This is a genomic window from Corallococcus terminator (assembly GCF_049194865.1).
Taxonomy (GTDB): Bacteria; Myxococcota; Myxococcia; order Myxococcales; family Myxococcaceae; genus Myxococcus; species Myxococcus terminator_A.
Window position 1 is genome coordinate 1 of record NZ_JBLZWL010000075.1, and the last position, 114,710, is coordinate 114,710.

Consider the following 114,710-nt stretch of genomic DNA (forward strand, 5'->3'; position numbering starts at 1 on the left):
GCGAGGCGCCAGAACGCGCTCGTGCGGACCTCGGAGACGAGGTGCTCCTGGTTCTCGAAGTAGCGGTACGCCGTCATCGGGCTACAGCCGAGCATGTTCGCGAGCCCGCGCATCGTCATGCCGTCCACGCCGTGCTCCGCGAAGAGCTGCTCGGCGGCGGCGACGGCACGCGCCCGGAACTCCGCGACCTCTGATTCCGTGAGGGAGTGTCTCGCCATGAATAGAATGTACGTCGTAAAATTTACGCCGTCAATTCAATCATGCGACCCCACGTGACACAGGAGCGTCACCAGGTCGCGCGACAGGCCACGCTCCTCCGCCGCGAGAGGCTCGTCTCCGCGCTGATGCGCCCACTGCGAGGCGTGGACGACCTGGGACACTGAGCTGCTACTGCAGCACGGAAAGGATGCGCCACCCGGTGACATCGATGGCGTAGGTGGCACCGACGTCCAGCAGCGGGGGACCGCCGACGTCGCAGACCTCCGGGTTGGGAACGATGCTGACGAACACGACGCCCTGAGGACCCGGTGCGGCCACGACGTCGTAGGCCTCGCGGCGAGCGAGGCACTGCTGGAGCGGAGTCGCCGTTCCGGGGAGTTTGTAGTCCCAGGGCAGATAGTCCTCCATCGCGAGCTGGATGGCCCTCAGCGTCGCACCGGGGATGAGCTGCCGTCCCTCTTCGGGAAGAGCGAGCGGAATCTCGAACTTCGCTGCCTCTGCCTGGGGCGCGTGGACCGGACGCTGAGGGCGTTGGAAGAGAGCGCAGGCAGGCAGGAGGAACAGCAGGAGCATCAACGCGCGCGTCATGGAGACCTCGTGGCTGCGGCGCGTCTTGTGTCACGAACCGCACTTATGGCAATGAATTCTGTCGGAGGAGCACCCATGATTGAGCTCACCGAAGGCAATCTCCTCCAAGCGGACGTCGAGGCGCTCATCAACGCCGTCAACACCGAAGGTGTGATGGGCAAGGGCATCGCGCTCCAGTTCAAGCGGGCCTTCCCCGCGATGTTCAAGGAGTACGAACGCGAGGCGAAGGCGGGCCGCCTCGAGACCGGCCGCGTCCATGTCTTCGACCTGGGCGCGTCGAAGCACCCTCGATGGATCATCAACTTCCCGACGAAGTGGAGCTGGCGTCAGCCTTCGCGCCTGGAGTGGATTCGCACGGGCCTGGAGTCCCTCGTCGAGGAGGTTCAACGCCGGGGGATTCAGTCGCTGGCCGTGCCCGCCCTGGGCTGCGGAAACGGTGGCCTGACCTGGGCGGAGGTCTTCCCCCTCATCCAGGAAGCCTTCGCACGAGTCCCGTCTGTTCGGGTGCTCGTCTATCCTCCGCCCGATGCGACTCTTCCCTGAGTCCTTGTGGGACCAGCGCCCGCCCCTGCCCGGGTATCATCCATGACCATCAAGTACACGCGACATCAGGTTCCTCGGGGAACGCGACCTGACGCGGAGACCATTGACAAGATCTACCTGATTAAAAAGGTGTCAGCGCTTCACGCGACCTATCAGATCAGGCTCCTGGCTTTCAGGGCGGTGGAGATTCACAAGAAGCTCGTGCTGACGGTCCCAAAGTCCTGCAAATTTCATCCCTCGCTCAAGGAGTTGATTCGGGTGACCGGAAAAACCATCAAGCGAGAGGCTCTGTAATGGGGCTCTATCTTTGTGTCTTCGAAGATGAAGAAGAACTGGAGGGCGTCGAGGTTGGGCTCTATGCGGACTTCAATGCATTGCGTGATTATGTCACTCACGAGCTGGAGGCCGGGAAGCAGGGTTCTCGATTCCCTACGCTCATCGTGCACTCGGATTGTGACGGTGAGTGGTCCGCTTCCGAATGTGAGAGGTTGCGTGATGAGTTGGCGGTAATCGCCATGGAATTGAAGGCGCGCCCGGCGGTCGGTTTTACGTCGGAGTGGCAACGAATCGTGGCGAAATCCGTGGGCCTTGTACCTCGAAACGCGTTTGAGTCGTTCATCGACGTGGATGGCGAATTCTTGGTGGAGCGACTGCGGGGCCTGGCTGAATTCGCGTACAGGTATCAGTCCCCCATTTTGTTTCAGTGATTGATATGGCACGCGAAACAGGTGACGACGCAAGAACGCTGGAGCAGCGGGCGCTTCAGGTCTTGGACAATCCGGAAACGGCGATTTCGGCCCAGCCAGTCGGCCGTTCATTGCTTCGTGTCTGGCAATACAATTTCCGGGCAGACTATCACTCATGGCTGCTTTGGACCGGGCGGAGGCCGGAAGATACCCTCCTCAGGGTCCGGCGCGTTGTCTGGACGCGGCAGGCATCTGTAGCTGGCTCCCCTGCGGGCGCACGTGAACACGAGGGTGATACCGCCGCCGTGCTTCGACTTTCAGTCATCGATGCGGACGTCCCTCATGAACCATGGCAGCGGCTCCTCGCGGAGGCGGAAGGCTTGCTCCTGCCGGCGTTCTCCTTCGGGGATTTCATGGTGGGGACCGACGGAGGTGTCCGTGGAGTCGAGCAGAAGAACTTCCGACGGACCTTGCGCTTCGAATGGTGGTGGAAGCCGCCCAAGGGGTGGGAGGAACTCGCGGATTGGGTCGCGAGAGCAACCGACCTTTTCGAGGCAAGCCTTGAAGGTACGGAGTGAACCACGCAGGGCCGTCACCGAGCGGCCCTGCTCAGTTCTTCGCCCCGCCCCCACGCGCCTCATTCAACGCGCTCAAGTCCACCAGCCCGCTGATGTCCGAAGTAGGGATGAAGCCCAGCTCCTGTGCATGCTTCGCCGCTGTGCTCAGTGCGCCAGGCACCGGATCCAGGCCGGGCTCCAGTCGTGAGAACGCGCCCTGCAGAATCGCCGGCTGCAACGGCTTCTGCGTCAGCTTCCCGAACGCCGAGTTCACCGCCGCCGTGAAGCCCGCGGGGTCCTTCTCCCACCGCTCCGTCAGCTTCACGTGCGCGCGCAGCAGCGCCACGATTCGCGGGCGCTGCGTCTCCAGCACCTTGCGCGTCGTCACCACCACCGTGGTGGGAAAGTGCCCCTCGGGCCACAGCGTCTTCTCGTCCACGAGGATGTGTCCGCCACCCTCCGGCTCCAGCAGCATCCGCGTGCCCCACGGCTCCGGCACCCACGCTCCCTCAATCCCTCCGCGCAGGTACTGCACCAGGATGTCCGAGTTCGTCAGCGGCACAATCTGCACGTCTCCCTGTCCATCCAGGTTCGTGCTCAGTCCCTGCTGTTTCAGCCAGTAGCGCAGCGCGATGTCCTGCGTGTTGCCGAGCTGGGGCGTGGCAATCTTCTTCCCCTTCAGCTCCGCCGCCGACTTCGCCGTGCGCGTCACCAGCATCGCCCCGCCGTCGACCGCGCCCGCGATGATGCGCAAGTCACGCCCCGCCTTGAGGTACGTGTTGATGGCGGGCCCCGTGCCCACGTACGACACGTCCAGCGAGCCGCCCACCAGCGCCTCCATGGCCGCGGGCCCCGCGTTGAACTGCTTCACCTCCAGCTTCCCCACGCCGGGCTCAGAGGCGAAGGTCCCCTCCGCGTTGCCCACCAGCGCCTGCGCATGCGTGATGTTGGGGAAGAACCCCAGCCTCAACGGAGCGTCGGCACCACCGGAAGACTCACGCTTGCAACCGGCCCCCAGCCCCGCGAGGCCGGCGAGCACGAGGACAGCCAGGGAACGAAAGGCGCGCATAAGCACCCAGAAGAGGGACGGCGGGACGGGTTGGCAACGGGTGTCGACTCACAACGTCGGGCGCTTCACGTCCTCGCCCCTCACATCGAGCCTTCCAGCCCCCACCGACGCCGCAGCCGGCCCTCCACCGTCTGGAAGAGGACACGGTCCACGGTGATGCCGATGATGATGATGGCCACCATCACCGCCATGACTTGAGGAACGTCCATCAACTCACGCCCCACCGTGAGCAACTGTCCCAGGCCTCCCGAGACGAACAGCAGCTCTCCAGCCAGGAGCGCGCGCCACGCGAAGCTCCACCCCAGCTTGAGCCCCGTGACGATGCCCGGCAGCGCCGCCGGCAGCAGCACGCCGAACTGGAAGCGCAGGCCACGAACGCCCAGCGTGCTGGCCACTCGCAACAGCTGCGGGTCCACGCCCTGCACGCTGTCCTCGGTGGCGATGGCGATGCCCAGCACGCTGCCCATCACCACGACGAAGAGGATGGAGGTGTCCGTCAGCCCGAACCACAGCAGCGCCAGCGGCAGCCAACAGATGGACGGCAGCGCTTGCAGCCCCATCACCACCGGCTTCACCGCGTTGCGGAAGAAGGCCAGCCGCGCCATCAGCAACCCGAGGGGAACACCGATGGCCACCGACATCAGATAGGCCCGGCCCAGTCGCCCCAGGGAGCGCAGCGTGGCGTCCAACAGTCGCCCGTCGGCCGCCATGCTCCAGAGGCTCTTGGCCACCGTCACCGGACCAGGGAAGAGGTATGGAGACCAGACGCCCAGCCTCGACAGTCCCTCCCAGAGGCTCAGCAGCAGCACCAGCAGGCCCAGCTTCTGCGCGTAGTTCTTCCAGGGGGCTTCGCGCTTCATGGCTCACCTCGCGGGCCGGGGTAGTCCCGACGCGGGCAGCGGGGGGCTCGACGCGACGGGTGCGGTGGCTCGCGGCGGTATGGCTTCTGGGAGGGTGTTGCGCTCCACCTCGCGCAGGAGGCCCTGGACGTGGCGCACCATCTCCGTGAGCGCCGCGTCCTCCGGGTGGCGCGGCATGGGCAGGTGGACCTCCAGGTCCCTCACGATGCGCCCCGGACGCGGCGCCATCAGGACGACTCGGGTGCCCAGCATCAGCGCCTCGTGCACGTCGTGCGTGACGAACACAATCGTCTTGTGGGTGCGCATCCAGATGGACTGAAGCAGCTCCTGCATGTGGATGCGCGTCTGCGCGTCCAGCGAGCCGAAGGGCTCGTCCATGAGCAGCACCGTCGGGTCCACCGCGAGCGCCCTCGCCAGGCTGGCGCGCATCTTCATGCCGCCGGAGAGCTGGTGCGGCAGCGTCTCCTCGAAGCCCTGGAGCTGCACGCGGCGGATGTACTGGTCCGCGCGCTCCTTGCGCTGGGAGCGCGGCACGCCTCGGGCAGCCAAGGCGAAGGTGATGTTTCCGCGCACCGTGAGCCACGGGAAGAGGGCGGCCTCCTGGAACATCAGGAGCCGGTCCGGCCCGGGTCCGGAGATGCGCTGTCCATCAATGGACACCGTGCCGCCCGTGGGCTGCACGTGCCCCGCCAGCGCGTAGAGCAGCGTGGACTTGCCGCAGCCCGACGGACCCAACAGGCAGACGAGCTCTCCCGAGCGGACGTTCAGGTCCACGTCCTGGAGCGCCACGACCTTGTTGCCGTAGCGGTGGCCCAGCTGGGTGACGGAGATTTTCGCGTGGTCGGCCTCCACGTGGGCTGGCCGGAGCAGGCGCAGCGAGCTTCGCCATCGGCCAAGGAGGGCACGCAGCATCGGCCACAAGCTAGGCATATGTGGGCAGAGCGGAAGTGGTGGCGGTCCAGCGCGCGAGCGCACGCCGACCTGCTTCCTCGCCCGGCGAGCAGGGAGGTCCCGTCCTTGGACGGGGGTACAGGCACTTCGTGACCTTGGCCTCTGAAACGTAGGGACTCCGGAGGCGCTTGCTTCCGGTGCTCGCCCGTCCGGCCCGGACTGGAGGGCTGGCTTGGGGGTTCCCTTGAACGGAGAGGTGAGGGAGTCTCCCCGGCAATGCACGTGGGGAAATATCAACTCGTCCGCAAGCTGGCGACGGGGGGCATGGCGGAGGTGTTCCTGGCGAAGGCGGCCGGACCCGGGGGCTTCGAGAAGACGCTGGTGCTCAAGCGCATCCTCCCGCACCTCGCGGAGGACCCGTCCTTCGTGGAGATGTTCCTCGAGGAAGCGCGGCTCGTCGCGGGGCTCAACCACCCCCACATCGTCCAGATTTTCGACTTCGGTGAGGCGGAGGGCAGCTACTTCCTCGCGATGGAGCTCATCGACGGTCCCAACCTGCGGCGCTGGCAGCGACAGGCCGCGTCGAAGGGACAGCCGCTGGCGCCCAACATCTGCGCGAAGGTGGTGGCGCAGGCGGCGGAGGGCCTGGCCTTCGCGCATGACTTCGCGGACCCCACGACGGGCCAGCCGCTCGGGTTGATTCACCGCGACGTGAGCCCGGACAACATCCTCGTGTCCCGGCAGGGCGCGGTGAAGGTGGTGGACTTCGGCATCGCCAAGGTGGCGGGACAGAAGCACCGCACGCAGACCGGCATCGTGAAAGGCAAGGTCGCGTACATGCCGCCCGAGCAGGTGCGGGCGGACCCGTTGGACCGGCGCGTGGATGTGTATGCGCTCGGCGTGGTGCTGTACGAGCTGCTCACGGGAAAGCTGCCCATCGATGGGGCGTCGGAGCTGGCGATGATGCAGGCTATCGTCTCGCGCGAGCCGACGCCGGTGAGCCGCTACCGCCAGGATGTCCCCGCCGCGCTCCAGGACATCATCACGAGGGCGCTGCAAAAGGACCGCGAGGACCGCTACCCGGACTGTCGCGCGCTGCAGGTGGACCTGGAGCGCTTCGTGCTGTCCGTGGGCGAGCCGGTGGGCGCGTACCAGGTGGCCCAGGCTGTCGAGCAGGTGGTGGAGGAGAGAATCGTCCCGACGCCCGCGCCGATATCGGTGAAGCCCGAGGTCCGGGAGCCTCGGGTCGAGGCACTCGAGCGCACCGTGCCCTCGGGGCCTGCGCGCAAGCCGCCCGCGAAGACGGAAGAAGACCTCGCCGCACCGCCGGCCGTGTTCGAGCAGGAGACCGAGACGCGTCCACGTGTCGAGCAGAAGAAAGCGAAGCGGAAGCCGCTGGTGCCGGTGGCCATCGCGGGCGCGGCACTGCTCGTGGTGGGTGGAGGGTACGCCCTGCTCGGCGGCAGAACGTCGGCATCGGTGCCGGAGGCTCCGGTGGGCGCATCCACGACGGTGGCGGGTTCGCCCGATGCTCCGACGGGCGCGTCCACGAAGGTGGCCGGTTCACCCGAGACACCGACGGGCGCATCCACGAAGGTGGCCGGTTCGCCCGAAGCACCGACGGGCGACGCCACCGCGGCGCAAGGAACCACGGACACCCCCGCACCGGCACAGGACCCGGAGTCCGAAGCCGCGCTTGAGTCGCAGCTCGCGGCGAAGCAGGGGCGGGACGCGTTGGCCATCGAGACGGAGGAGGTCGACGAGGACAGCGGCCTGCCCAACTTCGTGGCGTCGCCCGCCAGCGACAAGCGGGCCCCGGACGCGGAGCGGAAGAAGCCCGCGTCACGAGCGGTGAAGGGCGCGCTGGGCTCGGTGGAGTTCCGAATCCGCCCCTATGCCGTCGTGTATCTCGATGGCAAGAAGCTGGGGGAGACGCCGCTCGCCATCATCGATGTTCCCGAGGGCATCTATGCCGTGACGGCCGTCAACACGCGTCTGGGGAAGAAGGTGACGCGCAGCTTCGAGGTGAAGGCCGGCACGGCCAATGTCTTCAAGCTCAACCTGCTGCAGGACTGAGCGCGGCGCCTACGGTTCCTCTTTCGCGGCGTCGGGCGCGGGCTTCGTCTCGGGCTTGTTTTTCGGGCGGATGACCGTGTCCAGCGCGGAGCCCAGCGCCGAGCCGACATTCTTCCCCAGCGAGGAGCCCGCCTCGGTCAGGCGCGAGCGCAGGCCCGGCTTCGTCTCGGGAGCGGCCTCCGCCTGCTTCTCCACGGGCTCGGGCGCGATGGCCTTCGGCTCCTCGACGACGGGAGGCGGGGCCTCCACCACGGGCTGGGGCTCCACCACGGGCGCGGCCTTCGCGGTCGCGGTGCCTTGCTTGAGCTGCACCTGCTTGCGCACCGACTCGAAGTCCCGCTCCACCTTGGGGGCCGCGGCGACGGGCAGCTTCGCCTCGGGTCGCAGCGTCAGGCCGGCGCGGAACTCCTCCAGCGCCTGCTTCCTGCGGCCCAGGTCGGCGAGCACGAGCCCACGATAGAGCGCCACCTCCGACTGCTCGTCGATGGTGGACGCCACCTGCTTCGCCTGCGTCAGCCAGTTGAGGGCCTTCTCGTACTCCAGCGACTCGTACAGCGTCCCCGCCCGCTCGATGCGGTGGCGGAAGAGTCCCGCGGGGTCCTCGGAGTCGGGGGTGTTCGCGATGGCCAGTCCCGGAGCCAGCCAGGCCCACAGCACCACCAGCCAGGCCCCCCAGCTTCTCGGGTTGATAGATGCGTCCATGTCTCGCGAAGCTAGCATGGAGCCTCCGGACAGGAATCCACCCCCAGGTGCGGGGCCCGAGGCGCGCGCTCCCGGGTGCGGATTGACTGTGTCAGGTCGCTGAAGCTGAAGCGGCGCGCTCGGAGCGGCGGTGGGTCCGCGTGCGCCACGCCAGCCACGCGCTGAAGATGAGCAGCGCCACGCCCACGCCGGTGAAGGCGCCGCCCACGCGCAGGGACGAGCGCCGGTCATCCCGAGTCACCTCCAGCGTCACCTTGCCCGGCGAAGCAAGGTAGCGCTCCACCTGGTCCTTCACGGCGGTGGCCTCGCTCTCCTCGGTGGCCCACTGCGCGAAGAGGGGCAGCTTGCCCTGCGTCGTCTCGAGCCGAGGCCGGAAGATGGGCACGGCCTTGCGGCGGGCGCTGCGGCTGCGCTCCACGGTGACGGCCTGAATCGACTCCAGCGGCAGCGTGGCCACCGGCTCGCGCGTCAGCCACCCGGAGCGGGTGAGGGTGCAGGGCCCTCCCGGCTCACACCGGAGGTCCATCCGCGACTTTCCGTCCAGCAGCCACAGGCCGAGCACCAGGAAGGGCAGGGCGAGGAGGAGGAAGGCCACGGTGGCAATGGCCGTGGAGCGGCTGGCGCGGGGCGCATCGTCGGAGGGGGCAGCGGGAAGGGGCTCGCTCACGGGCTCCACTCATAGACCGGTCGCCTCCGGCTGGCAGCGGTTTCGTGCACTCGTCGACATCCGCCCCCGGTCAGCGGGCGACCGGGCGCTGTGCACCCCCCAACCCTTGACCCTGGTGTCCCGCCCCCACGGTGAACACCTCAACCAGGATTCGGCACTCGCAAGGGCAGGAGCCGCGCATGAAGGCCGTCGCCGTCTTTCCGAAGCAGAAAGAGGTGCGCGTCATCGACGACGCACCCGAGCCACGGCTCCAGTCGCCCACGCAGGTGAAGGTGCGCACCCTCGAGGTGGGCGTGTGCGGCACGGACAAGGACATCGTCTCGTTCTCCTACGGCTCGCCGCCGCCCGGCTCGGACTTCCTCATCCTCGGCCACGAGTGTCTGGGCGAAGTGGTGGAGGTGGGCTCGGCGGTGAAGGGACTCCAGGTTGGAGACCTCGTGGTGCCGCGCGTGCGCAGGCCCTGTCCGCACGCCACGTGCCCCGCGTGTCGGAGCGGCCATCCGGACTTCTGCATCACCGGGGACTACACCGAGCGAGGCATCAAGGAGGCCCATGGCTTCTGCGCGGAGCGCTTCGTGGAGGACGTGGCGTACGTGCACCGCGTCCCCACGGAGCTTCGCGAGGTCGCCGTGCTCACCGAGCCGCTGACCATCGCCGAGAAGGGCCTGCGCGAGCTGGAGCGCATCCAGGAGCGCCTGCCGTGGCGGCCCGCGCCGGGGCGCGCGGTGGTGCTGGGCGCGGGGCCGGTGGGACAGCTCGCGGTGCTGACGCTGCTGCGGCGGGGCTTCGCCACGACGGTGTACTCGCACAGCAGCAAGCCCAACCCCAAGGCGGAGGCCGCGGAGGCCGTGGGCGCGCCCTACCTCTCCACGAAGGACGTGTCTCCGGACGAGCTGGTCCGGAGCGTGGGAGCGCCGGACGTCATCTACGAGGCCACCGGCGTGGCGAAGGCGGCGTTCGACGCGCTCAAGGCGCTGGCGAACAACGGCGTCTTCATCTTCACGGGGGTGCCGTCGGACAAGCAGCCGCTGTCGCTGGAGGGCCATGAGTTCCTCAAGCAGGTGGTGCTGCGCAACCAGGTGCTGCTGGGCACGGTGAACGCGGCGGCCACGGACTTCGACGCGGCGCTGGAGGACCTGGCGCGCTTCCGGGCCCGCTGGCCGGGTGGGCTGGAGCGGCTCATCACCTCGCGCCATCCGCCGGAGGCCTTCCTGGACGTGGTGACGGGCAAGGCGGGCAAGGGAATCAAGCAGGTCATCACCTTCAGCTAGGGCGAGGTGCGTATGCAGGTAGGCAGACAGGCGGTGGCGGGGGGCTCGGTGCCCATCGAGGACCACGGCGTCATTGGCGACCTGCGCACGGTGGCGTTGATTGGCAATGAGGGCACCATCGACTGGATGTGCTACCCGCACTTCGACAGTCCCAGTGTGTTCGCCGCGCTGCTGGACCCCAAGAAGGGCGGCCACTGGCGCATCCATCCCAAGCCGGACGGCGTGCTGTGCAAGCAGTTCTACTGGCCGGACACCAACGTGCTGGTGACGCGCTTCTACACGCCGGACGGCGTGGGGGAGCTCATCGACTTCATGCCCATGGACCAGGAGGGCACCAAGGACGTGCGCGAGGTGCTCCGGCGCGTGCGCGTGGTGCGCGGGGAGATGGAGTTCGAGATGGAGTGCTTCCCGGCCTTCAACTACGCGCGGGACAAGCACCAGACGCACCTCATCTCGGGCGGGGCCGCCTTCGAGTCGAAGACGCTCCAGCTCACCCTGGCGGGCTCCGTGCCCGTGAAGCTCGCGGACCGGGGTGTCACGGCCCGCTTCAAGTTGCAGGAGAACCAGTCCGCGGTCTTCACGTTGCGCGAGGGGATGCGGCAGTCGTGCGAGGAGCTGGTGCACAGCCATGACTCGGCGGAGGCGCTCTTTCGCGCCACGGTGGAGTACTGGCGCCACTGGCTGTCGGGCTGTCAGTACACGGGGCGCTGGCGGGAGACGGTGCAGCGCTCGGCGCTGGCGCTGAAGCTGATGACGTTCGCCCCGACGGGCGCGATTGTCGCGGCGCCCACGTGCAGCCTGCCTGAGTCACCGGGTGGCACCCGTAACTGGGATTACCGTTACTGCTGGCTGCGGGACGCGGCCTTCACCGTCTACGCGTTCCTGCGCATCGGCTTCAAGAAGGAGGCGGCGGCCTTCATGCGGTGGGTGGAGGCGCGGTGCGCGGAGCAGGGGGACGGGCCGCTGCCGCTGATGTTCTCGCTGGATGGCAGCCGGGTGCCCGACGAGGTGGAGCTGACGCACCTGGAGGGCTACGGCGGCGCGAAGCCGGTGCGCATCGGCAACGGGGCGGCGGACCAGCTCCAGCTCGACATCTACGGCGAGCTGATGGACTCGGTGTACCTGTTCAACAAGTACGCGGCGCCCATCTCCTACGACTTCTGGCGGCACCTGCGGCGACTGGTGGACTGGGTGTGCGAGCACTGGAACCAGCCGGACGAGGGCATCTGGGAGGTGCGCGGGGGCCGGCGGCACTTCGTGTACTCGAAGCTGATGTGCTGGGTGGCGGTGGACCGTGCCATCCGACTGGCGGACAAGCGCAGCTTCCCGGCGGACCGGCCCCGCTGGCTCGCGGCGCGCGATGCCATCTTCGAGGACATCATGGCCCGGGGCTGGAGCGAGGAGCGCGGCTCCTTCATCCAGGCGTATGAGCATGACACGCTGGATGCGGCGAACCTCCTGATGCCGCTGGTGTTCTTCCTGTCACCGGTGGACCCGAGGATGATCTCCACGCTGGACCACATGCGAAAGGCGCCGTCGCAGGGCGGGCTGACGTCGGACGGCTTGGTGTTCCGCTACGACGTGGAGGCGAAGCTGGACGGCATCTCCGGCAGCGAGGGCACCTTCAACCTGTGCAGCTTCTGGCTGGTGGAGGCGATGACGCGGGCGAACTCGGCGCGGCCGGATTTGTTGGAGGAGGCGCGGCTCACCTTCGAGCGCATGCTGGGCTACGCCAACCACGTGGGGCTGTACGCGGAGCAGACGGGCATGTCGGGCGAGTCGCTCGGCAACTTCCCGCAGGCGCTCACCCACCTGTCGCTCATCAGCGCCGCGTACAACCTGGACAGGACGCTGGGGCGGAAGGACTGACGGGGCGCAGAACCACTCGTCGTCGGCCTCCGTATTGAGGGAAAGTGAGGCCCCACCGCGTCAGGTGGGCTCACCTCCCCGGTTCCCTTCATGGCCGCTCCGCTTTCGTCCCTCCCCGAGTCCTCTCCCACGCCGGGTGCTCGCCCCCTGCGGGTCCTCAAGGGTGCCATCGCCGTCGTGGGGTTGCTGGCGCTCGCGGCCGTCGGGGTGCGCCTGCGCTACGGCGGAGGCGAGCCGTACCCGGACGTCACGGGCATGCCCCTGTTGCCGGACAGCGCGCTGGAAGAGGTGGTGCGCAGCGCGGAGCCCATCGGCAACGTGGCGGTGTCGTCGACGGGGCGCCTGTTCTACACGCTCCACCCGGAGAGCCGCCCCGAGGGCGCGAAGCTGTGGGAGTGGGTGGACGGCAAGGCCGTGCCGTTCCCCGCGGAGTCCCTCCAGAAGAAGCTCTTCGACACCGTGCTCGGCATCACCGTCGACCGGCGCGACTGGCTGTGGACCATCGACCACGGCAACCACGGCCTCGGCGTGCCGCGACTGCTCGCGTTCGACTTGTCCAACGGACACCTCGCGCACGAGTTCGACTTCCCGCCGCAAATCGCCCCGCCGGGCTCCTTCCTCCAGGACCTGCGCGTCGATGCCCAGGGCGGGACGGTGTTCATCGCGGACGTGGGCTTCTGGCGCCGCTCGCCCGCGCTCATCGTCTACGACGTGGCCGCGAAGCAGGCGCGCCGGGTGCTGGAGAAACACGCGTCCGTGTTCCCTCGTGACTTCGTCATCCGCAATCCCATCAAGGACATGGTGTTCTTCGGTGGGATTGCCGCGCTGAAGTGCGGCGTCGACGGCATCGCCCTGGACCCGAGCGACGAGTGGCTGTGGTTCGCCGCGATGAACCACGACACCATGTACCGCGTGCGCACGAAGGACCTGCGCGACGCCAGCCTCGATGACGAAGCGCTCGCCCAGCGCCTCCAGGCCGTGGGCCGCAAGCCGCTCAACGACGGGCTGAGCGCGGACGCGGAAGGCAACGTGCTGATGACCGACGTGGAGCACGGCGCGGTGCTGCGCATGAGCCCGGACGGTCGGCTGGAGACGCTGATGAAGTCCCCGCGCATCCGCTGGGCGGACGCGCTCAACCACGGGCCGGACGGCTGGCTCTACGTGGCGGACAGCGCCATTCCGCACCACATGCTCCAGTCCAAGGCGCACATCGCCGCGAACGGGCCCTACTTCATCTGGCGCTTCAAGCCCGGCATCGGCGGCATCGCTGGCATGTGAGGAGCGCGCGAGGAGGGTGAAGCCCTCGCGCGCCCCCCGTCACGTCACTGCACGTTGAAGTGGTAGTTGTTGCCGAAGTTGGAGTCCCACGCCTGGCAGCCCCAGCGGCTGGTGTTCTCGAACCAGATGGCCAGGTCGCCCCGCGTGTTGAGCGGAATCGACGGCGCGGGCGGGTTGGGCGTGGACGAGAAGCCCGCCACCCAGAAGCTCTGCACCGGGCCGTTGTTGAACTGGTAGTGGCCGGTAATCGTCCACCCCGGCGTGTTGGCGTTGATGTTGCCCCGGCACTGCGTCAGCCGCGAGGCGTCGAACACGATGCTCGCGGTGCCACCGAAGGGCAGCGGGTTGGAGGAGGCGAAGACATTCCAGCCCTGGGACGGGGACTGGAAGGTGATGCTCGGCGCCGTCTGGGACATGGCCACCGAGGCGACGAGCAGCGAGACAGCGGTCAGCAACCACCGGAAGTGACGACGCAGCATGGCGGGACTCCTTGTCGTGAGGTGTGCGGCTCTCGGGATACGAAACCCGGGGACTCCACGGGCCACGGCGACTTCCTCGCGGCTTTGCCCCGCGAGCCGCCCCGGAGTCTTCTACAGTCGGGCTCCCCCACTCCTTACGCTCCGCGCCATGGCCGACCCAAGACTCGCCTTCTACCGACTCGCCGTCCGCGTCGACGCCCACTATGACGCGATGAGCCGGGGCCTGCGCCGCTCGCTGGGCATCGCCCCGCCGCTGCGCATCCTCCCCTACCGGGGTCACGGCACCTCCGAGCGCGCCGTCATCAAGGCCCGCGTCCTGGAGGACCGGAACATCCGCCCGCAGAAGCAGCGCCACACGCTGTGGAGCAGCGCCGTGGCCTCCTACAAGCGCTACATGACGCGCGAAATCGCGGGCGCCCGCGTGGCGGTGCGCTGGGGCGACAAGCGCTGGGAGGGCACCACCGACGAGGAGGGCTTCCTGGAGCTGTGGGTGGCCCCGCCGGAGGGCGTGCGCTCCGGGTGGCACATGGTGGAGCTGGAACTGCTGTCGCCGGAGCCGGAGGGCGTGCCCCGCGTGGCGGCCCCCGTGCGCGTGGCGGGCCCGAGCGCGGGCTACGGCGTCATCAGCGACATCGACGACACCGTCATCGTCACCGGCGTGACGGACCCGCTCAAGCGCGCCTGGGCCCTGTTCCTCACCGAGCACCGCGTGCGCCTGCCCTTCCCGGGCGTGGACGCCTTCTACGCCGCGCTCCAGGCGGGCCCGGAGGGCACGGGGGACAACCCCATCTTCTACGTCTCCAGCAGCCCCTGGAATCTGTACGAGCACCTGGACGAGTTCCTCGCGCTGCACCACATCCCCACCGGCCCGCTGCTCTTGCGCGACTGGGGGCTGTCCAGCCAGGGCTTCGCGCCCGGCGGCGGCCACGGCCACAAGCTCGACAAGATGCGCGGGCTGCTCGCTGACCTGGAGCACCTGCCCTTCATCCTCATCGGCGACAGCGGCCAGGAGGACGCGGAGCACTACCGCACCATCGTCCGCGAGTTCCCCGGCCGCGTCCTCTGCGTCTACATCCGCAACGTGCCCGGCCACCCCCGCCGCGCGCGAGAGCTGGAGCGCATCGCCGCCGACATCCGCGACGCCGGCAGCCAACTGCTCGTCGTGGACGACACCACGTCGGCCGCCCGCCACGCCGCCCGCTCCGGGTGGATTCAGTGGAAGGAGGTCCTCGAGGTGGAGGCCCATCGCCGCGAGGAGGTCTCCAGGGACCTGGGCGGATGACTTACGATATTACAGTGCTGGCACCATTTTATAGGTAATGCTTGAATTCCGACCTTCGGTTGTGGCACAGGCGCGCCTGATTCTCCGGTCTGTCCGCTGTTTCCACACCCCTGAAGGAAGAGAGTCATGCGTGGCCACCTGGTGCATTCGTTTCGCTGGACGCTCTCCGCGCTGGTCCCAGGCGCGAGGCGTGTGGCGCGGTCCGTCGTCGTCCCAGCAGGTCTGTGCGCCGCGCGCGCGTCTACGTCCTCCGCTGCGCACTCCGCGCCGTAAGGCGAAGTGCTCGTGGTGGACGACGCGACGGCCCTCGTCGGTGCGTTGAGGAGGGCCTGAGGGTGGGGCCCCGGGGTTCGGGGCCTTCCTTCAGGGCAGGGGGCGGCCGCCTGGGAACTGGGCCAGGCGGGTGGCGCGCTCCATGACCTCGCCCTGGGCCCAGCGCTTGTCCGCGCCCGCGGGAGGCGTCAGGCGGCGCCAGGAGCCATCGGGTTGCAGCTCCCACGCGTGGGTGTTGTCCGCGAGGCTGCGCTCCAGCGAGTCCTTCACCTGCGCGGCCAGCGCCACGTCCTCCACCGGCGCGAGGATTTCCACGCGGTGGTCCAGGTTGCGAGGCATCAGGTCCGCGGAGCCGATGTAGCAGCGCAGCTCCGTGCCGCGCTCGAAGATGTAGACGCGCGCGTGCTCCAGGAAGCGGCCCAGCGTGGACACCACGCGGATGTTGTCGGACATGCCGGGCACGCCGGGGCGCAGGCAGCAGATGCCGCGCACGTTGAGCTCGATTTTCACTCCGGCGCGCGACGCGTCGTAGAGGGCGCGGATGATGCCCGGGTCCACCAGCGCGTTCATCTTCATCTGGATGCGCGAGGGGCGCTCCAGCGTGTGCGCGACGACGGTGCGCTTGATGTGCTCCAGCAGGCCCTCGCGCATGGTGAGGGGCGCCACCAGGAGCTTGCGGAAGCTCTTGGGCCGGCCGAAGCCGGTGAGGTAGTTGAACAGGTCCGCCACGTCCGCGCCGATGTCCGGGTCCGTGGTGAACAAGCCCATGTCCGTGTAGAGGCGCGCCGTCTTCGGATTGTAATTGCCGGTGCCGATGTGCACGTAGTGCCGCACCCGCTCGCCCTCGCGCCGGACGATGAGGATGGCCTTCGCGTGCGTCTTGAGCGAGGGGATGCCGTAGACGACGTGCACGCCCGCCTCTTCCAGCGCGTTGGCCCACTTGATGTTGGTGCGCTCGTCGAAGCGGGCCTTCAGCTCCACCATGCACACGGCCTGCTTGCCGTTCTCCGTCGCGGTAATCAGCGCGGGCACCAGCGGTGAGCTGTCGGAGGTGCGGTAGACCGTCTGTTTGATGGCGAGGACATCCGGGTCCGCCACCGCCTCGGTGACGAAGCGCTCCACCGACGTGGCGAACGAGTCGTAGGGGTGGTGGACGAGCAAATCGCCCCGCCGCATCGCCGCCATCACCGTGACGCCCTCGGGCGAGTCGGTGTCCGGGCGCAGCCGGGGCTGGGTGACGGACACCCACGGCGGGTCCTTCAGCTCCGGGAAGCCGGGGGCGAAGGCGATGGCCTGCACGTCGCCCAGGCCCAAGAGGCCCTGCTCCTCGTACACCTGGCGAGACTCCAGCCCCAGCGCCTCCACCAGCGGCTCCAGCAGCTTGGGGCTCATGCCCGCCTGCACCTCCAGGCGGATGACGTCTCCGAAGCGGCGCTGCCGCAGCTCCGTCTCCACCGCCTTGAGCAAGTCCTCCGCGTCCTCGGACACGGTGAAGTCCGCGTCGCGGGTGACGCGGAACAGGCTCCAGCTGAGCACCTCCATGCCGGGGAACAGGTCTCCCAGGTGCTGGGCGATGACCTCCTCCAGCGGCACGAAGACGTTGTTCTTCAGGGGCAGGAAGCGGGGCAGCAGCTCCTTGGGCACCTTCACCCGGGCCACGCTCTCCTCGCCCGCCTCCGGGTCTCTCAGCAGCACCGCCAGGCTGAGCGACAGGTTGGAGATGTACGGGAAGTGCCGGCCCAGGCCGATGGCCAGCGGGGTGAGCACGGGGAAGATCTGCTCGCGGAAGCGCTGGTCCACCTGGGCGCGCTGGTCGGCGTCCAGCTCCTTCGCGTTGAGGATGCGCAGGCCCTTCTCCGCGAGCGCGGGCCGCAGCAGCTTCTCGAAGATGGCGCTGTGGCGCTTGCTCTGCTCGAAGATGCCCTCGTGCAGCTTGTCCAGCGTGTTGCCCGGGGACGCGCCGTCCGGCACCAGCCGCGCCACGTTGGCGCGCACCTGCTCGTGCAGGCGCGCGACGCGAATCATGAAGAACTCATCCAGGTTGCGCGCGTAGATGGCCACGAACTTGAGGCGCTCCAGGAGCGCCTCGTCCGCGGACTCGGCGAGCTGGAGGACCCTGTCGTTGAAGGCCAGCCAGGACAGCTCCCGGTTGAAGAACATCCCCTCGTCCAGCTCCGCCCCCGCGGGCAAGGCGTCGCGCTCCAGGGGCTTCTGGGGGGTGACGCTGCGTCCAGCGGCGCCTCGCTTCGCCATCTTGTGAAATCTCCCGGTTCCCACCTTGGCGGGGGATGTAGCAGGCCTGCCTCCCACCGATTGTGAACTCCGCTGTCACGAAAGGAAGCCCTCCAGCGCAAGGCACGTGCTCGGGAAGTTGCCGGGCGGGCGTTACCGGGCGCACGGCGTGGAGTTTCTTGCATCCGCGCTGTTGGAACGGCATGTCAGTCGACGTGAGCCCGACAGAGAACCTCCCGCATGCCTCCCTGGCCGCCGAGCAGACGGACGCTGGCAACCTCTTCACGGCCTATGACAAGGAGGACCGGAAGGCGTCCCGAGGGCGCTGGGCGCTGGCGCTCCTGGCCGCCCTGGTGCCGGTGGGGCTCGCGGTGGTCTTCTGGACCTTCGTGCGCGAGCAGCGTCCGACGTTCCAGGTCATCACCGACCACGGCTTCAAGTCCATGCATGGGGGGATGACGACGGACCAGGTGATGGCGCTGCTCGGCCGTCCCATGACGCGCGAGAAGGATGCGACGGGCGCGGACTGCTACCGTCACGGCGCGCCGTCGGTGGAGAAGGAGTTTTTCCTCGTCTATTCGGTCTGTTACGAGGACGGGAAGCTGCGGGACGTGAAGCAGCAGAAGTTCTCCGCGTGGTCCGTGGAGCCGGAGACGGGCACCTTCCAGGCCCCGGCGGGCGACGTGGTACCCGCGCCCCCCGGCCCCCAGGAAGCGGCGGCCCCGTCGTCCACGGCGGGCTCGCGGTAGTCCCCTCCGCGTCCCGAGTGCCTCACACCTGACGCCAAGCCGTCCCATGGGCGGGGGTGTGGGTGCATGGCCAGCGGGGCCACCTTCCGGGCTGTGCCAGGCCTCGGGCAGGCGGCCGGCGTCCTGGTGCGCAAGGGGGGTGGCGTGGGGCGGCCGTGGACCTACTCCCAGCGCGTCGGCGCTGGCGTCATCGCGTCCCTGCTGGTGGCGCTGGCGCTGGCGGTGACGTCGGCGGTGTCGCTGTTGTCGGTGCGCTCCACCCACAAGGCGAGCCTGCTCGAGCTGTCCATGGACCTGCTGGAGGTGGAGCGCCTGCGCCGGGCCTTCAGCGACAAGGTGTCCAGCGAGCGGGGCTATGCGCTGTCGGGCGACGCGCTCTTCGCCTCGGAGATGGTGGCGTCGCGCGAGCGCTTCATCGCCACCTATGAGCGGTTGGACCCCCGGCTGGGCACGGAGCCCGCGGCGTCGCTCCTGGAGTCCGCGATGCGCGCGGAGCAGGAGCACGAGCAGGCCGTGCGGGAGCTGGTGGTGGCGCATGCCAGCAGCGTCCCCCGCGCGCGGCTGGAGGCGCTCTTCGAGGAGCGGGTGGGGGACACGCGCCTGCGCGCCTATGAAGCGCTCCAGCAGCTCTCCGCGAGCGTGGAGGAGCGGCTCGCGCTGGGCATCCAGTCGGCGGTGGACCTGGACGAGCGCGTCCTGGTGCTCACCCTCATCGCGGCGAGCCTGGGGCTGGCGCTGGCCGGGGTGCTGGCGTGGGTGTTGTCGCGGCGGCTGGGCCCCCTGCGGGAGGAGGCCGAGGCCAGCACGAAGCGCTTCCAGTTGCTCGTCGAGGGCGTGCAGGACTACGCGCTCCTGCTCCTGGACGAGCGGGGCCGGGTGGCCAGCTGGAACCCGGGGGCCACGCGCATCACCGGCTATCAGGCGGCGGAGGTCGTCGGCGAGTCGGTGGACCGCTTCTATCCCCCGGAGGCGGTGGCGCTGGGAGTGCCGGAGAAGGAGCTGGCGCGCGCGCGGCGGGACGGGCGGCTGCGCACGGAGGGGTGGCGCACGCGCAAGGACGGCACGCACTTCTTCGCGGAGGCGCTCATCAACACGCTGCTCGACGACGACGGCGAGCTGCGGGGCTACGCGGCGGTGACGCGCGACATCACCGAGCGGCAGCGCGCCGAGCGCACGCAGCGGTTGTTCGCGGAGGCTGGCCGTGTGTTCCAGCAGTACCTGGACCCGGACCAGATGGTGGCGGAGCTGGCGCGGATGATGGTGCCGGAGGTGGCGGATGGGTGCCTCTTGTACATGCTCACCCCGTCCGGGCAGTTGCGGCCCCGGGCGGTGAAGCACGCGGAGGCGGAGAAGGAGCCCTGGCTGTGGGAGTCGGTGCGGCGCTACACGCCCCCGTTGGATGAGCCCCAGGGGCTCTGGCAGGTGATGCGCACGGGGCGCTCCCAGTGGGTGGAGGATGTGTCGCCGGAGATGCTGGCGCAGTCGGCGGTGGACGCGGAGCACTTGAGGTTGATGGAGCGGGTGGGGGTGCGCTCGTCCTTGTCGGTGCCGCTGCGCGCGGGGGAGCGGACGCAGGGGGTGCTGGTGCTGCTGATGTCCGTGCCGGAGCGGCGGCTGACGCTCGCGGACCAGGTCTTCATGGAGGAGCTGGCGGGGCGCGCGGCGCTGGCGTTGGACAACGCGCGGCTGTTGCGCGAGGCGCGCGAGGCGGTGGAGCTCATCGGCGTGGCGGCGCATGACCTGGGCAATCCGCTCAACACGCTCCAGTTGCTGCTGCGCAGGCTCCTGCGCACGGACCTCTCGGTGGAGCGGGAGAAGGTGCGCGACGGGCTGGGCACGGCGCTGAAGCAGACGCAGCGGCTGGGGCAGCTCCTGCTCAACCTGCTGGACTTGTCACGGTTGTCCGCGGGGCGCCTGGTGCTGGACGTGGCGCCGGTGGACCTGGCGGACCTGGCGCACGAGGTGGTGGAGCGCTTCGCCGCGCACGCGGCGGAGGTGGGCACCCGGCTCGTCTTCGACGCGGAGCTGGGGCTGGTGGGGCAGTGGGACCGGCTGCGCCTGGACCGGGTGGTGACGAACCTGGTGTCCAACGCGCTGAAGTTCGGCGCGGGCCAGCCGGTGGTGGTGCGGGTGGAGCGGGCGGGACTGGCGCGGGCGCGGCTGGTGGTGCGGGACTTCGGCGAGGGCATCGCCCTGGAGTCGCAGCGGCGCATCTTCGACCGCTTCGCGCAGGTGCCCTCGGCGGGCCGGCATGCGGGCTTCGGGCTGGGGCTCTACATCGTCCGCCAGCTGGTGGACGCGCACGGGGGCTCCGTCCACGTGGACAGCACGCCGGGCGAGGGCTCCACCTTCACGGTGGAGCTGCCATTGATGGAGCTGGGCGGGGAGCGGGAGGACGACGCGGGCGAGCCGGCGCCTCCGCGCGACGGAGGCACGGGCCTTCCGTGAAGCGAACAGGGCCAGCGTGCGGCAGTGGAGTACCGGTCAGCGTGGAAGATGCGTCCGCTCGAGCCAGGCCTTGATGGTCGCCAGTGCCTCATCGAGGGGCTGGCGCGGCCCCCAGAACATCCGGCCAATGGCGTCGTACGCCGCATGAATGGCGTTGGTGCGAGCACCTGGGTGCAACATGAGGCAGGAAGCATCTGGCGCGGGAGGAGTCGCAATCTGCTTGTGCTCAATCATGTCGGACGCCAGCGCGTGCATATTGCTGTAGTCGGACAGGCTCGGTAGCACCGTCTCGGCCTGGATGATGCGTGCCGCGTCTTCGAAGTGGCGCACGAAGGAGGCCGGAGCGATGTCCTCCCGCGGCACCCTCTTTTGAAGTGCGTCGAGCTTCTCGAGAAGCGTTACGAGGGGGTGCACGCAGCGCACATCCCGAGGGCGGTTGTCTTCGTATTCGTTCAACTGCCCCAGTGCCTCGAGTTCCTCGTGCACGAAGGACGTCATGTCCCTCGGCACGAAGGGCGTCACGCGCGCATCACCAACCTCGAGAAGGACGAAGGGGCGGAGCACGTCCGCGAGGTCTCCGCGATGGTGCGCGGGGTAGCTCAACTGCACGTTGCATGCGCGCCAACGGCTGGTGTCCGTGTTCACCAGGTCGAGCGTGGTGTTCATGCCTGGCACCTGGACGAGTGAACCAAGCGCCTCGAAGTAGGCGCGGCGTTCGTCCGTGACCTTCTTCCCGTCCTTGGCCCAGCTCGACACAGCAGGGAGGGCGACGGTTCCTGGCTCAATCTTGAGGTCGAGATCTTCGGAGAACCGATGGATGAGGGAGAAGCCCTTGGACAGGGAGGTGCCCCCCTTGAACCAGACCTCGAAGCCAGCCTTGTGGAGCGCCCACAGCGTGTGGGTGACCCAATAGTCCTTCTCGACGAGCGCCAGCGAGAGTCGACGCTTTTCGGCGACGATGCGCAGGAGCGCGTCGAACTCCTCGTCTTCGTGAATGAAACTCAAGCGGCTCGCGCCTTGAGCGCGGCGTAGACCACGTCCCGTGTGGACTTCGTCCCGTAGCGCTGGGCCATCGCACGGAGGTTCTCCCGGTCGAAGGATTCATGGGCCAGCGCACGCGTCAGCGCGCTTCCCAGGGCCGTACGAGAAGTGCCCGCCCGGTCGGCGTTCTCCAAGAGGTCCACCACGAACCACTCTCTTGATGCGGGAGTAGGGAAGGCGACCCTCCGCAGCTCGAAGCGGCGAGGGCCGAACTCGACGAATCCGGAGCGCTTCGTGTTGTAGACCAGGGGCGTCGCGAACACCGCTGTCGCGCCAAGCCCCAGCGCGTTCCATCGCTCGGGGCCGGTGAAGACGAATGGGCTGTCATCGAGGAACGCCTGCATGAGCGCGTCGTCCCCCGGTGGCACCACGCCGAACTTGCTCCGCTGGGGAGAGGTGAACAGCCCGTGCGCGAGCTGAACCAACAGCCCCTTCTTGATCAGTTGCTTGGCGTACCTGGGCGCATTGGCACTCCAGGGCTCGAAGTCCCGCGTGCGGTAGACCCGTCCTGCCTCAAGTGGTGGGAGCACCATGGTGGTCATTCGTATTGATTCTCCGCGAAAAACGTACAGACGCGGGCTCTACTTGGCAAGCCTCCTCCAACTGCTCAATATTATTGAGTTTCTCTGATGAGCCCCAGGCGAGCCTGTCGCTGCTCGCTCGCCTGTCTGGGAGACCTCCATCCAGTCCAGGCCCACGCGGTACGAAGCCCGCGCACGGCGGACTGGATTAAAGACGCTCCATTGTCTCGGCCGTGCGCTCCTCGCGGACGTTGCCGGTGTTGAGGGTGGTGGCCGGCTCGAAGAGGAGGACATGGACCTCCTCCTCCGCGACGGGCCGGTGCTCCACGCCTCGGGGGACGATGATGAGCTCTCCGGGCTCCACTTCCACGGTGCGATCGCGCATCTCCATGCGCAGCCGGCCGTGGAGGACCAGGAACAGCTCGTCCTCATTCTCGTGGTGGTGCCAGGTGAAGGGGCCCAGGAACTTCGCCAGCCGGACGTGCTGGCCGTTCAGCTCACCGACGACCTTCGGAGACCAGTGCTCGGAGAAGAGGGCCAGCTTCTGGGCCAGGTTGACCTTGTCCACGCCGGGCGGCGCCACGTCGGTGCTCACCTCGTTGGTGGAGTCCTCTCCGGAGTCGGACTCGACGCGGCGGCCGGAGTCCCAGCGCGGAGGGCGGGAGGAGTTGGCGGTGGGACTTCGAGTGGGCGCGCTCATACCGTGGAGTTCTCCTGTCGGGACTTGGAGTCCGCAAGCCACCATGCCCGAAGCCCGGGCCGGATGTCTGTCTTTTGATTCCGCCAGCGCCGCTCATGGACAACCGGGCGCGGGGTTGGGTCGACTAACCGACGAAGCATGTGCCTGCCTCAGTCTGGGTAGAACATGGGGTCTCTCGTGGTGACGAACGAGGAGATGACGGAGGCCACCTCGTGCGGCAGCCCGGTGAACTGCACGCCCACGCCCGGCATCAGGTCCGGCATGCGGGGATTGGCCTCGCGCACCCAGCGCACCACGCCCGTCACCTTCATGGGACGGCCGCCCGGCAGCGTGAAGTCCAGCTCCACCTGCGTGCCGCGCGGCACCGCGTCCACCGTGGCGATGAAGACACCGCCCTCGCTGATGTCCATCGAGAAGCCGGTGAAGAAGTTGGAGTCGCTGCGCATGTCGATGGACGTGTGCATCCGCACCCGCCCGTTGCGCCGGGCCTCCGCGCTGTCCGAGGCCCTCATCGGAGCCGATGCGGGAGCGGGAAGCGGTTGTCCCCGCGTCTGGGCCGTGGCGGCGGCCTGGGCCAGCTCCGCCTGACGCGCGCGAGCGGCGGCTTCCTGGCGGGCCCGCGTCCTGGCCGCGGAGGACTCCACCTGCTGCTTCAGCGCGGCCTCCGCGTCCGCCACCGCGCGAGCCACCTGCGCGGTCTGCTCCTGCTGGATGCGCAGCGCGGCCTGCACCTCCGTCCCCATCCGCTTGCGTGCTTCCAGCGCCTTCTCGCGGGCCTCCAACGCCTTCGCGCGCGCGGCCTCCACGTCCAGCGAGGACACGCGGGCGGCCTGGAGCCTGGCCGCCTGCTCGCCCACCTGCGGATCGGCGTCCGGCTCCTGGTGGGCCCGGGCCAGCGCGGCGCGCACTCCGTCGAGTCGGGAGGTGAGCGCGGCGGTGTCGGCGAGGGCCCGCGTCACCTGCTCCGCGAGGCGGGCCTCCTGGGCGGACAGCTCGCTCTCGGCGCGAGCCAGCTCGGCCTCACGGGGGCCCGACGGGGGGACGCGGGCGGCAGGGGGCGGCGAGGTCATTCTTGGGACTCCAGAGGGGCGCCACTGTAGCAGGCTCCCCGGGAAGTCCACGGGACACTCGCGGGTGGGTCAATCCGCGCCCTTGATGCAGGCGACGGGCTTGAGGCGCCGGGCGACGCGGGCGAGCCCCGCCATCTCCACCGTCTCCAGCACGTCGTCCAGGTTCTTGTAGCAGGGGCCGGACTCGTCGAGCGGCGTCTGGCGGGTGTTGAGGATGATGCCGGACTCCGCCATGCGCGCGTCGGTGACGTCCTGCCGCAGCACGCGCCGGGCCTCGCCCCGGGACAGGCGCCGGCCGGAGCCGTGGTTCACCGAGTAGATGGACTTGGACGCGCCCTCTTCGGCGAAGAGGATGGCGCTGCCGGTCTCCATGGAGCCCGGAATCAGGATGGGGTGGCCGGTGTCCTCCCACGTGGTGCGCTTGAGCGCGGGGTGGCCCGCGGGGAACGCGCGCGTGGCGCCCTTGCGGGCGACGAACTTCCCGGCCTCCTTCTGGATGAGGTTGTGGGAAATCTCGTAATAGACGCTGGCGGTGCCGCCGAAGACGTCCTCGAGCGCGGCGCACACGGCCTCACCGATGATGAGCCGGTTGGCCACGGCGAAGTTGGCCGCCATGTTGTGCAGGTTCCAGTACTCGCGGCCCATCGGGCTGTCGGCGTCGAGCCAGACGAAGTCCTCGCTGCGGCTCTTCAGGCCCAGCTGGGCGGCCCCCTTGACGAAGAACGTCTTGGCGATGTTCCACCCGAAGCCCCGGCTGCCGGTGTGGAGCATCACCCAGACGCGGCCCTCTTCATCCACCTGCATCTCGGTGAAGTGGTTGCCGCCGCCCAGGCTGCCCAGCTGGCCGCGCTTCTCGTAGGCCCGCTCGGGGATGTCCACCCGGTCGTCCTCCACGGGGATGAAGTCGCGCTCGGTGACGGCGGAGCCTCGGCCCAGGGCCTTGGCGCCGTGGCGGACGACCTCCGCGAAGGCCCGGTCGGACACCTTGCGCTGCGCCTGCACGCGACTGGCGCCCACGCCCACGGCGATGCGGCGAGTCACTTGCTCAATCCATTGGCGGCGCTTCGCGGGGTCCGCCACGTCCTCGGCGTTGAGGGACGTCTGGAGCTGCACCATGCCGCAGCCGATGTCGTAGCCGGCGGCGGTGGGGAGGAGGATGCCGTCCGTCTCCACCACGGTGCCGATGGGGACGCCGTAGCCCACGTGACAGTCGGGGGTGACGGCGACGCGGGTGACGCCGGGGAAGGACGCGGCGTTGACCACCTGATCGAAAACGGCGTCCTCCAGGCCGGGGAGCTCGGGGCCCTCGCCCCACAGGAGCTTGTCGGACAGGAACAGGTCCGCGTCGACCTTCATGCTCTTGGTCTTCGGAAGGACGTAGTGGCCTTCGGCGGTCTTTTCCAAACGCTGCTTCCAGCTCATGGCCTTGCCTCCCCTGACGCCCCTGGACAGGGGTGAACACGCGCGAGGGACGGGAGCGTCCGAAAGAAGCTGACTCTGGCGCCCGGGTCCGCCCGAGGTTTCGAGGATGCTGGGAGAGCGGGCGGGAAAGCGAGCGAATTTCCGAGGTTTTCCCTCGGAGAACGAGGGTGGGCGCAAGGTCTCGACGCGGTGCGTGGGTGGTGGTCGCCCCGGACCTGGGGACGAGGACGGAGGGGGGTGCTGTTGCCGTCTCGACGTCGGCGCCTCATCCTCGTGGTGGCCCCGAGGCCTGGCGCGCGCACCCGGACGGTCGACCGAAAGTCGGCTCGCGTGCGAAGCGCGGGAATTGGATCGGCGAAGGACTTGCCGCATTCCGGCTCCAGGCCCATCCATCTCCTATCCAGGCAGGGGGTGGGCGATGGGTTTCCTCGGTGGGATGTTCCTGGCGGTTGCGTTGCAGGCGGTGCCGGCGGATTCGTTGGCGGGGCCGGTGTTCAATCCGTCGATCTGCGCGAAGAAGCGCGTCGACGCGTGCGGTTGTCACCACGTGTATGGGATTCGGCACTGCCATCCCAACCGCAAGGGTGGGCACTGCGAGGCGCCGGTGAAGGCGCAGATGCCGGAGGAGAAGGCGGAGGCCCCGGTGTTGGAGAGCCGCGAGCCGGAGCCGGCGAAGACGACGGAGCAGGAGAAGGCCGCACAGCCTCCCGTGACGTACGAGAAGAAGCGCTTCGACCCGAAGAAGTCCGTGCCGATGTAGTCCGCGCGCGGCGCGAGTCCTGGATTGAAGGTGGGAGGCGCCTCCGTTGTGTGGAGGCGCTCCGCCAGGCACGTGTCGGCGAGGATGCGCGGGCCCACGTGCCGCGGCGTGTGCTTTTTCAGACGGCGTTGCTCGACGGTGAGTAAAGGTGCTCGGCCACACGCTCACCGGAGACGGTGTCGTCGTGGGCCTCGGTGGCGCCCCTCGCCAGATAATGGAACAGAGAGCGCGTCAGGTGAGAGCGCTCGAAGCCCTCGTCACGGAGCGCGGCGGGCATCTCGGCTCCGATGCGAGGGCGAGCGCGGGGTCCACGAGACACGCGGACCCGTTGTCCCCGACCTGGATGATGGCGGCCCGCGTTCGTCAGTGCGCGATGAGCAGTGAGCCGTCCTCGATGGAGGCCACGGGTGCTGGCGAGGACACGTCGCGAGCGGGGATGGGCAGGGCCTCCATGCGACTCAAGGACAAGGGTCCGTCCGCGCGGATGATGACCCAGTGAGATTGGGGCGAGGCCCTCAGGGCCACGGTGTTGGGGTTCAGCCACCGAAGCTCGGGCCGATAGGTCGTCACGGGAGTCACCGTCACGGGGGCCCCCGTGGACCAGAGACTCGCGCTCACCTCCACCTTGGGCTTCTCGTGAGGAGCGGGTGCCCCCGCGCTCGCCGTGGCGTGCAGTGCCAGGGCGGGAGACAAGGTCGCGGGCGTGTGCGGCGCCTTGGAAGGAGCCACGGGCACACTCGGCCGTGGAGCCGCGTGGGTCTGCTCCGGGACCAGCGTCCCCTTCACCACGGGCAGGGACACTTCACGCGGTGCTTCCACCTGGCGTGCCGCGACAGCACCGCGAGGCGGAAACGAGCTCGGCATCGATGGCGCGGAGGGCGCCTGGGTCGCGGGCCCCGGTGGCTTCACCTTCACCGGAGCAATGGCCGGAGCCGAAGGAAGCGGCCCGGGTGCACGCGTCTCCTCCGCGGCGCGCAGCACGAACTGCGGAGGTGGCGGAGGCGGCGTCTTCACGCGAGCTTCCGTGCGAGGAGCCACCTGCGCCTCGCTCACCGTGACGTGACTGTAGAGCCGCTCGTCCTCCAGTGCCGTCGAGGGTGGCTGTGACGCCTGGCCCATGCGCGTGAAGTCCGAGAGGAGCACCGGGTCCTTCGGATCCAACTCCAGCGCCGCGCGAAGAGAAGCGCGGGCCCGAGCCTCACAGCCCTGTGCGAGCAACAGCTCCGCCGCCGTGCGATACGACGCGATGGCGGTCTGCCTGTCCCCCGCGCGACGACAGATTTCCGCGTGACGCACGCGCGCGTTCGGGTCCTTGGGCACCATGCGGAGGATGCGCGAATGCACCTCCGCGCATTCCGCGTACCGTCCCTGGACGAACAACAACTGCGCGGCTTCCTTCAACGCTCTCAACTGGGCTTGTGCGCGCTCGCTCATCGTCCTGTCCTCCGGAACGGATGCCCCGCGAGGGAAAGCAGGGGACATGCCGTGGCTTGCTCGCACGCGAGAACGGTCCACTGCCCACCGAAGACACTGGCTCATGGCGCGAAAGCCCGTCTTCGAGCGAGCATCCTCCGGAGACTCCAGGGTGGAATGACACGCGCACCCAGCCTCGCGACGTAAGGGAGAGCCTGTAGAAAAGGAGCCCGCCGCTGTAACAATGAAAGCCCGCCGTGTATCGGCGGTGGTTGATGCCGAGGTGTGCATGTCGAAGCAGCGGAGCCGCTCGCACCTCTTCGTCCAGCATCTGCGGCCCGCTGCGCGGTGCTTCGCGGACATGCCTGGGTTGGAGGCGCTGCTGGAGTCGTGGGTGTTCGCCGGGCGCCGCGCGTGGCCGGAGGTGGTGCTTCCGGAAGAGGACTTCCTGCGCCATGTCGCTCAGCGGCTCGTGCCGAGCGGGGAGCCCGAGGACGCGCTCGCCGCCGTGCCCGTGGCGGACCTCTATCTCGCCTGCGCCTGCGAGCGAGGCCTTCCCTCGGCGCACGCGGCCCTGGAGCGGCACCTGTTCCCCAAGGTGGCCCGCGCCATCTCCCGGGTGCGGGGTGGTGGCGTGGACGCGAAGGAGGTGCTCCAGCAACTGCGCCAGCGACTCCTGGTCCCCTCCAAGGATGGCGGCGAGCCGAGAATCGCGGAGTACCAGGGTGGGGGGCCGCTGGCCGCATGGTTGCGCGCGGCGGCGGTGCGGACGGCGCTCAACCTCCAGCGCGCGGAGGGCCGGCGTGCTCGGGCGGAGGAGGACGCGGACGGGTCGATGTTCGAGCGGGTCGGCGAGGCGGGAGACGACCTCGAACTGGACTACCTCCGTCGACGGCACCAGGAGGACTTCCGTGAAGCCCTGTCGGGAGCGCTGGCGAGCCTGTCTCCCCGGGAGCGCACCGTGCTGCGGTTGCACGTCGTGGACGGGGTGAGCCTGGAGTCCATCGGCGTCATGTACCGGGCGCACAAGTCCACGGTGTCTCGCTGGGTGTCGAATGCGAGGCAGACGGTGCTGGTGGGTGTGCGAGAGCGGCTCGCGGAGCGCCTCCGGTTGTCGTCGGGCGAGCTGCATAGCCTGATGCACGCGGTGCGAAGCCAGCTCGACCTGAGCCTGTCGGGATTGCTGCGCGGCGAACCCGAACCCGGATAGGCCCAGGGGCCGTTCCCACTTTTTTCGCGGTCCGCGTGCAACACGTCGCGGTGGGCGGTGTCACCGGAATGAAGGCGGGGCGAACGCGCCTCGACACACCCAAGGAAGGGACACACCTCATGCGGAACGGACTGGTGGGACTCACGCTGATGGCGCTGGCGCTGGTGGGCACGAGCGCGGCGGCGGAGGAGCGCATCGAACTCAAGCCGGGCGAGCAGCGCGTGCTGGACCTGAAGGACCTGACTCGGGTGGCGCTGGGGAACGTCGAGACGGCGGAGGTGAAGACGCTGGGCAAGGGACAGCTTGAAGTCACCGGCAAGGCGGCGGGCACCACGAAGCTGCTGGTGTGGAAGCGCAATGGCGAGCGACTGGAGTACTCCGTCGTGGTGACGGACGGCGTGGCCAAGGCGAATTAGGCCGCGAGGCGGGTGATACAACCCACGTCCATGAGTCCGCGGCCCACTCCGGCGTGTCCCGACGAGAACGCGCTCGCTGGCTTCGCCAGTGGCGTGTTGCCTCCAGCGGATATGCCGGGGATGGCCGCGCACCTGGACGTCTGCGAGGACTGCAGGGCCCTGGTCGCGGCGGTGGCGGCCGAAGCCTCCGCGCCCAATCCAGGCGGGGTGTCCCAGGAGCCCACGTGGCTGGACTCGGAGGGGCTGCCCACGGAAGGGGAGAAGTCAGGCCTCGCGGGAGAGCTGCTGCTCGCGGGGACGCGACTGGGGCCCTATGTCCTGCGCGAGCTGCTGGGCGTGGGGGGCATGGGCGTGGTGTACGCGGCGGAGGACCCGAGGTTGGAGCGGAGGGTCGCGGTGAAGCTGCTGCGTCCCCTCCGCGAGCGCGACGAGGATGAGAGTCGGGTGCGCCTGTCGCGAGAGGCGCAGGCGATGGCGCGCCTGTCCCATCCCAACGTGCTCCCCATCTTCGAGCTGGGCTCGGCGGACGGACGGGACTACCTGGCGATGGAGTGGGTGGAGGGAGCGACGCTCGCGGGATGGTTGCGCGAGCGGGAACATCCCTGGCGCGACGTGCTGAAGATGTTCCTCGCGGCCGGAGCGGGGCTGGCCGCCGCGCATCAACAGGGGCTGGTCCACCGCGACTTCAAGCCAGCCAACGTGCTGGTGGGCAGGGACGGACGTCCTCGTGTGACGGACTTCGGTCTCGCCCGTCGGTGGCGACGCGAAGACAGTGATTCACGCGCCGCCATCGAGGTGTCCACGACGACGCAGCCGCTCGCGACGGACCTGGAGCAGACCGCGCTCACGCGAGAAGGCACCACGCCGGGCACGCCCGCGTACATGTCGCCCGAGCAGCGCCAGGGCCGGACCGTGGACGCGCGAAGTGACCAGTACAGCTTCTGTGTCGCGCTGTACGAAGCCCTCCATGGCGAACGTCCCGCCAGGCTGTCGAAGCGGACCGCCGTCGACGCTCGCGGCGGGAAGCCGCCCAGGTTGCCAGCGCACGTACGGGCCGCGCTGACGCGAGGGCTCGCGAGCGACCCGGAAGAACGCCACCCTTCGATGGATGCCCTCCTCCAGGCGCTCTCCGGCCCCTCCTCCATGCGCGGGAGTGTCATGGCGCTCGCGCTGGTGGTGCTCCTGGGCGTGGCGGGAGCGGGAGCGTGGGTGTGGCTCCAGCCGGAACCCGTCCCGGCGGCGAGCGAGGCCTTCCTGGCGGAGGTGGAGTCCGCGCGGAAGGCCAGTGGCAACGTGTTCTTCCCGATGCTGCTCGGGGAGGTACGCAAGCTGGAGCTGCCGGGCCTCGCGCGCATCGCCATCGGGCGCACGGACCTCGTTGAAGTCCGGACCGAGAAGAACGGGTTGCTGCTCACCCCGCTCTCCGTCGGCGCCACCCACCTGCTGGTATGGACCCAGGATGGGAAGCAGGGCCTCTACACCGTGTCCGTCACGAGCCCCTGACCCTCCTCGCGACTACGCGGGCCAGGGAGACAGCTTCTCCGTCTCGTACTTCCCGAGCAGGGCGTGCGTCTCGCGCGCGGCGGTCTCGACCTCTTCTTGGCTGAGTCCCTTGGGCAGCGTCGGGATGACCGTGGGGAACGCCCCGTCGAACACGAGCAGGTTCTCCAGCTCGAGCGCGTCGTTCTGGAGGTCGTAGAGCTCCCACTGGTCGGCGTGCTCGCCCGACGGGTCCCATGTCCTCGCCAGCTTCCAGCGCGGCGTGCGCACGCACCGGACGTGGTTCGGCTGGCACACCGCGCCGGGCCTCAACTCCGGCACCTTCCCGGCCTTCGTGGTGCCTTCGCGCAGGGCGTCGACGGCGCGCGAGAACACGGAGAACAGCGCATCATCGTGCGCCTGATGCGGGTCGCCGGTGCGCGGCAGCGTCTCCGTAATCTCGTCGTCGGTGATGAAGAGCACTCCGGCGCGAGGCGTGCCGTCGGGCTCTGTCACGGTGGTGGTCTCTCCGCGCGCCAGCGGGCTCAGGTCCGCGCCGACGAAGGGAGGCACCGGGCGATGGAGGCGCAAGTCCGTGCGAATCGCGTCGAGCGCCACGCCTTCGATGCCCGCGAGCCCCAGCAGCGTGGGCAGCACGTCCACGTGGCTGCTGAGCGCTTCAATCTGCCGCGTCGTCGGCGCGACGTCCTTCTTCGGGGGGAACTGGACGACGAGGGGCACGTGCAGCGCCTCCTGATAGGCCGTGTGCCACTTCTCCATCAGGTAGCCGTGCGCGCCGGCATACTCGCCGTGGTCGGAGAGGAACATCACGAGGGTGCTCTCGCGCAGGCCGCTCTCGTCCAGCGTCCGCAGCACCTGGGCGATGTGCGCGTCCACCACGTGGATGAGCCACGTGTAGTACTGGACGAAGCGCAGCGTGGACACGTCCGGAGCGGCCGTGAGCTGGAAGGGGATGCCCGAGTTGAGGGTGACGGTGACGGCGTCGATGTTCTCGTTCGCCTGATGCAGGACGAGCCCCGTCTTGGCCGCGAGCGCCAGGCCCATCTTGTACGCGTAGTCGCGCTGGCAGCTCGGCTTGTTGACGAGCGAGTCGTGCACGTTGGGCGGCAGGTGCGCGTTCTCCTGCGGAAAGTCCTGGGGGTTGAGGAGGATGGAGAGGCTGCCCGCGACGGGAGTCACGGAGCGCGCTGTCTGGGTCGGCACGTGCAGCGGACCCAGCGGGCGCGACTCGGAATCCAACTGCCGGGGCAGGATGGGGTACGTCGCGATGTCGTGGGGGTTGGTGAAGGACGCGACGGCGAGCCACGGCTGGGGCTCGGTGGAGGGCCCGTCGGCGAGCGGGGCCGAATAGGACTGCTGGGCGAGCGCGCGGTTGTAGGGCTGACCCAACGCCATCCTGCGCAGGAAGGTGCAGGCGAGGTCCGCGAAGCCCATGTCGCGGAAGGTGCCCAGGTTGTTGACGGAGGAGCCGTGCGGCTCCGGATAGGACAGCTCCCAGTCATCGAAGCCGTACTGCTTCAGCGAGTGGTCCGGTGGATTGCTGACGTGCCACTTGCCGAAGTAGTGCGTGTGGTAGCCGGCCTTCTGGAACCAGTGGCCGATGGTGGGAATCCCGTCGGGCGCGAGCCAGGGGAACGCCGCGGCGTCGCCGCTCTTGAACAGGCCATCCGTCTGCGTGACGCCGGTGCGCGTGCCGTACTGGCCCGTGTAGATGGCGGCGCGGCTGGGGATGCAGGCCGAAGTCGCGATGGTGTGGTTGCGGAAGACAGCGGCGTTCTTCCGCAGCGCGGTGAAGCCGGGGAAGAACTTCTGGTAGGGATTGTCGTCCCCGCCCTCGTCGATGAAGCCGAGGATGTCCTTGATGCCCGGCAGGAACCCACCCTCGGGGCCGTAGGCGAACCGGGGGAACATGAGCTGATCCACCGTCAGCAGGAGGATGTTGGGACGCGAGGTTTCCGACATGGGGCCAGGGCTCCGGAATGAAACGGGGAGAGGGGCCGGAGTTTGCACCCACCGTGCCCACAGCCCTTGTCCGCCCGATGCCCTGCGCCCCAGGGCTTGCGCGCGTAGCGGGGGAACGCGGGTGCGTTCACCCCGGACGCGCCTGGGGAGCTCAGCGCCCGCCGCGCGGAGCCTGTCGAGCCTGTCGCGGTGTCTCCTGACCCAGCATCCGATACGCGCTCTGACGGTGTTGCTGGAGCTGGGGCAGCAGGTTGTCGAGCATCGCCTTCAGCGCGGTGTTGTCGACGAACTGCTGTTGCCCGGCCATCACCTTGGCGATGTCCACGTCGTGGTCTCCCACCATGGCGGCCAGGTACGCGCGGTCGAAAGCGGGGCCCTGGAGCGCCTGGAGCTTCTCCATCGTCGCGTGCTCCGCGGTCTGCATCGTCTTGGCGAGCGATGAGTCCGCCTTCGGCTCGCCGAGCTGGAGCTGCTTCGTCTTCGCGTACGCGAGCAGGTTCTCATCCGCCTTGCCGTGCTCGCGCTCCATGCGGGCGCCGAAGTCCTTCACGGCCTGGGAGGTGCCGTTCTTCTGCGCCAGCTTCCCCATCTGCACCTCCATCTGGTTGGCGTGGTGCAGCTCCTCCAGGAAGGCCTTCTCATCGGTGGGGATGGGCAGCAGGCCGTCCTTCATCCACTTCGCGGCCTGTGCATCGGGAGAGCCAGAGCCGCCCGTGCCGGGCCAGGCGCTCGGGTCCTTCTGGATGTCCTCGGCCTGGTCGATGGCGTCCGCCTCGCCCATGCGAATCATGCCCTGACTGTCGTCGGTGCCGTTCTGCGTCGTCGGCGTGTCGGACTTCTTCGAGTCCTGGGGTTCTTGCGCGCCCGCGGCGCTGCCCAGCACGAGCGCGCCCACCAGCATCCAACGGTTCCATCGCATCATCGCCAGCCTCCCGGATGTGGACATCCCGGTGGCAAGGTGGCGATGGCGAAGCACCCGTGGCCAGGGAACACCAGGGGAGCGGACAGGGGCTCCGTCCCCGGGGTGGGCCTCCCTGCTGTCGGGGTCAGGGCTCCGCGAGCAGGAACAGCGCGTGGGCGCTGGCGATGGGGCGGGTGCGGTCGTCCTGCCAGGCCTCGACGCGGACGTTGGCCACGCGACGACCCTGGCGGGTGATGAAGGCGCGCGAGAAGGTGTCCTGCGCCTTGCCCGAGCGCAGGAAGTCCACGGTGAGGGAGATGACCTTGGGCACGCGCGGCGTCTCCGTCTGGAGCAGCAGCTCGAAGATGGCGGAGGACTCCAGGAGCGCGCCCAGCGTGCCGCCGTGCAGCGCGGGGATGAAGCTGTTGCCGATGAGCTTGGGCGTGTAGCGCATCCGGCAGAGCATCTCTCCGGCTAGGTTCTCCACGCCGATGCCCATGAAGCGCGTGTAGGGGATGGCGTCGGTGAGCCGGCCGTAGTCGCGCGTCTTGCGCACCTGGTGCACCAACTCGGCGAGGGCGGAGGGGGACTTGGTGTCGCTCATGTCATTCCTCCAGCCGCATGAAGGTGCCCTGGGCGGAGGCCACCGGGTTGCTTTTGTCACCCTGGTGCACGAGCGCGCGGACGAAGGCGACCTGGCGCGTGCTGCGGTAGCACTCGGCCACGGCGATGAGGGGGACGTGGGGGCGGGCGGGGCGCAGGTAGTCGATGCGCAGGTCCAACGTGACGAGCGGCTGGATGCGACCCAGCTTGAGGATGACGGCGGAGCCGCAGGCCGCGTCGATGAGCGTGGTGACGGCGCCGCCAGCGATGACGCCCGTCTCCGGGTTGCCGACGAGGAAGTCCGCGTAGGGCAGCTCGACGGTGGCCTCGGCGTCGCCGATGTCCAGGAGCTTGAGGCCCAGGGCGTGGTTGTGGGGGACGATGTCCGAATAGAACAGGGCGCAGCGTTCCAACCGCCCGGCCTTGTCTTCAGGAAGGGTGAAGTCCGACATGAGGAGCGGATAACAGAATCAGGTCCGGATGGCGCGTGACGTTTCGCGTCGAGCCTTTGTCGGCCGCTCAGGAAGAGGCCTGCCTGGTCCCCTGTTCACGCGCGCCGAGCCTGTCGTCCCCGGGCCGGGTAGTGTCGCCCCGCCCCGCACGGCCGTGTCTCGCGCAGTCCCCCATCACGAGGACCTCCGGTGAAACGACTGACTTCCGCTCTCTGCGTCGCCCTGCTGGTACCGGGCGCGCTCTTCGCCGCGCAGCCCGCGGCGACTCCTCCCGCCGCTCGGCAGGACCCGCTGCCTGCTCCCCAGAAGAAGGACGAGGCCGCGCGCGAAGCCGGCCGCGCCGTGGAGGTGGACCCCAACGCCCCGTCCGCCGAGGCCGGCGCCAAGGAGGACAAGGAGAAGGACGCCTGGAAGGTGGACGCTCCGGGGTTCCCCGCGAAGCAGGTGGACATCGACGTCACCGAGGGGACGTGGATGAACGTGGATGTGAGCCCCAGCGGAGACGAGCTCGTCTTCGACCTCTTGGGCGACATCTACGTGTTGCCGCTGGCGGGAGGCGAGGCGCGCGCGCTGACCTCCGGTGTCGCGTGGGACATGCAGCCGCGCTTCAGTCCGGACGGCAAGTCCATCGCCTTCACCAGTGACAGGGGTGGCGGCGACAACCTCTGGGTGATGAAGCGGGATGGCTCGGATGCGAAGGCGGTGACGCAGGAGAAGTTCCGCCTGCTCAACAGCCCCGCGTGGAGTCCGGACGGGCAGTTCCTGCTCGCGCGCAAGCACTTCACCTCGCGGCGCTCCTTGGGCGCGGGTGAGGTGTGGATGTATCACCGCTCCGGTGGAGAGGGCGTGCAGCTCACCGAGCGCGCCAACGAGCAGAAGGACCTGGGCGAGCCGGCCTTCTCTCCCGACGGCCGCTACGTCTACTTCAGCCAGGACGTCACGCCGGGCAAGACGTTCGAATACAACAAGGACCCCAACGGCGAGATTTATGCCATCCAGCGGTTGGATGTGGAGACGAAGGAGATAGACCCCTTCGTCACCGGTCCGGGTGGCTCCATCCGTCCGACGCCGTCGCGGGATGGCAAGCAGCTCGCGTTCATCCGCCGGGTGCGTACGAAGTCGGTGCTCTACGTCACGGACGTGGCCTCTGGCGCGGAGCGCCCGCTGTACGACGGGCTGGACAGGGACATGCAGGAGACGTGGGCCATCCACGGCGTGTATCCGACGCTGGCGTGGACGCGGGACGACAAGGCGCTGGTCTTCTGGGCGGGTGGCAAGCTCCAGCGCATCGACGTGGCGACGAAGCAGGTGACGCCCATCCCCTTCCACGTGAAGGGCACGCGGACGATTTTCGAGGCGGTGCGCTCGCCGCAGGTGGTGGCGCCGGAGCGCTTCTCCACGAAGATGCTGCGCTGGGTGCAGGTGTCACCGAAGGGCGACCGCGTGGTGTACCAGTCGCTGGGCAAGCTCTACGTGAAGGAGCTGCCGGGTGGCGCGCCGAAGCGGCTGACGAAGCAGGAGGACCACCTGGAGTTCTACCCGTCGTTCTCGCGTGACGGGCGCTCCATCGTCTACACGACGTGGGACGACGAGAAGCTGGGCGCCATCCGCGTGGTGTCCGCGACGGGCGGCGAGGGCAAGGTGCTGACGTCGAAGCCGGGCTACTACGTGGAGCCCGCGCTGAGCCCGGATGGCAAGTCGCTGGTGTACCGCGCGACGGGGGATGGCTACCTGATGCCGGGGCAGTGGAGCCGGGAGACGGGCCTCTTCGTGCAGTCCGCGTCGGGAGGCACGCCGCGCAGGTTGGTGCGCGACGGTGAGCAGCCGCACTTCGGAGCGCGCTCGGACCGCGTGTACTTCCTGCATGTGGAGCACAAGGAGAAGGAGGACGTGCGCTCCTTGAAGAGCGTGGGCCTGGATGGGGGCGAGGAGCGCTCGCACCTGTCGAGCGGAGAGGCGACGGAGCTGCGCGTGTCACCCGACGAGCGGTGGGTGGCGTTCCGGGAGAACTTCAACGCCTTCATCACGCCCTTCCCGAAGGGAGCGAAGGCGGCGACGGTGGGCCCCGAGGCGAAGGCGCTGCCGGTGGCGAAGGTGAGCCGCGACGCGGGCGAGTACCTGCACTGGTCCGGAGACAGCAAGAGCCTGCACTGGGCGCTGGGGCCGGAGCTGTTCACGCGGGCGCTGAATCAGTCGTTCTCCTTCGTGGAGGGTGCGCCGGAGAAGCTGCCGGCGGTGCCGGAGAAGGGCGTGGACCTGTCGTTCCAGGTGAAGGCGGACGCGCCGGAGGGCACGGTGGCGCTGGTGGGCGGTCGGGTCATCACGATGAAGGGTGACGAAGTCCTGGAGCAGGGCGTGGTGGTGGTGCGGGGCAACCGCATCATCGCGGTGGGGCCGGTGGGCAAGGTGCAGGTGCCGGCGGGGGCGAAGGTCGTGGACGTGAAGGGCAAGACGCTGATGCCGGGCCTGGTGGATGTGCACTGGCACGGGGCCATGGGCGTGGAAGGGCTGATGCCGGAGCAGAGCTGGGTTCAGGCGGCGTCGCTGGCGTTCGGAGTGACGACGCTGCACGACCCGTCGAACTCGTCGGAGGAGGTGTTCGCGGCGAGCGAGCTGGGCCGCGCGGGAGCGCTGTTGTCTCCGCGCATCTTCTCCACGGGGACGATTCTGTATGGCGCGGCGGGCGTGGGGTACCGCGCGCCGATTGACACGCTGGACGATGCGCGCTCGCACCTGCGGCGGATGAAGGCGATGGGGGCCTTCAGCGTGAAGAGCTACAACCAGCCGCGCAGGGACCAGCGGCAGAAGGTGCTCCAGGCGGCGAGGGAGTTGAACATGCTGGTGGTGCCGGAGGGTGGCTCGCTGCTCCAGCACAACCTGTCGATGGTGGTGGATGGGCACACGGGCGTGGAGCACGCGATTCCGGTGGCGCGCATCTACGCGGACGTGAAGCAGCTCTGGGGCAAGAGCGGCACGGGCTACACGCCGACGCTGGGCGTGGCGTACGGCGGCAACTGGGGCGAGAACTACTGGTATCAGAAGACGAACGTCTGGCAGGACGAGCGGCTGTTGTCCTTCGTGCCTCGCCGGGTGGTGGACTCGCGCAGCCGTCGGCGGACGATGGTGCCGGACGACGAGCTGAACCATTTCGACGCGGCGAGGACGGCGCGCGAGCTGAATGATGCCGGAGTGAATGTGCAGCTGGGCGCGCATGGGCAGCGCGAAGGCCTGGCGGCGCACTGGGAGCTGTCGATGTTCGGCCAGGGCGGGATGAAGCCGCTGCAGGCGCTGCGCGCGGGGACGCTCGGTGGCGCGCGCTACCTGGGCATGGATGGAGAGATTGGCTCGCTGGAGGAGGGGAAGCTGGCGGACCTCATCGTGTTGGACAAGAACCCGCTGGAAGACCTGATGAACAGCCGCGCGGTGCGCTTCACCATGGTGAACGGGCGGCTGTTCGACGCGGCCACGCTGAACGAGGTGGGGACGCGGCAGCGGCAGCGCGCGAAGTTCTTCTTCGAGAAGGACGGCAACGAGGGCTGGAGCCCCAAGGCCACCGCGCACACGCATACGCACGAGTGCGACTGAGCGTCAGGTGATGTGACGCGGGCTCCGGGGGAGTGCCTCCCGGAGCCCGTGGCCGCTCCCATCGGAAAGGGCCACCTCGACGCCCTCCCGCAGTTTCCGATTATTCATGGATTGTCGGCTTTGTCTTGAATGTAGGTGTAGTCCCTCCTAAACTGCTCAGACATCGTGGGCAGCACCTGGAGGCTGTGGAAGATGTCGCTGAAAGTTCAAGGGTTTGGGATGGCCCTGGCCTGTTCGCTGCTGATGGGCGGGTGCTCGTCGGCCCAGGTCGCCGACCCCGACATCGTGCGGCCCGCGCCGGGTGCGCCGTTCCTGGACAAGCTCCCGGGGCCGATGCTGGGGCCGTTCAGCTCGCCCTCGAGTGCCCTGCTCGCGGCCTGTCGGAAGATCCTCACGAAGCCGAACTCGAGCGCGGGGGCTCGGGACCACCAGGACTTCGACGTGAGGTGGCGTGTCTCCAGTGAGTACTGCGCCTGGATGTATTACACGCCGGACCAGCAGTACGTCGTGAGCAAGCTGACGGACCAGTCGCGAGTCGACCCGTTGCAGCGGAGCAAGAGCTGTCTGCTCCCCTCCAGGGTGGATGATCCTCGCTATCCGCCCGACGCCATCCGATACATCTACGCCCTGCACAACCATCCCTATGGCAGCAGCCTGACGGAGAACGACATCCGGTTCATCGTCTCGGAGGGGCTCTCCCATGGCTTCGAGAGCGAGACGAAGGATGGTCGCTTGCGGCTCTCCATCGTCGCCTTCTTCTCTCGAAACGCGTCGGAGCCGTCGTGTGACGGCTTCCACCAGTACATCCCGCTGACCGGTCAGTTGTTGAAGTGGACGCGCGGTGGGTCGAGCTGGCAGTGCGAGCAGACGGGCTCGGTGCGCTGGTCGGATGCTGATACACGAACGTTCTCGGTCCAGAAGGGAAGCTCGCCGTGCGAGGGGAGCAAGACGCCATGAAACATCTGCTCCTTCCATTGCTGATGCTGCTGTCGAGCTGTGTGCGGCATGCGGGGGCCCGCACCGCGAATCTTCCGGAGGACCCGTCCATCCAGTTTCCGGAGGCGCTGGGACAGGACGCCATCTCCCTGGGCGCGGAGGGACAACCCTATGTGCTGGATGGCGCGATGCTCGGCGCGCTCTCGATTGCCGCCAATGACTTCCTGCCGTTGGAGTCGCGTGAGCGCTCGTGCTGGAACCGGCAGGAGTCGTACCTGTATCGCGTGCTCCGGCAGGGGGACGTGTTCTTCGTGAGCATCTCCGCGAACCCCACGGCGTGCGGTGCGGAGCCGCGCATGCTGGATGGTGGCGGTGCGTACGCCATCGGCATGGATGGGCGCATCCTCCGGCGTCGCTTCGATGGAGAGCCGGAGACGTTGGTTCCGGGCGGGTCCACGCCGGATGCGGGCACGGAGCCCGATGCGGGCACGGCTCCTGAAGCCCCGGACGCGGGTATCCCCGTCGGGGATACGACGTGGGGCAAGCCGCTCCAGCCGGTTCCCTCCTGGTGGACGGATGCGGGGGCGGCGCCCCGCTAAAGTTCAGCGTCGAGGGCTCCGGGGACGCATGTGGACCCCGGAGCCGGTGTGCCGTCCGAAAGTCAGGGGATGAGGGTCAGCGCCAGCGTCTGGAGGGCCGTGTATTGAGGAAGCCCTTCGGGGGAGGCGCAGGCATTCTCCAGGTCGGCGGTGACGAAGGTCAGGGTGCGCACGGCGGTGGCTCCCGCGTACTTGCCGGAGACGACCGTGCCAATCTGGGCTGTCTCCTTGACGGAAGAACCTCCGCTGATGACGACCTGGGTGAGCGAGAGCTGAGACGTCTCACCCGTGTTCCAGACGACGTTCACCGTGCCTCCGCGGATGCCGAGCAGATCATCGCAGGCGAGGCTCGGTCGGAGCGCGGCGGGGAAGTTCGTGGTGCCGGACGTCACGGGGCTGGTCAGCAGGCTGATGCAGTTGGTGAGGCTGCCGACGCCCGAGACGGTCGTGGCCTGGGGGGTGTTGGTGAGGGGCGGAGAGAAGGAGATGGTCGTCGTCCCGAGCGGACACACCACCGTGCCGAGCAGCGGCGCCTCGCTGGACTCCAGCGAGGACTCGGGTGAAGGCATGGGGGCGTTGTCGGTGCCACAAGCCGAGAGGGTGCTGGAGACCAGGAAGAACGTCGTGAGCCACAGCCAGGATTGTCGTGTGCGCATGTCCACCTCGGAGTTGAAGGTGGAGACACCGTAACGGTGCATCGCACGGCGGTCGCATGTGGCTCGGGGACCTTAGCGGCTGTGAGTCATTGGGCTTGTACCCACGTCCAATGCGCGGAGCCCGCAGCGTCCCCTGCTGCGGGGTTCATGCGGTGGCGCGAGCGGCGAGCTTTCGCGACAGCAGCGCATCGAGCGAGAAGCGCCCGGGCCCCGCGGTGAGCAGCAGCACGGACACGGCGATGTACAGCGTCGCCAGCTCCGAGGAGCCCGAGCCTCCCGCGCTACGTCCCCCCGCGCGGACGAGCCAGGTGGGCAGCCCACCGAACGACTCGCCCGGGCCGGTGGTGACTCCCATCACGCTGAGCCGGATGAACGGGTCGCCCATGGGAATGTGCGCGATGGCGATTCCCACGAGCATCGTCACGGCGACGCCCAGCGCGGCCAGCGGTGTCGCGACTCCCACCATCCACGCCAGCCCGCCGAAGAACTCGGCGGCGGCGCCGAGGAACTGGAGCATGCCGGGCACGGGCGCGCCTTCTCCCATCCACGTGAAGGGCATCACCATCTTCCCCGCGCCATGCAGGGCCATGAGCCCGCCGGTGAGGACCCGCAGCACGAGCAGTCCCGTGGACAGCGAGCGATTGGCGGGACGAGGGTCGACCAGGAAGTGGGACAGTTGAAGCGTCATCTGGATTTCTCCGGGGAGTCGTTCTCCAGCAGCGACAGGGCGAAGCGCAGGGAGGAGCGGACGAGCGCGGAGTCAGGCTCCGTCTTGCCCACCACGCTCATCCCTTGCACGAGCACGACGAGGTGCGCGGCCAGCTCCCGCGAGTCATGTCGTCGACTGAGGAGTCCCTGCTCCTGGGCTTCAACGATTGCGGGCTCCAGGGCGGCGGCGAGCTTCGCGAAGGATTGTCCGACCACGGCACGCACCTCGGGGTCATGCGGCGCGACCTCCGCCGCGGTGTTGGCGAGCAGGCAGCCTCGTGTACGTCCCGGCCCCGTGCAGCCCTTGCCGCGCACGCGCAGGTAGTGCTCCAGGCCGGCGCGGGGATTGGCGCCATGGGACAGCAGCTCTCGAATCTGCACCGTGCTCTGGTCCGCGTAGCGGCGCAGCGAGGCGAGGAATAGCGCGCGCTTGTCCCCGAAGGCGGCATACAGGCTGCCCTTCAGGACGCCCGTTCCCGTCTCCAAATCTCGGACTGACACGGCGTGGTAGCCGGTCGTCCAGAATTGCTCGATGGCGCGGTCCAGCACCGCGTCCTCATCGAAAGTCTTGGGTCGCCCCATGCCGTGCTCCTCGCGAGACCCATCGGGCCACGCGTTATTGGACGATCGTTCAAATACTGATTGTTGGACGAATGGTCAAGTTCGAGCGACGGGAACGGCCTCACGGGCGGGCGTGTCGAAGGAGTCCACGCTGGATGTGGGCAGGTCCGAGAGGTGCCGACACATGTGGGTGGTTGGAAGGTGGGGGCTCGTCGCGCTGCTGATGGGGATGGCTCTGCCGATGGGCTCCGACATGGTGAGTCCTGTCCTGGGAGACCCGTTGCTGGAGACGTTTCCGGGGCTGGGGATTGGTCCCTACAAGGACTACCTGGAGGCGTTGGTCGAGGCGTGCCACTACGTCCAGGCGAAGCCCGCGGAACGCGAGGGCCCGTCGTGTCTCTGGCTGTACTACAGCAGGGAGCAGCCGTATTTCATGGGCAGGCTGTCGAAGCCATTGAAGGTGGACCCGGAGCGGGACAGCACGAGCTGCCTGCTGCCGTGGAGGCTGGATGACCCGCGCTATCCGCCAGGGTCATCCAGGAACACGACGGTCCTGTACGGCGGTGTCCATGGAAGTGAGCTGTCGGAGGACGAGCTCTACTTCATGGTGTTGGAAGGGGATCGCCACGGCATCGAGAACGAGTCAGGCCGTGGGAGTGCGTGGCTCTCCATCGCGCTCACCATCGCGAGGAATGCCAGGACGCCCTCGTGTGATGGGTTCCACGAATACATCCCCATCACCGGGCAGGTATTCAGGCGGATGCGCTCGGCCGAGGGCTGGCGGTGCGAGGTGACCGGCGAGGTGCGCTGGGAAGATGCGAAGCTCACCGTGAAGCGCATGCGGCGCCCGTGTCAGACGCCGTGAAGCACCTGCGCGAGACTCACGAAGTGGTGGAGTCAGCGCGGATGATGACGAACTGAACCTGTGCATCGAGCAACAGCCTCAAAAGCTCAGGAGTCCGCTGCATCGCTGCTCACATCCTTGGGGCGGAGTGCTTCGTACAGCTCCGTCATGCGCTGTAACTGCTCGATGCGCTCCGTCGGAGTGAGCTCGAGGTTCTGTAGCAGAAGGGACACGTCCACGCCCGCATCGATGGCGGCGTCCCAGTGAGAGCCATAGCTGGGAAAAGACTGCCGGAGCAGGTCCCGCATATCCATGGCCCTACTCTAGGTCGGGAGCGTCTTGTCTGCAGCACTCCTCGACTCCCGCTGCCGGCCACGTCACAGGAGGACCTGGCGGGCCTTCCAGCAGAGGGCCCGCTTCACTCCTCGCTGTCCGAGGCTCTCGCTCAGGGCGAAGCGCTGGAGGCGTTGGCCCCGCACTTCGCTTCAAAGAGCTGGAGCCTTTCGCGCAGCTGCTTGCGGTAGGAGTCCGGGGTGGACTCGTGCAGCATGTCCAGCGCGCGGCGCTGGAGTCCGAGCGCCTCCTTGCAGCGGTCCAACTGGAAGGACATCGCCGCCTGGAGCATCAGCGCGAAGGGGTCTCCCGGTGCGAGTTCCACCGCGCGACGGGCCACGGGGAGTCCCTTCTCGGGCTGTCGGGTCTGCTGGTAGTGGGCGGCGAGGCTGGCGAGGATGCGCGAGTCGTTGGGCAGCAGCTCGGCGGCACGCTGGCGGGCCTGCTCCAGCGGCTGGCTTTCGCCGTTCGGGTCCAGGTGCTCCGCCAGCAAATCCCAGGCGCGACCATCGTCGGGGTGTGCCTGCACCAGGGTGCGGGCGCGGGCGAGGTGCTCCGGAGGGTTCTGATGGAGCTGCGCGGCGAGCACGGCGACGCTCACGCTGACCGGGTCCTCCTTCAGGCCCTGCTCCACCTCGGCGCGCGCCTTCTGGATGCGCTCTTCCTGGGGCCGTGCGCCAATGCCATGCAGGTGCATGCGCCCGCGCAGGGCGTGGACATCCGCGGAGTCCAGCTCGCGCACGGTGACGTCCCGGGGCACGGGGGGCAGGGGCAGGGTGAGGATGGCGGAGCGCCCGCTCCAGACAAACGTGCGCAAATCACCCCGCAGGTCCCCCGCATCCTTGAAGGCGATGTCCCACGCGCTGCGCGGGTCCTCGGCGCGGGCCAGCCGGGTCTGGAGCTCGTCGAAGCGCTCGGTGTGCATGTTGATGAGGTAGTGCACCCAGACCCAGGCGGACGCGTAGTGCTGCTGGGTCTCCGCCGCGCTCATCGACTCCTTCTGGTCCCACGCCCAGAGTTCATCGACGTCGAGCCAGCCGTGCTGACGCACATAGGCCAGGCTGTTCTTGTTCGCCCGACCGAGCACGGCCTCCTGGGTGCTGACCTTGACGTGGGTGGTCTGCAGATACTGGGCGAGCCCCTCCGCCAGCCACCGTGACTGGCGCAGCAGCACGTGTCGGCTCAGCTCGTGCGCCAGCTCATGGGTCTGCAGCTCCTGCTCGGGCCCGTCGTCCAGCAGATAGCCCTCGCCCGACATCACGAGCAGCGTGCCCTGCTGTGTCGGCGCCACGAAGCCCACGTAGTTGCCTTCGATGAACTCCTTGAGCTCATTGGCATTGCGCAGAAGGATGACGTCCACGGTGCCGGGAGGATTGAAGTCCGTCCCCCACGCCAGCAGCAGGGCCCGACGGAGCTTCTCCAGCTCGAGCGCCGTCGCGGTGGCCGACTGGGGCGTCAGGTTCGTCTGGATGCGGAAGTGCTCGCTCTGGACTTCAGACCAGGGCCGCCCGCCTTCACGTGGACACAGCGCGCGGGAGCCCGCGCAGCCGGTGGAGAGCACCAGGACCAGGCTCAGGAAGACAACATGGAAGTTCATGCGCGGGGTTCTGGCATGAACGCCAGGAAAAGGAGAAGAGACTCGCCGAGGGGGGAGGCAGGGAGGCTTGAGGCCCCCCGCGTGAAGTCAGCGCCCCGTGGGATGCCCTGACGTCTCCGCCGCTACTTCTTCTCGTCGCCCGCCAGGATGCGAGGCGCCGCCGCGCGGTGGAAGCCCTCGTATGGCTTCGACGCGGAGGTCTCCTCCAGGGGGAAGATCTTGGTGTTGCACGACGCGCCACCGTCAATCTTGATGACCTCGCCGGTGATGAACGCCGCCACGTCGGTGAGCAGGAACACGATGGCGCCGCTCACCTCCGCCTCCGTGGCCAGCCGCTGCAATGGCACTTCCTTCTTCAACAGAGGGATGAGCGCCTTGACGCCTTCGTCCTGGTAGCTGTCCATACCGCTGGACGCCACCCAGCCAGGCGCAACGGCGTTGACTCGCACGCCTGTCGCCGCCCACTCCACCGCCGCCGTCTGCGTCAGGTTGAGCATGCCCATGCGCGCCGCGCCCGAGTGCCCCATCCCGGGCATCCCGCCCCACGCGTCCGCGAGCATGTTGACGATGGACCCGCCGTGGTTGCTCATCGACTGGAGATAGACCTCGCGCGCCATCAGGAAGCCGCCCGTGAGGTTGGTGGCGACTACCGCCTCGAAGCCCTTCTTGGAGATGGCCGCGAGCGGTGACGGGAACTGCCCACCCGCGTTGTTCACCAGCCCGTGGATGCGCCCGCGCGCCGCGACGATGCGGCCCACCGTGGCCTTCACGCCCTCCTCGTCACGGATGTCCACCGTCTCCAGCGAGCACTCGCCACCGTCCTCGCGCAGCTCCGCGGCGACCTTCTCCAGCTTGTCCAGCTTGCGGCCCACCAGGACGACGTGCGCGCCGAGCGCCGCCAGCTCGTGCGCGGTGCAGCGCCCGATTCCGCTGCCTCCTCCCGTCACGACGATGTTCTGTCCCTTGAAACAACCCGGTGCGAATACAGAGCGGTAACCCATGTCGTCTCCCGAAGTGGCCCGTGTGTGGCGCGAGGGCCCGTGGTGTCCGTGGTCGCCTCGCGGCGTCAGTCTCCCGCTTTCCGGCCCCGCCGGGAACGCAGCGCGTCCTCCAGCGTGAGCGACCAGCGGTGGAGAATCTTCTTCCTGCGCGCGCTGTCGTCCCGCAGCAGGTTGGCGAGCCCCAGGCCTCGGATGAGGTCCAGCGTCGCCTGTACCAATTCACGCGTCTCCGGCTCGCGGTCGTCGACGCCCAGGAGCGCCACCGTGAGCCGGTGGACCTCCCGCCCCACCTTCGCCTCCACGGGCAGGAGCTGCGCGCGAAGCTCCGCGTCCGCGCTCGCCGCCACCCAGAGCTGCGCCACCGCCGCGAAGAGGGGCTGGGTGTAGAAGCCCGCCAGCATGTGCAGGATGCTCTCCGTCCGCCGCGCTTCCGCGGGTTGGCGGGCCGCTCGGCGACTGAGCTCCTCCACCTGCTGGTGTCCGACGTACTCCACCGCCGCCGCGACCAGGTCGCCTCGTGTGGGGAAGTGGTGCTGGCACGCGCCGCGAGACACGCCCGCTCGCTCGGCGATGACCGTCATCGTGGAGCCCGACCACCCCAGCTCGGACAGGGCGCTGATGGCGGCCTCCATCAAGCGCTGCCGCGTCACTCGGCTGCGCTCCTGTTCCTGTCTGGCCGGGGGCGGTGCGTCGCTCACGAAGGCAGCTTGGAAGGCACCTCTGAAAAAAGCAAGCGCGCTTGCTTTTTTAGGAAGGCACTCCCAGACTGACTGCATTCAGGCTGGACGTGGAGAGCGCATGAGCGAGTCCCCCCTCCGTATCGGCAATGCCTCGGGCTTCTATGGAGACCGGTTCTCGGCCGTCCGGGAGATGCTCGAAGGCGGCCAGTTGGACGTCCTCACGGGCGACTACCTGGCCGAGCTGACGATGTTGATTCTCGGCCGGGACAGGATGAAGGACCCGTCCACCGGCTACGCCAAGACGTTCCTCCGGCAGATGGAGCAGTGCCTGGGGCTCGCGTTGGACAAGAAGGTGAAGGTCGTCGTGAACGCGGGCGGGTTGAACCCGTCCGGCCTCGCGACGGCGCTGCGCGAGCTGAACGACAAGCTGGGCCTCAAGGCGCGCATCGCGCACGTGGAGGGGGATGACCTCTCCGGCAGCGCGGACGAGCTGGGCCTCGGCTCGCCCATCACCGCGAATGCGTACCTGGGCGGCTGGGGCATCGCCGAGAGCCTGCGCGCGGGCGCGGACGTCGTCGTCACCGGCCGGGTGACGGACGCCTCGCTGGTGGTCGGCCCCGCCGCCGCGCACTTCGGCTGGAAGCGGGACGACTGGGACAAGCTCGCGGGCGCCATGGTGGCGGGCCACGTCCTGGAGTGCGGCACGCAGGCGACGGGTGGCAACTACTCCTTCTTCAAGGAGCTGGATGTCCGCCGGCCCGGCTTCCCGCTGGCGGAGCTGTTCGCGGATGGCTCGTCCGTCATCTCCAAGCACGCGGGCACGGGCGGCGCGGTGACGGTGGACACGGTGCTCGCGCAGCTCCTCTACGAAATCACCGGGGCCCGGTACGCGGGGCCTGACGCGACGGCGCGGTTCGACTCCATCACCCTGGCGGCGGACGGCAAGGACCGCGTGCGCATCTCGGGGGTGAAGGGCGAGCCGCCTCCGCCCACCGTGAAGGTCTGTCTCAACCACCTGGGTGGTTACAAGAACGAGGCGACGTTCATCCTCGTGGGGCTCGACATCGAGGAGAAGGCTGCGCTCATCCGAGGGCAGATGGAGGCGGCGCTCACGCGCAAGCCGAAGGAGACGCACTGGACGCTGGTGCGCACGGACCGCGAGGACGCCGCCACGGAGGAGCAGGCCGCGGCCTTCCTGCGTGTCGTGGTGAAGGACGCCGACCAGAAGCTGGTGGGCCGCTCCTTCAGTGGCGCCGCCGTCGAGCTGGCGTTGGGCACCTATCCTGGCTTCACCATGACGGCGCCGCCGTCGGATGGCGCGCCTTACGGTGTCTACACACCGGCCTATGTCGACGCGAAGCGCGTGGAGCACGTCGCGGTGCTGCCGGATGGCGCGCGCACGGTCATCCCGCCTACGGAGCAGTCCCTGAAGCTGGAGCCGGTCGGGACGCCCGCGTTGCCGGAGGCGCCGCCTTCGGGTCCCACTCGGCGGGCGCCGCTGGGGCGCATCGTCGCGGCGCGCAGTGGTGACAAGGGTGGCACGGCGAACATCGGCGTGTGGGCGCGGACGGACGCGGCCTGGCGCTGGCTGGCGCACTTCCTCACGGCGGAGAAGCTGCGCGAGCTGCTGCCTGAGACGGCGGCCTTCGCGATTGAACGGCACGACTTCCCCCAGCTCCGAGGGGTGAACTTCGTGGTCGACGGGATTCTGGGCGAGGGCGTGTCGTCATCGACGCGCTTCGACCCGCAGGGCAAGGCGCTGGGGGAGTGGCTTCGCTCGCGCCATGTGGACATCCCCGAGTCGCTGCTTCGTGAAGGAGAGGGTTGAGACCGATGCCAAGAATCACATCGCGGGTGAACACGGGCTCGGAGTCGTTCCAGGCACAGCGCGCGGACATGCTGGCGCGCCTCGCGGAGCTGCGGGGCGTGGAGGCGAAGGTCCGCGCCACCGAGAACAAGGCGACCGAGAAGTTCCACAAGCGTGGCCAGCTGCTCCCCCGCGAGCGGCTGATGATGTTGTTGGACCGGGGCTCGCCCTTCCTGGAGCTGTCCACGCTGTGCGGGTACGGCTACCACGACGACAGTGACGGCTCGCTGGCGGGCGGCAACAGCATCGCGGGCATCGGCTACGTGTCCGGCGTGCGCTGCTTCGTCTTCGTCAACAACTCCGCCATCAAGGGCGGCACCGCGTCGCCCTGGGGCGTGCAGAAGGCGCTGCGCGGACAGGCCATCGCGCTCCAGAACAAGCTGCCCATGGTGTCGCTGGTGGAGAGCGGCGGCGCCAATCTCATGTACCAGCAGGAGATCTTCATCCCGGGCGGGGAGACCTTCTACAACCAGGCGCGGATGTCGGCCGCGGGCATCCCGCAAATCACCGTGGTCCACGGCTCGAGCACGGCGGGTGGCGCGTACCTGCCCGGCCTGTCCGACTACGTGGTGATGGTGAAGAAGAAGGCGAAGGTGTTCCTCGCGGGTCCGCCGCTGCTCAAGGCGGCGACGGGAGAGGTGGCCACGGACGAGGAGCTGGGCGGCGCGGAGATGCACGCCACCGTCGCGGGCACCGCGGACTACCTGGCCGAGAACGACGCCGACGCCATCCGCATGGCGCGCGAAATCGTGTCCAAGCTCGGCTGGAACGAGCGACTGGCAGCGCGGGCACCCACGCTCTACGAGGAGCCGCGCTACTCGCCGGACGAGCTGTGTGGCGCAATCCCCGCGGACTACCGCAAGCCCTACGACTGCCGCGAAATCATCGCGCGCTTCGTGGACGGCTCCGACTTCACGGGCTTCAAGGACGCCTACGACACGCACACCGTCTGCGGGTGGGCCAACCTCTTCGGCGCGCCCATCGGCATCATCGGCAACAACGGCCCCATCAGTCCGAAGGGCGCGACGAAGGCGGCGCAGTTCATCCAGCTCTGCTGTCAGTCGGGCACGCCCATCGTCTACCTCCAGAACACCACGGGCTACCTGGTGGGGACGCAGCCGGAGCAGGGCGGCATCGTCAAGCACGGCTCGAAGATGATTCAGGCGGTGGCGAACGCCACGGTGCCGCAGGTGACGCTGCTGGTGGGTGGCTCGTTTGGCGCGGGCAACTATGGAATGTGCGGCAGGCCGTTCCATCCGCGCTTCATCTTCGCGTGGCCCAACGCGCGCACGGCCGTCATGGGCGGTGAGCAGGCGGCGAAGGTGATGTCGATTGTCTTCGGCGAGAAGCTCGCGCGCGACGGTGAGACGGTGGACGAGGAGGCCATCCGCGCCTTCACCCAGCCCATCGTCGACCAGTTCGACAAGGAGTCGCACCCCTTCAACGCCTCGGCGCGGTTGTTCGACGACGGCATCATCGACCCGCGCGACACGCGACGGGTGCTCGGGTTCGTCCTGTCCATCTGCCGCGAGGCGGGTCGACGCGAGGTCAATCCCAACAGCTTCGGAGTCGCACGCCTGTGAGAGGAGCGAACGGGATGGAGCGTTTCAGCAAGGTCCTCATCGCGAACCGGGGTGAGATTGCCGTGCGGGTGATTCGCACGTGCAAGCGGTTGGGCTATCGGACGGTGGCGGTGTTCTCCGAGGCGGACCGGGGCGCGCCCCATGTGCTCGCGGCGGACGAGGCGGTGCCGATTGGAGCGTCGCCCGCGAAGGAGTCCTACCTCGTCATCGACAAGCTCATCGGCGCGGCGAAGGCGTCGGGGGCCCAGGCGATTCATCCGGGCTACGGTTTCCTCTCGGAGAACGCGGCCTTCTCGCGCGCGTGCAAGGATGCGGGGCTTGTCTTCATCGGCCCGGACGCCGAGGCCATCACCCTGATGGGCAACAAGCGTCAGGCGAAGCTGCGGATGATTGCCGCCGGTGTGCCGTGCATTCCCGGCTACGAGGCCTCGGACGCGGACGACGAGGCGCTGGCGGTGGAGGGCGAGCGCATCGGCTTCCCGCTGATGGTGAAGGCGGCGGCCGGTGGTGGTGGACGCGGCATGCGACTGGTGCACGAGGCGTCGCAGCTCCGCGCCGCGCTGCGTGGCGCGCGCTCGGAGTCCACCAATGCCTTCGGCAGCGGCGAGCTCATCCTGGAGCGGGCGGTCATCAACGCGCGGCACGTGGAGATTCAGGTCTTCGCCGATGAGCACGGCAACGTCGTGCACCTGGGTGAGCGCGACTGCTCGGTGCAGCGGCGTCACCAGAAGATTGTCGAGGAGAGCCCGTCCCCCGCCGTCAGCGCGGAGCTGCGCGAGCGGATGGGACAGGTGGCCGTCACCGCGGCCAAGGCGATTGCCTACAAGGGCGCGGGCACCATCGAGTTCCTCCTCGCGCCGAGCGGCGAGTTCTACTTCATGGAGATGAATACCCGTCTCCAGGTGGAGCACCCCGTCACGGAGGAGATTACCGGCCTGGACCTGGTGGAGTGGCAGCTCCGCGTGGCGTCGGGCGAAGTGCTGCCGCGCGCGCAGCGGGACATCACCTGGACGGGGCACGCCATCGAGGTGCGCCTGTGCGCGGAGGACCCGGCGAACCAGTACGCACCTCAGGCGGGTCGGCTGCTGACGTGGCGGCTGCCATCGCGCGAGGGCGTGCGAATCGACCATGGCGTGCGCGAGGGGCAGGACATCCCGCCCTTCTATGACTCCATGCAGGCGAAGGTGATTGCGTACGGCTCCGACCGGGAGCAGGCGCGGCGGCGACTGGTGGAGGCGCTGCACGAGCTCACCGTGTTCGGCGTCACCACGAACAAGGCTCTGCTGCTCCACGTGCTGGAGGACGGCACGTTCCGCTCTGGGGTCTACGACACGGGCTTCATCGGCAAGCACGCGGACAGCGCGACGCTGGAGCGGTTGTACGAGACGAGCCCTCGTGAGCGGGCGCTGGCGGCGACGGCCCTCTTCCACGACGAGGCGCAGGTCCTCGCGAGGCGGAGTGGGCTGGACGGCTCGCTGGTGAACTGGAACACGGCGCACACGCATCCGGTGGCGATGACGCTGGAGGACCGGAACGGTGAGTCGAAGGTCTCGGTGCGGCCGGTGTCCCCGGAGCGGTACGAGGTGAGCGCGGGTGGCGAGCCGCTCGAGGTCGGCGTGTTGGCGCTGGCGGACAGCGTGTTCGACTACTCCGTCTCCGGGGCGAGAGGCCGAGCGCGGTACCTCCGCAGCGGAGACTCGCTCTGGCTGGACCTGGGCGTCGGGGCACGCCACCTCACGGACGTGACGTTCCGTCCGCCGAAGTCGACGGAGGGGGCGGGCACGGGACGACTGCTCGCGCCGATGGATGGACGCATCCTGCGCGTGGATGCGAAGCCGGGTGACGCGGTGAAGCCGGGTGACGTCCTCCTCGTGCTGGAGGCGATGAAGATGGAGTTCCAGCTCGTGGCGGACATCCCTGGCGTCGTCGAGGCGGTGAATGCCTCGGCGGGCGGACAGGTTTCAGCGAAGCAGCTGCTCGTGGTGCTCACGCCGGAGGCGAAGCCGAAGGAGCCGCCGGCCTGAGCCGCGTGACAGTGCGGACGAATCGAACCCCGGATGTCCGTTGTCCTGGAGTGCGAGGGGAATGTCAGTGACGGGGCTCCCACCTGTGTGGGTGCTCCGCCGCTGGAGCCCTTGCCCATCCCCTCGATTCAGTGGTGGTGGACCTGTCTGTCGTCGCCGGGCTGAGCGCGCTGTCGACTCAGGCCAAGCACGGCGAGGCCGATGAGGCACAGGGCGGCGCCGGAGGCACACACGCCGGCCCAGCCGAAGTGGGTCCATGCGGTGGTTCCCAGCCAGGAGCCACCCGCGCCGCCCGCGAAGTACGTCACCATGTAGAGGGTGTTGAGGCGGCTGCGTGCCTCCGGGCGCAGAGCGTAGACGCGCGTCTGGTTGGAGATGTGGTTGCCCTGGGCGCCCAGGTCGAGCAGCACCACGCCCAGGGCGATGCCCCACAGCCAGCGTCCGAGCGGCCACATCAACAGGAAGGACAGGAGCAGCACGCCGATGGCGAGCATGTTGATGCGCCGGCCTCCGTGCGAGTCCGCGTAGCGGCCCACGAGGGGCGCAATCATCGCGCCCACGACGCCGACGACACCGAAGAGGCCGGCGACCTGGGGGCCGTAGTGCTCGGGGAGGCTCTGGAGGTACAGGGCCAGCGTGGACCAGAAGACGCTGAAGGCGCCGAAGGTGAGCGCTCCGAGCACGGAGTGAAGGCGCAGGATGGGCTCGGTGCGTGCGAGGTGGACCAGTGAGCGCATCAGCTCCGGGTAGGGCATGGCGGCCACGGCCGGCTGCGAGGGCAGGGTGAAGCGCAGCACCAGCGCGAGCAGGAGCATCAACCCGGCGGCCATCCAGAACATGGAGCGCCAGCCCAGGTGCGTGCCCACGAAGCCGGCGGCGGTGCGTGACAGGAGGATGCCGATGAGCAGGCCGCTCATGACGGTCCCCACGACACGTCCACGCTGGGCGGCGGGAGCCAGGTGCGCGGCGAAGGGCACGAGGAGCTGGGGGACGATGGTGGTGGCGCCCACGATGAAGCTGGCGACGACGAGCCATGGAAGGGTGGGAGCGAGCGCGATGCCGACGAGAGAGAGGCTCACCAGCGCGGACATGGTGACGATGACGCGCCGTCGCTCCAGGCTGTCGCCGAGCGGGACGATGAGCAGCATGCCCGCCGCGTAGCCGACCTGGGTCAGCGTGGGCACGAGGCCGAGCGAGCTGCCCGAGGCGTTCAGCTCCCGGCCGATGTCCCCGAGCAGGGGCTGGTTGTAATAGAGGTTCGCGGCGGTGGCGCCGGAGGCGGCGGCCATGAGCCCCACCAGGCCTGTGCTGAGCGTGGCGTGAGCTGGTTCCGAAGAGGCGGGTGTCGACATGGGAGGCGCGGCGCACTCTCTGCCTGGAGAGCGGTCAGGTCCAGTGGCACATGAGGCGTGTCACGCCTGCTTGCCAGGGGGCGCGAAGGGCGTCGTGCGTGTGGTGGGGACCATGAGTGCGAGCAGGTCCCGTGACACGTGAGGTTTGTCGCGCCTGCTTGTGGGTGAACATGGGGTGAGTGGGAGCACCGCGTGCACGGGTGGGTGGGCGAGGGTGGAGTAACGCCGAGCCCGGGAGTGCGCAGGGCTTCTCGTGCGGGGGCGGGAGCCGCGTGTGAGGTGGGGCACCCCATGTGCGGCTCGGTGTAGGCTTCCGGGCATGGCTGGAGTCACCACCGCGCCGGAGCGCTTACCCGTCATCGACATGTCCCCGCTGTTTGACGCGTCCCCTTCCGAGGCACGGAAGCTGGTGGCGCGAGACATCGAGCAGGCGTGTCGTGACACCGGCTTCTTCTATGTCTCCGGGCATGGCGTCTCGGACGCGGTGCTCGCTCGGCTGGAGGAGGAGAGCCATCGCTTCTTCGCGTTACCGCGCGAGGCGAAGGAGGCCATCGCGATGGCGCACGGTGGGCCCGCGTGGCGCGGCTGGTTCCCGCTGGGGGGCGAGCTGACGTCAGGCAAGCCGGACCGCAAGGAAGGGCTCTACCTGGGCACGGAGCTGGGGTCCGAGCATCCGCGGGTGAAGGCGGGCTGGCCGCTGCACGGGGCGAACCTGTGGCCTGCGGAGGTGCCGGGGCTGCGCGCGGTGGTGCTCGACTACATGGCCGGTGTGACGCGCGCGGCGCATGCGCTGATGGAGGGCGTGGCGGAGAGCCTGGGGTTGGAGCGGGACTACTTCCACCGGATGTACACGGCGGACCCCACGGTGTTGTTCCGCGTCTTCCACTACCCCGCGGAGCCCGAGCCCGCTGATGGGGAGGAGCGCTGGGGCGTGGGGGAGCACACGGACTACGGGCTGCTGACGCTGCTCGCGCAGGACACGAACGGTGGGCTTCAAGTGAAGTCACGGCGCGGATGGGTGGAGGCGCCGCCGCTGCCAGGGACGCTGGTGTGCAACATTGGCGACATGCTCGACCGGCTGACGGGTGGTTGGTATCGCTCCACGCCGCATCGGGTGAAGAACGTGAGTGGGAAAGACAGGCTCTCGTTCCCGCTCTTCTTCGACCCGGACTTCGCGGCGGAGGTCCTGCCGCTGCCGGATGTGGCTTCGGCGGATGTGGATGAGGACCGTGCTCGGCGTTGGGACGGAGCGAGCGTCCACGCGTTCGAGGGCACCTACGGTGACTATCTGCTGGGGAAGGTGTCGAAGGTGTTCCCGCAGCTCGTGCGTCGGGTGCTGTAGCTCACGCGGGTCTGCGGACGATGGGCTCCATGAGGCCGGCCTTCACCAGCAGCTCATGCACGCGTCGAGCGAGGGCGACGTGCTCGGCGTTTTCGTAGGTGAAGCGCTCGGGGGTGAGGGTGATGAGGGTTCCCTGGTCCCCGACGTGCTCGATGCGCACGGGCGCGGGGAGTGGAGGCACGGTGCCTCGGTGCCTGGCGAAGTAGGTTATCCAGCCGGGTCTGTCGTTGGCTTGACCGTCGCGGGCGTTCTCCGTGGAGCGATATGCGTCGGACATGGCGATAGCCCAATCGGGTTCCCAGGCGAGCGCCATGCATCGCAGCACACTCGCGAGAACGGGTGCGGTGATGATGCGGTCTGCGTTCTCGCTGCGACCGAGCGTGGGCAGCGACAGCACGCACACGTTGGAGTTGCTCTCCGCGTAACTTCCGGAATTGATGTTGATACTTGCGCTGTCGTCCTTGTCTCCTCCGTTGTGGAACAGGAAGCTGAGGCCCAGCTCAAAAAAGACGCGTCCGTTGCCTTCCCGATTGACGCCCTTGCGAAAGTGCTCGGCGAGGGTGGTTTCATCGGGCGGCATCAGTGGGTGTTTGCGCGCGTCCTTGCGCGACCGCGTGTACTTGTACCAATGGGCCAGGAATGGGTCGCACGAAGCCAGGAGGTTGAGAAAGGTCGCCGTCCGGTGAGCGCACTGCTCCGGTGACTCGCGACGTGGCCCCCAATAGGCGCCTGCGTAGTACGTCTCCAGGTACGGGTAGGGCTTGAAATCTGGTGGAACGGGCACGGCGTTGTTTCCTCAGAGGGCCGGGGTGTGGACAACCGAGATCTCGTTGATACCAGCTCGCTCGAGCAGAATCCGAATGGCATCCGCTGACTTCTTCTCCGCGACATGCCACTCGATGCGAATGTTCTGCCCTCGCACGATATCTCGTTGTCGTTTGGCTTGCTCAATCATCCGTTTGGCACCCGTGGGCCTGAACCAATATTCGGGGTCCAGTTGGTCCGTGAACTTGTTGTCGTAGTTGGGACCCTTGGCCTCCAGGAGTATCTCGTCCTTGTATCCGTCGAACTTCACTTCGCCCACCCAGTAGGCGTCGTCGGCGGTGTGCCCCGAGATTTGCTCCTGGTAGCGGCGAGCCGCTGGCTTCATGGACTCGTTCGCGGGCTTCCATTGCCCAGGCCCTCGCGACGGTGAAGCGCTCTGGCCCGTGGTGTTGGCGCGCTGGAGGATGATGGCCGCGCCGGGCCCACCGCCCAGCACCGCCGCCGCGCGCCCCACTGGCACCGAGACTCGCTCCATGATGAGCGCTCCACTCGCGGAGAGCGACAGCACCGGAACCTCCGCAGTCGCGAACGCCGTGCCGCCCATTGTCCGCGCGACGCCATTCGCGGTTCCCCACGCCGTGATGAGCCCCGTCACCAGCTTGGAGACCACTTGAATCTGCTCTCCCCGAGGCAGGTACTGGAAGCGCTCCAGGTACTCGGGAGATGACGCCAGCAGGGCCGACAGGGCTGCGGGCATGTGCTGAAGCGCGGCGAGATGGTTGGACGGAGAAGTCGAGAAGAACTGCCCCACGGCCAGCGCCAGCTCGACGAAGGACTCCTCGGCTCCATCCAGGACCCGGCTCACCGTGTCGGCGTCGTCATGGACGTCGGTGAAGGCGCCGCCGCGTAGCTCCTCCAGACGTGAGCCCAGTGGGCGGAAGACGCCGCCCCTGCCCGAGTAGAAGCGTCCCAGCTCGAACAGCCCCGCCCGGAAGTTGCCGTCCTTCCACTCCACCTGCCCCACGCGCTGCTGCGTCTGCCCGCTGCGCACCCACGCGAGGCAGCCATCGGGTCGCAGCACCGCCACCTGTTCGAAGCGCTCCGTCCGGCGGACCAGCTCGCCGCGTGACGCCTCACCCGAAGCCATCACCTCGCGCAACATGAAGCCCACGGCGACCCGCGCTGGAAACTGTCCCAGCGTCACGGGCTTGTCGGGCAGCCTCGCCAGGAGCCGCGCCGCTTGCGTGGGCGTGAGCGACTGACCGGACAAAGGGCGCTCATCCCGCTCCTCCAGCCCCGACACCGCGAGCAACCGCTCCCAGGCATCCACACCGACAACGGCCGCATCCATCGACCGCGCACTGGACGCGAGCAGACGCGTGTCACGTCGACGGTGGCCTCGTGTCTCCGTGCTCGACAGGGCGTCCGAGCGCAGCGCCCCGCCAGGAGGATGCGGAAGTGAGGCGCAGCCCGTGCTCAACAGCACCACGCTCAACAACACGACCTTCATGTCCATGGACTGGTTCCCCAGCAAGCTCACGGTGAACCTCGACGCACCTGCGAGGGCCAAGACGTCGAGGCGAAAACCTCTCGCCTCGAGTTCACCGTGGGCCGCGACGAGCGGGCCCTCGGGCCCGCCGCGCAGCCGTGTCGCTCAGCTCCCGCTCGTCGCCGGCGCTTCCGTGCGCGGCAAGAGACGCCCACCCAGCATGGTGATGCGTCGTGCCGCCAGACGCTCACGCGCCTCGGGCTGGATGTCCTGCGGCGTCCACTTCAGGTCGTGGTCGAACTCCACGTGCACGGACTCGACGCCCTCCTGGCCCGTGAGACGCTGCTCGATTTCACGCATGAAGTACGCCGCCATCATGCACATGGGAGAGGTGATGTGCAGCCGCACCGTCACCTTGCCATCCTGGTGCGCCACGCTCTGGATGAGCCCCATCTCTCCAATCCCCAGCGGCACACCCGTCGCCATGCTGCACGGGTCCGGAATCGACTGGATGCGCTCGCGCAGCGCCGCTTCCGTCGTCACGGCCGCGCCTCCGGCTGGTAGCTGTAGGGCTTGATGTCGCCCTTGGCGCGCTTGCGAGCGAACTCGTCGTTCTCGATGCGCTTCTTCACCGCTTCCACGTCCACCCCGGCGTAGCGCGCGTAGTTGTCGCAGAGAATCATCCGCTTCACCTCCGGCGTCACCTGCATGCCCGCCATCTGCACCAGCTCCTCGGGCAGCTGGAAGTCGTGCCAGAACTTGTGCAGCGCCGGCTGCGGGTGGCTGAACACCGTCCCGGAGCCCCACATGATTTTCGACGGGCCCGCCCACTTGAGCAGCGCCGCCAGCGACTCCGCGAACCAGCGCTCGCGCTTCACCAGCAACGCCCCCGTCACCTCCAGGTTGACGTACACGTTGGGGAACAGCGACAGCTGCATGCCCGTCTCGTCCAGGAACGCCATGCCGCCATGGACGATTTCAAAGTTCAGGTCCGGGAACGCATCCGCCGCGCCGCCGATGTCGTCGACCTTGTACGGCTCCAGCGGCACCGCCCCCATCGGCAGGCCCTTGTGCACCGCGATGTTCTTGATGCCCAGCTTGCGCGCCCGCTCGAACAACGGGAACGCGATGCTCGGGTCATCCATCCGCCAGCCGGTGTGCTTGAACGAGTCTCCCAGCCACGCCGCCGGGTAGAGCTTCAGACCCGTGGGCTTGAGCTCTTCCGCCTGCCGCTCCAGGTCCTCCAGCGCCGCCGTGCCCCGCAGCGGGTCCACGCCCGCATAGACGAGGAAGCGGTCCGGGAAGCGCCGCTTGATGTCCACCGTCTTCTCGTACGAGCACAGCCCGTCCGTGTAGAGAGTCTGCAGCGGCAGCACGTGGTGCACCGCGAGGTCGATGTCGCTCTCCACGAAGAGGATGTGGGCCAGCTCGTCCACGGACCAGTCCTTCATGAACTGGTCGGCTTGCGGGACGCGGTGCGAGTCGTTGGACAACCCGCTGTGCAGTCCGAAGATGAGCTGAGCCAGGGACTCGGCGTACTTCCCCGCGCGCCAGTTGGATGGGTGCAGGTTGTACGCGTGCGTAACCGCATCGATGACGAAGCCGCCGCCAATCACCAGGAACTCCCTTCGGGTGCGCGCCGGGGAATCCGGCACGGTGAAGTCTCACTCATTCGCGGCAAGCACGGCGACGTCAGGAGTCGACCGCCAGCACTTCTCCGACGATTTGTTGAATCATCTGCGCATCGAAGGGCTTCTCGATGCGCGGGTTCGGAATGCGCTCCAGGAACTGGCGCGCCCGGGTGGTGTACGAGCCACCGGTGATGAAGATGAAGCGCAGGCTCAGCCCGGGCTCTCGCTCCCGCACCCGCTCGTACACGTCCATGCCGGTGATGCCCGGCATCATCAAGTCACAGAAGATGGCGTCGAACGGGCCACCGGAGGACAGCTTCGTCAGCGCCTCCTCGCCACTGCCCACCACCGTCACCTGGTGCCGCTTGCCGATGATGCGCGCCAGCGAACGGCCGACCGCGGGCTCGTCGTCAATCACCAGCAGCCGACCGCTGCGCTCCGACGACGGTGCGGGCTCCGAGGGCACCTCTCGCGGCGTCGCGTCCGCGGGCGCGGGGGGCAACTGCACCGTGAAGGTGGTCCCCCGTCCCGGCTCGCTGCGCACGGTGATTTCGCCTCCCAGCCCCCGGATGATGCCGTGGCAGATGGACAGCCCCAGCCCCGTGCCCGAGCCCACCGCCTTCGTCGTGAAGAACGGGTCGAAGATGCGCGCGAGCACCCCAGGCGGCATGCCGGAGCCGGTGTCGCTCACGTCCACCGCCACACCGCCATTCACGCCGGGACGCACCCAGATGGTCACCTGCTGGTTCGCCGGGTCTCCCTCTGGAATGGCCTGCGCCGCGTTCACGACCAGGTTGAGGAAGACCTGCCCCAGTCGGGACGCATCCGCGTGCACAGGCGGCACGTCCTCGTAGCGCTTGACGACCTGGGCCCGGGGACGCAGCTCGCTGGAGGCCAGCTTGAGGGAGAACTCCAGCGACTCGCGCACGTCGAGCAGCTCCCGCCGCTCCTCGTCCTGGCGGGAGATGTACTTCAAGTCCCGGACGATGTTGCGCACGCGGGTGGCGCCCTCGAGCGCCTCCTTGAGCAGCTCCCCGGTGTCCTTGATGGACACGGACCAGTTCGGCGCGAGCGCCCCATCGGGGAGCATCCGCCCCAGCTCCCCGCCCAGCCGCTGCATGGACTCCATGGCCGATTCCAGATTCGCCATGACGTAGGTGAGCGGGTTGTTGATTTCGTGCCCCACGCCCGCCGCGAGCGTGCCGGCGAGCACCATGCGGTCCGACTGGAGGAGCTGGGCCTGCATGCGCTTGCGCTCGGTGACGTCGCGCGCCATGACGACCACCGCGCCCACGCCGTCGAAGTCCACGGGCAGGCCTGCGCTCTCCGCGTCGAACCAGGTGCCGTCGCGGCGCATGTACCGAATCTCGCGCAGCGGGGCCAGCTCGCCCCGAGCCACCACGGAGTGCACGCGCTGGCGCACCACGTCCAGGTCGTCCGGGTGGACGATGGTCCAGATGGGACGGCCCAACAGCTCACTGGCGTGCTCGTAGTTCAGCGCGCGCAGCAGCGTCGGGTTGACGTAGATGAAGCGCTGGTCCCGGTGGACGAAGATGGCCTCGGGCGCCGTCTCGATGAGCTTGCGGAAGCTCTGCTCGGAGCGGTGCAGCGCCTCCTCCGTGCGCTTGCGCTCGGTGACGTCCTCGAAGGCGAACAGCCGGTAGCGCGACTCGTCACCGCTGGCGCCCATGGGCGTGGAGAGCCGGCGCAGCGTCCGCCCGTTGGCGAGCACCGCCTCGTCCCCGTGCAGCGGCGGTGGCGCGTCTGTCTCCGTGGCGGCGGGGTTCAGGCGCAGGAAGGAGGCCGCCTCGCCCGCGCGCAGGCAGTGGCCCAGCACGTCCTCGTGCGAGACCTGGCCCTTGCGCATGGCGGCTTCGAGCGACTCGATGCCCCACAGCTGGCAGAAGCGGCGGTTGGCGTAGAGGACGGTGCCGGAGCGGACCTCCACCACGTACAGGCCCAGGGGCAGGCTGTCGCTCATCGCCCACGGCGGCACCGGACCATTCGAATCGGCGATGGGGCTCCGGTTCTTGTCGAGCGCGGGAGGCGATTCGAGTCTTCGCACCGTGCAGTACAGCGGCCCACCCGCCGCGGAGCACGCCGCGCTCCACACGAGCCAGGCCCACGTCCCGTCACGACACCGCCACCGACAGGTGAAGCGCATGGTGCCCGTCGTGCGCGCCAGTGACTCCAACCGCGAATCCACCGCCGCCACGTCTTCCGGGTGGACGAAGCCCCGATAGCCTTCGAGCCGCAGCTCCGTGGGAGACCAACCCACCGTCACGTTCCAGGCCGGATTGGCTTCCAGAATCCTGCCCTGCGGGCCCAGCACCACGAACAGCTCGGTGGAGAGCTCGAAGAAGCGATGAGCCCACTGCTCCATCAACATTGCGTTCCTTCAACGCCCAGGGGCGCGAGACGCCACGGCCCTGGGGGGAGGGGACGTACGTCGCTTGGTGCATGACGGGGACAAACGAGTCTTCGAGGACATAGACACCATTTCAGGAAAAAATGCATGTCCGTAATTCATTGGAACGGGCGAGCGGGTGCGTGCCCGGGTGCAGGGCAACCACAGAGGCGAGCGGGGACGGACCGCGCCAATTCCTGTCGCATTCCGAGAAGTCTTGGCGAGGTGGGTAGGAATCCACCGCGATGGGGGCTCACGGGCGTCGGCCCGCACTCCATGTCTGTCTTGCAGGCGGCGGCGCGAATCCCCTGCGTAGGGAACGTCGAGGCTTGGGCAGACGCTGGAGGGTTTCGAGTGCGCCTGCTCCCGTGTTCGGCGGGCTCTCGCGAGGACGAGGTCAGTCGTTGTGGGTCACGGCCCACCCTGGAGCAGGGGAACTCGCTGCCAGTGCTCCTCGATGCGGCGCTTGCTCTCGCTCGACATGGGGAGTTGTGGGTGGAGGGATGACCAGGTGTCGCGTGTGGCGCTGGCGGCGTCCTTCACGACGCGAAGGACTTCGTCGGGGGGCAGCTCCAGCTTCCGGGCGAGCCGCTCGAAGCTGGCGAGGGTGACCTCGTCGAAGCGCTTGGAGCGCGCGAGGTTGAGCGCCAGGAAGTCGTTGGGGATGTACTGAATCGTGGAGACGAGGTCGTAGGCGGGGGAGAGCGTGGCTTGGACGCCGTCCGGGTAGAGCAGGGACCAGTTCTTGTGGTGGGCATCGCCGTTGCCGATGGCGATGATGAAGACGAGTCGGCGCAGGAACTCGTGAAGTGAGTCCAGGCCCGCCACCTTGAGGACGATGTTGGCGACGGTCTCGTAGTTGAACTTCTTGTACTTCTCCTCCGAGTAGAGGCCGAGCACCTGGGCCATGTCTTCCATGTGGATGCGGTGGCCGGGCTCGGGGCGGTCGAAGCGGCGGATGGCGTAGGCCAGGTCCTCGCGGAGGGGGAGGCCTTCGGGGAGTCCCTCGACGTCGCTGACCTTCACGAGCTTTATCTCCGGCACGGTGATGCCGGCGGCTTGGGCCCAGGTCATCATGGAGAACTCGTTCTCCGGAACGCGGTCGTAGCGGTTGTCCGGGAGCTTGAGAATCCAGTCGCCCCCTTGTCCGTTCGTGGGGAGCGTCATCCCCCGGTCCTTGCGCAGCATGGAGAACTTGAGCTGCACGCCCGCGAGCGAGAAGCGCAGGGGCTCCTGCTCGTTCGCGGTGTCCGTGGGAGGTGGCTCCTCGACGGGTGGAGGTGAGTCCCAGCGAAGGGCGGTCGCGGGCCGGACGATGAGCGCGCCGGGGAGGTCTTCTCCGAGCCGGGCGATGAGGAAGAACTCGCGTTGTCTGGCGATCTGCTCCCGCTCGGCGATGAGCTCGCGAAGGGGACCTTCGGGGAGGAGGTTGGAGAAGAAATGGGGCAGCCGCATCCGGCTGGTGTACCGACGGGAGAGGTCGTCCTCGAAGGACTGCCCCAGCACGGGACGTGGCGTGCGCTGGCGGTACTCCTCCGAGAGGACGAACTCGATGCGCTCGTCGGCGAGCAGCGTCAAGGTTCCGACGTGGATGTCGCCCAGATGGACATCGAGGATGCCGGAGGTGAGGGGGGCGGTGGGCTCCATGTCAGTCCTCCTCGTCGGAGATGACGAGTGACTGGATGGAGGGTCGGTCGGATTCATCCCAGCGTGTCTTGGCTCGGAGGAAAGAGTCGAGCTGAGTCAAGAATGCTTCTGCCCGAAGTATGAAGAACTTGTCTTCATCGCCTCGTTGAATTGCGAAGCGGGCCTCGGGAGTAATGAGGTGGCTCGACAGAATCCGCGAGTCTAGTGGTTGCTCTGAGCGAAGAATCTCCAGGATGGATGGGGCTTGAAGTTTTGGATGAATGATTCGGTTGAGGGGGCTTCTTCTTTGGCCTGAGTTGTCGATGGGGAAAATCGAGCGGAGCACGTGCCACCCTTGTTCGTTGATGAGAGTGGTCACGTCCAGAGGCGAGCCATCAAGGAGGTTTCTTGGGTGGGCATCGAGCAGTGTCAGGAATACCCAGAGACGAGTCTCAAACCAGAAGTAGATGGCCCTGTTTGTGCTGGTGGGGATTGTGTCGAGCGCCTGGGTGATGAGTGATGGAATGGATGCGTTTGGTTTTCCCGCGGAGGCGAGGAGCCGCTGGATGGACCCTTCCTCATCAAGGCCGATGGCGTTTAGATCGGTGATGGGTGAAGCGGTTGCTATGCCGAGCTGTCCATTGAATAGAACTCGCCAAGCCCAGCGAGCAAGCAGTTCTCGGGAACGCGCTGTGGGATTGGGGTGGAGATGAAAGAACCTTGCCAAGGCGAGCAGTGGGTGGTGCTCGTACGGTAGGATGTTGATGTGGGGGATGCCTATGTCGCGCTTGGTGAAAATGATGGCGTCACGTAGCGCCTTGTCGGTCTCAAGCATGTTTGCCGTGAGGTCGTCGTCTTCACGCAGTTGCGTCTGGAAGTCCTGGGTGAAGTCGAGTCCCTGTACCGCGAGGACGGCCTGAACCAGAAAGCCTTGTTCGAGCCTGCCGAAGTCCAAGTCTTGCAGGGTACGAGACATTGACTGCAGGTCGAGCGGTCGCGACCCCGACGTGCTGCCATACAGGGCGTTGAAGACCTCCTCCTGGGTCAAAGGCTTTCCCGAGGTGTTCAATCGCTTGAAGATGATGCGGAGGGTCTGCTCCTCGTCCGCGTCGACGATGTATGCGGGGAGCTGGAACTCTCGAATCGCCTTGCCGAACCGGATGGCGGCCTTCGTGTGCTCCGGGTGTTGGGTTCGTCCTGGGTAACCGTCCAACCATTCCAGCAGGTGCTCGCTGTCCAGCGTGACGTTCAACGGAAGCCAATGCGCTTGAATCGACTGCTCGTCCGTAGGACGGATGAGCTCCGCCGTCTCCAGGTCGAAGAAGATGGAGAAGTCGTCGAGCCCTCGCATGTCCACGGTTCCCTTGCGGAGCAAAACGCTTGTCAGGGACGAGATGCGCTGTTGCCCATCCACGACCCACAGGGCCTGGGCGGATGAAGGCGCGTCGATGTGTGCTGGGCCGTAGTGAAGGCTTGCCGCCGACGCCTCGCGCTTCCAGAACAACAGGGTACCGATGGGATAGCCCCGGTACACGCTGTCGAACAGGGCGCGGATGTCCTCCGAGGTCCACTTCAGGGGGCGCTGGAAGGAGGGGATGCGCACCTCGCCGCGCTGGACCTTGTCCATCAGGTCCTCGATGCTGAAAGCCGTCGCTTGGGGGCGCCGCGTCAGGGTGGGTGGCATGGATCTCCCAAGGACGGCCTCTAACACGCCAGAGGACAGCGCTTCTGTCTGCTCAATGCCTGTGTCAGTCATTCAGGGTTGGATACACTTCCCTACCCAAAATGCCGTTCAGGTTGTAAAATTGAACCCGTTTCCAGGAAATAGTGTCCGCTTGTACGCTGAGTGAGGTACCGGGCTTGACGGCCTTGAGAATGATCTTCAACATGCCGGCACGTTTCCTCCCAAAGAGTGAGACGCAGCGGCGGTAATCGCCTCCCCCAAAAGCGATATCGCCGTATGAAGTCCCAGTTGAGCCCCGCGCGCCGCGTTCCCCCTCTCGGCGCGCGGTGGCCCCTGGGATTCCCGCCGCACCCCTGCAGACTCCACCAGGCAAGCATCCTGCGCTCGCACCATGCGTGGAGTTCATCTCGCTTGCGAGCCTCATAGGCCGGGCGGAGAGTGGGCGCCTCTTTCGGAGGTCTTCTTGCCCGTCTCCACGTTCATCCTGTCTTCATCCCTCGCGCTCCAGCTCGTCTCGGGGGCCGCGCCGGCCGTCACGAAGTCCGCGCCCGCGAAGTCCGCGCCCACGGCGAAGGCTTACACGCCGCCCCTGGCTGTCGCGGAGAAGCTGGTGGGGCCCGCGCTGACGGAGGGTCATTCCTACGCGCGGCTCGCGGAGCTGACGGATGGGATTGGACCGCGCCTGTCGGGCTCGGAGGGCGCCGCCGCCGCGGTGCAGTGGGCGCTGCGGAGCTTCAAGGCGGACGGCGTGAAGGCTTGGACGGAGCCCGTCAAGGTGCCGCGCTGGGTGCGGGGCGAGGAGCGCGGCGAGGTGCTCGCGTCCGAGCGCACGCGCGGCCATCCGCTGTTCCTGCTCGCGCTGGGCGGCAGTCCTCCCACGGCCCCGGAGGGGCTCACGGCGGAGGTGGTGGAGGTGACGTCGCTGGAGGGGCTCGCCGCGCTGGGCGACTCGGTGAAGGGGAAGATTGTCTTCTTCAACCACACGATGACGGTGGCCGCGGACTACGGACGCTTCGCGGGGCTGCGTGGCCGGGGTCCCGCGCTGGCGGCCAAGGCGGGCGCGGTGGGCGCGCTGGTGCGTTCGCTGGCGACGGCGTCCCTGCGCACGCCGCACACCGGCTCCACGCGCTTCGAGGACGAGGGCCCGCGCATCCCCGCTGCGTCCGTCGCGACGGAGGACGCGGAGCTGCTGCACCGTCAGCTCGCGCTAGGGGTGGTGCGGGTGAAGCTGGTGCTGGGGTGCTCGGAGCTGCCGGACGCGGACTCGCACAACGTCGTCGCGGAGATTCGCGGGCGGGAGAAGCCGCAGGAAATCGTGCTCATCAGCGCGCACCTGGACTCGTGGGACGTGGGCACGGGAGCGCATGACGACGGCGCGGGCGTGGTGATGGTGATGGAGGCCGCGCGGCTTATCGCGAAGCTGCCGCAGGCGCCTCGGCGCACGGTGCGCGTGGTGCTCTACATGAACGAGGAGAACGGGCTGCGCGGCGGTCGCGCGTACGCGGAGACGCATGCGGCGGAGCTGTCGCGGCACGTGGCGGCCATGGAGATGGACTCCGGTGGTGGGCGTCCGGTGTCCGTGAGCTTGCGCGCGGGCGCGGGGGGGCAGGAGCTGCTCAAGCCCTGGCTGACGCCGCTGGTGGCGCTGGGCGCGGCCAACTTCTCCGCGCGTGAGGCGGGTGGCGCGGACATCAGCCCGCTGGTTCCGGCGCGCGTCCCGTTCTTCGGCGTGGAGGTGGACTCCAGCCGCTACTTCGACGTGCACCACACGCATGCGGACACGCTGGACAAGGTGGATCCTCAGGACCTGGCGCGCAGCACCGCCGCCACCGCGTGGGTGACGTACGCCATGGCGGAGTCCCCGGAGACGCTCGTCCGCCCGGAGGCTCCCACCTCGCCGCAGCCTGGCTCGGCGCCCGTGGCGTCTCCGCCGAAGGCCAACGCGGGGCACTGAGCAGGAGCCCGCGGTTGATTGAGGGGCGGAAGCACTCAATTTTGTCGATATCGGGCAGTTTGCTTTCAATCCGCTGCCGGATTGCTGTCAGAGCCGCTGATATCGACAAGATTGAATGAAGCCCGAGTGCCTGCATCTCGGGGAAGAGTTCTGGGAGACGCCACCCGCGTTTCCACGAGGCGCGGCGTTGATGCTCCAGGAGGCGCTGGTCGTTCCCCGAACGGGGCCGGGTGGCGAGTCGACATGGACGGCTCGAAGTTCATGGCGGTCATTTTCCACGGGGTATCGAGATTGCTTTCGCAGTCGGGTAACAACAATGGTCTAGATTCCGACCCCTGCTGCTTCACTCCGGGGAGGGGCTTGTGTCCGAGGCGTTCTACGTTCGTGTGGGGAAGGTCGAGGAGCGGAAGGTCACGTTCCACTGTCTGACGGGCTTCGCGGGCGGCCTGGCGGACTACGCCGACACCCGGTCCTTCGCGTTGATGCTGCTGCTCGACGCGAAGGACCGCGCTGGCGACACCCGCTATCTGGTGCGAGGCGCGCCGCCTTCCGTGGCCGACGAGCACCTCGCGTTGGCCGACAAGGCCGCCAAGGCACCCTCGTCGCTCCACAAGGACGCTGGCAACCCGAACGTCTTCGAGGCGAAGTGGCATGCCCGGCACACGCCCCGCTTCGTGGAGCGCTCCTACGTCCTGGCGCGGCACAACGACTTCGACGAGGCGACGCTCCGGGAGGCCTTCGAGGAAATCTCCCCCCTCCAGGACCAGGGGCGGTGGCTGTTCCTGGAGGCAGCCTGGGCGCGCATGCACCGCTTCGCCCTCGCCGTCGAGGTGACGGACGCGAAGTACCTGGAGCACCTCGCGGAAGGGCAGCTCTTCGCGACGACCGCCTTCGACGTGTGGCTCGAGTCGCGTCCTCTCGCTCTTTGAGACAGGGATGGGCGGGGCCGGGCACCTGCCCGCCCGCTCCCCCTCGCCTCGTTGACGCCTCCGGCGACTCCATGGTTGCTTGGCGCTCCTCCGGCACGGCCCGCCGGGGAAGTGGTGAGTGCCTGTGACTGTGACTGCTGGTGACTCGCGGCCTCGCCGCGATACCGCTGCCTCGGAATTGATGACCTGGCTCGCTTCGGAAGCGAAGCTGCTGGCCACGCCCGCCCCACTGCTCGAAGGGCTGTGCGAACGCCTGTCCGCGATGGGCGTGCCCCTGGCCCGCGTGTCCATCGTCCACTTCACGCTGCACCCGCTCCTCCACGGGAGGAGCTTCCGCTGGCGCCCCGGACAGCGCGGAACCACGGAGGTCCACCCCCACGGCCTCCAGCACCTGCCCCCCTTCTCGCGCAGCCCCTTCAAGGCCCTGCAAGAAGGCCTGTCCATCATCGACCGCCGGCTGGAGTCGCCGCTCGCCGACGACGACTACCCCATGTTCGCCGAGCTGCGCGCGGAGGGCCTCACCGAGTACCTCGCCCTGCCCGTGTGCTTCAGCGACGGCCAGCGCCACGCCATCTCCTGGGCCACCTCCGCCCCCGGCGGCTTCACCGACGCGCACCGCGCCATGCTCCAGGAGCTGCACCCGCTGCTCGAGCTGGTGCTGGAGGTCATGGTGCGCAGGGACACGACGGGCGTGCTGCTCGACACGTACCTGGGCCGCGACACCGGCCGGCGCATCCTCCAGGGACAGATTCGCCGAGGCGACGGCGAGACGACCTCCGCTGTCATCTGCCTGAGTGACTTGCGCAGCTTCACCGCGCTGTCGGACGCGCTGCCTCGCGACGCGCTGCTGGAGCTGCTCAACGCCTACTTCGAGACCATGGTCAGCGCCTTCCACGCGAACGGCGCGGAGGTGCTCAAGTTCATGGGCGACGCGGTGCTGGCCATCTATCGCATCGACGCGAGCGCTTCCGTGGAGTCCCGGTGCCAGGCCGCCGCGCGCACCATCCACGAGGCCGTGGCCGCCTGCGCACGCGACAACACCCGCCGTCGCCGCGAGGGCCTGACACCCTACGAGTTCGGCGCATCGCTCCACGTGGGCGACGTGATGTACGGCAACATCGGCGCCTCGGACCGGCTCGACTTCACCGTCATCGGCCCGGCGGTGAACCTGGCCAGCCGCATCGCCGGCCTGTGCGCGGGACTCAACGTGCCCGTGCTGCTCTCCGAAGCCTTCGTCTCCCACTACCGTGGCGGCGTGAAGGACCTGGGCCACCACCCCGTCAAGGGCGTGCCTCAGCCCGTGCACATCTACACGCTCGAAGCCCAGTCCACCGCGCGCACCTTCGCGTGAGCCGGAGTCACTCCGCGGGCGCCGGCTTCCGTCCGCGCTGCAGCGGCTGCTCCGGCAGGCGCAGCGTCACCAGGAACGCGAGCAGCGCGACCAGGATGGCGCAGCGGTACACCGCCGACACCGCGCGCGTGAAGGACTCCTTCAGCGCACGGCTCGTCCGGTCCACGGCCTCCAGCGCGCTCCGCTCCTGTGCATCCACGCTCGCCACCGCGTCTTCCGAGGCCTTGACGCGCTGACGCTCGGCAGCCAGCTCCGCGCTCACGCGCTGCTTCACCTCCTCCGCCTGGAAGACGGTGCGCGTCGAGCCTCCTTCTCCTCCCGCTCCGGGCGTGGCGGACGACAGCTCGGCACGCAGGTGCGGGGGAAGTCCCTCGGTGGCCTGGGCCACGCGCGTCCCCATCTCATGGGACAGCGTCGTCGCGAACACCGCGCCCATCAGCGCCACCCCGAGCGTCATCCCGAGCTGCCGGAAGAACGTCGCCGCTGACGTGGCCACGCCAATCTGCCGCGGTGACACCGCGTTCTGGATGGCCAGCGTGTAGAGCGGAATGGACGGCCCCAGGCCCACGCCGACGAGGACCATCTTCACGGTGACCTCCGCCTGTGTGGAGTCCGGCGTCAGCGTGAAGCCCATCACCGTGAAGCCCACCATCAGCAGCACGAGCGAGCCGAGCATCAGCACCTTGTAGTGGCCGAGCCGAGAGACGAGCTGTCCGCTGAGCACGTTTCCCGCCACCACGCCCAGCGTCAGCGGCGTCAGCGTCAGCCCCGAGTGCGTCGCCGACAGCCCCACCACGTTCACCATGAACAGCGGCAGGAACACGACGCCCGACAGGAACACCGCGCCGATGATGAACACCGCCGCGTTGCCCAGGGCGAAGGTCTTCTGGCGGAACAGCTTCAAGTCCAACAGGGGCTCATGCGCGCGGCGCTCCTCGCGGATGAAGAGCGCCGTGCCCACCGCCGCCAACGCGAACATCCCCAGCACCTGCCACGAACTCCACGCAAAGCCGCCTCCGTGCGCCACCTGCTCCGCGCCGCGTCCCAGGCTGAGCGCCAGCAGCAGCGGAACCACCGCCAGCGCCAGCAGCACCGCGCCCACCACGTCGAGCTTCCCTCGCGACACGCCCTCTGGCCTCAGCCGGGGCATGCGCAGCAGCACGAGGGCGAGCGCCACCGCTCCCACGGGCAGGTTGATGAAGAACACCCAGTGCCAGCCGAGCCTGTCCGTGATGAAGCCACCGGCGAGCGGCCCAATCACGCTCGACAGGCCGAACACCGCGCCGAACAGGCCCTGGTACTTGCCTCGCTCGCGCGGTGGGAAGAGGTCGGCGACGACCGACAGTGCGCCGGTGAACAGCGCCGCGCTGCCCAGTCCCTGCACCGCGCGGAACAGGATGAGCGACACCGTGGAGCGCGACACGCCGCACAGGAAGCTGCCGAGCAGGAAGACGACGATGCCCGCGGCCAGCACCGCGCGGCGACCGAGCAGGTCCGACAGCTTCCCCCACACGGGCACCATCATCGTCGACGCGACGAGGTACGACGTGGTGAGCCACGGGTAGAGCGCTGGGGAGATTCCCAGGTCCGCCTGGATGGACGGGCCAGCGGTGGCGACAATCGTCTGGTCCAGCGCCGCGAGCAGCAGCCCGAGCAGCGCGCCCAGCATCGTGAAGACCTTCTGTGCGCGGGTGAACGCGGGGAACGCGGCGGGCGCTGCCTCGAATGACGTGGGCGCGGCGGACGGAGCCATGTTCGCGAGCAGGACCTTCGACGCGGAAGCCTTTGCGCGAAGGTGAGCCCTGTCCGGTGGATGCGCCACCGCCCTCGCACGACAGGTTGCTCGGCGAACATCTGGCGCATGCGCCGCTCGTGTCAGGCACGCCGCGCACGTGTGTCGCGCGGGCACGCGTCAGGCACTTCGCTTGACAGTCCGAAGAGGCCGACAGTACAAACCGCCCCGTGTTGGTGCCTGGATTTCGGTCCAGGCTTAAAAGGGAACCCGGTGTGATTCCGGGGCTGCCCCGCAGCGGTAAGTGAGAACGAACCTCGTCATTGGCACTGGTTCCCCTCGGGGAGCTGGGAAGCGACGAGCAGTAGGAAGCCGGCCCACAAGGCCGAAGCGCTCACGAGCCCGAAGACCTGCCCGCATCCGCTCGTGGGAGAAATCCACGGACGGTTTCGACCTGGAGCCGCGTGGGACGGCCGGAAGGTCCGAGCAGCGCTGAGCACTCTCAGCCGGTCTTCGCGCGCGCCTCGGCTTTTCCGAACCTTCACCCCTCGTGTCTCCAGTCGCCCGTGGGGGCGAAGGTCGGTCCGTGGGCTCCTTCCGGGGCCTGATGCGCGCGCTGTGTCGCGGGCATCGTGACAGTCCTTCATCCACGCGGGAGCCCTGTCGGGCGACCTCGGTCGTCCGTGCTGCGTGGAGGCGGGACGATGCGGGACGAAGCGGGACATGCGGTGCGCTACCCCGATGGGAATGTGCTGCTGCGCAACCTGACGCGCACCTTCCCCGTGGTGACGCACGGCCAGGGCGTCCACCTCTTCGACGCGAGTGGCAAGCGCTACCTGGACGCCTCCGCCGGAGCGCTCGTCGCCAGCGTGGGCCACGGCAACCGCGAGGTGGCGGACCGCATCCACGAGCAGCTCCTGCGCGTCGCCTACGTCAACGGCACCCACTTCACCACCGAGGTGACGGAGCAGCTCGCCTCGCGTCTGTGTGCGCTCGCGCCGAAGGGACTGGAGCGCGCGGCGTTCCTGGGCTCTGGCTCCGAGGCGGTGGAGGCGGCGGTGAAGTTCGTCCGCCAGCTCTGGGTGGAGCGGGGCCAGTCGCAGCGCACCAAGGTCATCGCGCGCATGCCCGGCTACCACGGCAACACGCTGTACGCGCTCTCGCTGTCGGGCCGGCCCCACTACAAGACGTTCTTCGGGCCGATGCTGGCCGAAGTCGTCACCACGCCTGCGCCGTATCCGTATCGCTCCGGTCTGGAGGACTACGCGCGCGACGGCGCGGAGCACTACGCGCGGCTCCTCGAAGAGACGATTCGGCGCGAGGGCCCGGACACCATCGCCGCCTTCATCGCGGAGCCCGTCATCGGCTCGTCCGCGGGTGCCTCGCTGCCGCCTCCCGGCTACTTCGAGCGGGTGAGCGCGCTGTGCCGCGAGTACGGCATCCTCACCATCGCCGACGAGGTGATGTGCGGCTGCGGTCGCACTGGCCGCTTCTTCGCCAGTGAGCTGTTCGACTTCACGCCCGACGTGCTGGTGCTCGGCAAGGGCATCAGCGGGGGCTACGCGCCGCTGAGCGCGCTGCTCGTGCGGCAGGCGCACCTGGAGGAGATGCGCCAGGGCTCCGGTGGCTACATGCACGCACAGACATATCTCCAGGCGCCCGCGATGACAGCGGCGGGGCTCGCGGTGCTCGACTACTTCGAGCGGCACTCCCTGGTGGCGCATGCAGCGCGCGTGGGTGCGCACCTCCAGCGTCGCTTGCGTGAGGTGCTGTCGCCGCTGCCGCACGTGGGCTCCATCCAGGGCGTGGGTCTGATGGCTGGCGTCGAGCTGGTGGAGGACACGGCGAGCCGTCGTCCCTTCCCGCGCTCGCGCAAGGTCATCGAGGGCCTGCTCGCGGAGCTGTTCGAGGTGGGCCTGGTCCTCTGGTCCAACACGGGCCACGCGGACGGGACGAACGGTGACCTGCTGATGCTCGGCCCGCCGCTCGTCATCACCGAGTCGGAGGTCGACGAGCTGGTCGACACGCTCGCACGCGGCATCCACCACTTCTTCCGGAGGGAGTCATGAGTTTCCGCATCACCTACTCGGTGCTGGATGCCGACCTGTCCACGCTGCACGCGCAGTTCGACGAGGCGCTCACCGCCGTGCGCGCGAAGCTCGGCGGCGAGCTGCCGTCATGGATTGCCGGTGAGGCGTTCCGGAGCGGGGACCTGCTGGCGAGCCGCAATCCGGCGCGGCCGGACGAGGTACTGGCCTCCTTCCACCGCACGCCCGTCAAGGAACTGGACCGCGTGGTGCGCGTGGCTCGCGAGGCGCAACGCGCCTGGGGCGCCACCGCGTGGGAGGAGCGCGTGCGCATCCTGCGTCGCGCCGCCGACCTCATCTCCGAGCGCCGGCTGGAGCTCTCCGCCCGGATGACGCTGGAGGTGGGCAAGAGCCGGCTGGAGTCGCTCGGCGACGTGGAGGAGTCCGCGGACCTGCTGCGCTACTACGCCGGACAGCTCGAGCAGGCCGAGGGCTTCGTGCGGCCCATGGCGCGCCTGTCCCCGAACGAGGACACGCGCAGCGTGCTGCGGCCCTATGGCGTGTTCGCCATCATCTCGCCCTTCAACTTCCCGCTCGCGCTCGCGGCGGGCATGAGCGCGGGCGCGCTGCTCGGCGGAAATGCCGTCATCCTCAAGCCCAGCGAGGAGACACCGTGGTGCGCGGAGGGCCTGTACCACGCGCTCGCCGACGCGGGCCTCCCTCCCGGCGTCTTCCAGGTGTTGCACGGCGAAGGCGAGGCGTTGGGCGCCGCGCTCGTACGTCACCCCGGCGTGGATGGCGTCTCCTTCACCGGCAGCAAGGCGGTGGGCATGGACATCCACCGGCAGCTCTCCACGGGCCGCGTGCGGCCGTGCTTCCTGGAACTCGGCGGGAAGAACCCGGCCATCGTCTGCCGTGACGCGGACCTGGAGGCCGCCATCGAGGGCTGCTTCCGCTCCGCCTTCGGCCTGTCCGGCCAGAAGTGCAGCGCGCTGTCTCGCATCTACGTGCACGAGTCCCTGCTGAACGACTTCACCGATGGCCTCGCGGCGAAGGCCCAGAGCGCGATGGTGGGGGACCCGTCCCTCGCGTCCGTCTTCACCGGCCCCGTCATCAACGCCGCGTCCGTGCAGCGCTTCGAGCGCGCGGTGGACGAGGCGCGTCGCGATGGCGCGGTCATCGCGGGCGGTGAGCGCCTGCGCCTGGGCGGCGCGTTGGACTCGGGCCACTTCGTCGCGCCCACCGTGGTGACGCTGTCCCACGGACACCGGCTGATGCGCGACGAGCTGTTCCTGCCCTTCGTCGGCGTGACGAGCTTCCGCACGCTCGAAGAGGCGCTGCGGCTGGCCAACGACTGCGACTACGGCCTCACCGCGGGCATCTTCAGCCGAAACGCCGAGGAGGTGGAGCGCTTCATGGCCCACGCCGAAGCGGGTGTTCTCTACGCCAACCGCCGCACGGGCGCGACGACGGGCGCCTGGCCCGGCGTGCAGTCCTTCTGCGGCTGGAAGGGCAGCGGCGCGTCCGGCAAGGGCGGCTGCGGCCCCTACTACGTCTCCCAATTCATGCGCGAGCAGGCGCAGACGCGGATGGGCTGACGCCCTCGCGAGGAAACCTCCATGACCACGCTCTATCCCGAAGTGAAGGTTGCTCCCCCGGGGCCGAATGCCCGGGCCATCATCGCGCAGGACCAGCGCCACAGCTCGCCCTCGTACATCAAGGAATACCCCCTCGTCGTCGAGCGCGGCGAGGGCCCGTGGGTCCACGACGTCGACGGCAACCGCTTCCTCGACTTCATGGCCGGCATCGCCGTGGCCTCCACCGGCCACTCGCATCCCCACGTCGTGAAGGCCATCCACGACGCGGCCGACCGCTTCCTGCACATCTGCGGCACCGACTTCTATTACGACGGGTTCTCCAAGCTCTGCGCGCGGCTCGCCAGCTACCTGCCGGACATGGGCCCGAAGAAGGTGTTCCTCACCAACTCCGGCACGGAAGCAGTCGAGGGCGCGCTCAAGCTCGCGCGGCACCACACCCGCCGTCAGTACGTCGTGGCCTTCAAGGGCGGCTTCCACGGCCGCACCCTGGGCGCGATTTCGCTCAACTCCTCCAAGGTCGCCCAGCGCGCCTTCTTCGGGCCCCTGCTGCCGGGCGTCATCCACGTCCCCTACGCGAACCCGTACCGCTGTCCCAACGGGTGCCAGCCGTACACCTGCGGCGACGCGTGCAACCCGGCCCTGGCGCTGGAGAAGGAGTGGTTCGTCAACCACGTGGACCCGCGTGAGGTCGCCGCCATCTTCGTGGAGCCCATCCTGGGCGAGGGCGGCTACGTGGTGCCTCCAGTGAGCTTCCTCCAGGAGCTGCGCCGCATCTGCGACACGCACGGAATCCTCCTCGTGTTCGACGAGGTCCAGTCGGGCATCGGCCGCACGGGGAAGATGTTCGCGGCGGAGCACTTCGGCGTGATGCCGGACATCGTCCTGTCCGCGAAGGGCATCGCCTCCGGCATGCCGCTGGGCGCCATCATCGCTCGCGAGTCGGTGATGACGTGGCCGCGCGGCTCCCACGGCAGCACGTACGGCGGCAACCCCGTGTGCTGCGCCGCGGCGCTCGCCACGCTGGACGTGGTGGAGGGGCTGCTGGAGCAGGTGACTGTCACCGGCGCGGTGCTCCAGCACGGCCTTCGCGAGCTCCAGTCGCGCTACCCCATCATCGGTGACATCCGAGGCGTGGGCCTCATGGTCGGCGCGGAGTTCGTGGACCCGGTGACTCGCGAGCCGGCGAGCGCCTACGTGGCCGCGCTGGAGCAGCTCGCCTTCCGAAAGGGCCTGCTGCTGCTGTCGTGTGGCAAGTCCACCATCCGCTTCGCGCCGCCGCTCATCGTCGGGACGCACGAGGTGGCCGTCATGCTGCGCGTGCTGGAGGAGTGCCTGCGTGAGCTTCCGCTCGACATGGCAGCCTCCGCGCCCGTGGTCGGCGTGAAGCTCTGAGGCCCGCCATGGACAAGCTCTGCTCGATGAAGGAGGCCATCGCGGCCTCCGTGAAGCACGGGAGCTCCATCGTCATCGATGGCTTCACCCACCTCATCTGCTTCGCCGCCGGTCACGAAATCATCCGTCAGGGCATCAGAGACCTGACGGCCATCCGCCTCACCCCGGACCTCGTCTATGACCAGCTCATCGAGGCGGGCGCCGTCCGCAAGCTCGTCTTCAGCTGGGCGGGCAACCCCGGCGTGGGCAGCCTGCACGCGCTCCGTCGACGCAGCGAGGCGTCCTCCACCGAGCCCCGGCTGGAGCTGGAGGAGTACTCACACTTCGGGCTCCTGTCCCGCCTGCTCGCGGGCAGCGCGGGGCTGCCCTTCTGGCCCTTGAGCAACTACCAGGGCGGCGACATCGCCAAGGTGAACCCCGCCATCAAGACGGTGCGCTGTCCTTACACGGACCGCGAGCTGGCCACCGTGCCGGCGCTCCATCCAGACGTGGCCATCATCCACTGCCAGCGCGCGGACCGAGAGGGCAACGCGCAGGTGTGGGGACTGCTCGGCTCGCAGAAGGAGGTGGCCTTCGCCGCGCGCAAGGTCGTCGTCGTGGCCGAGCAGATTGTCCCCACCGAGGTCATCCGCAAGGACCCCAACCGCACGTTGGTGCCCGGCATCATCGTCAGCCACGTCGTGCACGAGCCGTGGGGCTGTCACCCCAGCTTCGTGCAGGGCTTCCATGACCGGGACAATGACTTCTACGTGAAGTGGGAGGACATCTCCCGCCAGCCGGAGACCTATCGCGCGTGGCTGGAGGAGTTCGTCTACGGCGTGAAGGACCGACAGGGCTACCTCGCGCGACTGGAGACGGGGCTGCTCGACAAGCTGCGGGCGAAGGCTCGCGTCTGCGAGGGGGTGGACTATGGCTACTGAGAATCAGCCGGGGCCCACCGCCTCCGAGCGGATGGCGTACCGCGCCGCGCGCGAGCTGCACGATGGGGACGTCGTCTTCGTGGGCATCGGCCTGCCGAACCTCGCGTGCAACCTGGCGCGGGCCACGCATGCGCCGGGCCTGTTCATGATCTACGAGTCCGGCGCCGTGGGAGCGATTCCCGAGCGGCTCCCCGTCTCCATCGGCGACCCGTCGCTGGTGACGGACTCGCTGGCCGTCGTCGGTCAGGCGGACATCTTCCAGTGCATGCTCCAGCGCGGGCTCATCGAGGTGGGCTTCCTCGGCGGCGCGCAGGTGGACCGCTGGGGGAACATCAACACCACCGTCATCGGTGACTACGCGAACCCGAAGGTGCGCCTGCCCGGCAGCGGCGGGGCGTGCGAAATCGCCGTGCACGCGCGGCGGCTGCTCATCGTCATGCGCATGAGCAAACGGACCTTCGTGGACTCGTGCGACTTCATCACCAGCCCGGGCCACCGGATGCACGGGAAGACTCGCGCGGAGCTGGGCATGCCCGGCGGCGGACCCACGCGCATCATCACGGATTTGGGCGTGCTCGACTTCGACGCGACGGGCGAAGCGGTGCTCGCCGAGGTGTACCCCGGCGTCACGCCCGAGCAGGTGCGCGCCGCCTGCGGCTGGCCGCTGCGCCTGGCGGACTCGGTGCGCACCGCGACGGAGCCGGACCCGTCCGTGCTGACCCTGCTGCGCGAGAAGTTGGACCCGCAGCGCCTCTATCTCTAACGAACCGCACCATCTTCCCGGAGGCTCTTCATGGCCGAGGCTTTCATCGTCGACGCGGTCCGCACTCCCATCGGCAGGTTCCGGGGCGCTCTCAAGAGCGTCAGGCCGGATGACCTGGCCGCGCACGTCCTCTCCGCGCTACTCGCACGCAACGCCCTGGACGGCGCGCGGGTGGACGAGGTGTTCCTCGGCTGCGCCAATCAGGCGGGCGAGGACAACCGCAACGTGGCGCGCATGGCGCTGCTGCTCGCGGGCCTGCCGGATACCGTGCCCGGTGTCACCGTCAACCGACTGTGCGCCAGCGGCCTGGAGGCCGTCATCCAGGGCTGCCGCATGATTCGAGTGGGCGAGGCGGACATCGTCCTCGCGGGCGGCGTGGAGTCGATGACGCGCGCGCCGTGGAGCATGGCCAAGCCGGACGAGGGTTTCCCCTTCGGCAAGCGCGAGGTCTGGGACACGGCCCTGGGCTGGCGCTATCCCAACAAGCGCCTGGCGGCCCTCTTCCCGCTGGACGACATGGGCGAGACGGCGGAGCGCGTGGCCGAGCGATGGGGTCTCTCCCAGGAGGCGCAGGATGCGTATGCGCTCGGCTCGCATCAGAAGGCGCTGGCGGCCCAGGCGGCGGGCCGCTTCGCCAACGAGCTGGTCGCCGTGGAGGTGCCGCAGTCGAAGGGCTCCGCCACGCGCGTGGAGGTGGACGAGGGGCCTCGCGCGGACACCACGCTGGAGAAGCTGGCCCGGCTCAAGCCCGCGTTCGTCGCGGAGGGCACCGTGACGGCGGGCAACTCGTCCACGCTGAATGACGGCGCGTCCGCGGTGCTGCTCATGAGCGAGGCGGCGCTGAAGGCCACCGGCGCCACGCCGCTGGCGCGCTACGTGAGCAGCGCGAGCGTGGGCGTGGACCCCCGGTACATGGGCATTGGCCCCGTGACGGCGACGCAGAAGGCGCTGGCTCGTGCCGGTTGGAATCTGGACTCGGTGGACCTGGTGGAATTGAACGAGGCGTTCGCCTCGCAGGTGCTGGCGTGCGCCAGGGAGCTGAAGCTCTCCCCCGAGCGCCTCAACGTCAACGGCGGTGGACTCGCGCTGGGCCATCCGCTGGGCTCCAGCGGCGCCCGCATCCTCACCACGCTGGTGCATGAGCTGAAGCGCCGGGACGCGCACCGGGGCCTGGCGACCCTGTGCGTGGGCGTGGGTCAGGGCCTGGCGATGACGGTGGAGCGCTGATGCGACTCGACGAAGCAGAGAGGTCTTCTCCGGCCGTGACGTTGCGCATCTTTCCGGCGACCGGAGTCATGCAATGGCACTACCGCTTCGACTGTCCCGAGGGACATGGTGAGTCGGGCGCCCTCGACTCGCTCGACGCCCTGGCGGAGGTGCTGCGCCGCTGGGGACGGCACCTGGTGGACCTGCCCTGGACGGTGCTGCCTACCTTTGGCGGCACGACACCCGCCCGCACCGAAGGAGTGTGGAGCTGGGATGCCACACGGCTGCTCGTGGGCTCCGAGGCCGGGGCGCTCGTCCTGTGCCCTCGTGAGTCCTTCATGACGCGCCAGGCCCCACTCACTCCATCGATGGGTGAGCCCTCTTGACTGGGTGAGAAGACAGACACTCTGGACGACGCGGGGTAGATGCTTGTCACGTGACTAGCATTTGTCCGCGTGGGCGAACCTCGGGAATAGCCTCCGGTCCCCTTGAATCCCGGGCCGGGGGTTCGTGCGCTTCGGCGCATGATGAGGAGTCGCCACGATGCGTCTGTCCGCTGTCCTGTCACTGTCCACGCTGATGGTCGTCTTGTGTGGCTGCCCTGATGACCCGGACCCCGTACCCGACTCGGGGACTCCCGACTCCGGTGTGCCTGACTCCGGTGTGCCTGACTCCGGTGTGCCTGATGCCGGTGCTCCCGATGCGGGCGAGCCGGACGCGGGGACTCCCGATGCGGGCAATGAACTCTCCGAGGTGCCCCTGTGGCGGGTGGACCATGACGCCACCTTCGCTGCGGGGTGCTTCGGCCGCACCGTCGCGCTCGGAGACCTGGATGGCGACGGCCAGAAGGACCTCGTCGTCGGTGCCCCGCCCTGCATGGGCCAGACGCGTGAGTCCGGTCGCGTCTACCTCTTCCCCGGACAAGCCCCGTACTTCGCGAAGCAGGGGCCCTCGTGGCCCATGGACTGGCGCAACCCCAACTCGCGCACCAACGGCAACCTCATGACGGTCACCGTGGGCAACATCGACGGGGATGCCTACGCGGACCTGCTCATCACCGGTCTGTACGGCGCGCTCGTCTTCAAGGGGCGTCCCGTCCTGTCGGAGCTGCTCTCCGAGGTCGCCTTCCAGGTGCCGGGCGGTGGCGTGTACGGCAACGCGCACCTGACGGATGTCACCGGCGACGGCCTGGATGACCTGGTCAGCTCGAAGGCGGGCGTCGTGTCCGTGTACCGAGCGCAAGCAGGACAGGTGCCCTTCGCCCTGGTGCCCCGGACGGCCGCTCTCTTCGGGACGTCGGTGCGCCGTGTGGGAGACACCAACGGCGACGGCGTGCAGGACGTGGTGGTCTACAGCGGCGAGACGTTCCACCTCTATCTGGGCTGCAAGCAGGACAGCGCGCTCACGTGTGATGGCGCGCTGACGGCCCAGCCCGTGTGGTCCCTGCAGGCCTGGGCCATGGGCCTGTTCCCTGACCTCAACGGAGACGGACAGCCCGAGCGCTTCACGGGGCTCGGCGGTGGCACGTGGCAGCTCTACCTGTCGGACGCGCAGTCCACGGGGGGCTATGGGCCCACGTCCACGTGGCAGTTGGTGGAGGACCCGCTGTTCTCGCTGCTCGGCTCACCGCTGCCGGTGGGGGACCTGGACGGCGATGGACAGGCGCACGACTTCATCGCGAGCTCGATGGGCCGGCTGTACTTCTTCTCTCCCGGCGCGGCCATCTCCTCGGACTTGAAGCCCTCCTTCGCGTGGCCTCGCGCGGACGTGCTGCCCGCCAACTACGAGGGCTTCATGAGCCACTCGGTGCTGGCGCCCGGAGACCTGGACGGCAATGGCTTCCGTGACCTCGTGGTGGGCATCGCTCCGCCGCTCGGTCTGGTGGATGGGCCCGCGGGCCGCGTCGTCATCCTCGGAGGCGGGCACGTCCCCGCGCCGCCCGCGCCGCGCCCGCACCTGCCGGAGTCGAAGAGCTGCGGACTGGTGATGGACCCGGTGAATGGCAAGCCGGACCTCACCGTGGATGGAGACGTGCTCGCGCGCTCGCTGTACGTGGAGCGCAAGACCTTCAAGGCGGACGCCTGCGAGGTGTTGGAGGGCTGCGTGCCGGCCGCGGGGCAGCGCCGCCTGCTGCGCTTCAGCACCTCCATCGTGAACCTGGGCAACGCGGTGGCGGATGTGCCCACGTCCGAGGAGCGGCCCGACCTCTATGTCTTCGACGCGTGCCACGGCCACGAGCACCTGACGGACTTCGCCGGCTACGCGCTGCGCGACGCCGAGGGCAAGGACGTCGTCACCGGCCGAAAGCAGGGCTTCTACCTGGTGGACTACCACCGGCAATGCTCGGACGCCGCGCCGATTACCTTCGGTGAGCGCATGAGCATCTCCGCCGGCTGGTCGGATATCTACGTCGCGGACATCCCCTGCCAGTGGATTGACATCACCGACCTCACCGACGGCACGTACACGCTGCGCGTCGGCGTGGACGAGAAGGACATCATTCAAGAGGCGAACGCGATTCCCAACGAAGTGAAGCTGGATGTCCGCATCGACGGAGACACCGTGACGGTGGTGCGCTGACCCCGTCCGCCGGGACGTAGCCAGGGTCGGGCGCGTGGAGTCCTCGCGCGCCCGGCCCGTGACACGAGGTGTTTTCCCCGCGGTACCCCACAAGAGGAGTCGCTCATGCGTGTGGCCTCGAAGTCACTGGTCGTCGTGTGCCTGCTGTCCGCGCTGGTTGGCTGCAAGGACGAGGAGCCGGAGCCGCCTCCCGCGCCGAAGCCCACGCTCTCCGAGACGCCGCTGTGGCAGGTGAAGGCGGACCCGAGCTTCACCAACGAGTGCTTCGGCGGCTCCGTGGCGCTGGCGGACTTCAATGGGGATGGCCGCGAGGATTTGGTGGTGGGCTCGCAGGCCTGTCAGTTGTGGCTCACCAGCACTCGCAGCCCGGGACGCGTGTCCATCTTCGTGGGACAGGAGAAGTTCTACTCCTCCCAGGCCGTGTCCGCGCCGCTGACGTGGCAGAACACGCACCCGAGTACCTCCGGGCAGGCGCTCCAGGTGGCGGCGGGCGACGTGAACGGAGACGCCTACGCGGACCTGCTCGTGTATGGCCGCTACGGCTCCTCCGTCTTCCTGGGCCAGGCGGACCTGGCGGCGATGCTGGCCACGCCGACCTTCAGGGTGCCAGGAAACGGCACGTTCTCGAGCTCCTTGTTCGTGGACTTGAATGGAGATGGCCGGGATGACCTCATCGCCACCCGCACCACCGAGCAGTACTTCTACCTGTCCACGCCTGGCGCCAGGGAAGAAGGCCTCTTCACCCTTGCGCGCACTCGCACGGGATACCTCTCCGCTTCGGCCGCCGGCGACCTGAATGGGGATGGCGCGGAGGACGTGTCGCTCATCCTGGACGATGGCCGGCTGGGCTACTTCCTCGGCTGCAAGCCTGGCAGTTCCTTCGCATGCAACGGCCCCATTTCCACGGAGCCGTGGCGAATCGAGACCCTCGCCGGGTCGGTCGACTTCCTGCCGGACATGAATGGAGACGGACATCCAGAGTCCTTCGTGTGGGCGGATTCGGGCCCGTTCCATTTCCATTTCTCCCAGGCTGACGGCACGTTCTCCTCCACGCCGGCCTGGTCCACGCTGGGGGACCCCGCCTTCCCCTTCTTCGGCGTGTTCTCCGGCGCGAGTGTCGTCGGCGACATGGACGGTGACGGCCAGCGCAACGACTTCGTGGTGGGCTCCGCGGGGCGGCTCTATTTCTTCTCACCGGAGGACGGCATCTCCCAGGCGCTGCAGCCCGTCTGGTCCTGGCCCCGAGGCGACGCCGTTCCCAACGGCTATCGGACGTACCGGCGCTATTCCGTGGTGGCGCCAGGAGACCTGGATGGCGACGGTCTCGATGACCTGGTGGTGGCCTCCACCGAGTTCGGCGATGTCCTCGACAAGCCCATGGGCGACGTGTCCGTCTACGGAGGAGGCCAGGTGCCAATGACGCCCGCCGCACCCCCCTACCTGCTCGCGCCGAAGTCCTGTGATTTGGGCGTGGACGAGGTGAACGGCAAGCCGGACCTCACGGTGGACCAGGACGTGCTCGAGCGCACGGTGCACGTGGTGTGGAAGCACTTCGCCGACGACGCGTGCGAGGTGCAGGAGCAGTGTGTGCTCGCCCCCGGTCGTCGCAAGCTCCTGCGCTTCAGCACCTCCATCCAGAACCTGGGCAACAAGGCGGCGGTCCTCCCGCCCATCGAGGAGAACCCGGACCTGTATGTCTATGACGCGTGCCACGGGCACGACCACCTCACCCACTTCGCCGCCTACGAGCTGCGGGACTCCCAGGGCAACGCGGTGATGACGGGGCGCAAGCAGGGCTTCTACCTGGTGGACATCCAGAGCTACTGCGCGGACTCGCCGAACTGGACCAACCACGAGCCCATGGGCATCTCCCCGGGCTGGTCGGACATCTACACGCTCGACACCCCGTGCCAGTGGGTGGACATCACCGACGTGGCGGACGGCACCTACACGTTCCAGGTCAGCGTGGACACTCGCGACATCGTCGAGGAGGGCACGGTCCACCCCAACACCGTGGCCTTCCCGGTGCGCTTGGAGGGAGACACCGTCACGGTGCTTCCGTAGCCTCGCGAGGCCATGAGCCAGGGGCAGGCGGGGAGCCGATCGGCTGTCCTACCTGCTCCGGCTCCCTGGGAATCCCCCGGGTGGAATTCCCGGGGGTGCTGCGTGGGTGGAAATCTCCGTGCAATCATCACCCCGCTTCCGGCGTAGGGCGTGGTACCGGAGCGTGCCGCCGGTGCGGCGCCACCGCCGACGCGAGAGGGTGTTTCACGTGAGCATCAGGGTCGACGTGTGGGAGGGCGGGCGCATCGCGCTGTTTTCGCTGCGAGCCAACCGCCTGCGGACGGTGCTGACGACGGTGGGGATTGGCGTGGGCGTCTGCACGCTGCTGGCCATCGTCGGCATCATCCAGGGCATCAACCAGTCCTTCGCGGACCAGCTCGCGCAAATCGGCGCCAACACCATCCAGGTGTCCAAGTTCCCCTGGGCCATGGGCGGCGACTGGTGGGAGTACCGCAACCGGAAGAACCTGTCCGTGGACCTGCTGCCCGCCATCCTCCAGTCCTCGGAGCACGTGGTGGCGGCGGCGCCCGTCTTCTTCGACCGCGCGGAGGTGCGCTTCCTGGACCGGCGCATGGCGGCGGTGACGGCGATAGGGACGACGGCGGACTACTCCATCATCTCCTCCTACACCGTGGACAAGGGCCGCTTCCTCACCGACGCGGACGTGAACACGCGCTCGCCGGTGGTCGTCATCGGCGCGGAGCTGACGCGCACGCTGTTCCCCGGGCTGGACCCCGTGGGCCACCGCATCCTGCTCGCGGGCAAGCCGTACCGCGTGGTGGGCACGCTGGAGGCCAAGGGCACCGTGCTCGGGGAGAATCAGGACACGACGGTGCTGATTCCCTACCGCACCTTCCAGGAGCAGTTCGGCAAGCGCAACTCGCCCAACATCATGGTGTCGGTGGACTCGCCCGAGCACACGCTCGACGTGGTGGACCAGATGACCCCGGCGCTGCGCCGCGCGCGAGGGACTCCGCCCGGTATGAAGGACGACTTCGCCATCAACCGGCCCGAGCAGCTCGCCAACATGTACGCCCGGCTCACCGGCGCGCTGTACGGCGCGGCGACGGGCGTGGGGCTCATCACTTTGCTGGTGGGTGGCATCGGCATCATGAACATCATGCTGGTGTCGGTGCGCGAGCGGACGCGGGAGATTGGCGTGCGGCGCGCGCTGGGGGCGAAGAAGCGCACCATCATCATCCAGTTCCTGCTGGAGGCCTCCAGCGTGTCCGCCGTGGGCGGCGCCCTGGGGACGCTGGTGGGGCTGGGGCTGGCCAAGACGGTGTCGTTCATCACGCCGCTGGCGGCGGCGGTGGAGCCGCTGACGGTGGTGGCGGGCGTGGGCTTCGCCGCCTCGGTGGGCCTGCTGTTCGGCATCTGGCCCGCGGCGCGCGCGGCGAACCTGGACCCGGTTGAAGCGCTTCGCCACGACTGAGGAGACACCGCGATGATGGCCTTGCTGGACACCTTGCGGCTGGCGTTCGGGACGTTCGTCTCCAACCCGCTGCGCTCCTTCCTGACGCTGTTGGGCATCGTCATCGGCGCCACCACGGTGGTGGCGATGATGGGGCTCATCGAGGGCCTGCGGAACCAGGTGAACGAGAACCTGTCCGAGCTGGGCGCCAATTGCTTCCAGGTGCAGCGGCTGCCCTTCGGCGCGGGCAACCTGACGCTGGCGGAGCTGTCGCGCCGGCCCCGCTTCACCTTCGAGGACCTGGACGCCATCCGCGAGCTGCCCTCGGTGCTGACGGCGGCCGGCGAGGACTCCAAGGGGGGACAGAAGCTGTCCACGCAGCAGCGCGAGACGCGCGCCAACATCGGCGTGTGGTCCGGGACGCCCGAGTACTTCCAGACGAACTCCGTGGTGGTGGCCACCGGCCGCGCCTTCACGGACACCGAGTATCTGGATGGCCGACGCGTCGCGGTGATCGGGCCGGACCTGGCGGACACGCTGTGGCCGGGGATGGAGCCCCTGGGGCAGACGTTCCGCCTGCAGGGCCGCAACTTCACGGTGGTGGGGACGACGAAGCGCAAGGGCAGCTTCCTGGGCGGTGGCGGCCAGGACAACACGGTGATGATGCCGCTGACGGCGTTCCGTCCGCTGTACGGGCTGAACAACTTCCGGGTGAGTGTGCAGGCGCACTCGGCGGAGGTGCTGAAGCGGGCGCAGGACGAGGTGACGGTGCTGATGCGGCGGCGTCACGGGCTGAAGCCGCTGGAGGCGGACGACTTCTTCGTGTTCTCCAACGAGAGCTCCACGGAGATGTTCAACAACATCTCCCAGGTGATTTCCGTGGCCAGCTTCGGCGTGTGCCTGCTGTCGCTCCTGGTGGGCGGCATCGGCATCCTGAACATCATGCTGGTGGCGGTGACGGAGCGGACCCGGGAGATTGGAATCCGCAAGGCGCTGGGCGCGAAGAAGCGGCGCATCCTCGCGCAGTTCGCCACGGAGGCGGTGGTGCTGTCGCTGACCGGCGGTGTGCTGGGCGTGCTCCTGGGAGTGGGGCTGGCGCACCTGGCGCGCTGGGTGCTCGGCCTGCCCACCGAGGTGCCGGGCTGGGCGGTGGGCCTGTCCCTGGCGATGAGCTGCGGTGTGGGGCTGGGGTTCGGAATCTATCCGGCTGCTCGCGCCGCGAAGCTGGACCCCGTGGAGGCGATGCGCACGGAGTAATGCGCCACCCGAAGTCCCGCTGTGTCCCATGAAAAGGGGCCCCGCCCGCGTACAGCGGACCGGGCCCCTTTCTCGCGTCTAGGCCGCGAGGACTACGGGCAGGGGCCGGTGCAGATGAGCTGGCCGGTGATGGGGTGCTTGTAACAGAACGGGGCGCACTCGGACTTGGGGGCCTCGGTCGTGAAACCGGTGGTCACACCAAAGACAGCAACGAGGGCAACGGCAATGCGGAGATTCTTGAGGGCCGACATGGGGTGTGTCTCCAGACTGCGTGTCTGTACGGCCCGGCAAGGATGGTATTGAATGTAATTAATAACAACTAAGAAATCGGGGATAGCGCTGCGCGTGTGGTCTTGACGGAAAGACTCACACGGAGCGAGGTAGTGAAACATCGCGGCTCACCGCGGTGATTTGGCGCGCCTGTAACTATCGAGTGTGCTGGTTGGAGCGAGGGCCGCCGCCGGCCCATTGGTAGCCGAGCGTCGCGCCTGTGCCGATGAGGGCGAGGCCGATGAGGGAGCGGGCGCTCTTGAGGCGGGTGCTGGGTTCGGCCAGTCGGGTGAGCAGGCCGTCGACGGCGATGGCGAGCAGGGTGCCGGTGGCCGCGCCGCCGAGGGCTCCGAGGTACGCGTCGGTCCGGTCCTGGCTGCGTCCGAAGGCGACCTCGCCCATGCCCCAGGTTCCGAGCGCGGCGAGCGGCGGGGTGAACAGGAGTCCCCCGGTGAAGGCGGCGACCTCCAGGTCCATCCAGCGCGCGGCGCCCGGCGTGACAGGCCTCATGAAGAGCAGCCGCGAGGGCAGGTAGCCCGCGAGCATTCCCGCGGCGCTCTCGGCGGCGGTGGCGCCCAGGCGTGTGTCACCGCCGACGCGCGTCGCGCCCCACACGCCGCCGAGCGGGAGCAGGGCCAGTCCTCCGTGCGCCACCCAGGCACCCGTGGACAGCGGGAGGTCTTCCCGCGTGGGGAGGACTGGGACACCGCTCATGCCGGGCAGCCGTGTGCCCTCGGGGCTGGAGGTGTCGGCGCGGAGGGTGAGGGCTCGTCGTGGCTCCGCGTCGTGCCGGAGCGGTGTGTCGGCGGCGAGGCGTCGCGGTGTGTCGGCGGCGAGGCGTCGCGGTGTGTCGGCGTGTGCGGAGGTGGTTCCCAGCAGGAGCGCGAGGGAGCCGATGCTCAGGAGGAAGCGTGCTCTCGGAGGAAGTCTTGGCATGGGGCTCGCGGGCCGGGTGCGGACGGGGAGGGTGCTCACGCGTGGGCCCTGGCTCCAGCGGGTGAGGGGCCCGAGTGCCCTGCGTCGCACACTGTGCTCGTCCCGAGGTGTTGGCGGATGGACGGCCCGGCGTGTGTCCGGTGGCAGGTGCCGACCTGGAGGAGAGCCACTAGCTTCGGGCGGTGAAGCTGGCCTGCTCCGTGCTCGTCGCGTTGCTCGTCGCCGGGTGCCCTGCTCCGAACCATCGGCATGACCTCCGGCTGCGCACGCTGCCCAACAGAGAGGGTGAGACGCGCTCGCTCGCGTTCTTCCAGTCGCTGGGGGTGCCTCTGTCCCCCGGGCATGGCGTGGAGCTGGTGGAGAACGGGCGCGTCTTCGACGTGCTCGAGGCGGAGATTCGCGCCGCGCGCTCCAGCATCCACATCGCCAGCTACATCTGGCGTCCGGGCGAGCCGTCGGAGCAGCTGGTGCGCGCGATTCGCGAGCGGCATCCCGGGGTGGCGTGTCGCGTGCTGGTGGACCCCTTGGGCAGCATCAATTTCGAGCCGGTGGGGCTGGTGCTGGCGAACGCGGGCTGCGAGGTGCGCACCTTCCGGCCGATACAGGGCGCGTTCGCGTCACTCGATGCGGCGCGCATCAAGACGCGCATGCACCGCAAGCTGGTGGTGCGTGACGGCGAGGTGGGCATCACCGGGGGCTTCGGCATCTGGAAGAGCTGGCTCGGCGACGCGCAGGGCGAGGACTTCTGGCGCGACATGAGCGTGCGCGTCGAGGGGCCCGTCGTGCGCGACATGCAGGTGGCCTTCGCCCAGAACTGGCAGGAGGCGGGCGGGGACTTCCTGCCGGTGGAGGCGTTTCCGGAGCTGGCTGTCCGGGGTGGGGCTCGCGCGGGCTTCGTCGCGAGCACGCAGAACCGGTTCCTCTCCGACGCGCGGCGGATGACGTTGCTCACCATCGCGGCGGCGCGGCGGCGGCTGTGGATCTCCAACTCGTACTTCATCCCCTCCGAGGCCATCAGCGACATGCTGCTGGAGAAGGTGAAGCAGGGCGTGGACGTGCGGGTGGTGGTGCCCGGGCGTCATCACGACATCGCGCCGGTGCACTCGGCGCAGCGCGCGACGTATGCGCGACTGCTGGAGGGCGGCGTGCGCATCTGGGAGTACGAGCTGTCGATGCTGCACTCGAAGACGATGCTCGTGGATGAGGACCTGTCCGTGGTGGGCTCGACGAACCTGGACCCGCTGGCGCTGAGCACGTCGGACGAGTGCTCGCTGGTGGTGGAGGACGAGGCGCTGGCGGCCCAGCTCGCCGCCGCGTTCGAGAAGGACCTGCGCCACTCACGTGAGATTCACTGGGATGGCTGGCGCAGGCGCGGCCTGTTGCAGCGCCTGGGCGAGCAGCTCCCCGGCTTCATCGGCGACTATCTCTGAGCCATCCGGGGCGCGCGGCGCGGGGCGCTCCGGTCAGAAGCGGAAGGTGGCCCCCATCTGGACGAGCGGCTCCACCGCGTCCTCGTTCTCGACCTTGTCCACGATGTCGCTGCCCGAGCAGGACCAGAAGAAGCAGAGGTCGGGCGGGCGCGTGGTCTCTGTCCGGAGATGGGTGGACTGCGCTCCCGCGCCCAACGACACGAGCCACCTGTTCCCCAGTGGGTGGGAATAACCCACGAGCCCCGCCAGCGACTTGCGGGTCGCCTCCGTGTTGTTGTCCACGTCGATGAGGGTGTAGCTCGCCTGCGCCGACATGAAGAAGCCATGGAAGGTCTGCTCGCTGCCGAGGAAGACGCGGCTGCCGACCTGGAAGCCGATGGCGTTGAAGTCCAGGCCTGCATGCGGGCCGCCGTACACCGTGAGGTGGGGCAGCATCTGCCGCTCCATGTTCACCACGAGGGCAGGGGTCTCCGCGAAGCCCGCGTCCACTCTGTGCGAGTGGCCGCGAAGCCCGATGTTGAGCGCGGTGAGCCACGACGCGGGGCCGTGGCTCAAGTCCTCGCTACGGTGGCTCGTGTCCTCGCTGGGGAGCGGTGGGGCCGAGAGGTCGTCCTGGGCGAACGCCATGAGCGGAGTGGTGACGAGCCCCGCGAGGATGCCGAGTCGACGGAGAGGGCATTTCATGGCGGCGCCCCAAGGCAAGCGCTATGCCGGATGTAAACACGCGAGATGACGACATCCGGGGTGTGTGGCTTGCGCAGCGTTCTGCACAAGTGCGAAGTCCCCCTCGCCTCGCCGCGACGTCCCGGTGGCAGGTGCTTCGCCTCACGAGACCTGGGCTCCGCGTGAAACAATTCCGTCGGTCTCGCTCGACCCGCTCACGTGCGCCTCGACCTCCGCGTGGGGGAAGCCCGGAGTGAGACACGTCACGCGCGCGCATGGTAATGGCTGACGCATGAGCATCCGTGACTTGGTGGGTAGGGCCGTCATCCGCGAGGTGCGGCCCGAGGATGACGTGGCGGTGGGGGAGCTGCTGGTCGAAGCCTTCACCACCCAGTACGCGAAGAAGCTCCCCGACGTCGTCTACACCGACGAGCGCAAGCGGGAGCTGCGGGATGTGGCCGCTCGCCGCAAGATCGCCTCGCTGCTCGTGGCCGAGCTGGATGGCGAAGTCGTGGGCACCGTGGCGCTCTTCCCCCCTGGCGCTCCTGGCTCCGAAGCCTGGCTGCCTCGCGCCGCGGACCTGCGCGGACTGGCCACCGCCGTGAAGCTCCATGGCGCCGGTCTGGCTCAGCCCCTGCTCGATGCCGCGGAGGCGCTGGCTCGACGCTGGGAGGTCGACGCCGTGTGCCTGCATGTGCGGCGCGGGGCGACGGGCGTCGCTCGCATGTACATGGCCCGTGGCTACGCGCGCGAGCCCTCGGGCGACCTGGACCTGCCCTCCGTGTACCTGGAGGCGTATGTGCTGCGCCTGAATCAGACGATGCACTAGGCGAGCCCCCGGGCCTGATGACAGCGGTCATCAGCCCCCCGACGTCTGTCATCAGCCCCGCCCCTGTTTCGGGCCTGGCCTCACGTGTTTCCTCCGTGGTTCCAGGGACTTGGCTCGCGGCCTCCTGCATGGAGCCCCTGGCACACCATGTGCTCAAGGGTCCTGCATCGGCGGACCTCACCCGGTCCCTTCGCCACCCATCCCCCCGAGGAACATCGTCATGGCGCTCTCCCCCATCTCCCGCCCCGTTGGTTCCTTCCCGGCTCCCTCGCTGTCCCCCCGCGCGGAGCAGTCGTCGCAGGCACTTCCCCCGCGCACGAAGGAGTCCTCGGTCCAGTCCCTCTTCCAGAAGGACGGCTTCGAGGCCGCCGGGGGCCTCAAGAGCGCCGAGGGGCTCCAGCAGCTCGTGAAGATGCTCGCCTCGCAGGTGCAGGCCCTGGGCGAGCTGGCGCAGGCGCTCGGAGTCGACAAGGGCGGCGCGGGCAAGCTCGGCGACATGGGTGCCCAGCCTCGCGTCGGCGGAGCGCGGAGCCCGGGCGTGCAGGGTGAGGGCGCGCCGAGCTTCGGCGGGCTCGACGGGGCCCAGCAGGCCGGGCTCTCGTCCTTCGACGGCGGAGTCCCGGACCTGGGCGCGGAGGGCGCGGACTTCGGCGGCATCCCGGACCTGGGCGCCGAGAGCAGCATCCCTGACTCCATGCTCCCCCCGATGCCGGGCGCGCCCGTCTCCGCTCAGAAGGCCCTCGCCAGCACGCCCACCGAGCAGCCCGCCCTGGGCGGCGCGCCCGTCGACGCGAGCCAGAAGGCCGCGCAGTCCAACGGCGTGAAGAAGGACGGCAACACCCTCACGCTCAACAACGACGGCAACAAGCCGATGACCGTGAACTTCACCCCCAACGCGGGCGAGAAGGCCGTCGACTCCATCACCCTGCAGCCCGGCGAGAACCGCACGGTGAAGTTCCCCGAGGGCTGGTCCGGCAACTTCCGCACCGACACCGGCGACGGAAAGAACGCCACGCTGGGTGAGGTGAAGTTCAACGGCGGACACGGCCAGACGTACTACGACGTCAGCTACATCGAGGGCCACAACACCGCCATGACGATGGCCCCGGAGAGCGGCGGCCGGAAGTCCGGCACGCTCGACAACCTGCTCGCCTCCGCCCCCGACGCCGTGAAGGCCAAGGGCGCGGACGGCTCCGCGTACGGCATCAAGAAGACCACCACCTCGGATGTGCAGGACTCGTCGGTGGTAGACTTCTTCCGCAAGCACGTCGGCGCGGACCAGGGCTACGTCATCCCCAAGGACGACGCGAGCACGCTGGGAAGCGGTGACAGCAACCTCGTTGTTCACTTGAAGAACCTGACCTGAGCCGCCTCGACGCTCCCGCGTCGACCCCCTCGACCCCATGAGCGTCCGCTGGCCCCAGAATGTCCCCCGACCCGGTGCCCCCGCTCCTCGGCAGGCCCGGGAGGAGGCCGCTCGCGAGCAGGCCAAGCCCGCTGAAGCCAGGTCCTCGAACAAGCCCACCGCGAAGGGCCCCACCACCGGGAAGCCGGCGACCCCAGGACGCGCCGGCGCCCGCCCCCCCGAGGGCGAAAAGGACAGCGCGCAGGGTGGAGTCCATCGCGATGGGATGGACTCCGGCACCCAGCGCGGCTCGGCGGAGGGCCTGGCTGGTGGCTCCCCTCGTGGCACTCCGGAAGGGCTGGCACCCGGTACCGCCCGAGGTGCCACCTCCGCCTCCCTCAACGCACAGTCCACCCCGAGTCCCGCGCAGGCGCAGCAGCTCCCGGACGCCGCGAAGCTCGCGCGTCAGGCGCCCACCGCCTCCCCCGAGTCCCCGCGCGAGCGCGACGTCGCGGAGCAGGGGCCTCGCGAGGAGGCTCGCGGTGCGCTCGATGGTCGCGCCATGTTGCGCGGCGCCGTGCTGGAGCGGCTCGTCCGAGGGCTCGCCGAAGTCGAACAGAAGCTGGCCACGTTCCTGGAGAACCCCGGTCGCCAGGGCGTCGTCACCGTCCCGGTGGTCCTCAGCGAGAGCTCCATCACGTTCGAGTTCTGGAGGCTCGTCAGCGTCGCGTCCGACGACCGGAACTTCCTGTGCCACTCGCTCGGCTTGCCCGCCACCGCGGACGACGCGCTGCTGCTCCAGACGCTCCGCGAGGAAGTCCACGCGGCCTTCGACGAGTTCCAGCGCTCACCTTCCGGCAAGCAGTCCCGCGCGCGCTACGAAGAGGTGCTGGCCCGCTACGAGGCGGCGCGAATCCAGCCCGTCATCTCCGGCCACGACAGCGGCCCGCTCGTGGCCGAGTGCGCCCGCCTCAACCTCCCTTGCGAGCTGGGTTTCACCCGCTCGCTGCTGCTGTCTCCGTTGCAGCTCGCGGTCGCGCTGTTTCCGGAGGAGGGAACGGCGACGCAGGTGATGGTCGCCGGCCTGACGCTGCCGCAGCTCGGCGCGCTGGTGGGCCATCTGCGCCGCCTCAACCCGATGCTCAACAACGCGCAGGTGCGGCAGTTCCTGCTGCGCGCCGCCACGGACCTCAAGAACGCGCTTCGCAAGCCGCTGGGTGACGCGGAGGTGGAGCGCGTGCAGGAGCTGGCCAGGCAGCTCTTGAGACTCCAAGCCATGGCGATGCTCCACGTCTGAAGTCGGCGCGGCGCGGAACGTGGCGCCCCAGCTCCGTCACGGCGTCGAGCTGCACGGACACGAGCAGCGCCTCGGTCTCCGCGCGCTCGGCCTTCGACTCCCTCCATCGACACGAGCAGCGCCTCGGTCTCCCGCGCGCTCAGCCTTCGACGCCCTCCACCGACACGAGCAGCGCTTTGGTCTCCCGCACGCTCGGCCGTTGACTCCCTCCCCCCGGCGCTCCGACAGCGCGATGCGCGTCGGGCCGTGAGGGAGGTGCCCGGCTCAGCTCAGGAAGACTCGCGGGCGTAGTTCGCCTTGGCCCGGGAGCCGCCACCCTCGGTGTTGCCGAGCGCCGCGGCCTTCTGGCCACCCTGCTCCGCGCGCTGCGCCTCGGTGGTGCCCTCGGCCTTCTCGACGACGAGCATTCCGCCGCTCTGGTGCTCGCGCCAGCTGGTGCCCACCGCGTCCTCCAGCTCGCCCGCCTCCAGGGAGACGCTCTTGCCGGTGCCAGGGTCCTTCACCTTGTACTTGCCCTGCTCGTCCTTGCCCTCGACGGTGACCCAGTGCGCGCGGCCCTTGCCCGCGTCCTTCGCCGTCGGGTCCACCTTGTTGGAGTCCACCAGCACGGCGGCCTTGCCGTCGCGCTTCAGGGCCTCGTCCATCATGCCCCGGTCGAACGAGGTGGCGCTCTGGGTCACCTGCGCGCCCTCGTGCGCAATCATGTTGGACAGCTCGTGCGCCGTCGTCCCGCCGCCGTCCGTGAAGCGCGACTCCAGAGCGTCCATCGCCTCTTCCTTCGTGGCGGCGCCCTGCGTCTCGGTTCCGCGCGACTTGCCCAGCATCATCGCCACCGCGGAGCCGCAGTTGGAGTCCTTGGTCTGCTCGACCACGGAGGCGTCCTTGTCCCAACCGCCAATCTCCGGCGCGGCCTGCGTCTGGGACAAGTCACTCACGCAGCCGACGGCGTTGGCCGTGGCGGGAGAGGACTCACCCGAGGTGGCGGTGGCGGCGGAGAAGAGGTTCGTCAACGCGCGCCCGATTGCCTCCTGCGCGGCGAACGTGTCCGAGGGCGCCTCCACCGGCGTCGCGGCGGACGAGGTCTGCTTCTGGGCCTCCACGGCCTGCCCCTCGACGGGGATGCGCGGTACACCGGAGCGTGACTGCTCGACGACGGTGGTCCGCACCAGATTCGGGGGGAGGCTGACACTCACGGGGGGGCTCCTGGGCACAAGGGGGAGTGTGGACCCCCATCCTACCTGGAAACCGGCCCGGCGTTAAGTCTCCCGCCCCGCATCCAGCTCGTGCTTGCGCAGGAGTTTCTTCAAGTAGACACGGTCGATGTCCGCCTCTCGGGAGGCCCGGGAGATGTTGCCCTCGCAGCGCTCCAGGAGGTTCTTCAGGTAGTCGCGCTCGAAGCCCTCGATGAGCCGCTCCTTGGCCTCCTTGAAGGGGAGGTCCAGTTCGACCTTGTTGCCCCCCTCTCCGGAGGACTCCAGGTCCGGCAGGGCCTCCTCGCCCAGGCTCATCACCTGCTCCACCACGTTGCGCAGCTCGCGCACGTTGCCGGGCCAGGGGTACTGGGCGAGCAGCGCGCGCGTCTGGTCCGACAGCGCGCTGGGCGGACGGCCCGTCGCCTGGAGCATGTGGTCGATGAGCACCGGGATGTCCTCCGGGCGCTCGCGCAGGGGCGGCAGGCTCACGCGCAGCACGGCGAGCCGGTGGAACAAGTCCCGGCGGAACTTCCCCTGCGTCACCGCCTGCTCCAGATTCACATGCGTGGCGGCGACCACGCGCATGTTCACCGTCTGGTAGTCGTTGGCGCCCACGCGCTTCACCTGCCGACGCTCCAGCACGCGCAAGAGGCGGGGCTGGAGCTCCAGGGGCAGCTCGCCCACTTCGTCCAGGAAGACGGTGCCGTTCTGGGCGCGCTCGAAGGCGCCCGCGCGGTCTCCCTGCGCGCTGGTGAAGGCGCCCTTCACGTGGCCGAACAGCTCGCTCTCGATGAGCGTGGGGGGCACGCCCGCCAGGTCCACGATGACGAAGGGGCCCTTCTTGCGCGGGCTCTGCTGGTGGATGGCCTCCGCGCACAAGTCCTTGCCGGTGCCCGTCTCACCCTGGATGAGCACGTCCGCGCCGCCGGGAGCCAGTCGCTCCAGCAGCGTGAAGGCCTCGCGCATCTTCCGGCTGTTGCCCACCAGCGCGCCGAAGCGGTCCTTGGAGGACAGGAGCACCGAGCGCTCGCGGGTGTCCTCCGCCATCAGCTTCAGCTCGGTGGTGCCCAGGGTGATGACGATGCCGGGGCGCAGCTCCAGGGACGTGAAGCGCAGCCGCTCGCAGAAGGAGCCGTTGTGCGAGTCCAGGTCCGTGGCCAGCACGTGCTCGTCATGCACCTCCAGGCGGAGGTGCTGGCGCGACACGGCCTTGTCATCCAGGACGATGTCGCACGTGGGCGCCTTGCCCATCGTGTAGGTGCCCTGCTTGAGCGGATGCACCTTGCCGGAGTCAGGGCCCGAGAGGACCTTGAGCACCATCTTCACCTGACCGGCACGGCCTCGCGTCAGCGTGGCCGTGGCATCCAGGTTCATCTCGTCGTCATCCGGCGGCACTGACACAGCCGGGACGGTAGCACGGCCCGGGGAGGCCGCCACCCGTCAGTCGCGAGTCTCACTTCCTCCGAGAGCGAGCAGGCGCGCGGGCGGGTTTCTGGGGCGCGGGCGGGGGCAGGGCCGCGAGGAAGGTGTCCACCTCTCCCACGCGCTTGTCCATGCCCGCTTCGGTGAACCAGCCCCGGGCGCGAGTGGCCTCGCCCCGAGCCTCCGGCGACTGGCCCGACTTCACGAGCGCCTTCGCCAACGCGAAGCCGGACACCGCCAGGTCCTCCGGCGGCGCCGAGGCGAACGTCACCGCCAGACGCAGGGGCTCCATCGACTCAGTCACACGTCCGAGGCCCAGCAGGGCCTGTCCCACGCCGTCATAGGAGGGCTGGAGCTTCTCGTCGTCCGCGGGCAGCGCTTTTCGCTTGAGCGCGAGCGCCCGCTCGTAGGTCTTCAGCGCGTCCTCGAAGCGGCCCATGTCGAGCTGGCACATGCCCACCTCGTCCAGCGCCTCCGCGAACTTGGGGCTGTCCGCGCCATAGATGGCCTGGAAGATATCCGCCACGGCCTGCGCATGCGGCAGCGCCTTGTCGGCCTGCTTCAGCTCGCGCAGCGTCAGGGACAACAGGCCATGGCGCCGGGCCACGTCCGGGTGCAGGGGCCCCAGGGCGGAGGTGGTCTTCTGGAGCGCGTCCTCCAGCAGCGCCAGCGCGCGCGTGGAGTCTTTGAGCTCATGCACCACGTGCGCGAGCAGGAACGTCGTCCGCACCCGCTTGGGGTGCTGCGCGGACAGGGACTTCTCGTAGAGGGCGCTGGCCTCCTCCAGGCGCGCCTTCGCCTCTTCATACAATTCCTGCGAGATGGCGAGGTTGGCCTGGTTGACGCGCACGTCGCCCAGCAGCACGGAGTCTCCGCCCATCCGCTCCAGCGTGGCCTCCGCCAGCGAGCCCCAGCGGGCCGCGGGCTCGAAGTGCTTCAGCCCGTCCTCCACGAAGAGCAGCTTGTTGAGGGCCGTGACTTTCAATCGGTCCGCGTGACCGGCCTCCGCGTCGAACACCGCGCTCGACAGCAGCTTCGCGGCCTCGGGCGACTCGCCCACCTGCTCCAGCAGCCAGCCATTCAAGAAGCGCGTCTCCGCGCGCAGCGGCAGATAGCCCGTGGCCTCCACCGGCGCGACGAGCGCCTTCACGGCCTCCAGCGCCTGCGGGTGCTTGCCGGCATCCATCCGCGCGCGGACGTGGGAGAGCTTCTCCTCCAGCGCCTCGATTTCCGCGCGGCGCTGAGGGTCCGAGGGCAGGCGCTGCCGCTCCGCCAGGGCCTCCGTGTCCTCGCACTCCGACAGCGAGGGCAGGGCGAGCGCTGCGTCCAGGGACTTCTCCACCAGGGCCGCGTCCGCGCTCGACAGCAGCTCCACCGTGGCGTGGAAGTCCTTGCGGCGGCGCTCCAGACACACGAGCTGCCGGTCCAGCTGCTCCTCGGGTTTGACGCCCTGCACGCGCGTGGCCTCACACGCCTGCACGCGCTGGAGCTTCCACGTGTCGGCGTATTCACCGAGCACCGTCGACACGCTCCGCGCCATGCCTTCGGCGAAGGGCTTGCCCGTGGCCTGGAACGCGGTGGTCAGCTTCTCGCTCGCCGTGGGAGACCACTCCGCGTCCATCTGCGCCCCGGCATCCACGCACACGCGCGACTGCTGCCACGCGGCGCCGCCCGTCAGCGCAACCGTCGCCGTCAAGGCCCCGGCGGCCGTCAGCCACCTGCGGCGCAGCGTCCGGCGATGCTCCTGGGAGAGGGCCTCGAGCAGCGCGGCCATGGACGGATATCGCGCGCCCGTCTCCAGCGACAGGCCGCGCAGCACGGCGTCTCGCACCCACCCAGGCACCTTGGTGTCGCGCGGCGGCTCGCGCACGGCGGGCGCCGGCATCGTCGAGGCCGAGGGCGCCGAGGTGGGCCGCTGCGCGCCCAGTGACTCGGTGCGGTCCGACTCGGCGGTGACGGCGGTGCTGGAGAAGGCATACGCCCGCAGGCTGCCGGGCTCGAAGGGGCGCGCGCCGAAGAGGGCACCATAGAGCGCGGCGCAGAAGCTGAACTGGTCCGTGCGCCCGTCCAGCGGCTTGCCTCCGAACTGCTCCGGAGACATGTAGTTGGGCGTGCCCACCAGCAGGCCGTGCTCGGTGAGCGTCGTCTCCAGCATGCGCCGCCCGGACGAGGTGGCCAGGGCCTCCTCGGGCAGGGGCTCTTCGGGGACCGGTTCGTCGCCCATGGTGCGCGCGAGGCCGAAGTCCGTCACGTAGACGCGGCCCGCGCGGCTCACCAGCACGTTGGCGGGCTTGAAGTCGCGGTGCACCAGGCCCGCGGCGTGCGCGGCCTCCAGGCCCCGGCCCGCCTCGATGTAGCGCGTCACGATTTCGCGCCAGGAGCGCGGCGAGGCCTTCAGCCACGAGGCCAGCGTGCCGCCGTCCACCAGCTCCATGGCGACGAAGACCTGGTCGCCCCACATGCCCACGTCGAAGACGGGGATGACGTTGGGGTGGGAGACGCGCGCCATGGCCTGCGCTTCTCGCAAGAGCCGCGAGCGGGCCTCCTCCGAGTGGTCATGACGACCATCCGGATGCAGCAGCTTGAGCGCCACCTTGCGGTCCAGGTCCGGGTCATAGGCGGCGTACACCACACCCATGCCGCCCTGGCCCAGCCGCCGCAGCAGGAGATAGCGGCCAATCTGGGAGAAGGGGGGAACGGCGCGGCGTGCCTCGTCGGGCCCCGTACCGGAGAGGTCGTCCTCCCTTGGGCCGGTGCCCTGGGGGCCAGTGCCCACGGGGCCGGTGCCCAGGTCTTGCGTGCCGGTGCCCTCCGGACCCGTGCCCGCATCCCGCCCGCCTGTGTCTCTTCTCGTCATGTCTGGCGCACCTCGGGGGCGGAGTGTAGCCAAGCTCTCGCCGCAACCCGAGTTCTCCGCCGCCGTGCGTCAGCGCCTGCCTGCCTGAGGACCAGAAGTCGACAGGCTCCTCGGAGTCAGGAGCCCGACCGTGGCGTGGCCCCACCCACGGCGAACGGGAGGCGCGCCTCCCTCACGAAACGGGAGGCGCGCCTCAGGGACTCAGTACACCACCACCGAGGCGTAGACGCTGGTGCCGTTCGTGTAGGCCACCAGGGCTCCGCCGTTCGACGGGAGCGCGGCGACGGCTGGCACGGAGCCTGGACCCACCGTCCTGGCATCCGTGGCCAGAATCACGGAGGCCCCCACGAGCATCCGGTCCAACTGGATGTTGCCTGTCCCGCGCTGGGAGGCGATGTACGCGTTGCCGAGTGCGTCCGCGTCAATCGTTCGGATGGGACCGGGACCAACGTCCGTGGGGAGGCCCGGCACCTGGGTGCTCGTCCCTGGCGCGGACACCGGGATGACGTCCACGTTGTCGTCCCCGAAGGAGCCTGTGGTGTAGATGAAGCCGTTGGAGCCCGTCCAGTCCGAGAAGAAGGCCTGCCCCGGCGGGGAACTCAGCGGGCCGAAGGTGGTCCCTTGGTCGCTGCTGCGGCGGATGCGGAAGGAGGGGTCGTCGCTCACCGAGAAGACATCTCCGCTGATCTTGTCCACGATGACGTCGAAGAAGGCATTGTTCTGGTCCACGTCCGTCACGATGAAGTCGTTCGCGCCTCGCGCGAAGTTCCGGAGGACGCGCACCCCTACGCCGCCTCGCGAGACGGAGATGTAGAGGGCGTCGCCCCTGGAGTCCAGACTGAGGGTGGGGTTGGCCGCCGGGCTGAGGACTCGCGGCGCTTCCCAGGTCGCTCCCGAGTCGACGGTCCGGGTGAATATCAGCACGCCCGGACTCGCCGTGGCCGCGACGTAGGCGACGCCCGTGGGGCCGCCTTCAATCGCGACCTCCGCCGCGTTGGTGATGCCCAGGGGAGTGGGCCCCACCCAGGTGAAGCCACGGTCCACGCTCACGCTGACATGGACCGCGCCACCGCACGTCATGACGGCGTAGAAGCGCCCCAGCGCATCCACCGCCACCTTGCGCCCCGTGTTCGAGTTGGCGGTGGTGCAGTTCAGCGTTCCGCTGATGAGCGTGGGGGGCACATTCGAGAAGGCATCCAGCTGGCACGTGGCGTCGCAGCCATCCCCGGGCGTCGTGTTGCCATCGTCGCACTGCTCTCCCACGATGCTGTCGACCAGGCCGTCGCCGCACACCTCCACGCCCTGGCAGTCCGCGCGGCAGCCGTCCCCCGCGACGCGGTTGCCGTCGTCACACACCTCACCCGAATCGACGGAGCCGTCGCCGCAGACGGGCGGCCCCCGGACGGTGAGGGTGATGGTGGCGGTATTGGAGGTCAGCGCGCTGTCGCTGGCCGTGAAGGTGAACGAGTCCGCCCCCTGGAAGTCCGCGTTTGGCGTGTAGAGCAACGAGGCGCCCGTCCCGGACAGGGTTCCGTTGGCGGGAGGAGTCGTCACGTTGAACGTGAGCGCATCCCCGTCCACGTCGGTGGCCACCAACGTGATGGGCGTCGACGTGTTGTAGTTCACCGTCACCGAGGCGGAGGCAGCCACGGGCGCGTCGTTGACCGGAGTCACCGTGACGAAGATGGTGGCCGTCGCCTGCTTCTTGCCGTCGGAGACGGTGACCTGGAAGCTGTCCGCTCCGTAGAAGTTCGCGTTCGGGGTGTACGTCACCGAGGCCCCCGAGCCAGTGAGCGTGCCATTGCCAGGCGTGGTGTAGGTGAAGGTTAGCGCGTCGCCATCCGGGTCCGTCGCGGGGACGGTGATGTTCACCGAGGTGTCCTCGGGAGTGGTGGCGTGGACGTCCTCGACCGTGGGCGCTTGGTTGTTGTCGCAGACGCTCGGCTGCCCCGTGCAGGTGTAGCCCGGCTCCACCTGGCAGACACTGTTACAGCCGTCTCCGGAGAGCTGGTTGTCGTCGTCACAGACTTCGGCCCCGGCAATCACCCCGTCACCACAGAAGGGCCGGATGGACGTCTCCACCGCGTCCACCTGGTAGACCCCGAACACCGTGCCCCGCAGGCGCACGTAGCGATAGGGGTAGTTCCCGGGGTAGCTCACCACCGCGACATGGGTCCCCAGGCCCATGTGCAGCGGGCTGGAGGCGACGACCGTCCTATCCGCCTTCAGGAAGTCCACCTGGGCCACCAGAAACACCGACAGGCCCCGGTAATAGACGCGCAGGTCTCCGGTGCCCTCCTCGCCCTGTCCCAGGTCCAGCACCAGCGCCGAGAGCAGGGTCGGTATCGTCGCCCGCTGCCCGTCCGGTGCGCCCAGCGCCCTGTTCGGGGTGAGCACCGCCGGCGTGGTGCCCGGCGCCACCGCGTCCGCATACAAGTCCCACGGCGGCGCGAGCTCCTGGCTCACCTGTGTCAACGCCTCATCACTTCCAGGCGCTGCCTCTTCGTCGAGGGGCTCTACCCCGCAAGCGCCCAGCAACAACACCAGCGTCGCCCCCAGCCCCCACGACAGCGAGGCCTGTGTACTGCTTCTCATTGGATGTCTTCCCCAGAAAGCAGGATGAAACCCGGCATGGGCTGTCCCCCTCATGGAATGAATCACATCCCTTGTCACAGCCTATGTATCGGCGCGCAACACGCGGATGGGGCAACGTCGTCCGGCCACCATCCACCAGGTACTCGGGTACCATGAAAACAAAAGTCCCGGACAGGCACCCGCACGCCTCCGCGTGTAACTTGATTCCAGACGCCGTGCTCGCAACGTCTGACTTTATTGCCTCGATGCGGGGCGCCTCGAATGGGTCAGGCGCGCAGCGGCAGGGTGAAGGCGAGCTGGAAGCGGGTGCCGGCGTGCTCGGGCCGGACGGTGGCGGTGACGCCGTCGAGAAGATGGAGGCGACCTCCGCGTTGCCGGAGCCGGGAGCTGGTCCCTCACCCAGGTTGCGAAGCGGACGATGCGGCCGGTGAGCACCTGGGCCGGAAGAGGCACCGTGGGCGCTCCCGCCAGCAGCACCGTGTCCGCGTTGCGCCCGCTGCCCAGGCCCAGCACGCCCTTCTCCTCCAGCTTCGCCAGCGCGCGGATGGGCAGGAAGACCTCGGTGGGGATGGGCAGGCCCTTCTCGCGGCCGGAGGGAAGCTCCCGGTTTTCCTCCAGGCCCAAGGCCAGCTCATCCGGCCGACCGTGGCGTGGCCCCACCCACGGAGACTGGGAGGCGCGCCTCCCTCACGAACAGGGAGGCGCGCGTCAGGGACTCCGTTGACTCAGTACACCACCACCGAGGCGTAGATGCTGGTGCCGTTCGTGTAGGCCACCAGGGCTCCGCCGTTCGACGGGAGCGCCGCGACCGCTGGCGCCGCACCCGGCCCCACCGTCCTGGCATCCGTGGCCAGAATCAGGGGGGCCCCCACGAGCATCCGGTCCAACTGGATGTCGCCTGTCCCCCGCTGGGAGGCGATGTACGCGTTGCCGAGTGCGTCCGCGTCAATCGTTCGGATGGGACCGGGACCAACGTCCGTGGGGAGGCCCGGCACCTGGGTGCTCGTCCCTGGCGCGGACACCGGGATGACGTCCACGTTGTCGTCCCCGAAGGAGCCTGTGGTGTAGATGAAGCCGTTGGAGCCCGTCCAGTCCGAGAAGAAGGCCTGCCCCGGCGGGGAGCTCACCGGGTCGAAGCTGGTGCCCTGGTCGCCGCTGCGGCGGATGCGGAAGGCGGGGGAGTCACTCACCGAGAAGACATCTCCGCTGATCTTGTCCACGAGGACGTCGAAGAAGGCATTGGCCTGGTCCACGTCTGTCGCGCTGAAGTCGTTCGCGCCTCGCGCGAAGTTCCGGAGGACACGCACCCCTACGCCGCCTCGCGAGACGGAGATGTAGAGGGCGTCGCCCCTGGAGTCCAGACTGACGGTGGCGTTGGCCGCCGCGCCGAGGTTTCGCGGCGCCTCCCAGTTCGCTCCCGCGTCGACCGTCCGGGTGAACAGCACCACGCCCGGGCTCGCCGTGGCCGCGACGTACGCGACGCCCGTGGGGCCGCCTTCAATCGCGACTTCAGCCGCGTTGGTGATGCCCAGGGGAGTGGGCCCCACCCAGGTGAGGCCACGGTCCACGCTCACGCTGACATGGACCGCGCCACCGCACTTCATGACGACGTAGAAGCGCCCCAGTGCATCCACCGCCGCCTTGCGCCCCGTGTTCGAGTCGGCCGTGGTGCAGTTCAGCGTTCCGCTGATGAGCGTGGGGGGCACATTCGAGAAGGCATCCAGCTGGCACGTGGCGTCGCAGCCATCCCCGGGCGTCGTGTTGCCATCGTCGCACTGCTCGCCCACGATGCTGTCGACCAGGCCGTCGCCGCACACCTCCAGGCCCTGGCAGTCCGCGCGGCAGCCGTCGCCCGCGACGCGGTTGCCGTCGTCACACACCTCACCCGAGTCGACGGAGCCGTCGCCGCAGACGGGCGGCCCCCGGACGGTGATGGTGATGGTGGCGGTATTGGAGGTCAGCGCGCTGTCGCTGGCCGTGAAGGTGAACGAGTCCCCTCCCTGGAAGTCCGCGGTCGGCGTGTAGAGCAACAGGGCGCCCGTCCCGGACAGGGTTCCGTTGGCGGGAGGAGTCGTCACGGTGTACGTGAGCGCGTCCCCGTCCACGTCCGTGGCCGTCAAGGTGATGGGCGTCGACGTGTTGTAGTTCACCGTCACCGAGGCGGAGGCGGCCACGGGCGCGTCGTTGACCGGAGTCACGGTGACCGTGATGGTGGCCGTCGCCTGCTTCTTGCCGTCGGAGACGGTGACCTGGAAGGTGTCCACTCCGTTGAAGTCCGCGTTCGGGGTGTACGTCACCGACGCCCCGGAGAGCGAGAGCGTGCCATTGCCAGGCGTGGTGTAGGTGAAGGTTAGCGCGTCGCCATCCGGGTCCGTCGCGGGGATGGTGATGTTCACCGAGGTGTCCTCGGGGGTGGTCGCGTGGACGTCCTCGACCGTGGGCGCCCGGTTGTTGTCGCAGACGCTCGGCTGCCCCGTGCAGGTGTAGCCCGGCTCCACCTGGCAGACGCTGTTGCAGCCGTCTCCGGAGAGCTGATTGCCGTCGTCACAGATTTCGACCCCGCCAATCGCCCCGTCACCACAGATGGACCGCAGCGACGTCTCCACCGCGTCCACCAGATAAATCGCGAGCGCGCCCCGCAGGCGCACGTAGCGATAGGGCTTGTTGCCCGGGTACGTCGCCACCGCGATATGCGTCCCCAGGCCCAACTCGACGAGGTGCAGCGAGCTGGAGCCGATGAGGGTCCCATCCGCCTTCAGGAAGTCCACCTGCGCCACCAGCGCCAACGACAGGCCATGGTAATAGACGCGCAGGTCGCCGGTGCCCTCCTCGCCCGCGCCCAAATCCAGCACCAGCGCCGCGTTGAGCAGGCCCAGGAGCGTCGCCGCCTGTCCATCCGGCGCGCCCAGCGCCGCGCTCGCGTTGAGCACCGCCGCATTGGTGCCCGACGCCACCGCGTCCGCATACGGGTCCCAGGTCAACGAGGCTTTGCTCGTCGAGGCCCCATCGCTCTCTTGTGACACCCCATCCCGCGGGGACTCCACACCACAGGCCCCCAGCGACAAGGCCAGCGTCAGGCCCAGCCCCCACGACAACAGCGCCCCAAAACGGCTTTGCATTGTTTGTCTCTCCCGAGGTGCGGGATGAGGCCCGGAATGGACAGTCCCCCCTCGTGGAATGCACGACACCACTACGCACTACCGACAACTCAGCGCGCAACACTCGGATGGCCAGCGTCGTCCGGCCACCAATCGACAAGCACTCAAGGGCCATGGACACCACGGTCCCTGGCATTCAGCGCATCCGCCCGCCTTCGCGAATCGAGACGGGGGCTGTGGCTGTGAATGATGGAGTTGCGTCAGTTTCGTTGAAAATGTTCAACCGCGACCGTGCTTCGCGTGCTCCTTGAAGCCAGACGCCGTATACGCGACGTCTGGCTTAATGCCTATCGAAATAAGGCCTCAAGGCCCCTTCAGGCGCGCAGCGGCAGGGTGAAGGCGAGCTGGAAGCGGGTGCCGGCGTGCTCGGGCCGGACGGTGGCGGTGACGTGGACGCCGTGGCCGTTGCCGGTGGAGATGACCTCGCCCTTGAGCTGGCCGTCCTCGGTGGCGCCCCGGAAGAGGAAGACCTCCGCGGCCTGCGAGAAGATGGAGGAGACCTCCGCGCTGCCCGAGCCGGGCGGCAGCTGGTCCCTCACCCAGGTCGCGAAGCGGACGATGCGGCCGGTGAGCACCTGGGCCGGCAGCGGCACCGCGTAGCCGCCGCCGTACACCGTGGGCGCCCCCGCCAGCAGCACCGCGTCCGCGTTGCGCCCGCTGCCCAGGCCCAGCACGCCCTTCTCCTCCAGCTTCGCCTGCGCGCGGATGGGCAGGAAGACCTCGGTGGGGATGGACAGGCCCTTCTCGCGACCGGAGGGAATCTCCCACGTCGTCGGGGCGCGCACGCCTCCGGCCTGGCCGAAGATGCGCGCGAAGGCGCTGGTGTCGCGGAAGCTGGACGCGAGCATCGCCGCCACCGCGAGCGCGGGGCTGGTGAAGGCCGCGCGCTTCGCCCGGGCCTCGCTGGCCACGACGACGCGGTTGACGACGGCGCACAGCCACCGCGAGGACTCGTCCTGGCGCAGCTCCGTCCACGACTCGGAGACCTGCTCCCGGCCTTCCTCCAGGCCCAGGGCCAGCTCGTCCGGGGACAGGCCCAGGAGCGACGGGGCCACGGCGGCGACGATGGGGAGCTGCGCGCTCTCGCCCATCGCGGCCAGGCGCGCCAGCACCGCGACGTCATCGTTCGTGTCCACCACGAAGACGGCGTCGGGCCGGTCGAACGGGTCGCTGGAGAGCGCGTCGTCGAGCGCGCCGAGCAGGTCTCCCCGGCTCACGTCGAGCACCTCCACCGCCATGCCCGCGGACGTGGGGCACTGGTCCACCAGCCACTTGAGGCCGCGCCACGCGGACTCCAGCCGCGCCACCGGCTCCGCGATGAGCACGTCGTTCGCGCAGCGCAGCACCGTCTCGTCCAGCAAATCCCTCACGGACTTGCGCGCGGCGGTGGCGGGAGCGGATGTCGAGGAGCCCGAGGCCGGCGCGCGCGGGTTGAGGGCCTTCACGAACGCATCGACGGCGCGGGACGCGGTGGCGGGCGAGGGGGGCTCGGGCTGGTTGAGCAGCGCCTCCACCAGGGCCGCGTCATCCGACGAGGCGGGCGCGGGCGTCGGTGTGGGCGGCGGCGGAGGTGCCGCGTCACGCAGGACCGCGGCCACCGCTTCGGGCAGGCGCCCCGGTCCGGTGATGGCCTCCACGCGCTTCGCCGCCTCCTCGGGCGACAGGGCGGGGGTGAGCTGGTCGCGCAGCGCGTGCAAGTCGCGCAGCGCGGGGATGCGGGTGAGCACGTCGGCGACGCCGAAGTCGCGCAGGCGCTCGAAGGACAGCTCCAGGGCGCGGGTGTCGTCGGCGCCCAGCCGGTCCGGCACGATGAAGCGCACGTGGCTGGCGGCCTTGGCGAGCTCGCTGGCGAAGGTGTCGGAGCTCACATGAAAGCGACGGCCCGAGGGTGTGGAGGAGAACGCTCCCGCCACCAACCACCGCACGCGAGCACCCTCGGCACTGCTTCCGCTCTGACTCATGCACCGCCCCATCCGTGAGTAAGGCGCCGCACATTAACGCGAGGGAGGTGTTCTCCGCGAAGGCATGTCAGGGCATGGCATTTCGCCAGGGCTACAGGGCTGGGTCCCGGAGCCCGGCTGCGGGGTTTCCCTCACACGCCCGAACCCCTTGCATCACTCCCACCCACGCGTCAGCCTCCACCCGCCATGTCCATCCGCAAGGACTACATCGAGCGCCTCGTCGAGCAGTTCGCCGCCGCCCTGGCCCGCCTCCTCAAGACCCGCCAGGAGCAGCGCTTCGCCGAGGCGGCCGGGCTCATCCGCTCCACCGCGCTGGACACGCTGGGCATGGAGTACGACGCCCTGCTGATGGTGGACGCGGCCTCTACCTCCCGGATGCTCGGAGACCCCCTGCGGGTGAAGCTCCTGGCCCGGCTCGTGGCCGAGGATGGAGAGCTGCGCCAGGACCAGGGCGACACGGCGACCGCCACCGCGCGCTTCCACTATGCGCTCGCGCTGTATGCCGAAGCCCGCGCCCTGGGCCGTCCCCACGACGACGAGGACACCGCCGTCCTCACCCGCCTGCGCGCCTGGCTGGGCCCCGCCGCCCGCGCTTGAAAGATTGCACTCCCACCTGAGTCCACTCACACCCCTGGCAATCCATGACGCGTCGCGGCCTCCATGACGCCATGCATTGAAGTCAGGTGAAGCCTCGCGAGGGCGGGTCCTGTTTCCGACAGGGAAGGGCTCGGGTGCCGGACACTCGGCTGCCTCGCTGACAGGCTTTCTGGGGGGTGGGTTGCCGATCTGTCTGCATTCCCGGATACGATGAGGTGCACGTCCTCACCCGAATTTTATGGGGGTGCGCTTGTCGTTCGTTGAGCTTCCCGAGAGCGTCGTTCCGTGTCGAAACCTGGTGGGGGGCGAGTGGCTGGTGCCCCAAGGCGCGCAACTGCTGGACGTACGCAGTCCGTACACCGGCACCGTCATTGGCCGAGTTCCACTCACCTCCGCCGCGGGTGTAGCCCAGGTGGTGGAGGCCGCGCGGGCCGCGGCTCCTCAGTGGGCCGCCACCTCGCTGCGCGAGCGCACCCAGCTGCTCTTCCGCTTCCGACACCTGCTGGAGCAGAACCTCTCGCGGCTGGCGAACCTGGCGGCGAGCGAGGCGGGCAAGACGGTGGCGGAGGCGCGCGCCGGACTGCTCAAGGGCATCGAGGTGTGCGAGTTCGCGCTGTCCTTGCAGAACCTGGACAGCGGCGCGCACATGGAGGTCAGCCGGGGCGTCACGTGTGAGCTGCGCCGCGAGCCGTTGGGCGTCGTCGCGGGAGTCACGCCCTTCAACTTCCCGGCGATGGTGCCCATGTGGATGTTCCCCATCGCGGTGACGCTGGGCAACGTCTTCGTCCTCAAGCCGTCGGAGAAGGTCCCCCTCACCGCGTGCGCGCTCGGCGCGCTGATGCTCGAGGCGGGCTATCCGCCCGGCGTCTTCTCCATCGTTCACGGCGGCAAGGAGGCCGTGGACGCGCTGGTGGAGCACCCGGACGTGAAGGCGCTGGCCTTCGTCGGCTCGTCCGCGGTGGCGCGGCACCTCTATGTGGAGGGCAGCAAGCGCGGCAAGCGCGTGCTCGCGCTGGGTGGCGCCAAGAACCACCTCATCGTCGCGCCGGACGCGGACCCCGAGCTGACGGCGCAGGCCGTGGTGGACTCGTTCACCGGCTGCGCGGGGCAGCGCTGCATGGCCGGCAGCGTGGTGCTCGCGGTGGGCAACGTGGAGTCGCTGCTGGCGGACATCATCCGCCGCGCGGGCAGCATCGAGGTGGGCCCGGGTATGGGCGCCATCATCGACAAGGGCGCGGTGGAGCGGCTGGAGACGGCCATCGGCAAGGCCGAGTCGGAGGGCGCCAGGCTGGTGCTCGACGGGCGCGGCCGTCGTCCCAAGGACGACGCGTGGGCCGGGGGCCATTGGTTGGGCCCGTCCATCCTGGACCACGTGCGACCGGACATGGAGGCCGCGCGGCGCGAGCTGTTCGGCCCGGTGCTGTCCATCATCCGCGTGCCCACGCTGTCCGCGGCGCTCGCGGTGGAGAACGCGTCGTCCTATGGCAACGCGGCGTCCATCTTCACCACCAGCGGCGCGGTGGCGCAGACGGTGGTGGAGGGCGTGCGCGCGGGCATGGTGGGCGTCAACGTGGGCGTCCCCGTTCCGCGTGAGCCCTTCTCCTTTGGCGGCACCGGCGAGTCGCGCTTCGGCCACGGGGATATCACCGGGCCGTCCGGCCTCGACTTCTGGACGCAGCTCAAGAAGGTCACCCGCAAGTGGTCGGCGCGCACCGACGGCTCCTGGATGAGCTGAGTCGCGCCCTCAAGTCCACTTCGCCCGAGCTCCAAAAACGCGCCCGCAAGGAGGGCGCTCCCATGGCAGACAAGAAGCCCGTCAATCACATCCGCCTCACCTCACATCCAGATGGGGACGCCGTCTCCATCCGTTGGGGTGACCCGGACCCGACGCGCCGAGGCCCCGTGGTGGCCACGCTCACCGAGCCCGCGCATCGCAACGTCATCGGCACGCACGCCGGCTCCTACGCCGTCTATCGCGCGCTCGCCGTGGCCGCCGGCATGCTGCCGCAGGACCACCGCGCCGACTTGAAGGACACCTCGCCCGCGGCGCAGATTGGCCCGCACCCGTCCTGGAGCAATCCGGACCGGATTGTGTCGTTGGACCCGTGGGGCGCCGTCGCGCCGCAGGCGTTCAGCGCGCAGTCCGAGCAGGGCATCGACTTCCGTCCCACCATCGCCGTCACCCGCGCGCACATCAACCTGCCGGAGCTGCGCGACGCGATAGAGGCGGGCCGCCTCACGCCGGATGGTGACCTGCTCACCGCCAACGGCGACATCAAGGTGGTGAAGGCCGCGGTGGACCCGGTGTGGCACCTGCCGGGCATCGCCAAGCGCTTCGGCATGACGGAGAACGCGCTGCGCCGGGGCCTCTTCGAGCAGACCGGCGGCATGTTCCCGGAGCTGATTACGCGCCCGGACCTGCACGTCTTCCTGCCGCCCATCGGCGGGCTCACGCTGTACGCCTTCGGTGACATCAACTCGGTGTCCAACAAGGACATCCCCCTGGCGGTGCGCGTGCACGACGAGTGCAACGGCTCCGACGTGTTCGGCAGCGACATCTGCACCTGTCGTCCCTACCTGGCCCACGGCATCGAGGAGTGTGTCCGCACGGCGCAGGCCGGCGGCGCGGGCATCATCGTCTACCTGCGCAAGGAGGGCCGCGCGCTGGGCGAGGTGACCAAGTTCCTGGTGTACAACGCGCGCAAGCGGCAGGAGGGCGGCGACTCCGCGGCCACCTACTTCCAGCGCACCGAGTGCGTGGCCGGCGTGCAGGACATGCGCTTCCAGGAGCTGATGCCGGACGTGCTGCACTGGCTGGGCATCACCCGCATCCACCGCTTCGTGTCGATGAGCGACATGAAGCACGACGCGATTGTGCGCTCGGGCATCGAAATCCTGGAGCGCGTGCCCATCCCCGATGCGCTCGTCCCCGCCGACGCGAAGGTGGAGATGGAGGCGAAGAAGGCGGCGGGCTACTTCACCAAGGGGCCCGTGGCGGACGCGACGGCGCTGACCCAGGTGAAGGGGCGTGGCCTCGATGTCTGAGCAGCCGCTGGCGAGGGCGGACGTGTCCCCGGCGGTGGCGTGGCTGCGCACGCCGGCCGCCATCCGCGAGCGCTGCCATCAGCTCCTGGATTTAGGACTGGCCGGCAAGCTGGCGCACTTCCGGGTGGAGCCCTCGCGGCTGCCCATCGTCGTGGACACGGTGCTGAGCGTGACGCGCGAGGCGTACCCCACGCTGGACATCCCGGTGCACAGCCGCTGGCGCCACTTCGACGCGGGCGGCGTGCAGCGCGTGGCGGAGCTGGAGGCGCGCCTGAAGGACGCCACGCCGCAGGAGCGCGCGAAGGCGAAGCTGGACCTCGCCGTGGTGAGCGTGCTGCTGGACGCGGGCAGCGGCCCGAAGTGGAGCTACCGCGAGCAGGGCGGCGCGGTATGGGCGCGCTCGGAGGGGCTGGCCGTGGCCAGCTTCCGCATGTTCATGGACGGCGTCTTCTCCTCGGACCCGGACCGGCCGCTGCGCGCGGACTCCGAGGCGCTGGGGCGCTTGTCGCGTGAGGCGTTGGCTCAAGGGCTCCAGGTCTCCGACACGAACCCGCTGGATGGGTTGGACGGACGGCTGCACCTGATGCACGGCCTGGCGCGCGTGCTGCCCCGGCCCGGCGCGCTGCACGACATCGTCGCCGCGCAGGGGCGGAGCGTGAGGGGCTCGGAGCTGCTGGGCGTGGTGCTGGAGAGACTGGGCCCCATCTGGCCGGGCCGCGTCATGGTGGACGCGGTGAACCTGGGCGACGTGTGGCCGCACTCCGCGCTGGGCCCGGTGGAGAGCGTGGACGCGCTGGTGCCCTTCCACAAGCTGTCGCAGTGGCTGACGTACTCGCTGGTGGAGCCGCTGGCGGAGGCGGGCATCCGCGTGGTGGAGCTGGACGGCCTCACTGGCCTGCCCGAGTACCGCAACGGCGGCCTCTTCGTGGACCTGGGCGTGCTGGTGCCCAAGGACCCGCGGCTCACCCAGGAGGCGCTGCACCCGAGCGAGGAGCCCATCGTCGAGTGGCGCGCGCTGACGGTGGCGCTGCTGGACCGGGTGGGCGCGCTGGTGCGAGGCCGGCTGGGGATGACCGCGGAGGAGCTGCCGCTGGCGAAGGTGCTGCAAGGCGGGACGTGGACGGCGGGGCGCAAGGTCGCCGCCGAGCGACGTCCCGGAGGCGTGCCGCCGATTCGTGTCGAGAGCGATGGAACGGTGTTCTGACAACCGCTGAGAGAGGGAGGACGCAATGGAGTTCCCCAACTGCACCGTGGTGGACCATCCGCTGGTGAAGCACAAGCTGACGTTGATGCGCCGCGCGGAGACGAGCACCGCCTCCTTCCGGGCGCTGCTCCAGGAAATCTCCCTGCTGCTGGCGTACGAGGCGCTGCGGGACTTGAAGGTCCGCGACGAGGAAATCCAGACGCCGATGGCGCCCATGAAGGCGCCGGTGCTGGAGGGCAAGAAGCTGGTGCTGGTGGCCATCATGCGCGCTGGCCAGGGCATCCTCGACGGGATGCTCCAACTGGTGCCCTCCGCGCGCGTGGGCCACATCGGCCTGTATCGGGACCCGGAGACGCTGACGCCGGTGGAGTACTACTACCGGGTGCCGGGACAGCTGGCGGACCGCGACGTGGTGGTGTGTGACCCGATGCTCGCCACGGGCAACTCCGCGGTGGCGGCGCTCCAGCGGGTGAAGAAGAGCAAGCCCGGCTCGCTGCGCTTCGTCTGTCTGTTGGCGTGTCCGGAGGGCCTGGCCAACCTGCGCGAGCACCACCCGGACGTGCACGTGTACACGGGCGCGGTGGACGAGCGCCTCAATGAGCACGGCTACATCCTCCCGGGCCTGGGCGACGCGGGAGACCGGCTCTTCGGCACCAAGTAGCGCGCCCGGTAATTGCCTCCGTCAACGATGTTTTGGCGGCCCCGCTGGCGCGCGACAGGATGCGCGCTGGCAGGGGCCAGCACGTCGAGACGGAGGTACGCGGGATGCGAGCGAGGATTTTCTGGCCCCCGAATGGGGCCGCATGGCTTGGATGGCTGCTGTTGGCGGGAGTGGGTGGCGCGCTGGCTGCCCACGCGGAGAGCGACCCGTGCGACTGCGTCACCGACCATCAGAGCGTGGTGTCTGAGATGCCATGTCTTGTCATCTCCGCCTATTCGAACTGTGGCGCGAGCACGGTGCGCAATGCCTGTGACGCACCCGTGACGCTGATGCGCTGGCCGCTCGTCGATTGCGCGGAGGGGCTGTGTGATTTGGAGCTCCAGCCGAACGAGCAGGCCTCCTTTCACTTCGTGGGCGGACGCGGACAGTCCTTGTCCATGAAGTGGGGCGTGGAGGAGCGCTTCGAGGAGGAGTCCTTCACCGTCTCCGTCGAGGGTGAGGAGCGCGACCTCGTCGTCTCCGCGAGCGTGTCGTGCGTGACGGGGAAGGAATCCCCGAGCGGCTGCGCGTCCTCGCCGGGAGGGATGGCGCTCGCGGGCGTGCTGGCGCTCCTGGGCGGCTGGCGTCGTCGCCGCGCCAGCTGACCGTCGCCCGAAGGACACGGGTCGCGGCGGATGGAACTGTGTGGATTTGAACCGGAAATTCTAGAATAGTCATCGAACTCTCCGTGGGGGAGCGAGGGGCCCATGTCGGGCTCCCTCTCTTCTCGGAGGGGATGGAAACTGCATGAAGCGCGGTGGAAGTGGCCCTGTGTGGGCGGTGTTGTCGTGTCTGTTGTTGGGGGCTTGTGGTGTGGAGTCCCTGGAGGATGCGTCGAGCGGGGATGAGGCGGCGCTGCCTCTCAGGAGCTCCGAGGCCTCGCTGACGTGGGACCCGTATGCGGACGCGGTGGCGTCTGGCACCACGGTGACGGTGCTCAACGCGAGCGCGGCGCTGGGCGCGCCGGACGGGCACGCGGCGACGCTGTTGAGCCTGCTCAACACGGCGCTGGTGTTGGATTTGGGCGCGGGTGAGGAGGGCACGGGTGACTTGCGTGTCCACTACCAGGGCCTGTCGCTGGCGCTCCTGGAGGGAGACGGCCCCGAGAACATCTTCTGGGCCTCGGACAGGACCCCTCCGAGCGGTACCTATGACATCTGCCTGATAGCGAGCAGCTTCGCGCCCGACATCTCTCCAGCGGACCCGGTGAGCTACACCATCAAGGTGCGCGTACCCGGTCAGCCGGACCAGGACTTCTCCGGCGCATACACCTCGGATGTGATTACGATGGAGTGTACTCCTGAAGAGGCCAGCTACGTCGGGTCCATCACCTACCCTTGAGACACGAGAAGTGACGGACACCGGCCCGCGAGGGGAGGTCGCCCCGCGGGCCGGTGGTGGTTGGACGGGGCTTCCCGGCTCGCGGGTCTGGCGGACGTCCGGGTGGAAAGGCTCGCATGTATCGAGTCTGACGTTGGCTCCAGCGCGGTGTCGACTGGCGCGCGCTGCCACGACACACGACGCATGCGTTGTCGGCTGGGATACGGGCAGGTCCGTGGAGAAGGGCGCCCCGCTCGCCGGAATGAATTCTTCATGCGTTTCATGCCGCGACGGCGGGCCCTCGGTGATGTTTCACCCGAGGGCCTCGTCCGTTCAGTCGAGCGAATGGAGCGAAACATGAAGGCCAGTCAGGGTGTCTGGGTGTCGCGCGGGTTGAGCGCGGCCCTGGTGTTCGTCGCTGTCGGTGCTTTCAGTGCGTGCGGCGTCGGTCCCGAGGATGAAGCGCTCCTCGAGGCCACGCCTTCGAGCGAGGTCTCCGCGTTGGCGTGGGACCCGTATGCGGACGCGGTGGCGTCTGGCACCACGGCCGCGGTGCTCAACCCGGGCAGGGCGCTGGGCGCACCGGACGGGCAGGTGGCGACGGTGCTGGGCCTGCTCAACTCGGCGCTGGTGCTGGACCTGGGGCAGGGCGAGGAGGGCACCGGCGACCTGCGCGTCTATTACCGCGGGCTGAACGTGGCGCTGGTGGCGCAGGTGGACTTCGTGAAGGCGGATGGGAGGACGACCATCAGCTCCGGCCCGCTGCGGCTGGTGGAGCTGGGCCTGGGAACCCACGTGGCGGTGGTGAGGTACTCGGGCAACGAGCCCTACCGCTACGTGCGCCTGCGGGGCGCGCTGCTCGCGCTCTACCTGGTGGATGCGGTGGAGACGTCCATCCGGCCCTTCTGTGGTGACGGCGTGCCAGGCGGGGACGAGGCCTGTGACGATGACAACCAGCTCTCCGGGGACGGCTGTAGCAGCGTCTGCCAGGTGGAGCCCGGCTACACCTGCACGGGAGCGCCGAGCGTCTGCACGGACATCGACGAGTGCGCCCTGGGTACTGACACGTGCGCGCCAGAAGAGGTGTGTGTCAACACGCCGGGAGGCTTCGAGTGCGAGGAGTCCACCTGCGCTCCGCCGCGCATCGTCTGCGGCGAGGCCTGCGTCGACCCGAACACCGACAACAACCACTGCGGCGCCTGTGGCTATGTCTGCGGCGCGGGAAAGGCCTGCTCGTCGGGCGTGTGCCTGGGAACGGGCAACCTCCAGTTCACCGCGACCTGGAGCCGCAACGGTGACGCGGACCTCTTCGTGTTTACGCCCACGGGCAAGCGCATCTTCTACAACAACAGGGGGCCCAACGAAGGGACGGGCTTCGGCGCGCTGGACGTGGATGACCTGACAGGTGATGGGCCGGAGAACATCTTCTGGGCTCCGGACCGGACGCCGCCCGCGGGCACCTACAACATCTGCCTCCGGGTGGGCGCCTTCAACCCTCCTCCGAGCCCCGGAGCCCCCGTGAACTACAACGTCCGCGTGCGGCGACCTGGCCAGCCGGACCTCGACTTCACCGGCGTGGTCACCCAGAACAGGTCCGTCCAGCTGTGCCTGCCCAGCGAGCCCGCCTTCGTCGGGTCCGTCGTCTATCCTTGAGACCCGAGAAGTGAGACGCGAGAAATGACAGACACCGGCCCGCACGAGGAGGTTGCTCCGCGCGGGCCGGTGCTGGGGCGGGTGAGGACCCGTCCTCACACGGTTCCAGGCGCGAGCTGGAGAAGGGCTTGTTCCTGACCCCGAGGGGTGAAAGACACCCATATATCGCGTGTCATTCTTTTCGCGGGAAGGGTGTTCACTGACTCGCTCCGCGATGACCGACGACGTCTGTCCTGTTGGCTGGGGCACGGGCGCGCTGGCCGAATCGAAGGCAATCTCAACAAGAAAAAAACCTTCGTCCGTTCCATTTCCCAGACAAGTGCTCGCGGTGGATGGCTTCACCGGGGGGGCTTCGTCCCATCAATTCGAACGGAATGGAGCGGAACATGAAGGTCCGTCGCGGTGTGTCTGTGTCGCGCTGGTTGAGCGCGGCCATGGCGTTCGTCGTTGTCGGTGCGTTCGGTGCGTGTGGCGCCAGTCCCGACGAAGAAGTCCTCTCCGATGCTGAGATTTCGAGCCAGGAGTCCTCGCTGGCTGGAGACCCGTATGCCAATGCGGTGGTGCAGGACGGTCTCCTGGGTGTGAACAACCCCCAGAACGCGGTGGGGGCTCCGAATGGGACGGTCGCCACCTTCCTGGGTCTGCTGGGGGCCTCGCTCACGCTGGACATGGGCGTGGGTGAAGAGGGGACCGGGCCGCTGCGCATCTACTACCAGGGGCTGAACGTGGCGGTGGTGGCGCAGGTGGAGTTCCTGCGCGCGGACAGGAGCATCATCTCCACGGGACAGGCGCAGTTGTTGGATTTGGGGCTGGGGTCCCACTCGACGATTGTGGCCTTCAGCAGCGCCACGCCCTACCGCTACGTGAGGCTTCGCAGCGGGGTGCTCGTGCTCCTCCAGATTGACGCGGTGGAGGCGACGAGCATCGTGGGCACGGGTGTCTGTGGCGACGGCCAGGTGGGCACTGGTGAGGGCTGTGACGACGGGAACCGGATGGCGGGGGACGGCTGTAGCGCCCAGTGCGCGGTGGAGCCGGGGTACACCTGTCAGGGCCAGCCCAGCGTCTGCC

General features: G+C 68.8%; 95 protein-coding genes and 1 riboswitch (1 of these 96 running past the window's edge). Of the genes, 49 read left to right on the forward strand and 46 right to left on the reverse strand.

What is annotated here, in order from left to right; genetic code table 11:
- The coding region (locus tag ACN469_RS23770) for a TetR/AcrR family transcriptional regulator (RefSeq protein ID WP_498771035.1) at positions 1 to 218 on the reverse strand (218 nt) is incomplete at its 3' end.
- Between the two features lie 169 nt (positions 219 to 387).
- Positions 388 to 807 carry a hypothetical protein gene (locus ACN469_RS23775; RefSeq protein ID WP_498771036.1) on the reverse strand — a complete coding sequence of 140 codons (420 nt, stop codon included), beginning with the start codon at positions 805 to 807 and terminating at the stop codon, positions 388 to 390.
- A gap of 75 nt (positions 808 to 882) precedes the next feature.
- Here ACN469_RS23775 and ACN469_RS23780 point away from each other — a divergent pair, with 75 nt between their 5' ends.
- Genes ACN469_RS23780 through ACN469_RS23790 form a run of 3 tightly spaced genes read left to right on the forward strand, consistent with a single transcriptional unit; the run spans position 883 to position 2,057 of the window.
- A complete protein-coding gene (locus ACN469_RS23780; protein WP_498771037.1) occupies positions 883 to 1,350 on the forward strand; it encodes a macro domain-containing protein in 468 nt (155 codons plus the stop codon).
- 42 nt (positions 1,351 to 1,392) lie between these two features.
- Positions 1,393 to 1,644 carry a hypothetical protein gene (locus ACN469_RS23785; RefSeq protein WP_498771038.1) on the forward strand — a complete coding sequence of 84 codons (252 nt, stop codon included), beginning with the start codon at positions 1,393 to 1,395 and terminating at the stop codon, positions 1,642 to 1,644.
- Positions 1,644 to 2,057 carry an Imm70 family immunity protein gene (locus ACN469_RS23790; protein ID WP_498771039.1) on the forward strand — a complete coding sequence of 138 codons (414 nt, stop codon included), beginning with the start codon at positions 1,644 to 1,646 and terminating at the stop codon, positions 2,055 to 2,057. Before ACN469_RS23785 ends, ACN469_RS23790 begins: the two co-directional genes overlap by 1 nt.
- Positions 2,058 to 2,645: 588 nt before the next feature.
- Here ACN469_RS23790 and ACN469_RS23795 read toward each other — a convergent pair.
- The 3 genes from ACN469_RS23795 to ACN469_RS23805 form a co-directional block, all read right to left on the reverse strand.
- Positions 2,646 to 3,662, reverse strand: coding sequence for an ABC transporter substrate-binding protein (locus ACN469_RS23795; protein ID WP_498771040.1), 1,017 nt, complete (start codon positions 3,660 to 3,662; stop codon positions 2,646 to 2,648).
- Positions 3,663 to 3,742: 80 nt separating this feature from the next.
- Positions 3,743 to 4,522, reverse strand: a complete 780-nt coding sequence (locus tag ACN469_RS23800; protein ID WP_498771041.1) for an ABC transporter permease — start codon at positions 4,520 to 4,522, stop codon at positions 3,743 to 3,745.
- Positions 4,523 to 4,525: 3 nt separating this feature from the next.
- Positions 4,526 to 5,434, reverse strand: coding sequence for an ABC transporter ATP-binding protein (locus ACN469_RS23805; protein ID WP_498771042.1), 909 nt, complete (start codon positions 5,432 to 5,434; stop codon positions 4,526 to 4,528).
- A gap of 255 nt (positions 5,435 to 5,689) precedes the next feature.
- On the opposite strand from ACN469_RS23805, the gene ACN469_RS23810 reads away from it, so the two are divergent.
- Positions 5,690 to 7,489, forward strand: coding sequence for a protein kinase domain-containing protein (locus ACN469_RS23810; RefSeq protein ID WP_498771043.1), 1,800 nt, complete (start codon positions 5,690 to 5,692; stop codon positions 7,487 to 7,489).
- Positions 7,490 to 7,498: 9 nt separating this feature from the next.
- Here the strand turns inward: ACN469_RS23810 and ACN469_RS23815 are convergent, their stop codons facing one another.
- Entirely contained in the window at positions 7,499 to 8,191 is a 693-nt protein-coding gene (locus tag ACN469_RS23815; protein WP_498771044.1) for a hypothetical protein, read from the reverse strand.
- Positions 8,192 to 8,282: 91 nt separating this feature from the next.
- A complete protein-coding gene (locus tag ACN469_RS23820; RefSeq protein WP_498771045.1) occupies positions 8,283 to 8,858 on the reverse strand; it encodes a hypothetical protein in 576 nt (191 codons plus the stop codon).
- A 179-nt stretch (positions 8,859 to 9,037) separates the two neighbouring features.
- On the opposite strand from ACN469_RS23820, the gene ACN469_RS23825 reads away from it, so the two are divergent.
- The 3 genes from ACN469_RS23825 to ACN469_RS23835 all read left to right on the forward strand — a co-directional run bounded on the left by ACN469_RS23825 (position 9,038) and on the right by ACN469_RS23835 (position 13,276).
- A complete protein-coding gene (locus ACN469_RS23825) occupies positions 9,038 to 10,129 on the forward strand; it encodes a glucose 1-dehydrogenase (protein ID WP_498771046.1) in 1,092 nt (363 codons plus the stop codon).
- Positions 10,130 to 10,141: 12 nt separating this feature from the next.
- Positions 10,142 to 11,998, forward strand: a complete 1,857-nt coding sequence (locus ACN469_RS23830; RefSeq protein ID WP_498771047.1) for a glycoside hydrolase family 15 protein — start codon at positions 10,142 to 10,144, stop codon at positions 11,996 to 11,998.
- A gap of 90 nt (positions 11,999 to 12,088) precedes the next feature.
- Positions 12,089 to 13,276: an L-dopachrome tautomerase-related protein gene (locus ACN469_RS23835; RefSeq protein ID WP_498771048.1), complete on the forward strand. Its 1,188-nt coding sequence runs from the start codon at positions 12,089 to 12,091 to the stop codon at positions 13,274 to 13,276.
- 44 nt (positions 13,277 to 13,320) lie between these two features.
- On the opposite strand, the gene ACN469_RS23840 is transcribed toward ACN469_RS23835, so the two are convergent.
- Complete coding sequence (locus tag ACN469_RS23840) at positions 13,321 to 13,755, reverse strand: DUF6209 family protein (protein ID WP_498771049.1); 435 nt, start codon at positions 13,753 to 13,755, stop codon at positions 13,321 to 13,323.
- Between the two features lie 148 nt (positions 13,756 to 13,903).
- Between ACN469_RS23840 and ACN469_RS23845 the strand changes: the two genes are divergently transcribed.
- Positions 13,904 to 15,037 (forward strand): App1 family protein phosphatidate phosphatase, encoded by a 1,134-nt coding sequence (locus ACN469_RS23845; RefSeq protein WP_498771050.1) that lies wholly within the window; start codon positions 13,904 to 13,906, stop codon positions 15,035 to 15,037.
- 363 nt (positions 15,038 to 15,400) lie between these two features.
- Here the strand turns inward: ACN469_RS23845 and ppk1 are convergent, their stop codons facing one another.
- A complete protein-coding gene (gene ppk1, locus ACN469_RS23850) occupies positions 15,401 to 17,563 on the reverse strand; it encodes a polyphosphate kinase 1 (protein ID WP_498771051.1) in 2,163 nt (720 codons plus the stop codon).
- A gap of 182 nt (positions 17,564 to 17,745) precedes the next feature.
- Between ppk1 and ACN469_RS23855 the strand changes: the two genes are divergently transcribed.
- Both ACN469_RS23855 and ACN469_RS23860 read left to right on the forward strand, forming a co-directional pair.
- Positions 17,746 to 18,291, forward strand: coding sequence for a hypothetical protein (locus ACN469_RS23855; protein ID WP_498771052.1), 546 nt, complete (start codon positions 17,746 to 17,748; stop codon positions 18,289 to 18,291).
- A 66-nt stretch (positions 18,292 to 18,357) separates the two neighbouring features.
- The gene (locus ACN469_RS23860; protein WP_498771053.1) at positions 18,358 to 20,739 is read left to right on the forward strand and encodes a sensor histidine kinase; all 2,382 of its coding nucleotides are present in this window, start codon (positions 18,358 to 18,360) and stop codon (positions 20,737 to 20,739) included.
- A 36-nt stretch (positions 20,740 to 20,775) separates the two neighbouring features.
- Here the strand turns inward: ACN469_RS23860 and ACN469_RS23865 are convergent, their stop codons facing one another.
- The 5 genes from ACN469_RS23865 to ACN469_RS23885 form a co-directional block, all read right to left on the reverse strand.
- Positions 20,776 to 21,744 carry a nucleotidyl transferase AbiEii/AbiGii toxin family protein gene (locus ACN469_RS23865; protein WP_498771054.1) on the reverse strand — a complete coding sequence of 323 codons (969 nt, stop codon included), beginning with the start codon at positions 21,742 to 21,744 and terminating at the stop codon, positions 20,776 to 20,778.
- On the reverse strand, positions 21,741 to 22,322 hold the full coding sequence (locus ACN469_RS23870; protein ID WP_498771055.1) for a hypothetical protein: 582 nt from the start codon (positions 22,320 to 22,322) through the stop codon (positions 21,741 to 21,743). The genes ACN469_RS23865 and ACN469_RS23870 overlap by 4 nt, the downstream gene beginning before the upstream one ends.
- 187 nt (positions 22,323 to 22,509) lie before the next feature.
- Positions 22,510 to 23,001 carry a cupin domain-containing protein gene (locus ACN469_RS23875; RefSeq protein ID WP_498771056.1) on the reverse strand — a complete coding sequence of 164 codons (492 nt, stop codon included), beginning with the start codon at positions 22,999 to 23,001 and terminating at the stop codon, positions 22,510 to 22,512.
- A 149-nt stretch (positions 23,002 to 23,150) separates the two neighbouring features.
- Positions 23,151 to 24,071 carry a TIGR02266 family protein gene (locus tag ACN469_RS23880; RefSeq protein ID WP_498771057.1) on the reverse strand — a complete coding sequence of 307 codons (921 nt, stop codon included), beginning with the start codon at positions 24,069 to 24,071 and terminating at the stop codon, positions 23,151 to 23,153.
- 69 nt (positions 24,072 to 24,140) lie between these two features.
- On the reverse strand, positions 24,141 to 25,493 hold the full coding sequence (locus ACN469_RS23885; protein ID WP_498771058.1) for an RtcB family protein: 1,353 nt from the start codon (positions 25,491 to 25,493) through the stop codon (positions 24,141 to 24,143).
- Positions 25,494 to 25,911: 418 nt separating this feature from the next.
- Between ACN469_RS23885 and ACN469_RS23890 the strand changes: the two genes are divergently transcribed.
- Positions 25,912 to 26,253 carry a hypothetical protein gene (locus ACN469_RS23890; RefSeq protein ID WP_498771059.1) on the forward strand — a complete coding sequence of 114 codons (342 nt, stop codon included), beginning with the start codon at positions 25,912 to 25,914 and terminating at the stop codon, positions 26,251 to 26,253.
- Between the two features lie 118 nt (positions 26,254 to 26,371).
- Here ACN469_RS23890 and ACN469_RS23895 read toward each other — a convergent pair whose 3' ends face one another.
- Together ACN469_RS23895 and ACN469_RS23900 are read right to left on the reverse strand one after the other, a co-directional pair.
- Complete coding sequence (locus ACN469_RS23895) at positions 26,372 to 26,530, reverse strand: hypothetical protein (RefSeq protein ID WP_498771060.1); 159 nt, start codon at positions 26,528 to 26,530, stop codon at positions 26,372 to 26,374.
- An 86-nt stretch (positions 26,531 to 26,616) separates the two neighbouring features.
- The gene (locus ACN469_RS23900; protein ID WP_498771061.1) at positions 26,617 to 27,687 is read right to left on the reverse strand and encodes a tetratricopeptide repeat protein; all 1,071 of its coding nucleotides are present in this window, start codon (positions 27,685 to 27,687) and stop codon (positions 26,617 to 26,619) included.
- A gap of 268 nt (positions 27,688 to 27,955) precedes the next feature.
- Between ACN469_RS23900 and ACN469_RS23905 the strand changes: the two genes are divergently transcribed.
- The 3 genes from ACN469_RS23905 to ACN469_RS23915 all read left to right on the forward strand — a co-directional run bounded on the left by ACN469_RS23905 (position 27,956) and on the right by ACN469_RS23915 (position 30,795).
- Positions 27,956 to 28,876 (forward strand): sigma-70 family RNA polymerase sigma factor, encoded by a 921-nt coding sequence (locus ACN469_RS23905; protein ID WP_498771063.1) that lies wholly within the window; start codon positions 27,956 to 27,958, stop codon positions 28,874 to 28,876.
- A gap of 119 nt (positions 28,877 to 28,995) precedes the next feature.
- Positions 28,996 to 29,292 carry a pilus assembly protein N-terminal domain-containing protein gene (locus ACN469_RS23910; RefSeq protein WP_498771065.1) on the forward strand — a complete coding sequence of 99 codons (297 nt, stop codon included), beginning with the start codon at positions 28,996 to 28,998 and terminating at the stop codon, positions 29,290 to 29,292.
- A 30-nt stretch (positions 29,293 to 29,322) separates the two neighbouring features.
- Positions 29,323 to 30,795: a protein kinase domain-containing protein gene (locus tag ACN469_RS23915; protein ID WP_498771067.1), complete on the forward strand. Its 1,473-nt coding sequence runs from the start codon at positions 29,323 to 29,325 to the stop codon at positions 30,793 to 30,795.
- Positions 30,796 to 30,807: 12 nt separating this feature from the next.
- On the opposite strand, the gene ACN469_RS23920 is transcribed toward ACN469_RS23915, so the two are convergent.
- The 4 genes from ACN469_RS23920 to ACN469_RS23935 all read right to left on the reverse strand — a co-directional run bounded on the left by ACN469_RS23920 (position 30,808) and on the right by ACN469_RS23935 (position 34,710).
- Entirely contained in the window at positions 30,808 to 32,754 is a 1,947-nt protein-coding gene (locus ACN469_RS23920) for a sulfatase-like hydrolase/transferase (RefSeq protein WP_498771069.1), read from the reverse strand.
- A gap of 151 nt (positions 32,755 to 32,905) precedes the next feature.
- Positions 32,906 to 33,676: a DUF4142 domain-containing protein gene (locus tag ACN469_RS23925; protein ID WP_498771071.1), complete on the reverse strand. Its 771-nt coding sequence runs from the start codon at positions 33,674 to 33,676 to the stop codon at positions 32,906 to 32,908.
- 124 nt (positions 33,677 to 33,800) lie between these two features.
- Positions 33,801 to 34,259 (reverse strand): PaaI family thioesterase, encoded by a 459-nt coding sequence (locus ACN469_RS23930; RefSeq protein ID WP_498771072.1) that lies wholly within the window; start codon positions 34,257 to 34,259, stop codon positions 33,801 to 33,803.
- A gap of 1 nt (position 34,260) precedes the next feature.
- On the reverse strand, positions 34,261 to 34,710 hold the full coding sequence (locus ACN469_RS23935) for a PaaI family thioesterase (RefSeq protein WP_498771074.1): 450 nt from the start codon (positions 34,708 to 34,710) through the stop codon (positions 34,261 to 34,263).
- Between the two features lie 189 nt (positions 34,711 to 34,899).
- Between ACN469_RS23935 and ACN469_RS23940 the strand changes: the two genes are divergently transcribed.
- From ACN469_RS23940 to ACN469_RS23950, 3 genes are all read left to right on the forward strand, one after another.
- Positions 34,900 to 38,295 carry an amidohydrolase family protein gene (locus tag ACN469_RS23940; protein ID WP_498771076.1) on the forward strand — a complete coding sequence of 1,132 codons (3,396 nt, stop codon included), beginning with the start codon at positions 34,900 to 34,902 and terminating at the stop codon, positions 38,293 to 38,295.
- A 192-nt stretch (positions 38,296 to 38,487) separates the two neighbouring features.
- Positions 38,488 to 39,252 (forward strand): hypothetical protein, encoded by a 765-nt coding sequence (locus ACN469_RS23945; RefSeq protein WP_498771078.1) that lies wholly within the window; start codon positions 38,488 to 38,490, stop codon positions 39,250 to 39,252.
- A complete protein-coding gene (locus ACN469_RS23950; RefSeq protein ID WP_498771080.1) occupies positions 39,249 to 39,830 on the forward strand; it encodes a hypothetical protein in 582 nt (193 codons plus the stop codon). The genes ACN469_RS23945 and ACN469_RS23950 overlap by 4 nt, the downstream gene beginning before the upstream one ends.
- A gap of 62 nt (positions 39,831 to 39,892) precedes the next feature.
- On the opposite strand, the gene ACN469_RS23955 is transcribed toward ACN469_RS23950, so the two are convergent.
- The 3 genes from ACN469_RS23955 to ACN469_RS23965 form a co-directional block, all read right to left on the reverse strand.
- Positions 39,893 to 40,486 (reverse strand): hypothetical protein, encoded by a 594-nt coding sequence (locus ACN469_RS23955; protein ID WP_498771082.1) that lies wholly within the window; start codon positions 40,484 to 40,486, stop codon positions 39,893 to 39,895.
- 145 nt (positions 40,487 to 40,631) lie between these two features.
- Complete coding sequence (locus ACN469_RS23960; RefSeq protein WP_498771084.1) at positions 40,632 to 41,174, reverse strand: DoxX family protein; 543 nt, start codon at positions 41,172 to 41,174, stop codon at positions 40,632 to 40,634.
- A complete protein-coding gene (locus tag ACN469_RS23965) occupies positions 41,171 to 41,776 on the reverse strand; it encodes a TetR/AcrR family transcriptional regulator (RefSeq protein WP_498771086.1) in 606 nt (201 codons plus the stop codon). The genes ACN469_RS23960 and ACN469_RS23965 overlap by 4 nt, the downstream gene beginning before the upstream one ends.
- 163 nt (positions 41,777 to 41,939) lie before the next feature.
- Here ACN469_RS23965 and ACN469_RS23970 point away from each other — a divergent pair, with 163 nt between their 5' ends.
- Positions 41,940 to 42,620 carry a hypothetical protein gene (locus ACN469_RS23970; RefSeq protein ID WP_498771088.1) on the forward strand — a complete coding sequence of 227 codons (681 nt, stop codon included), beginning with the start codon at positions 41,940 to 41,942 and terminating at the stop codon, positions 42,618 to 42,620.
- Positions 42,621 to 42,706: 86 nt separating this feature from the next.
- On the opposite strand, the gene ACN469_RS23975 is transcribed toward ACN469_RS23970, so the two are convergent.
- The 4 genes from ACN469_RS23975 to ACN469_RS23990 all read right to left on the reverse strand — a co-directional run bounded on the left by ACN469_RS23975 (position 42,707) and on the right by ACN469_RS23990 (position 46,180).
- A complete protein-coding gene (locus ACN469_RS23975) occupies positions 42,707 to 42,913 on the reverse strand; it encodes a hypothetical protein (protein ID WP_498771090.1) in 207 nt (68 codons plus the stop codon).
- A 131-nt stretch (positions 42,914 to 43,044) separates the two neighbouring features.
- Positions 43,045 to 44,529 (reverse strand): DUF1570 domain-containing protein, encoded by a 1,485-nt coding sequence (locus ACN469_RS23980; protein WP_498771092.1) that lies wholly within the window; start codon positions 44,527 to 44,529, stop codon positions 43,045 to 43,047.
- 122 nt (positions 44,530 to 44,651) lie between these two features.
- Complete coding sequence (locus tag ACN469_RS23985; RefSeq protein WP_174477432.1) at positions 44,652 to 45,530, reverse strand: SDR family oxidoreductase; 879 nt, start codon at positions 45,528 to 45,530, stop codon at positions 44,652 to 44,654.
- A 65-nt stretch (positions 45,531 to 45,595) separates the two neighbouring features.
- Positions 45,596 to 46,180: a TetR/AcrR family transcriptional regulator gene (locus ACN469_RS23990; RefSeq protein ID WP_498771095.1), complete on the reverse strand. Its 585-nt coding sequence runs from the start codon at positions 46,178 to 46,180 to the stop codon at positions 45,596 to 45,598.
- 148 nt (positions 46,181 to 46,328) lie between these two features.
- On the opposite strand from ACN469_RS23990, the gene ACN469_RS23995 reads away from it, so the two are divergent.
- From ACN469_RS23995 to ACN469_RS24005, 3 genes are read left to right on the forward strand one after another with little or no spacing between them, the layout of a single operon-like run.
- Positions 46,329 to 48,038, forward strand: a complete 1,710-nt coding sequence (locus ACN469_RS23995; protein WP_498771097.1) for an acyclic terpene utilization AtuA family protein — start codon at positions 46,329 to 46,331, stop codon at positions 48,036 to 48,038.
- A gap of 5 nt (positions 48,039 to 48,043) precedes the next feature.
- Entirely contained in the window at positions 48,044 to 49,660 is a 1,617-nt protein-coding gene (locus ACN469_RS24000; protein WP_498771099.1) for an acyl-CoA carboxylase subunit beta, read from the forward strand.
- 14 nt (positions 49,661 to 49,674) lie between these two features.
- Entirely contained in the window at positions 49,675 to 51,684 is a 2,010-nt protein-coding gene (locus ACN469_RS24005; RefSeq protein WP_498771101.1) for an acetyl/propionyl/methylcrotonyl-CoA carboxylase subunit alpha, read from the forward strand.
- Between the two features lie 128 nt (positions 51,685 to 51,812).
- On the opposite strand, the gene ACN469_RS24010 is transcribed toward ACN469_RS24005, so the two are convergent.
- Complete coding sequence (locus ACN469_RS24010) at positions 51,813 to 52,973, reverse strand: MFS transporter (protein WP_498771103.1); 1,161 nt, start codon at positions 52,971 to 52,973, stop codon at positions 51,813 to 51,815.
- A gap of 382 nt (positions 52,974 to 53,355) precedes the next feature.
- Between ACN469_RS24010 and ACN469_RS24015 the strand changes: the two genes are divergently transcribed.
- Entirely contained in the window at positions 53,356 to 54,378 is a 1,023-nt protein-coding gene (locus ACN469_RS24015; RefSeq protein WP_498771105.1) for an isopenicillin N synthase family dioxygenase, read from the forward strand.
- A gap of 1 nt (position 54,379) precedes the next feature.
- Here the strand turns inward: ACN469_RS24015 and ACN469_RS24020 are convergent, their stop codons facing one another.
- The 7 genes from ACN469_RS24020 to ACN469_RS24050 form a co-directional block, all read right to left on the reverse strand.
- Entirely contained in the window at positions 54,380 to 55,162 is a 783-nt protein-coding gene (locus tag ACN469_RS24020; protein ID WP_498771107.1) for an immunity 52 family protein, read from the reverse strand.
- Positions 55,163 to 55,174: 12 nt separating this feature from the next.
- Complete coding sequence (locus tag ACN469_RS24025; protein WP_498771109.1) at positions 55,175 to 56,683, reverse strand: Tox-REase-5 domain-containing protein; 1,509 nt, start codon at positions 56,681 to 56,683, stop codon at positions 55,175 to 55,177.
- 114 nt (positions 56,684 to 56,797) lie between these two features.
- On the reverse strand, positions 56,798 to 57,175 hold the full coding sequence (locus ACN469_RS24030) for a metal-sulfur cluster assembly factor (protein ID WP_498771111.1): 378 nt from the start codon (positions 57,173 to 57,175) through the stop codon (positions 56,798 to 56,800).
- Complete coding sequence (locus ACN469_RS24035; RefSeq protein WP_498771113.1) at positions 57,172 to 58,287, reverse strand: amidohydrolase family protein; 1,116 nt, start codon at positions 58,285 to 58,287, stop codon at positions 57,172 to 57,174. The genes ACN469_RS24030 and ACN469_RS24035 overlap by 4 nt, the downstream gene beginning before the upstream one ends.
- A 37-nt stretch (positions 58,288 to 58,324) precedes the next feature.
- Complete coding sequence (locus ACN469_RS24040; RefSeq protein ID WP_498771115.1) at positions 58,325 to 60,646, reverse strand: PAS domain S-box protein; 2,322 nt, start codon at positions 60,644 to 60,646, stop codon at positions 58,325 to 58,327.
- 435 nt (positions 60,647 to 61,081) lie between these two features.
- A complete protein-coding gene (locus ACN469_RS24045) occupies positions 61,082 to 62,317 on the reverse strand; it encodes a type II toxin-antitoxin system HipA family toxin (RefSeq protein WP_498771117.1) in 1,236 nt (411 codons plus the stop codon).
- 1 nt (position 62,318) lies between these two features.
- Positions 62,319 to 63,980, reverse strand: coding sequence for a DUF262 domain-containing protein (locus ACN469_RS24050; protein ID WP_498771119.1), 1,662 nt, complete (start codon positions 63,978 to 63,980; stop codon positions 62,319 to 62,321).
- A gap of 463 nt (positions 63,981 to 64,443) precedes the next feature.
- Here ACN469_RS24050 and ACN469_RS24055 point away from each other — a divergent pair, with 463 nt between their 5' ends.
- From ACN469_RS24055 to ACN469_RS24065, 3 genes are all read left to right on the forward strand, one after another.
- The gene (locus ACN469_RS24055) at positions 64,444 to 65,934 is read left to right on the forward strand and encodes a M20/M25/M40 family metallo-hydrolase (protein ID WP_498771121.1); all 1,491 of its coding nucleotides are present in this window, start codon (positions 64,444 to 64,446) and stop codon (positions 65,932 to 65,934) included.
- A 362-nt stretch (positions 65,935 to 66,296) separates the two neighbouring features.
- On the forward strand, positions 66,297 to 66,863 hold the full coding sequence (locus ACN469_RS24060) for a hypothetical protein (protein ID WP_498771123.1): 567 nt from the start codon (positions 66,297 to 66,299) through the stop codon (positions 66,861 to 66,863).
- A 181-nt stretch (positions 66,864 to 67,044) separates the two neighbouring features.
- A complete protein-coding gene (locus ACN469_RS24065) occupies positions 67,045 to 68,214 on the forward strand; it encodes an adenylate/guanylate cyclase domain-containing protein (protein ID WP_498771125.1) in 1,170 nt (389 codons plus the stop codon).
- Positions 68,215 to 68,221: 7 nt separating this feature from the next.
- Here ACN469_RS24065 and ACN469_RS24070 read toward each other — a convergent pair whose 3' ends face one another.
- Positions 68,222 to 69,967 carry an MDR family MFS transporter gene (locus tag ACN469_RS24070; protein ID WP_498771127.1) on the reverse strand — a complete coding sequence of 582 codons (1,746 nt, stop codon included), beginning with the start codon at positions 69,965 to 69,967 and terminating at the stop codon, positions 68,222 to 68,224.
- A 196-nt stretch (positions 69,968 to 70,163) separates the two neighbouring features.
- Positions 70,164 to 70,378, forward strand: a riboswitch (cobalamin riboswitch).
- Positions 70,379 to 70,650: 272 nt separating this feature from the next.
- Here ACN469_RS24070 and ACN469_RS24075 point away from each other — a divergent pair.
- The 11 genes from ACN469_RS24075 (at position 70,651) to ACN469_RS24125 (ending at position 85,167) form a co-directional block, all read left to right on the forward strand.
- Positions 70,651 to 72,015 carry an aminotransferase family protein gene (locus ACN469_RS24075; protein ID WP_498771129.1) on the forward strand — a complete coding sequence of 455 codons (1,365 nt, stop codon included), beginning with the start codon at positions 70,651 to 70,653 and terminating at the stop codon, positions 72,013 to 72,015.
- On the forward strand, positions 72,012 to 73,571 hold the full coding sequence (locus ACN469_RS24080) for an aldehyde dehydrogenase family protein (protein WP_498771131.1): 1,560 nt from the start codon (positions 72,012 to 72,014) through the stop codon (positions 73,569 to 73,571). The genes ACN469_RS24075 and ACN469_RS24080 overlap by 4 nt, the downstream gene beginning before the upstream one ends.
- 21 nt (positions 73,572 to 73,592) lie before the next feature.
- Entirely contained in the window at positions 73,593 to 74,963 is a 1,371-nt protein-coding gene (locus ACN469_RS24085; RefSeq protein ID WP_498771133.1) for an acetyl ornithine aminotransferase family protein, read from the forward strand.
- An 8-nt stretch (positions 74,964 to 74,971) separates the two neighbouring features.
- Complete coding sequence (locus tag ACN469_RS24090; RefSeq protein ID WP_498771135.1) at positions 74,972 to 75,883, forward strand: CoA transferase subunit A; 912 nt, start codon at positions 74,972 to 74,974, stop codon at positions 75,881 to 75,883.
- Complete coding sequence (locus ACN469_RS24095; RefSeq protein ID WP_498771137.1) at positions 75,873 to 76,646, forward strand: CoA-transferase subunit beta; 774 nt, start codon at positions 75,873 to 75,875, stop codon at positions 76,644 to 76,646. Before ACN469_RS24090 ends, ACN469_RS24095 begins: the two co-directional genes overlap by 11 nt.
- A gap of 30 nt (positions 76,647 to 76,676) precedes the next feature.
- A complete protein-coding gene (locus ACN469_RS24100; protein WP_498771139.1) occupies positions 76,677 to 77,873 on the forward strand; it encodes a thiolase family protein in 1,197 nt (398 codons plus the stop codon).
- Positions 77,873 to 78,238 (forward strand): hypothetical protein, encoded by a 366-nt coding sequence (locus ACN469_RS24105; RefSeq protein WP_498771141.1) that lies wholly within the window; start codon positions 77,873 to 77,875, stop codon positions 78,236 to 78,238. The genes ACN469_RS24100 and ACN469_RS24105 overlap by 1 nt, the downstream gene beginning before the upstream one ends.
- Before the next feature lie 157 nt (positions 78,239 to 78,395).
- A complete protein-coding gene (locus ACN469_RS24110; RefSeq protein ID WP_498771143.1) occupies positions 78,396 to 80,432 on the forward strand; it encodes a lysyl oxidase family protein in 2,037 nt (678 codons plus the stop codon).
- A gap of 105 nt (positions 80,433 to 80,537) precedes the next feature.
- Entirely contained in the window at positions 80,538 to 82,496 is a 1,959-nt protein-coding gene (locus ACN469_RS24115; protein WP_498771145.1) for an FG-GAP-like repeat-containing protein, read from the forward strand.
- Between the two features lie 208 nt (positions 82,497 to 82,704).
- Positions 82,705 to 83,931: an ABC transporter permease gene (locus tag ACN469_RS24120; protein WP_498771147.1), complete on the forward strand. Its 1,227-nt coding sequence runs from the start codon at positions 82,705 to 82,707 to the stop codon at positions 83,929 to 83,931.
- A 12-nt stretch (positions 83,932 to 83,943) separates the two neighbouring features.
- Entirely contained in the window at positions 83,944 to 85,167 is a 1,224-nt protein-coding gene (locus ACN469_RS24125; RefSeq protein ID WP_498771149.1) for an ABC transporter permease, read from the forward strand.
- Between the two features lie 92 nt (positions 85,168 to 85,259).
- On the opposite strand, the gene ACN469_RS24130 is transcribed toward ACN469_RS24125, so the two are convergent.
- Complete coding sequence (locus ACN469_RS24130) at positions 85,260 to 85,418, reverse strand: hypothetical protein (RefSeq protein WP_498771151.1); 159 nt, start codon at positions 85,416 to 85,418, stop codon at positions 85,260 to 85,262.
- Positions 85,419 to 85,593: 175 nt separating this feature from the next.
- Positions 85,594 to 86,412, reverse strand: coding sequence for a hypothetical protein (locus ACN469_RS24135; protein WP_498771153.1), 819 nt, complete (start codon positions 86,410 to 86,412; stop codon positions 85,594 to 85,596).
- 143 nt (positions 86,413 to 86,555) lie between these two features.
- Between ACN469_RS24135 and ACN469_RS24140 the strand changes: the two genes are divergently transcribed.
- On the forward strand, positions 86,556 to 87,803 hold the full coding sequence (locus ACN469_RS24140) for a phospholipase D-like domain-containing protein (protein WP_498771155.1): 1,248 nt from the start codon (positions 86,556 to 86,558) through the stop codon (positions 87,801 to 87,803).
- 33 nt (positions 87,804 to 87,836) lie between these two features.
- On the opposite strand, the gene ACN469_RS24145 is transcribed toward ACN469_RS24140, so the two are convergent.
- Complete coding sequence (locus ACN469_RS24145) at positions 87,837 to 88,487, reverse strand: hypothetical protein (RefSeq protein ID WP_498771157.1); 651 nt, start codon at positions 88,485 to 88,487, stop codon at positions 87,837 to 87,839.
- Between the two features lie 271 nt (positions 88,488 to 88,758).
- Here ACN469_RS24145 and ACN469_RS24150 point away from each other — a divergent pair, with 271 nt between their 5' ends.
- The 3 genes from ACN469_RS24150 (at position 88,759) to ACN469_RS24160 (ending at position 91,937) form a co-directional block, all read left to right on the forward strand.
- Positions 88,759 to 89,295, forward strand: coding sequence for a GNAT family N-acetyltransferase (locus ACN469_RS24150; protein ID WP_498771159.1), 537 nt, complete (start codon positions 88,759 to 88,761; stop codon positions 89,293 to 89,295).
- A 220-nt stretch (positions 89,296 to 89,515) separates the two neighbouring features.
- Complete coding sequence (locus ACN469_RS24155; protein WP_498771161.1) at positions 89,516 to 90,661, forward strand: hypothetical protein; 1,146 nt, start codon at positions 89,516 to 89,518, stop codon at positions 90,659 to 90,661.
- Between the two features lie 37 nt (positions 90,662 to 90,698).
- Positions 90,699 to 91,937, forward strand: a complete 1,239-nt coding sequence (locus tag ACN469_RS24160) for a hypothetical protein (RefSeq protein ID WP_498771163.1) — start codon at positions 90,699 to 90,701, stop codon at positions 91,935 to 91,937.
- A 269-nt stretch (positions 91,938 to 92,206) separates the two neighbouring features.
- Here the strand turns inward: ACN469_RS24160 and ACN469_RS24165 are convergent, their stop codons facing one another.
- The 7 genes from ACN469_RS24165 to ACN469_RS24195 all read right to left on the reverse strand — a co-directional run bounded on the left by ACN469_RS24165 (position 92,207) and on the right by ACN469_RS24195 (position 105,123).
- Positions 92,207 to 93,130: a hypothetical protein gene (locus tag ACN469_RS24165; protein WP_498771165.1), complete on the reverse strand. Its 924-nt coding sequence runs from the start codon at positions 93,128 to 93,130 to the stop codon at positions 92,207 to 92,209.
- A 63-nt stretch (positions 93,131 to 93,193) separates the two neighbouring features.
- The gene (locus ACN469_RS24170) at positions 93,194 to 94,504 is read right to left on the reverse strand and encodes a sigma 54-interacting transcriptional regulator (protein ID WP_498771167.1); all 1,311 of its coding nucleotides are present in this window, start codon (positions 94,502 to 94,504) and stop codon (positions 93,194 to 93,196) included.
- Positions 94,505 to 94,583: 79 nt separating this feature from the next.
- On the reverse strand, positions 94,584 to 97,409 hold the full coding sequence (locus tag ACN469_RS24175) for a protein kinase domain-containing protein (RefSeq protein ID WP_498771169.1): 2,826 nt from the start codon (positions 97,407 to 97,409) through the stop codon (positions 94,584 to 94,586).
- A gap of 201 nt (positions 97,410 to 97,610) precedes the next feature.
- Positions 97,611 to 100,004: an Ig-like domain-containing protein gene (locus ACN469_RS24180; protein WP_498771171.1), complete on the reverse strand. Its 2,394-nt coding sequence runs from the start codon at positions 100,002 to 100,004 to the stop codon at positions 97,611 to 97,613.
- Between the two features lie 234 nt (positions 100,005 to 100,238).
- Positions 100,239 to 100,628 (reverse strand): hypothetical protein, encoded by a 390-nt coding sequence (locus ACN469_RS24185; RefSeq protein WP_498771173.1) that lies wholly within the window; start codon positions 100,626 to 100,628, stop codon positions 100,239 to 100,241.
- A 101-nt stretch (positions 100,629 to 100,729) separates the two neighbouring features.
- On the reverse strand, positions 100,730 to 103,123 hold the full coding sequence (locus tag ACN469_RS24190; protein ID WP_498771175.1) for a tandem-95 repeat protein: 2,394 nt from the start codon (positions 103,121 to 103,123) through the stop codon (positions 100,730 to 100,732).
- A gap of 353 nt (positions 103,124 to 103,476) precedes the next feature.
- Positions 103,477 to 105,123, reverse strand: coding sequence for a type VI secretion system contractile sheath domain-containing protein (locus ACN469_RS24195; protein WP_498771177.1), 1,647 nt, complete (start codon positions 105,121 to 105,123; stop codon positions 103,477 to 103,479).
- A gap of 186 nt (positions 105,124 to 105,309) precedes the next feature.
- Here ACN469_RS24195 and ACN469_RS24200 point away from each other — a divergent pair, with 186 nt between their 5' ends.
- From ACN469_RS24200 to ACN469_RS24240, 9 genes are all read left to right on the forward strand, one after another.
- Positions 105,310 to 105,720: a hypothetical protein gene (locus ACN469_RS24200; RefSeq protein WP_498771179.1), complete on the forward strand. Its 411-nt coding sequence runs from the start codon at positions 105,310 to 105,312 to the stop codon at positions 105,718 to 105,720.
- Positions 105,721 to 105,970: 250 nt separating this feature from the next.
- Positions 105,971 to 107,455 (forward strand): CoA-acylating methylmalonate-semialdehyde dehydrogenase, encoded by a 1,485-nt coding sequence (mmsA, locus tag ACN469_RS24205; protein ID WP_498771181.1) that lies wholly within the window; start codon positions 105,971 to 105,973, stop codon positions 107,453 to 107,455.
- A gap of 62 nt (positions 107,456 to 107,517) precedes the next feature.
- Positions 107,518 to 108,765: a GTP cyclohydrolase II gene (locus ACN469_RS24210; protein ID WP_498771183.1), complete on the forward strand. Its 1,248-nt coding sequence runs from the start codon at positions 107,518 to 107,520 to the stop codon at positions 108,763 to 108,765.
- Positions 108,758 to 109,969, forward strand: a complete 1,212-nt coding sequence (locus tag ACN469_RS24215; RefSeq protein WP_498771216.1) for a URC4/urg3 family protein — start codon at positions 108,758 to 108,760, stop codon at positions 109,967 to 109,969. Before ACN469_RS24210 ends, ACN469_RS24215 begins: the two co-directional genes overlap by 8 nt.
- Positions 109,970 to 109,994: 25 nt before the next feature.
- Positions 109,995 to 110,630: a uracil phosphoribosyltransferase gene (gene upp / locus ACN469_RS24220; RefSeq protein WP_163870761.1), complete on the forward strand. Its 636-nt coding sequence runs from the start codon at positions 109,995 to 109,997 to the stop codon at positions 110,628 to 110,630.
- Positions 110,631 to 110,734: 104 nt separating this feature from the next.
- Entirely contained in the window at positions 110,735 to 111,274 is a 540-nt protein-coding gene (locus ACN469_RS24225; RefSeq protein WP_498771186.1) for an MXAN_0125 family MYXO-CTERM protein, read from the forward strand.
- A 142-nt stretch (positions 111,275 to 111,416) separates the two neighbouring features.
- Positions 111,417 to 112,010, forward strand: a complete 594-nt coding sequence (locus ACN469_RS24230; protein ID WP_498771188.1) for a hypothetical protein — start codon at positions 111,417 to 111,419, stop codon at positions 112,008 to 112,010.
- Between the two features lie 336 nt (positions 112,011 to 112,346).
- Positions 112,347 to 113,642: a DUF2135 domain-containing protein gene (locus ACN469_RS24235; protein WP_498771190.1), complete on the forward strand. Its 1,296-nt coding sequence runs from the start codon at positions 112,347 to 112,349 to the stop codon at positions 113,640 to 113,642.
- Between the two features lie 386 nt (positions 113,643 to 114,028).
- Positions 114,029 to 114,710 carry the start of an EGF domain-containing protein gene (locus ACN469_RS24240; protein WP_498771192.1) on the forward strand. The gene runs 788 nt beyond the window's last position, so only the first 682 of its 1,470 coding nucleotides appear in the window; its start codon is at positions 114,029 to 114,031; its stop codon lies off the right edge, out of view.

Coding starts and splice junctions, on each gene's coding strand:
- ACN469_RS23945 (WP_498771078.1), top strand. CDS start 38,488: ATGTCGCTGAAAGTTCAAGGGTTTGGGATGGCCCTGGCCTGTTCGCTG.
- ACN469_RS23900 (WP_498771061.1), bottom strand. CDS start 27,687: ATGAGCGAGCGCGCACAAGCCCAGTTGAGAGCGTTGAAGGAAGCCGCG.
- ppk1 (WP_498771051.1), bottom strand. CDS start 17,563: ATGGCGAAGCGAGGCGCCGCTGGACGCAGCGTCACCCCCCAGAAGCCC.
- ACN469_RS23885 (WP_498771058.1), bottom strand. CDS start 25,493: ATGAGCTGGAAGCAGCGTTTGGAAAAGACCGCCGAAGGCCACTACGTC.
- ACN469_RS24160 (WP_498771163.1), top strand. CDS start 90,699: ATGAGCGTCCGCTGGCCCCAGAATGTCCCCCGACCCGGTGCCCCCGCT.
- ACN469_RS23830 (WP_498771047.1), top strand. CDS start 10,142: ATGCAGGTAGGCAGACAGGCGGTGGCGGGGGGCTCGGTGCCCATCGAG.
- ACN469_RS24070 (WP_498771127.1), bottom strand. CDS start 69,967: ATGGCTCCGTCCGCCGCGCCCACGTCATTCGAGGCAGCGCCCGCCGCG.
- ACN469_RS23975 (WP_498771090.1), bottom strand. CDS start 42,913: ATGGATATGCGGGACCTGCTCCGGCAGTCTTTTCCCAGCTATGGCTCT.
- ACN469_RS24195 (WP_498771177.1), bottom strand. CDS start 105,123: ATGAGTCAGAGCGGAAGCAGTGCCGAGGGTGCTCGCGTGCGGTGGTTG.
- ACN469_RS24215 (WP_498771216.1), top strand. CDS start 108,758: ATGTCTGAGCAGCCGCTGGCGAGGGCGGACGTGTCCCCGGCGGTGGCG.
- ACN469_RS24040 (WP_498771115.1), bottom strand. CDS start 60,646: ATGGAGCAGTGGGCTCATCGCTTCTTCGAGCTCTCCACCGAGCTGTTC.
- ACN469_RS24080 (WP_498771131.1), top strand. CDS start 72,012: ATGAGTTTCCGCATCACCTACTCGGTGCTGGATGCCGACCTGTCCACG.
- ACN469_RS23785 (WP_498771038.1), top strand. CDS start 1,393: ATGACCATCAAGTACACGCGACATCAGGTTCCTCGGGGAACGCGACCT.
- ACN469_RS23920 (WP_498771069.1), bottom strand. CDS start 32,754: ATGTCGGAAACCTCGCGTCCCAACATCCTCCTGCTGACGGTGGATCAG.
- ACN469_RS24190 (WP_498771175.1), bottom strand. CDS start 103,123: ATGCAAAGCCGTTTTGGGGCGCTGTTGTCGTGGGGGCTGGGCCTGACG.
- ACN469_RS23915 (WP_498771067.1), top strand. CDS start 29,323: ATGAGTCCGCGGCCCACTCCGGCGTGTCCCGACGAGAACGCGCTCGCT.
- ACN469_RS23860 (WP_498771053.1), top strand. CDS start 18,358: ATGGCCAGCGGGGCCACCTTCCGGGCTGTGCCAGGCCTCGGGCAGGCG.
- ACN469_RS24150 (WP_498771159.1), top strand. CDS start 88,759: ATGAGCATCCGTGACTTGGTGGGTAGGGCCGTCATCCGCGAGGTGCGG.
- ACN469_RS24095 (WP_498771137.1), top strand. CDS start 75,873: ATGGCTACTGAGAATCAGCCGGGGCCCACCGCCTCCGAGCGGATGGCG.
- ACN469_RS24180 (WP_498771171.1), bottom strand. CDS start 100,004: ATGAGAAGCAGTACACAGGCCTCGCTGTCGTGGGGGCTGGGGGCGACG.
- ACN469_RS23855 (WP_498771052.1), top strand. CDS start 17,746: ATGTCAGTCGACGTGAGCCCGACAGAGAACCTCCCGCATGCCTCCCTG.
- ACN469_RS23895 (WP_498771060.1), bottom strand. CDS start 26,530: ATGCCCGCCGCGCTCCGTGACGAGGGCTTCGAGCGCTCTCACCTGACG.
- ACN469_RS24045 (WP_498771117.1), bottom strand. CDS start 62,317: ATGGAGCCCACCGCCCCCCTCACCTCCGGCATCCTCGATGTCCATCTG.
- ACN469_RS23910 (WP_498771065.1), top strand. CDS start 28,996: ATGCGGAACGGACTGGTGGGACTCACGCTGATGGCGCTGGCGCTGGTG.
- ACN469_RS24125 (WP_498771149.1), top strand. CDS start 83,944: ATGATGGCCTTGCTGGACACCTTGCGGCTGGCGTTCGGGACGTTCGTC.
- ACN469_RS23795 (WP_498771040.1), bottom strand. CDS start 3,662: ATGCGCGCCTTTCGTTCCCTGGCTGTCCTCGTGCTCGCCGGCCTCGCG.
- ACN469_RS23955 (WP_498771082.1), bottom strand. CDS start 40,486: ATGCGCACACGACAATCCTGGCTGTGGCTCACGACGTTCTTCCTGGTC.
- ACN469_RS24085 (WP_498771133.1), top strand. CDS start 73,593: ATGACCACGCTCTATCCCGAAGTGAAGGTTGCTCCCCCGGGGCCGAAT.
- ACN469_RS24115 (WP_498771145.1), top strand. CDS start 80,538: ATGCGTGTGGCCTCGAAGTCACTGGTCGTCGTGTGCCTGCTGTCCGCG.
- ACN469_RS24075 (WP_498771129.1), top strand. CDS start 70,651: ATGCGGGACGAAGCGGGACATGCGGTGCGCTACCCCGATGGGAATGTG.
- ACN469_RS23840 (WP_498771049.1), bottom strand. CDS start 13,755: ATGCTGCGTCGTCACTTCCGGTGGTTGCTGACCGCTGTCTCGCTGCTC.
- ACN469_RS24005 (WP_498771101.1), top strand. CDS start 49,675: ATGGAGCGTTTCAGCAAGGTCCTCATCGCGAACCGGGGTGAGATTGCC.
- ACN469_RS23890 (WP_498771059.1), top strand. CDS start 25,912: ATGGGTTTCCTCGGTGGGATGTTCCTGGCGGTTGCGTTGCAGGCGGTG.
- ACN469_RS23970 (WP_498771088.1), top strand. CDS start 41,940: ATGTGGGTGGTTGGAAGGTGGGGGCTCGTCGCGCTGCTGATGGGGATG.
- ACN469_RS23780 (WP_498771037.1), top strand. CDS start 883: ATGATTGAGCTCACCGAAGGCAATCTCCTCCAAGCGGACGTCGAGGCG.
- ACN469_RS24235 (WP_498771190.1), top strand. CDS start 112,347: ATGAAGGCCAGTCAGGGTGTCTGGGTGTCGCGCGGGTTGAGCGCGGCC.
- ACN469_RS23925 (WP_498771071.1), bottom strand. CDS start 33,676: ATGATGCGATGGAACCGTTGGATGCTGGTGGGCGCGCTCGTGCTGGGC.
- ACN469_RS23985 (WP_174477432.1), bottom strand. CDS start 45,530: ATGGGTTACCGCTCTGTATTCGCACCGGGTTGTTTCAAGGGACAGAAC.
- ACN469_RS23980 (WP_498771092.1), bottom strand. CDS start 44,529: ATGAACTTCCATGTTGTCTTCCTGAGCCTGGTCCTGGTGCTCTCCACC.
- ACN469_RS23815 (WP_498771044.1), bottom strand. CDS start 8,191: ATGGACGCATCTATCAACCCGAGAAGCTGGGGGGCCTGGCTGGTGGTG.
- ACN469_RS23805 (WP_498771042.1), bottom strand. CDS start 5,434: ATGCTGCGTGCCCTCCTTGGCCGATGGCGAAGCTCGCTGCGCCTGCTC.
- ACN469_RS24110 (WP_498771143.1), top strand. CDS start 78,396: ATGCGTCTGTCCGCTGTCCTGTCACTGTCCACGCTGATGGTCGTCTTG.
- ACN469_RS23870 (WP_498771055.1), bottom strand. CDS start 22,322: ATGACCACCATGGTGCTCCCACCACTTGAGGCAGGACGGGTCTACCGC.
- ACN469_RS24065 (WP_498771125.1), top strand. CDS start 67,045: ATGACCTGGCTCGCTTCGGAAGCGAAGCTGCTGGCCACGCCCGCCCCA.
- ACN469_RS24100 (WP_498771139.1), top strand. CDS start 76,677: ATGGCCGAGGCTTTCATCGTCGACGCGGTCCGCACTCCCATCGGCAGG.
- ACN469_RS24170 (WP_498771167.1), bottom strand. CDS start 94,504: ATGAACCTGGATGCCACGGCCACGCTGACGCGAGGCCGTGCCGGTCAG.
- ACN469_RS24000 (WP_498771099.1), top strand. CDS start 48,044: ATGCCAAGAATCACATCGCGGGTGAACACGGGCTCGGAGTCGTTCCAG.
- ACN469_RS24200 (WP_498771179.1), top strand. CDS start 105,310: ATGTCCATCCGCAAGGACTACATCGAGCGCCTCGTCGAGCAGTTCGCC.
- ACN469_RS23825 (WP_498771046.1), top strand. CDS start 9,038: ATGAAGGCCGTCGCCGTCTTTCCGAAGCAGAAAGAGGTGCGCGTCATC.
- ACN469_RS23810 (WP_498771043.1), top strand. CDS start 5,690: ATGCACGTGGGGAAATATCAACTCGTCCGCAAGCTGGCGACGGGGGGC.
- ACN469_RS24130 (WP_498771151.1), bottom strand. CDS start 85,418: ATGTCGGCCCTCAAGAATCTCCGCATTGCCGTTGCCCTCGTTGCTGTC.
- ACN469_RS24050 (WP_498771119.1), bottom strand. CDS start 63,980: ATGCCACCCACCCTGACGCGGCGCCCCCAAGCGACGGCTTTCAGCATC.
- ACN469_RS23880 (WP_498771057.1), bottom strand. CDS start 24,071: ATGACCTCGCCGCCCCCTGCCGCCCGCGTCCCCCCGTCGGGCCCCCGT.
- ACN469_RS23995 (WP_498771097.1), top strand. CDS start 46,329: ATGAGCGAGTCCCCCCTCCGTATCGGCAATGCCTCGGGCTTCTATGGA.
- ACN469_RS23935 (WP_498771074.1), bottom strand. CDS start 34,710: ATGTCGGACTTCACCCTTCCTGAAGACAAGGCCGGGCGGTTGGAACGC.
- ACN469_RS23875 (WP_498771056.1), bottom strand. CDS start 23,001: ATGAGCGCGCCCACTCGAAGTCCCACCGCCAACTCCTCCCGCCCTCCG.
- ACN469_RS24090 (WP_498771135.1), top strand. CDS start 74,972: ATGGACAAGCTCTGCTCGATGAAGGAGGCCATCGCGGCCTCCGTGAAG.
- upp (WP_163870761.1), top strand. CDS start 109,995: ATGGAGTTCCCCAACTGCACCGTGGTGGACCATCCGCTGGTGAAGCAC.
- ACN469_RS24210 (WP_498771183.1), top strand. CDS start 107,518: ATGGCAGACAAGAAGCCCGTCAATCACATCCGCCTCACCTCACATCCA.
- ACN469_RS23930 (WP_498771072.1), bottom strand. CDS start 34,259: ATGAGCGACACCAAGTCCCCCTCCGCCCTCGCCGAGTTGGTGCACCAG.
- ACN469_RS24105 (WP_498771141.1), top strand. CDS start 77,873: ATGCGACTCGACGAAGCAGAGAGGTCTTCTCCGGCCGTGACGTTGCGC.
- ACN469_RS24010 (WP_498771103.1), bottom strand. CDS start 52,973: ATGGCCGCCGCCTCCGGCGCCACCGCCGCGAACCTCTATTACAACCAG.
- ACN469_RS23960 (WP_498771084.1), bottom strand. CDS start 41,174: ATGACGCTTCAACTGTCCCACTTCCTGGTCGACCCTCGTCCCGCCAAT.
- ACN469_RS23800 (WP_498771041.1), bottom strand. CDS start 4,522: ATGAAGCGCGAAGCCCCCTGGAAGAACTACGCGCAGAAGCTGGGCCTG.
- ACN469_RS23950 (WP_498771080.1), top strand. CDS start 39,249: ATGAAACATCTGCTCCTTCCATTGCTGATGCTGCTGTCGAGCTGTGTG.
- ACN469_RS23845 (WP_498771050.1), top strand. CDS start 13,904: ATGGCCGACCCAAGACTCGCCTTCTACCGACTCGCCGTCCGCGTCGAC.
- ACN469_RS24145 (WP_498771157.1), bottom strand. CDS start 88,487: ATGAAATGCCCTCTCCGTCGACTCGGCATCCTCGCGGGGCTCGTCACC.
- ACN469_RS24230 (WP_498771188.1), top strand. CDS start 111,417: ATGAAGCGCGGTGGAAGTGGCCCTGTGTGGGCGGTGTTGTCGTGTCTG.
- ACN469_RS24155 (WP_498771161.1), top strand. CDS start 89,516: ATGGCGCTCTCCCCCATCTCCCGCCCCGTTGGTTCCTTCCCGGCTCCC.
- ACN469_RS24225 (WP_498771186.1), top strand. CDS start 110,735: ATGCGAGCGAGGATTTTCTGGCCCCCGAATGGGGCCGCATGGCTTGGA.
- ACN469_RS23790 (WP_498771039.1), top strand. CDS start 1,644: ATGGGGCTCTATCTTTGTGTCTTCGAAGATGAAGAAGAACTGGAGGGC.
- ACN469_RS24175 (WP_498771169.1), bottom strand. CDS start 97,409: ATGACGAGAAGAGACACAGGCGGGCGGGATGCGGGCACGGGTCCGGAG.
- ACN469_RS23965 (WP_498771086.1), bottom strand. CDS start 41,776: ATGGGGCGACCCAAGACTTTCGATGAGGACGCGGTGCTGGACCGCGCC.
- ACN469_RS23835 (WP_498771048.1), top strand. CDS start 12,089: ATGGCCGCTCCGCTTTCGTCCCTCCCCGAGTCCTCTCCCACGCCGGGT.
- ACN469_RS23775 (WP_498771036.1), bottom strand. CDS start 807: ATGACGCGCGCGTTGATGCTCCTGCTGTTCCTCCTGCCTGCCTGCGCT.
- ACN469_RS23905 (WP_498771063.1), top strand. CDS start 27,956: ATGTCGAAGCAGCGGAGCCGCTCGCACCTCTTCGTCCAGCATCTGCGG.
- ACN469_RS24015 (WP_498771105.1), top strand. CDS start 53,356: ATGGCTGGAGTCACCACCGCGCCGGAGCGCTTACCCGTCATCGACATG.